This window comes from Corynebacterium oculi (assembly GCF_001412105.1).
Classification (GTDB): domain Bacteria; phylum Actinomycetota; class Actinomycetes; order Mycobacteriales; family Mycobacteriaceae; genus Corynebacterium; species Corynebacterium oculi.
This window is the reverse complement of sequence record NZ_LKST01000001.1, coordinates 55,156-168,494: the sequence shown is the minus strand read 5'-3', so window position 1 is coordinate 168,494 and position 113,339 is coordinate 55,156. Positions and strand designations below refer to the sequence as shown.

Sequence of the window (113,339 nt, the reverse complement as noted above, 5' to 3'; positions counted from 1 at the left end):
CTTGCGCTCCGGGCCGGGAAGCTTGCGCGAGATGCCCGCGCTGCGGCCGCCGGGCACATACACCAGGAAGCGCCCCGCCAGGGAAATCTGCGTGGTCAGCCGCGCCCCCTTGTGCCCCACCGGGTCCTTGGTGACCTGCACCAACACCTGATCGCCCGCGCGCAGCGCCTGCTCGATCTTGCGGGATCGCCCGCCGAGCCCGGCGGCCTTCCAATCCACCTCGCCCGCGTAGAGCACGCCATTGCGGCCCTTGCCAATGTCAATGAACGCGGCCTCCATGGAGGGCAGCACGTTTTGCACCCGCCCCAGGTAGATGTTGCCGATCATGGAGGTCTGCTGATCCGAGGTAACAAAGTGCTCCACCAGCAGGTCATCCTCCAGCACGCCCACCTGCGTGACCACGCCGTGATGATCCTGCCGATCCCGCTCGCGCACCACCATCGTGCGCTCCACGGACTCCCGGCGCGCCAGGAACTCCGCCTGGGAGATCACGTGGCGCTTCCTGCGCGCCTCATCGCTGCGCTCGCTGCGTCGCCGCCGCTGCGCCTCCAACCGAGTGGAGCCCTTGAGCGCCACCGGCTCCTGAATCTCCTCGTGCTCTTCTTCCTTTTCTTCCTCGGCCTCCGGCGCCTCTTGCTCGCCCCGGCCCCTGCGGGTACCGCGACGCCCCCGGCGGCGCGGCTTGGTGCTTTCCGACGCCTCCGTGCCCTCTTCCTGCCGGGACTCTTCCGGTTGCTGAGGTTCCTCCTCGGACTCAGTCTCCCCGCTTGGTTCCGCCTGCGCGGTGTGAGCGCGGCGCGTCACGCGGCGGTGCCGACGCCGCGAACGCCCGGTGGCATGATCCTCGGCAGCCCCCGCGTCGGGTTCGGCCTCCGGGGAAGCCTCACCCCCAGCGTTGGTTTCCTCACGGGTTTCTTCTTGCTGCTCGGCCGCCTTCTTTGGCTTCTTGGCTTTCTTCTCCGGCTCGTGGGGTGCCTCGTGCTCGGCATTCTCTTCGGAATGAGGAGCGGCTTTGGCCGTCTTTTTCATCGCTCGGCGGGAGCGCTCACGCCTGGCGGCCTTGGGCTTGGCCGGCTCTTTTTGTTCCGCCTCGGGAACCACGGCGGGCTCAGCGCCCTCGTTGCTCTCAGTGCTCTCAGCAGCGGAATCCTGGCCTGCCTCCTCGCGAGCCCCCGCCTGGGCCACCTGCTCGGAGAGGTCTTTTTCCACCTTTTCCTCGATCTGGTGGATCTCATTGGCCACGTTCTTTTCCACGCGGTGCCGGATGCGCTCCTCCGACTCCGCAGAGTCCACCGGCTGCGCGGAGTGCGTATCCTGCGCGGGGGCCTCAGCCCCCTTCTTCTTTCTCCCCTTTTCTGGCTTCTTCTTCCCCTTGTCCCCGGTTTCTGCGGCACCCGCCAGGTGATCCAGCAGCGCGGTGGCCTCCTCCTGGCTCAGCGTGGATTGCGCCACCTTGTTCCACCCCAGATCCTTGAGCGCCCCCACAAGATCCTTGGATGTGGCCCCCAGCATCTTCGCCAGGGCATGCACCCTGGTCTTTGCCCCGAGCTGACTACGATCAAAATCCTTGGCCGATCCCGCCAGCGTGGATTCGGCGGCCTTTTTCTTTCGGCTTTCTGCCACGTTATTCACTCCTTGAAATTATAAGTCTCCCCGGGCGCTGAACCCCTCACGCTCCTCCGAGGGGTACCGCCGCCACACGGGGTTAGCAAGCATTCTCCCCCATCTTTGCATACCCTGAGCGCTATGACACTCACACGCGCTTTCGATCGCCTTTCTCTCTCCTGGCCGCTTAGCCTCCTATTTGGCGCAGGCATGGGATTAGCGTTCTTCTTATCCACCATTGACCTCCCGCTCTGGGGCTTTGCTGTTCTCCTCCTTTCCCTCATGCCGGTCATCACCATCGTGCATCGTTCTCCACTCAACAGCGCCGAAAACTGGGATCATCGGGATACTTACTCCAATAAGACCACATGGCTTTATCTCATTCCCACGCTCACCTGGATATTTGTGGTTCCCCTCTTCTCCGGCTCTCTCACGGCCGGAACCATCATCGGGGTGATCGCCTTTGTGTTTTGTACCCTCCTCGCCCGGTACTCCCACCGCCTCGCGGGGGCAACCGGCCGCAAGCACGCCCAAGAGGTACTCGCCAAGGATTTCACGGTCACCGAAGAGCAGATCGACATGGCCCGCGAGCACCTTGAGTTTCTCTCCACGCTCCACGCCCTCGGCGCGGTGGAGGGAATCCGGGTGCGCACCCGCCTGGTGGCCTACGCGCTGAACACTAATGCGACCATGACCCTGCGAGAGGCCCGCGAGCCCCAGGCTACGGGGCTGATTTACACCAGCGCCGTGGACGCCGGAAGCGATGAGGGAAAGATCTTCCTGGCGCTCACACCCGAGGGCGTCCACGCCCTGAGCCGCGCCACCCAGGCCACACCCCAGCGCGCTTAGTTCCCGCGCCTGGCGGCATGTCGCGGCACCGCTAGCGCGGCGTCGATAAGCAAAAAGCCGGAGCACACGGCTCCGGCTTTTCTCCTACCCCTTATAGGTTGGGGAACCAGATGCCGATCTCGCGCTCGGCGGACTCGGGGGAATCGGAGCCGTGCACCACGTTCTCCGCCACGGAGAGGCCGAAGTCGCCGCGAATGGTGCCGGGGGTGGCCTTGGACACCGGATCGGTGCCGCCGGCGAGCTGGCGCCACGCCTCGATGGCGCGCTCGCCCTCCACCACACCAGCGATCAGCGGCGCGGAGGTGATGAAGTCCACCAGTTCCCCAAAGAAGGGCTTGTCCTGGTGCTCGGCGTAGTGCTTTTCCGCCGTCTCGCGGTCAGCCACGCGCAGATCCAGGGCGGTGAACTTCAGCCCCTTAGCCTCGATGCGGGAAAGGATGTTGCCCACCACGCCGCGGGCCACGCCGTCCGGCTTGATCAGAATCAGAGTGCGTTCAGTCATGCCCGTTACTGTACCGGACTTATATCCCCCGAGCAGGCCCCGGCCCGCACCCCCGTTCAGGGGCGGTGATCCCCCGCGCCCGTCACATGTGTTGGGTAGTGAGCAGGCCGCGCCTCATCCTGGCGATCAGGCTGGAGCGCAGGTGCAGCACGTACCACCACACCGCGATGAACACGCAGGCCACGATGCCCAGGGAGTAGTGGATAAAGAACCCGCCCAGGGCCGCCACCTGGAGGGCTATGTCCACGGGTATGGACCACCGATACCGTTGGAGGAAGGACACCACGAGCATGATCGTGGCCATAGCGGTGACGTACACGGCGGAAAAGGGCGTCCAGTAGGCCCCGCCGTCCACCCTGGCGATTACGGTGAGCGCCAGGTAGAAGGTGATGGCCTCCATGCACATGGTGGCGGACATCACCCCCACGATGCCCTTCATGGGATCCTTCTCCGGGGCGTGCCCCGGCCCCAGGGGGCCGTACTGGGCGTCCTTCGGTTGCGTCATGCGGGTTCCTTTCCAAAAAGAGTGCGGGCCTCCCCGGCGGTGACCACCGATCCGGTGATGATGATCCCCGCGCCCGATTGCACCTCGGCCTCCTCCGCGAGTTCCACGGCCAGTTCCACCGCCCCCGGCAGGGTGTCCATCACGTGCACTCGCTCCTCTCCGAAGATCTCGCGGGCGTATTCCGCCAGTTCCTCGGCTTCCAGGCAACGGGGGGAGGAATTGCGGGTGCACACCACCTCCGCCACGTGGGGTTCGAGTTCGCGCAGCACACCCTGGGCATCCTTATCCCCCAGCACGGCCACGACGCCGATGAGGCGTTCAAAGGTGAAGTCGCGGTCAAGGGCCCGACCCAGGGCGTTCATGCCGTGGGGGTTATGGGCGGAGTCGATAAAGACGGTGGGGGCCGAGCGCACGCGCTCCAGGCGCCCGGGCGAGGCTACCTCCGCGAAGCCGCGGCGCACGGTGCCCTCGTCAAGCTGGCGGCCCGCCCCCGCGCCGAAGAACGCCTCCACGGCCGCCAGGGCCACGGCGGCGTTGCGGGCCTGGTGCTCCCCGGAGAGCGGCAGGAAAATATCGGTGTACTCCCCACCCAGGCCCCGGATGCTCAGGCGCTGCCCACCCACGGCCACCGTGGATTCCAGCACCCCAAATTCCACCCCGGCGCGCGCCACGGCGGCATCGACCTCCACGGCGCGCCGCAGGATCACCTCGGCGGCCTCGGGATCTTGCTCGGCCACGATCGCCACGTTATCCGGCGGGGTGAGCAGGTCATCTTTGTCCCAGCGCGAGGTGATGATGCCGGCTTTTTCCCCGGCGATCTCCGCCAGGGTCGAACCCAGGTAATCGGTGTGATCCAGCCCCACGGGGGTGATAACGGCCACCTGCGCGCCGATCACGTTGGTGGCGTCCCAGCGCCCACCCAGGCCCACCTCCACCACGGCCACGTCCACCGGGGCGTCGGCAAAGGCCACGAAGGCCATCGCGGTGAGCACCTCGAACTTGGACATGGGGGTGCCGTAGCGCTCGTCCACCATCGCCACGTAGGGCTCGATCTCCCGCCAGGTGCGCACGTAATCGCGGGGGTGGATCGGCAGGCCGTCGATGGCGATGCGCTCGGTGACCAGTTGCAGGTGGGGGGAGGTGGTGCGCCCGGTGCGGCGGTGGAAAGCACGCAGCAGCGATTCGATCATGCGCACGGTGGAGGTCTTGCCGTTGGTTCCCGCCACATGAATGGAGGGATAGGCCCGCTGCGGGGCGCCCAGCAGATCCATGAGCGCCTCCATGCGCTCGGTGCTGGGGTCGATCTTGGTTTCCGGCCAGCGCTGATCGAGTTCCGCCTCCACCTCGGCCAGGGCGCGCAGATCCTCCGGCGTGACCGGACGGGCCTGTGGTTCTTCGGCCTTCTCCCCCGCCATGTCGATGGGCAGGGTCAGCCCGGTCTCGTCGAGGTGAACGCCGCTTTCCTCGTTCACTTCAGGCCCTCCAGGCGCGCGGTGATGCGCTCTACCTCTTCCCCGGCGATCCGCTGCCGCTCCTTGATCTTGTCCACCACCTCGGCGGGGGCCTTATCCACAAAGTTCGGGTTCCCCAGCTTTTTGCCCGTGGTATCCAGCTCCTTGTGCGCCGCCGCGAGTTCCTTCTCCAGGCGCTTGCGCTCGGCCTCCTTGTCCACGGTGCCGGAGGTATCCAGGGCGATCTCCACCGTGGCCTGGGAGAGCCGCACCTCGATGCTTGCCGACGCCGTGAAACCCTCCTCCGGGTAGGTGGCGCGCGCCATGGAGCGCACCAGTTCCTCCTGGCCCGTCAGATCCACGATGGAGCAATCGATCCGGGCGGGAACCGGCTGGGAGGGCTTAACACCCTGATCCGAGCGGAAGCGACGCAACTCCGTGATGAGTTTGATGGAATCCTCGATGCGGCGCGCGGCCACCTCGTCGGGCTGCGCGCCGTCGTTCGTATCGGCCGCGGTGGGCCAGGGGGCGATCACGATGGATTCCTCCTCCGTGAGCGCCGTCCACAGCACCTCCGTGACAAAGGGCATGGCCGGGTGCAGCAGGCGCAGCACCACGTCCAGCACGCGCCCGAGCACAAAACGGGTGGGCTCGGGATCTTGAGTCTTGGCGATTTCCAGATACCAGTCGCAGAACTCGTCCCAGGTGAAGTGGTACAGCTCCTCGTTGGCCTTGGCGAACTGGTAGTCCTCCAGGTAGGAGTCCACGCTGGCGCGCACCTGTTCCAGACGGTCGAGGATCCACCGATCCGCGTCCGTGAGTTCCTCGCGCGTCACCGGGCCCACCTGTGCGCCCTTCATCAAGGCAAAACGGGTGGCGTTGAAGAGCTTGGTGGCAAAGTTGCGGGAACTCTGGGCGTGATCCTCTCCCACCGGCAAATCCACGCCGGGGTTGGCTCCGCGCGCCAGGGTAAACCGCAGGGCGTCCGCGCCGAAGCGCTCCACCCAGTCCATCGGGTCGATGCCGTTGCCCAAGGACTTAGACATCTTGCGGCCCTTTTCATCGCGCACCAGGCCGTGCAGGAAAAAATCCTTGAACGGAACCGTGTTCTCCCAGCCGGGGGTGATGGTGGCGGCAAAGGTACCGAACATCATCATGCGAGCCACCCAGAAGAACAGGATGTCATAGGCGGTGACCAACACGGAGGTGGGATAAAACTTGTCTAGTTCCGGGGTGGATTCCGGCCAGCCCATCGTGGAAAACGGCCACAGCGCGGAGCTAAACCAGGTGTCCAGCACGTCCGGGTCCTGCTCGTAGCCGGCCGGAGGTTCCTCGTCCGGGCCCACGCACACCACGTCGCCCTCGGGGCCGTACCAGATGGGGATCCGGTGGCCCCACCACAGCTGCCGGGAGATGCACCAATCGTGCATGTCATCTACCCAGTCGAAGTAGCGCGGCTCCAGGGCCTTCGGGTGCAGCGTGGTATGGCCGTCCCGGATGGCGTCGCCCGCCATCTTCGCCAGGTCCTCCACCTTCACCCACCATTGCAAGGATAGGCGCGGCTCGATGGCCTCGCCGGAACGCTCGGAGTGTCCCACGGAGTGTACGTAGGGGCGCACCTCCTTGACGATGCGCCCCTGCTCGCGCAGGGCCTCGCGCAGGGCCTCGCGGGCCTCCTCGCGGCTCAGCCCATCGAAGCGGGTGCCGGTGCCCGCGATGTAGCCGGACTCGTCCATGATGGTGGGCATGTCCAGTCCATGCCGCTGCCCCATCGCGTAATCGTTGGGATCGTGCGCCGGGGTGATCTTCACCGCTCCGGTGCCAAACTCCGGGTCCACGTAACTATCCGCGATCACCCTGATGCTGAGGTCCTCGCGGAAGGGGTGCGGGAGCACCTTGCCCACCATGTGCCGATAGCGCTCGTCGTCCGGGTGCACCGCGATGGCGACGTCGCCTAGCATGGTCTCCACGCGGGTGGTGGCCACCACCAGGGAATCCTCGCCGTCACCGTAGCGGAAACTCACCAGTTCGCCCTCGACGTCCCGGTAGACCACCTCAATATCCGAGACCGCCGTGCGCAGCGCGGGAGACCAATTGACTAGGCGATTGGCGCGATAAATCAGGCCGCGATCAAAAAGTTCCTTGAAGATGGTCTGCACGGCACGAGAGAGCCCCTCATCGAGGGTAAACCGCTCGCGGGACCAATCCACGGAGTCCCCGATGGCGCGCATCTGATTCAAGATCGTGCCGCCGTACTGCTTCTTCCACTCCCACACTCGCTCCACGAACTCCTCGCGGCTGAGATCGTGGCGCGATATGCCCTCTTTTTCCTTGAGCTGCGCCTCCACCTTGGTCTGGGTGGCGATGCCCGCGTGATCCATGCCCGGCAGCCACAGCACCTCATAGCCCTGCATGCGCTTGCGGCGCACGATAGCGTCGATCAGCGTGTGATCTAAGGCGTGCCCCATGTGCAACTGTCCGGTGACGTTGGGCGGCGGCAACACCACGGAAAAGGCCGGCTTGGCGCTGGCGGGATCGGCCTGGAAGTACCCCCGATCTATCCAGCGCTGGTACAACTCGGCCTCCACGGCGTGGGGGTCCCAACTCTTCGGCAGTTTCTCGGCGCGGTTCTCCATCACGCCGCCTATCTTAGCGCCCCCGCTTAGCCCGCCAGCAGGTGCGCCACCGCGCGACGTTCCTCCTGCAATTCCGCCACATTGGCGGCGATGCGCTCGCGCTGAAACTCACCGAGTTCCAGGCCCGAAACGATCTCCCAGCGCCCCTCCCGCGCCACGGTAGGGAAGCCAAAAATCAGCCCTTCCGGCACCCCGTAGGAACCATCGGAGGCAATCGCCGCCGTGGCCCAGCCCGCCGAGCCCTGAATCCAATCGCGCATGTGATCCACCGCCGCCGAGGCCGCCGAGGCCGCCGAGGAGCGCCCGCGCACCGCGATGATCTCCGCGCCGCGCTGAGCCACCGTGGGCATGAACTCCTCGCGGTACCACCCCTCGTCTACCTCGGGCGCCACCGGCTTTCCGGCCGCGGTGGCGTAGGAAAGATCGGGGAACTGCGTGGCGGAGTGGTTGCCCCACACCACCATCTTTTCCAGATCGGCGCTGGGCACCCCCAGGCGCTGCGCGAGCTGGGCCAACGCGCGGTTGTGATCCAGGCGCATGAGGGCGCTGAAGCGCTCGGCGGGGACGTCCGGCGCGGCCTGCTGGGCGATCAGCGCGTTGGTGTTGGCCGGGTTGCCCACCACCACCACGCGCACGTCATCGGCGGCGTGGTCATTGATCGCCGCTCCCTGCGGGCCAAAGATGGTGCCGTTGGCGGCCAGCAGATCGGCGCGCTCCTGCCCCTTGCCGCGCGGCTTGGCTCCCACCAGGAAGGCCGCCGAGGTGCCGTCGAAAGCCACGGCGGGATCCTCGGTGACGGTGATGCTGCGCAGCAGCGGGAACGCGGAGTCGAGCAGTTCCATCGCCACTCCCTCTGCGGCCTGGCGGGCCTCCGGGATCTCCAGCAGGTGCAGGGCCACCGGGGTGTGGGGGCCGTAGACCTCGCCGCTGGCGATGCGCCACAGCAGCGAGTAAGCGATGTTTCCGGCTGCGCCGGTGACGGCGATCTTTTTGACGGACGGGGAAGCAGCATGCGTCATGATGAGCAGTCCTTTCGGCCTTTCGGCACCCAAAAAACAAACGAAGAAACAAAGCAACGCCCTCCAGGATACCCCCACAAGGAGTTCAGATAATACCCCCAAAAGTGCCAGAAATACCCCGCTTCACCTGGCTATTCATGTGTTTTTTCCAAGCCACAGCCACCCCCTCCCCGGGCGGCGTCGTACTCTAAGTAATGATATTTCCGCGAGCGTACCCACCGCTACGCCGCGCGAGGACACCTAAGAACACCACGGAGGGAACCGAATGGCGCGCGACGACCTCGACCTGGCACTCGACCCCCAATCACCCGAGGCTCAGTCCATGGGAAAGGTCATTGACGTGGCGATGAAGCGCTTTTGCGTCAAGCCCTTCTCCGAAGCCAAGCTCGATGCCATCGCCAAGGAGGCGGGGGTATCCAAGCGGATGATTCATTACCACTTTGGCAATAAGAAGGGCCTATACCAGGCCGTCCTCTCCCGCGCCGTCGAACTGCTCCAGCCCCCCTCGCACCGCCTGGTCATTGATTCCGCGATCCCCGTGGACGGAATCCGCACCGTGGTGGACGCCATGTACGTGCAGATCGCCCGGCACCCCGTGGCCGCGCAGATGCTGCACATGGAATCGCTTCAGCACATCTTGCACCTCACCGAGATCGCCCCCCTGTTCAGCCAGGCGGAGGTGATCCTACACCTGGATAAACTGCTCATGCTGGGCCAGGACGCCGGAGTGTTCCGCCCCGGAATCTCCGCCTATGACGTCTTTTACCTGGTCTCCGGGCTTTCTTTCCTTCGCTCCCAGCAGCGCGACCTGGCCGTCAACATGTTCGGGATCGACCTCACCAACGAGGCCAACACCGAGGGCGTGCGCCGCATGACCATTGACGCCGTTCTGGCCTTCCTGACCTCCAATATCCCCCACTCCGGGCATAACTCTTACCTGAGCACCACGCAATCCGTGGACGAGGAACCGGAATCCGCACAGGCGATCTACGAATAGGAGGCGGCGGCCCGCCCGAAGCCGCCCGCCGGGGCCACACGCCCCGGCCCAGAAAACCCCCGCACCCCGCCGCGCGCCCGCGCTACGCTGAGCGTTCCTCCGCGCAATCGGCCACCAGCAGATCCTCCTCGCCGCGCACCATCTCTGCGGTGATCGTGAGTTCCCCCTCGCCCTCGCGGTCGGGAATCTCATACATCACGGGCACCAGCAGATCCTCCATGATCGCCCGCAGCCCACGCGCGCCCGTGCCGCGCTCGATGGCCTTATCCGCGATGGCCTCCAGGGCCTCGGATTCAAAATGCAGGTCCACCCCGTCGATGTCAAAGAGCCTCTGATACTGGCGCACCAGGGCGTTCTTCGGCTCCGTGAGCACCCGCACCAACGAGTCCTGATCGAGGTTCCCCACCGTGGCCACCACGGGCAGCCGCCCGATGAACTCCGGGATCAGGCCAAAGCGCACCAGATCCTCCGGCTGCACCTCGGAAAAAAGATCCTGGCTCTCGCGGTCGCGCAGGCTCTCCACCTGGGAGCCAAAGCCCAGGCTGCGTTTGCCCACCCGCTCCTGGATCACGCGGTCTAGGCCCGCGAAGGCGCCGGCCACGATGAAGAGGATGTTGGAGGTGTCCAGTTGGATGAGGTCCTGGTTGGGGTGCTTGCGCCCCCCTTGGGGTGGAATGGAGGCGGTGGTGCCCTCCAGTATTTTCAGGAGGGCCTGCTGCACTCCCTCGCCGGAGACATCGCGGGTGATGGAGGGGTTCTCCGATTTCCGGGAGATTTTATCCACCTCGTCCACGTAGATGATTCCGCGCTGGGCGCGCTGCACGTCAAAGTCCGCAGCGTGGAGGAGTTTCAGCAGGATATTTTCCACGTCCTCGCCCACGTATCCGGCCTCGGTGAGGCTGGTGGCGTCCGCGATGGCAAAGGGGACGTCCAGAAGCCGGGCCAGGGTCTGCGCCAGGTAGGTCTTGCCGGAACCGGTGGGGCCCAGCAGGAGGATATTGGATTTGGCGATCTCTACGTCCTCGCCGTGCTTGCGGAAGGCCGCCGATTCCGCCTCCCGGATACGCTTGTAGTGGTTGTACACGGCCACGGCCAGCACTCTCTTGGCCTCATCCTGGCCGATGACGTACTCGTCCAAGAAGGCGCGGATCTCGGAGGGCTTGGGCAGCCTGCCGGACTGCTCCTGGTTAGCGGCCTTGGCCGCGCCCATCTCCTCCTCGATGATCTCGTTGCACAGTTCAATGCACTCGTCGCAGATGTACACCCCGCCACCGGCGATGAGCTTTTTCACCTGCTTCTGGGTTTTCCCGCAGAAGGAGCACTTGAGCAGATCCGCACTTTCTTGCATACGTGCCATGAGCTGGTTTGATCTCATTTCTGGTTGGGGCCGGGGTTCACCTTCCCTCCACTTTAGCGCGTGGGTCAATCCGTCCCGCGCCGCGGATCACCTCGCGGACCTCTCCCAGCAGTTCCCGCGTGCGGGCGTAGCCGTAGGCCCCGATCCCCAGCACGAGGCCACTGCGCTGGGAACTGCTCCAGTATTCGGATAGCGCCTGCACCGCGATGCCCCGGCGCGCGCACCCGGCCACCGCGTTGGCCTCCGCGTGCGCGTCATCGAGGTACACCACGGCGTGTAGGCCGCCGTCCATCGGCTCGGCGCGCTCGTGGGCAAAGACCTCCGCGAAGAGGTCGCGGCGGCGCTTGTATTCCCGGCGCATGCGCGCGAGGTGGTGGCGCAGTCCCTCGGCCTCCATGAAGTGCGTCATGGCGTCCTGCACCATGCCCGAGGCCGGGGTGGCGCGGGCACACATGTCTGCGCGCAGCGCGGGCGGCATGAGCACGAAGCCCAGGCCCAGGCCGGGGGTCACGGTCTTGGAGAAGGAGCCCAGGGTGGCCACGCGCCCGGTGGTATCCACGGCCGCGAGCGCAGGGTGGGGCTGGCCCACGTAGCGCAGCTCGGAGTCGTAATCATCCTCCACCACGATCGCGCCGTGGGCGGCGGCGTAGTCGAGGAGCCGGTGGCGGCGCGGCGCGCTCATCGCGGCCCCCAGGGGGTACTGGTGGGAGGGGGTAATCAGTACCACCTGCGGCCGCACCCGCGCCAAGGCATCAATCTCCATGCCCTCGCCGTCCACGGGCACGGGCACCACGCGGTGTCCGTGGTCGCGCAGCACCGCGCGCAGGGAGGGGTAGCCGGGGTTTTCCACCGCCACCACGCATCGCTGCCCCACGGCGCCGAGCAGGGTGCGCAGGCCGTCGCGGGCGCCGGAGGTTATCAGGATATTGTCGGGTAGGGCGGAGACGGAGCGGGTGACGCGCAGGTGCTGCGCGATGAGTTCGCGTAGCCGGGGCGAGCCTGGCACGGGGTAGCCCCGGCTGGGTTGGGCCGCTGCCTGCCGCCAGGCGGCGCGCCAGGCGGTGCCGGTGAGGGCCTCGGTGTTGGGGATTCCGGGGCGCAGATCGGCGCGCTGCCGCGTCTCGCGGACTATCGACGCCGCCGGGGCCTTCCTTGGCACATGGGTGGCGGGCAGGTGCGGGTTGACCCGGGTTCCCCCGTGCGTGGTGGCGAGGTAACCCTCGCCGGCAAGTTGCTCGTAGGCCGCCACCACGGTGCCCCGGGAAACCCCAAGATCGGCGGCCAGCGCCCTGGTGGAGGGCACGGGATCGCCGGGGGCGAGGCGGCCGGCGTCGATAAGCCCCCGCAGGTGGCGCGTGATCTGGTGCGGCAGATTGCCTGCGCCGCGATCCAGGGGTGCCGGGGGGATCATCGGGTCACGCTGCGCAGCGCCATATCCGCGTACATGGCGCCTAGTTCCTCGGCGCTGTAGGCGGCCTGGGGGTCAAACCACAGGCACACCCCCAACCCCATGTCGATGAGGGCGTAGGCGCTCACCTTGGCATCCGCCACGGTGAAGGCCCCGCAGTCCACTCCTGCGGCGATGATCCGTTGCCAGCACCGCACGTATTCCCGGCGTAGTTCGGTGGCCTGGGCGCGCGAGGGGGCGTCGAGATGCGCGATCTCGTTGTTGACCACCCTGGTGGCCTGGGCGTGCAGGGCGTGGTAGCACACGTGCAGGCGCATGGCCGCGTGGAGTTGCTCGCTGGGGGCATCGATCCCGCGCAAGCCGAGGCGATGATTATCCAGCAGCCCGCGCAGGGTGGAAAGAATCACCTCGGTGAGCAGTTCCCGCTTGGATCCCACGTGGTTATACAGGCTAGAGGTGGCTATGCCCACGTGACCTGCGATGTCCTCCATGCCCGTGGCGTTGTACCCGCGCTGGCTAAAGAGCGTCAGCGCTGCGGCGGCGATCTGCGATCTCCGGTGCTGATTGGCCATGTGAATAACATTACTTGCCCGATACCGCCCCCTTACTTGACGAAAAATGCGTTACGCATCACACTGGTAAGACGAACGGCAATTCGTTCGCGGATAGCCCTAGTTGAAAGGTAGGTCACCATCATGTCCACTCCCCTGAGCAACAGCACCGCAGACTTCTACCAGATCTTCGCCGACGTGGACGGCAAGGATCTGGAGTACTGGAACGCCACCCGTGCCTACGCGGACGAGGTACGCGATCAGGTCAACGACGCCTGGGAGAAGGCCGAGTACCGGATCCCCCTGGTCAAGCGAGCCGCCGAGTACGGCCTGGTGCGCGATGGCATCGACATCCCCGGCTTCGAGCCCATGAGCATCCGCGCCAACCGCCTGGTCACCATGGAGCTGGGCCGCCTGGACGGCTCCATCGGCACCGCCGTGGTGGTGCAATCCGGCCTGGCCATGCGCTCGATCGCGGCCTGCGGTTCCGAGGAGCAGAAGGAAAAGTATCTCGCCCCCATGGCCCGCTGCGAGGTACTCGGCGCCTTCGCCCTCACCGAGCCCGATCACGGTTCCGATTCCATCGGCCTGGAGACCACCGCCGTGCGCGATGGCGACGAGTGGGTCATCAACGGCGCCAAGAAGTGGATCGGCCAGGGCAGCGTGGGGCACATCACTATCGTGTGGGCCCGCATGGAGGACGGCCAGGTGGGCGGGTTCATCGTCCCGCAGGACGCCCCCGGCTACAACGCCACCACCATCACCGGCAAGGCCTCGCTGCGCGCCATCTTCCAGGCCGAGATCGAGCTGGATAACGTGCGTATTCCGCTGGAAAACCGCCTGCCGCACGCCCACTCCTTCCGCGACACCGCCGAGATCCTGGCCGGCACCCGCATCGCGGTGGCCTGGGCCGCCCTGGGCCTGGGTATCGCCTGCTACGAGAAGGCGCTGTCCTACGCCCAAGAGCGCATCCAGTTTGGCAAGCCCCTGGCGAGCTTCCAGATCATTCAGCAGCGCCTCTCCGACATGCTCCAGGACGTCGTTTCGATGGGCCTGTACTGCCGCCGCCTGCTGGAGATGGAGGAGAACGGCACGTTGTCCGATAAGCAGGCCGCCCTGGCCAAGGTGCATAACACCCGCAAGGCCCGCGCCATCGCCGCCAACGCGCGCGACATGCTCGGCGGCGTGGGTATCCTGCTGGAAAACGATGTGATCCGGCACATGGTGGACATCGAGGCCCTGCACACCTACGAGGGCACGGACACCATCCAGTCCCTCATCGTGGGCAAGACCATCACCGGGGTCAGCGCCTACCGCTAGGCCGATCACGCCACCCCGCCCCGGTGCCCCGGCCGCATGGTCGGCGGCACCGGGGCTTCTCCGGTATCCGGGCACGATCCCCCGCACTCCTCTACCGTGGGTAAGGCTAACGGCTACGCCGCCACAACCGCAGAAAGGCCACCCATGAGCACCCAGGATCGCACCCCCACCCCGGATCGCAGCGAGGACAACGCCTTCTATCCCTCGCCCTATTCTTTGAGCCAATACACCGCACCCGTCACCAACTTCGACGGCCTTGCCACCGAGGAAAAGTACACCGGGGGCCGCTGGAAGGTGCTGGTGATCGCCGCCGACGAGCGCTACATGCTCATGCGCAACGGCACGTTCTTCTCCACCGGCAATCACCCGGTGGAAACCCTCCTGCCCCTCCATCACATCCTTGAGGCCGGATACCGCGTGGACGTGGCCACCCTCAGCGGCGGCCCCGGTAAGTTCGAGTGGTGGGCCTACCCCCGCGAGGATCAGGCCGTGGCCTCTGCCTGGGAGGCCACGAGGGAGGCATTCAAGGCCCCGCACAGGCTTTCCACGCTGCTAGCCTCCGGGTTGGAGGATTACGCGGCCGTCTTCATTCCGGGCGGGCACGCGGCCATGAATGGGTTGCCGCACAGCGCCGACCTGCGCGACGCCCTAGACTTCTTCCTCCGCGAGGATCGCCTCATCATCACGCTCTGCCACGGGCCCGCCGCCCTGCTCGCGGCCGGGGTGGGGCGAGGCGGCAACCCCCTGGCGGGGTATCGGATCACGGTATTCCCGGATCGCCTGGACTTTGGGGCGAACTTGGAGATCGGCTACCTCCCCGGGGAGATGCCCTGGAGGCTCGGGGAGAAACTACGCGAGGCAGGCCTAGAGATCGCCAACGAGGACATGACCGGCGCCACCCTGCGCGACCGCAATCTGCTCACCGGCGATAGCCCCCTGGCCGCGCACCGGCTGGGCAAGGAATCAGCCCTGGCGCTGCTGGAGAAGTTCGGAAGCTAGCCCCTCACCCCCGCCACGACAGTGACGGGGGATTCTTTTTGACTTTCGTAGAGATGTGGAACATACTTACCCCTTAAGTCATTTCTTCAAGGAATCTAAGGAGGTTCCATGTCTCTGCCTCTTCCGCCTTCATGTTCCCTCTACGACCGCGTCTTTGACGGCCTCTCCGCCGCCGACGCACACCGCCCCGCCATCACGGAGGTGGACACCGGCAAGCACGTCACCTATGGCGAACTTCGCGCCATGATCGACGCCTTCGCCGGTTACCTCGCCGCGCGGGGCATCGGGCCGGGTGACGTTGTGGCCGTGCAATTGCCCAGCTCCATCGACTTCGCCGTGGCCTTCTACGGAGTGCTGCGGGCCGGGGCCACCGCCACCCCGATGGGCATGCTCCTCAACCAGAAGGACACCCTGGGCATCGTCTCCGACTCCGGTGCCGTCCTGTTGCTTAGCGCCCTCGAATCCCTCGGCTCCGCCAGCATGAGCGCCCTCTTCCTCCCGGCTTCCACTCTCCCCAGCATTTACCGCGAGGGGCTCCCCGCCCCGGACGTATCCCTCGATCCCGACCACTCCCTGGCCTGCATTCCCTTTTCCTCCGGCACCACGGGTTCGCCCAAGGGGGTCAAGCTCAGCCACCGTAACCTGGTGGCCAATATCTTCCAGGCGCGCGGGGCCGTCGAGGCCCTCGGGCTGACCAGCCAGGCCCGCGTCCTCGCCCCCTTGCCCTTTAGCCACATCTACGGGCTGACCATCTTGCTTACCCTCCCGCTGGTGCAGCGGGCGCACATCTTTACCATGGCCCGCTTCGATCTCTCGCTCTTCCTGCGCACCCACGAGGAACAGCGCATCACCTTCACCTTCATCGCCCCTCCCATCGCGGTGGCGCTCGCCAAGCACCCCTCCGTGGAGGCAGTGGACATGTCCTCGCTGCGGGTGCTCGTCTCCGCGGCCGCCTCTCTGGATTCCCAGCTTGCCCTCGCGGTGGAGAAGCGCCTGGACGCCCGAGTGGTTCAGGGGTACGGCATGACCGAGGCCAGCCCCATCGTCACGCTGGGTGACCTGGATACCGCCGATCCCGGTTCCATCGGCCGCCCCCTGCCGCTAACGGAATGCCGGCTTGTTGATCCCGAAACGCTGGCGGAGCACCCCACCCGTGGCGAACTCCTCATTCGTGGCCCCCAGGTGATGCAGGGATACCTCAAGAACCCCGAGGCCACCGCAGCCACCATCCTCCCCGGAGGCTGGCTGCGCACCGGCGACATCGTGGAGAAGGGCGAGTCCGGGGAACTCTACGTGGTGGATCGGGCCAAGGAGGTCATCAAATACAAGGGGTACCAGGTGGCCCCCTCCGAGTTAGAGGCCCTGCTACTCACCCGCAATGACATCGCCGATGCCGCCGTAGTGGGCGCGTACCGCGAGGGGCTAGAGATCCCCCGCGCCTTTGTTGTTCCCGCCGCAGGCCGCCTGCTCGATCCCCAGGAGATCATGGACTGGGTGGCCGAGCGGGTGACGCCGTATAAGAAAATCCGGCACGTGGACGTGGTAGATTCCGTGCCCAAGTCCGCCACGGGCAAGATCCTGCGCCGCGAGCTGCGCGAGGTGCCCCTGGCGGCATAAAAACGGCCATGAGGCCCGGCCTCCCGGCTGAGTTAATGCCGAGAGGCCGGGCCCCGTTCTGCGTTATTTTCTGTGACCCAGCCGCGCTAGTTGTTCAGCGGCTTGCGCGTCTTGGCCATGTGCATGGCGCGCTCCGCATTCTTAGGCTGCACCAGCACGGCGGAGGCCTCGTGGCTCTCCCGCAGGCCAAGCTCGTGGGCGTCGATCTCGCCCTCGCCGGCGTACTCGCGGGCCAGGGCCGCGCCGATGGCCTTATCCGTCTCACTGCCCTCCTCAAAGCTCAGCTCGCCGGGGTACAGCGGCAGCTTCCCCGGGGCCGGGGGCTGGTATCCCTCGGCCAGCTCCTCGGCCAGCGCGAAGGCGTCCGCGATCACGTGATCCGGGGAGAGCACCACCCGATCCGCCGCGCGCAGCAGCGGGAGGTTCACCGCCGGGATCGGCTTGGTGTTCAGCAGCATGGCAAAGGCCTTTTCATGCGGCTTCTCCACCCCCATCTCCACCAGGCGCTCCAGCACGCGCACGGTGCCGCCCCAACCGGGGAAGAGCCCCACAGAACGCTCCGGGAAGCCCACGCGGGTCTCCGCGTGGATCACGGAGGCGTCCGTGTGCAGCAGCAGTTCCAGGCCGCCGCCCAGGGCCACGCCACGCACGGCCCCCACCACGGGGAAGGCGGCATCGCGCAAGGCTTGGAGGGAGACGGCCCCGGCGCGCACCACCTCGTAGGCGGCCTCGGCCTCACCCGTGGCCGCCAGGCGGGCGATCGTGGGCAGATCGGCTCCCGCGCAGAACGCCGTGGGGTTATCGGAGGCGATCACCAGGGCCCGAATGTCGGTGCGCTGCGCCACCTCGCGCATGATGTCCAGGGCCGCGACACTACAGGCGTTCATCGGGGTGGTGAAGGTGTACACGGCGATGCCGTCGGCGCGCTTGAACACGGTGGCGGCGTCATTCTGGGCGATGACCTCGGCGTCTACCACCAGATCGGCCACCTTGACCACCCCCTCGCGCTCGCGGGGAGCCTGCGGGATGCCGTCGCTGCCCAGCACCTTTCCATCCGCGTAAAAGCCACCGGCCTGGACTGCGGCAGTCAAAAGCTCCGGTGCCTCTCCCTCGTAGAGGGAGGCCAACCACTCCACGCCCAGGGAGTCTGCCAGGGCAAAGGGGCCCTTCTTCCAGCCGTAGCCCAGGGCCATCGCGGAGTCGATGGCATCCACCGCGTCGCAGATCTCGGGGGCGGTCTCGCAGCAGTAGGTCAGGGTGGTCAGCAGCACGTCCTTGGCGTAGCGCCCCTCGGGGGTGTCCGCGGTGAGGAGTTCGCGGGCGTCGCCGGGCACCGCGTACTTCTCACGCGGCCGGTAATCCCCGGCGGCGAAGTCAAAGACCTCCTCGCGTCCCCGGTAGAAGCCGGACTGCGCGGTGCGCCCGGTGAAACCCTTGTCCAGCAGGGTGGTGAACTCCGGGCGCTGCGTGATGTCAAAGCGGTGGTAGGCATCTTGCTCCGGCAGGGCGGAGAGCAGCGATCCCCAGATCGCGGGCACCAGTTGCAGGCCCACGTAGTCAAAGAGGCCAAAGATCCCGGTGCGCGGTATGCCGAAGGCGCGGCCGAAGGCGGTGTCCGCCTGCTCCGGGGCGATGCCCTGCTCGAAGGCGATGTGGGCGCCGGCCGCCATCCAGAAGTTACCGATGCGGTTGGCGATGAAGCCGGGGGTATCGCGGCAGTCCACGATCACCTTGCCCAGCTGGCGCTCCAGCACCTGCGTGAGCGCCTGGGTAACCTCCGGGCGGGTATCCGGGCCCGCCACCAGTTCCACCAACCGCATGACGCGCGGCGGGTTGAAAAAGTGCGTGATGGCAAAGTCCTTGCGGAAGGACTCGTCCAGGCCACCGAGGAGTTCTGCGAGCGGAATGGTGGAGGTATTGGAGCTCACCGGGGTGCCGGGGGTGCGGTGGGCGTCGATACGGCGGAAGGTGTCCTGTTTGACCTTGAGATCCTCAAAGACGGCCTCGACGATCCACTCCGCCTCGGCCAGGCGATCGAGGTGATCCTCCACGTTGCCGGGAATCACGTTGTCCGCGTATTCCGGGCGCATGAAGCCGTGCCGCTTGAGCTGAAGTTCAATCCCCTTCTTGGCCCGGGCGTCCCGATCCTCGCCCTCGGCGGGAATATCAAGCAGGTGGACCTTCACCCCGGCGTTGGCCAGGTGGGCGGCGATCCCCGCGCCCATGGAGCCCGCGCCAAAGACGGCGGCGGTGCGAATGGTGTTCGTGGCAGACATATGCTTAAACCTCCAGAATCAAAGCGATGCCCTGGCCGCCGCCGATGCACAGCGTGACCAGGCCGTAGCGGCCGCCGGTGGCGCGCAGGCGGGCGATGAGCTTGGTGGTCAGGATCACGCCGGTGGCGCCGATCGGATGGCCCAGGGCGATGGCTCCGCCATCGACGTTGGTCTTGGCCGGATCGAATCCCAATTGATCAGATACCGCCAGGCACTGCGCGGCGAAGGCCTCGTTGGACTCGATGAGGTCGATGTCCTCCAGGGTCAAGCCGGCCTTCTTCAGCGCCTTGGGCACGGCCCCCACCGGGCCCAGGCCCATGTACTTGGGGTCGCAACCGGCGATGCCCCAGCTCACCACGCGGGCCTGGGGGTTGAGTCCGTGTTCGTCCACGGCGCTCTGGCTGGCCATGACGGTGACGGCGGCGGCGTCGTTGATGCCCGAGGCATTACCGGCGGTGACGGTGCCCTCCTTACGGAAGGTCGGGCGCAGCTTGGCCAGCCCCTCCAGGGAGGTCTCGCGGGGGTGCTCGTCGGTGGTGAACTCGCCGCCGCGCACCGGCACGGGCACGATCTGCTCGGTGAAGCGCCCCTCGTCGATGGCCGCGCGGGCGCGGCGCTGGGATTCCAGGGCGTACTCGTCCTGCCGCTCGCGGCTGATGCCGAACTTCTCCGCGATGTTTTCCGCAGTGATACCCATGATGCCGTTGCCCATGGGGTCGGTGAGCGCGCCGGTGAGCCAGTCATCCAGGGTGCCGTCGCCCATCTTGATGCCCTTGCGCATTCCGGGAATGGAATACGGGGCGGCGCTCATGACCTCGGTGCCGCCGACGAGCGCGAGGCTGCTATCGCCGGTGATCATCTGCTGCGCGGCGCTGACGATGGCCTGAACGCCGGAGCCGCAGAGGCGGTTGACGGCGTAGGCGTGGCTGGACTGGGGCAGGCCCGCCTCCAGGGCTACCGCGCGGGGGGTATATACGTCGCGCGGGCGGGAGGTAACCACGTTGGCAAACACGGAGGCGTCGAAGGCGTCGGCGGGGGCGCCGGAGCGCTCGATCACCGCCTTGGCCACGTGAGCGCCCAGGTCGATGGGGGTGCAGGAGGATAGGGACCCCAGGAATGTTCCGATGGGGGATCGCGCGGATTCAACGATGTAGACGGATTCCGACATGTTCTTGCTCCTTAGTTCTCAGGTGCCGTTGTCGGCTGCGCCGCTCGCCCCGACGCGCCCAGCGCACCCAGGCACACAGACGAATGGTGATTCGCAGCAACCTCCCCCACTGTAATGGTGGTCACCACAAGCCGCAATGTCCCGACAGGACACAGGGGCGGCCAGTCGGGAGTGGTACAAAAAAATATCCCAGAATTGGCACTAGGATTGGACCATCGCCGCGCTCATAATGGCCCCCATGACTCAATCCACCACCGGTTCCCCCCTGGTCAAGCGCGGCTTGGCCGACATGCTCAAAGGCGGCGTCATCATGGACGTGGTCACCCCCGATCAGGCAAAGATCGCCGAGGAGGCTGGCGCCGTGGCCGTGATGGCCTTGGAGCGCGTGCCCGCAGATATTCGCGCCCAGGGCGGCGTGGCCCGCATGTCCGATCCCGACCTCATCGAGGGAATCATTGACGCCGTGAGCATTCCCGTGATGGCCAAGGCTCGCATTGGGCACTTCGTGGAGGCCCAGGTGCTGGAATCCCTCAAGGTGGACTTCATCGACGAATCCGAGGTCCTCTCCCCCGCCGACTACACCCACCACATCAACAAGCAGCCCTTCACCGTGCCCTTCGTCTGCGGCGCCACCAACCTGAGCGAGGCGCTGCGCCGCATCGCCGAGGGCGCGGCCATGATCCGCTCCAAGGGGGAGGCCGGAACGGGAGACGTCTCCGAGGCCACCCGCCACATCCGCACCATCACCGAGGAGATCGCCGCTCTGCGCCACCTGCGCGAGGAGGAACTCTACGCCGCCGCCAAGGATCTGGCCGCCCCCTATGACCTCGTGGCCGAGGTGGCCCGCACCGGCAAGCTCCCCGTGGTGATGTTCACCGCGGGCGGCGTGGCCACCCCCGCCGACGCCGCGATGATGATGCAGCTGGGGGCCGACGGCGTCTTTGTGGGCTCCGGCATCTTCAAATCCGGCGACCCCGCCGCCCGCGCCGCCGCCATCGTGCGCGCCACCGCGGCCTACGACGACCCCGCCGTGATCGCGGAGGTCTCGCGCGGCCTGGGCGAGGCCATGGTGGGCATCAACGTGGGTGATCTTCCCGCGCCGCACCGCCTGGCGGAGCGAGGCTGGTAATTCATGGTTCACGTGGGTGTCCTCGCCCTCCAGGGCGGGGTGTCCGAGCACGCCGAGATGCTCGCCGGGCTGGGCGCGCGGGTGCGCCTGGTGCGCCGCCCCGAGGACGTCACCGGGCCCGATGCCCCCGATGCCTTTGTACTGCCCGGCGGGGAGTCCGGCCCCATTGATCGCCTGGCGGGAATCTTCCGCGTGCGCGAGCCGCTGATTCACGCCATCGCGCAGGGCGCGCCCGTGCTGGGCACCTGCGCCGGGCTGATTCTGCTGAGCCGCTGGGGCCTACTGGACGTCTCGGTGGAGCGCAATGCCTTTGGCCCCCAGGTCGCCTCCGTGCGCACCCGGGTGGATTGGGAGGGCACAGCCCTCGACGTGGCGTTCATCCGCGGCCCCAAGGTCACCGCCGTGGGGCCCGCCGCCACCGCCTGCGCCTGGCACGAGGGGGCAATCGTGGGCGTGCGCCAGGGCAACCGGCTGGGGTGCTCCTTTCACCCGGAACTCACCGGGGACACCACCCTGCACCGCCAGTTGCTTGCGGCGGCGGAATAATGCTTATCGACGCCCCCGGCGTCGATAAGCCCCCCCCCGGTTAGTCGTTGAGCTTGCGGTACTGGAATACCTGATCCGCGATGCCGTACTCCACGGCCTCCTCCGCCGTGAGGATCTTGTCCCGATCAGTATCAATGCGGATCTGCTCGGCAGTGCGCCCGGTGTGGGCCGCCAGCGTCTTTTCCATCAGCGTGCGCATGCGCTCGATCTCCGCCGCCTGGATCTCCAGGTCAGAAACCTGCCCCTGCGTACCCTCGGTGGCTGGCTGGTGGATCAGCACGCGGGAGTTAGGCAGCACGGCGCGCTTGCCCTTGGCCCCCGCCGAGAGCAGCACGGCGGCGGCCGAAGCCGCCTGCCCCAGGCACACCGTCTGCACGTCCGGGCGCACGTACTGCATCGTGTCATAGATCGCCATGAGCGCGGTGAAGGAACCACCGGGGGAATTGATGTACATGGTGATGTCCCGATCCGGGTCCAATCCCTCCAGCACCAGGAGCTGAGCCATGATGTCATTCGCGGAGGTATCGTCCACCTGGGTCCCCAGGAAGATGATGCGCTCCTCGAAGAGCTTGGCATAAGGATTGGTCTCCTTGGTGCCGTAGGCAGACTGCTCGATAAAGGAGGGCAGCACGTAGCGGGCCGAGGGCATCTGGAAAGCGTTGTTCATGGATATTCTCCTTTTCCTTATTAGTTGCTCACGGAGCCCTGGGCGGTGGTAATCACGTGATCCACCAGGCCGTATTCCTTGGCCTGCTGGGCGGTGAACCAGCGGTCACGGTCGGAGTCCTTGGTGATCTGCTCGAAGGTCTGCCCGGAGTGCTCCGCAATGAGCTGCGCCATCTCCTTCTTGGTGGCCGCGAACTGCTCCGCCTGAATGGCGATGTCCGCGGCGGTGCCACCCACGCCCGCCGAGGGCTGGTGCATCATAATGCGGGCGTGCGGCAGCGCAAAGCGCTTGCCGGGGGTGCCGGCGGTGAGCAGGAACTGGCCCATCGACGCCGCCAGGCCCATGCCGTAGGTGGCCACGTCGCAGGGGGAATACTTCATCGTGTCATAAATAGCCATGCCCGCGGTGACGGAGCCGCCCGGGGAATTAATGTACAGGGAGATGTCCCTGGTGGGATCCTCGGCGGACAGAAGCAGAATCTGAGCGCACAGCTTATTAGCGATCTCATCGTCCACCTGGCTGCCCAGGAAGATAATGCGCTCGCGCAGCAGGCGCTCGTACACAGAATCGCTCAGGTTCAGCCCCTGAGCCTCTGCGGCCATCGTGGTGGAAGCGTTCATGATCGTGTTCTTCTCCTCGCTTGGTCTCGGTTGCTCGATACTTCCCACAGGCTACCCGCGCGAGGGGACGCACCGGCACAAAAAACGGCCTTGTTCGCTCACAGCGTTGGTTCCTCCCCCGCGCAGGAAAAAGCCCGGCCGCCGGGGCCGGGCTTTCTTCAGGACAGAAGCGAAAGAGCGCTTACTCCTTGTCCTCGGACTCCTCTTCTTCCTCGCCGAAGTAATCCGTGGGATCCACGGCATTGCCCTCATCGTCCTTCACCGTGGTGCGGCAGATGGCGGCGGCCAGGGCCTTTCCGCGACGCACGTCGGAGAACAGGTTAGCGATCTGCCCGGACTGGGAGAGCTGCTGCACGAACTGGTTGGGATCCATGCCGTAGGCCTGCGCCGTGAACATGATGTGATCGGTCAGCTCCTGCTGGGAAACCTCCGGGGCCTCCTGCTCCGCCAGGGCGTCCAGGAAGAGCTGGGTGCGCACGGCCTCCTCGGCGCTGGTGCGCTGCTCCTTATCGAACTCTTCGCGGGTGGTGCCCTGCTGTTCCAGGGCGGAGTTCAAAGCCGCCTCGTCGTGGGCGAGCTGGCCCAGCAGCTGATGCAGCTGGTTGTGCACCTGCTCGTTCACCACGCCCTCCGGCAGCGGGAAGTCCGCGTCCGCCAGGGCCTTCTCCAGCACGGCATCGCGGATAGCGGTGGCCTGCTCCGCCTTCTTGGACTCCTCCACCTGGCTCTTGGTGGACTCGCGCAGTTCCTCCACCGTGTCAAACTCGGAGGCCATCTGCACGAATTCCTCGTCCAGATCCGGCAGCTTGCGCTCCTTGGTCTGCTGGACGTGCACCGCGATGGTGGCTTCCTCATCCTTGTGCTCGCCGCTGCGGATCTTGGCGGTGAACTCGTTGTCCTCGCCGGTCTTCATGCCGCGCAGGGCGGTGTCCAGGCCGTCGATGAGGTCACCCTGGCCGATCTCGTAGGACAGGCCCTCGGTGGTGGCCTCGTCCACAACCTCGCCGTCGATGGTGGCCTTGAGGTCAATGATCGCGTAATCGCCCGTCTTGAGCTTGCGCTTGGTGTCCTTCAGCTCCGCGAACCGGCCGCGCAGCTGGTCAATCGCCTCGTCCACGGCCTCCTCATCCACCTTGAGGGCGGGAACGGTGACCTCGATGGCGGAGAAGTCCGGCACCTCAAACTCAGGGCGCACGTCCACCTCGGCGGTGAACTCCACGTACTCCTTGTCCTTGATCTCCGTGACGTCCACGTCCGGCTGGCCCAGCGGGTTCAGCTCGTTCTCGCCCAGGGCGGCTTCGTAGCGGGAGGGCAGCATGTCATTGACCACCTGCTCCAGGATCGGGCCACGGCCAAAGCGGGCGTCGATAAGCTGGCGAGGAGCCTTCCCCTTGCGGAAACCGGGAATGGAAACCTGCTGCGCAATGGCGGCATACGCCTGGTCTAGCTCACCCTTCAGCTCATCGAAGGGAACATTCACAGTGAGCTTGACACGGGTGTCGCTCAGCTTCTCGACGGAACTCTTCACGAGTCACTCTCCTGGATTCGGTGAATACATGTGTACGTCGGGGCGACAGGATTTGAACCTGCGACCCCCTGCTCCCAAAGCAGGTGCGCTACCAAGCTGCGCCACGCCCCGTACAGGCCGCCACTCTACCGGCCGCTTCCAAACTCCCCATACATCGGGGTAGGTTAAAGGCCCCGCCGCCGATGCGACAGGGCCTAAGACCTGGAGGGAACGACGGGAATCGAACCCGCGTCTTCAGCTTGGAAGGCTGAGGTATTAGCCACTATACGACGTTCCCCTGACGTGACTGGCAGTGTATCGCACCCAGGGTGCGATACCAAACGCCGCACCACCGCGTGCCGCTCGTTGCGGCATCGCCCGAGGCGGCGTCGCTCAGCGCTGGCGTGGGCGGACGTTATTTTAAGCCGTGGGCGCGATCCCCGTGCGCTCGTAATCCGCCAGAATGTCAATGCGACGCTGGTGGCGCTCTGCCTGCGACCACTCCTGCCCCAGGAAGGCCTCCACGATCGCAAGCGCCTCCTCCTGCGAATGCATGCGGCCGCCAATGCCGATGAGCTGCGCATTATTGTGCTCTCGGGCCAGGCGCGCCGTCTCCTCCGACCACGCCAACGCGCAGCGCGCACCTTTGACCTTGTTCGCGGCGATCTGCTCGCCATTGCCAGAGCCACCCAGCACGATGCCCAAGGAACCGGGATCGTTCACCGTGCGCTGCGCGGCCTCGATGCAAAAAGCCGGGTAATCGTCCTCGGGATCATAGGCATGGGCCCCGCAATCAATAACCTCGTGCCCCGCACCCTGAAGATGCTCCACGATGACGTTCTTCAACTCAAAACCGGCGTGATCCGCCCCTACATATACGCGCATGGCGGCAATTCTATAAGAAAACGCTCCTGCGAGGTGCGCAATCGCGCGGTACACTCGGCAAGGTACTCGAACGTCTCTTCCGAGAGTTTTCCCACGACCCAAAGAGAAACCATGAGCACCTCCACCGCCGCCAAAGCAGCAGGCACCGCAGCACTCGCCGCCAGCCCCGCCGCACTCGGCGTGCTTAACGACGCCCCCGAGGCCGACGCCGCCGACGTCACGATCCTGCACGAGGAGTCCGGGCCCGCCGAGGAGGTACAGGAAGAGGCGGTATCCACCAGCCCCAGCACCGATGAACCCGCCGGCGCGGCCGTGGCCGAAAGCGCCACCGCGCAAGAGATCCACGACCGCACCAACCAGGTGCGCGAGGAGCACGGGCTCCAACCCCTAGAGATGGACGCAACGCTCAACGAGGAATCCGCGCAGTGGGCCAAGACCATGAGCACCACCGGAATCTTTGAACACGCCGAAGGGGACTTCGCAGAGAACATCCACTTCTACGGAGCGGAGATCAGCGCGCAGGACGTGGTACAGGACTGGCTCGATTCTGAGGGGCACCGCAATAACCTCCTCGACCCCGAGGCCACCCACATGGGCACGGGCGTGTCCCACGATGAAAACGGCACCTATTCCGTGCAGCGTTTTATCTGACCCTAATCTAGATTCGCTAGGGACCCCGGGCGGCACCGCCGAAACAAAAGAAATGGCTATGACAGGATTGCATATACCTTATCCTTTTTGGGAAAGATTCCACACAACCCGCCCCAAAGCCATTCACCCTGGCCAGGTACACAAACAGCGGCGGTTGACCGAATTGGTATGAAAAATTTACCCGCCTGTAACCTTTTCCTTTACCACTCAAGCGCAATAAGCGTTATGCTGGGCCACCGTAACGAAAACCGCACGCCCCGCTACCCCTATGCGGGGTGCGTATTTTTCCGTTGCATGACATGTCAGAAACACACGAAAGGGAACGTGAGAGATGAAGCTGTCTCGTAAGTTCGCCGTTAGCGCCGCCACCTTGGCTGTGGCCGCTTCCGCCACCATCGCCCCCGCGATGGCCGATGAGCGCCCCTCCTTCCTCCCCGGCCAGACCCTCTCCCCCGAGGCTGCTGCCGCACAGAAGGACGCCAAGCAGCCCTCCGAGATGGAGAAGGCCGAGCTGACCGGCAAGCGCCTGGACAACGCCAAGAAGGGCGTGGATACCGCTAAGGGCATCGTGGATACCCTCGGTGGCCTGAACGGCCTGTTCGGCGGCGGCCAGGCCGCCGGTGGCAATGATGCTTCCGGTGAGGCTGACTGCTAATCCCCCTTTTATCGGGATTGAGTGCACAAGCGCGAGGTTGCTTTCCAGCCCTGTTACCGGGGCTCGGAAAAGCGGCCTCGCGTTTTGCCTTACCCTCCCGTGGGGCATCGCCGTGTTGGTGAGGGGTTTCGGGGTTTGCTGCAAGGTGTAACGCCTATCGCTCTTATTCCTATAAGATAGGTACAGAGTTCCAAGCAGAAGGGAGAAACCGTGTCCCGTGTAACCCAGCTTCATGCCTTTACCGTTATCGTTGGCAGTGCCCTGTTGGCCACCGCCTGTGGTAGCACCGACGGAGAAACCGAACCCACCGCGCAGAGTGCCACGAGCACCACGACAACCGCGTCTTCTACCTCCACAACCTCGGCTACTTCCACCACCCCCGCTAGCACGGAGCCACTCGATGCTTCTGCCAGTGCGGCTGCTGGCCAAGCGGCCGAAGCCAGTAGAGAGCCGCAGGCCCAAGAGCCGAGTAGTGCTACTCCTGCCGCTTCTGTAGGCGCAAGCCCCACAGGCACTGGGCAGCAGGGCAATGGCGCTACGAACAATACCACGCAGGCATCCGCGCAGGGCCAAGATAATGGCGCTTCCCACGGGGCGGGTGCCCAGGACAGCAATGCGACAGCCGCAAGTGGTGGCACTAGTGGACAGCAGGGACAGTCCGAGGGGGATGCGCAGCAGGGCACTCCGGGGCCTAGTGTTTATGATCCTAATCCTGGGGATGCGCAGGACACCCCGGTTGGTCAGCTGTATTACTCCAACTGTGGGCAAGCTCTCACAGATGGTGCTCTTCCTCTTCATCGGGGTGAGCCTGGTTATCGTGAGGCTCTTGATCGTGATGGTGATGGTATTGCCTGTGAGCCTGAGAACTGGCCAGAGCATGAGGCATGGCCGACACCTACTAAACTGCCGCAAGCCTATAGCGGAGAAGAAATTCAGCGATTAATGAATGATCCCAATATTGACTATGAGCCTGATCCAGGCGTTCCCGGACCACCTCCCCAGTTGTAAGAAAAATGCCCACTCACATTGCAGATACATTGTTCCTGCCACCTGCCCACTTGGGGCAACACGCTTGCAGAATGATACCCAGTTATTCATATTCGGATATCGCGAAGCGACCTCTATACTAGGGCAATAAAAACGCATTCCAGGTTTTGGGGGACTCCGTAAATATAACAGGACGCTCATACCTATAGGAACGGATCGTAGTATTGATTCAAAATTGAATCAATACTACAATCCGTGGTGGGAGCTTAGATATTATAAGATCTTAGCGCTTCTTGATTCCAGCAACATCTCCGCGCAAGGCTTTTACCTCCGCAGCCAATGCGCGCTGCTCATGGAGGGACACGGCAAGAAGTTCGACAAGAGTCCCCTTCTTCAATGCTCCATCACGCTTGCGGGCATAACCCACGAGATCATCAACATTCCAGCCCTGATCATTAGGTCCACGTAGCTGAGTGCGGTTATCGGCGGAGTTATCGAGAGCCTTCCAGGCTGCATGCTTAGTGTCATTAAGTGCGGCGGCAGAAACGCCAGATAGTACGGTCATTTTATTTCCTCCCTGAGAATGGGAATTGGTCATTTGGTCATACCAGTATTGAGCTCGCAGCATCCAGTGGTCGTGATGCCGCCTACCTTGAGCCAAGTGATACGGGCAAGAAGTTCCACTTATTTCGCGGTGGTCGCGGATATTTTTGCCAAATTCAGGGCGTCCCAGTTTGTGATAGACGCATAACGCTGCGGCTAGATGAGCACCCTCCTCAATGGTCTTATCTGAGATAGGATAGTCTTGATCTGCCCCTGCACTATTGGCGTGCTCAATACCAATACTCTCCTGGTTTGCCTTAAGGTTATTGGCGTGCCAGGCGGTATCCGTATCCTTTACAAGCCGTCCAATGGTGCCATCTATCTCCACCTGATAGTGAGCGCTTGCTTCTCGAATTTGCCACGTATTCCAGCATTCTTCCGTTGTTAATGGGTTGGCGGCATTGTGATGCTTCACAATATACGAGATGCGCTGCCCTCCGCGACCGGCGGTGAAGTTCTTGTTCGTCAGCTTGGTCTTGTCGGTCTCTAGTGTTTTCCAATTTTTCATCTTTCCTCCTTTCACTCACAAGTAAACAGCATCTTCAAGATGGAGCGGCAGTCTGCGACAAAGCACTCTCCTTCTGAATCATTTTCGCAGTTCATAGGCATATTTTAATCGCTTACGGCCGTAACCATCTCCCACCCTCTCACGGCTACCTCATGCACACAGTGAAAGGTCAGCCTCTCCACCTAAGCAAAGCCGCTCATAGCGCACACGCGCTACCGCCTCCGCTAATTCTTCCCATGTGGCAGACCGAAGGACCAACCACTTCCTATTGCTAGTTCGATAAACAATATCTTTAGAGATCCCGAGCCGCCTGGCGAGCGGTCTATCTTTCTCACCCGGATACCGTTCGGATTCTATGAGTTCCGCAGCTTGTTCAATAGGAAATTCCTTCACTGAAGGGTCATAATCTGCACCAATAGTTCCGGCAAACATCTGAGCATAGTGAGTTGAGCAAAGACCGATTCCGTAAAGATCTGGATCCTCACGTGGATACCAGCATCCAACACGTAGACATTTAGACATAAAGAAAACTCTCTCCATAAGAACATAATTAATTAAGTGTGGGGCGGTTTAGGTTCATCATAAATCTCCCATTTTGCTTCCCCTCAAGAATTTAGAATCATTTATGGATTACTATCCGTCAGTGGTATAGAATTTCTATGGACGATTGATTGGAAGTAAGGATTAGCAAAGATTCCATATCGACAGTCTCATAAGCAAAACCCACAATGCTAACGCAAGCCACTATATAACCAAATCAAAATACGGAGCACAGTACACTCCACGTTAATTAATACTGCACAAATTTTCAGCAGGGTTCAACGGCGCATTACTAATTATTTTCATTGAAATATACGGGTGGCAGAATAACATCACCCGTGGTAAAAATTTTCCGGCAGCCAATATCGGTAATCATACACACCTCTAACAAATTTAACCACCCCTCTGTAGGTATAATTTTTCTTGAAGATCCAGAAAGTCCGATGGGGTCGATCCATTGAGAGTGCCAGTTGCAAATGAATAAAGAAGGTCAGGTCGAGTTAAAGAAGGGCAACCAGCTTCACCCACAACACCCTCAGAAGAATCACAACCTCCTCCTTCCACTAAACAGCAATTATTTTTCGGCAAACCTTCTTTTCCACACTTAGTTTGGCTACAATCCTGCACACTATCGCTTTCCAAGCATAAACAAATCGCACCATGTTCATCCTGAGAAATGAAAGTAAAGCCGTTAATTTTACGGTCCCATAACCCCATATGTACGAGTGCCTCAGCCAGCTCGCGTGTAGCTCCCCATACTTTAATCATGTACCCTGGAACGAATCCATCAGTTTCTTGGTTCACAACCCATGAGCCAGCTATCGTCCATAACCCCGCAGCGGCAAGTTTCTGATCCTTACTAAGGGCACCATTCTTCCATGATGAATGGAACTTTTCATCAATACCCTTCCAGAACATTTTATTTCCCTCCACTATTTATCCCAATTGAATCGCATAGGCCTTATTTTAAACCTTATCTCACCCTCATAGTTTTGGTCGCACATGAATCCGTGAAATTATCGTACTACTATCACAGCATTCTCCGCCCCCATTGAGGCCACACTCACACCCTAAGTTCGTTAAATCTCCATATAGATACTTCCGTAATTTAAATATGTAATAAACGCTACTAACGAGACAGCAATTCCTACGATTGCAATATACAGCAACACAAATGCCAAAATATTCACTCGACATCCTTCCCTAACATGTAAGTAAAAACATCAAGATTTTTCTAGCCGCTCAGCATGCTCCACATCTGCAAGGACCAGGATTCTTCCGGGGCGTGCCCCCATTGAGGCCAAGGCATTGAGCACATCAGGCGTCGGCCGTCTCGTAGTCACTGCCCTGTTCCAAGTAGATCGCCCCATGCGAGTGTGACGAGCAATATCTGCCATGTGCTTGAGCCCATGAATTTTCCGAACTCTGTCCAGTTCATCCAAGCTGATAAGAAAATGACTCACCTGAAAGCCTCCTAACGGTACGATGGTACAAGTATGCACCATAACTCTCCGTCTGTAAAGTCTATGAGTCGGCAATGTATGCAAATTTCTACATATCGGCTGCACATGCGAGGCTTGATGTATCAATATTGACACAGTATGCTACTCTCTATGACAGATCTACGGAGGTGGATACACGCCACGACCGGTATTCGGGTGACTGCCGACGAGGTCGGTGGTGCCCTTGGCATATCCCGTGCGTCAGCGACACGTCGTCTAGTAGCAAACGAGTTCAACGCAAGCGAGATCATCACTCTATGTAGAGCATTCGGAGTAAACCCACTGCAAGGACTCTTGAAGTACCGGTACCTCACAGACTTGGAGATTCGCGCTCATGTGAAACGCGAGGGAGAGCTGATGAAGGACGTGGAAAATGGCGCGCTGGCAATAGAACTTGCACGACGGCTCAACCCCACGTCTCGGGCTGGAGAGATCACCAACCTCGTCAAGGGCAGCACTTCAAAATACGACCCCCCAATCCCTGCCGCCATCAGCTTGGAAAATGCTCGTGACCAGCGAAACCGAACAAGCGGGGGTACTCAAATTACCCCCGTTGTCCCGGAGGAGCTCTACGCTGCCGATCATTCACCGGATGAAGATGAGCTGAGGTGGGAGCATGGCGAAGAACCTATCGACTGAAAATCTGATCCACTTAGCAGAGGACAGCGGAATCAGTGTGGAATGGCATGTCGGTAATCCAAAAGGAAAATGGATCCCTGCGCGGGGAAGCATTAGCCTGCGACACGATCTCACTGAGGTACAGGCACGCTGCACTCTTGCTCACGAACTTGGACATGCCCATTGTGGCCACCCCGCAGGACATAATTCTCGTGACGAGAAAGAAGCAGACAGATATGCCGCACGACTCCTCATTTCCGCTGCCGAATATGCATTGGCAGAACAAACGTACGGGCCGCACCCTGCTCGTATCGCTGCCGAGTTGGGGATAACACAACATCTCCTCATCGTTTGGCGTGATATGTGGAAGAAAAAATTTCATACGAGTTCCACAATCTGCTCCGCAATAGCGAGCAAAGAGCAATCAAATTCTGACTAGAGAGGCTGCCAAATCTCACGCCGATAACGCTTAGTCCCAGATTCTATTCTTCTGTTGATGCCGCTCCCCATCTCAGATACGAAGCATCATTCCTTTTCAGAGAGGTCGCCGTGCAAGACTTCCGGCACCTGCGGGCGACGTGCCGCAGGAATCATGTCACGCAGGCGGACGATGTAATCCACAGCCGCGCGGTACCGCTCCCGCCACAAACGCATGTCCTCCTCCACCTTAGCCAGGGACGCACGTAACATCTCCGTTTCCTTGCGTAACTCCTCAATGCGCTCATCGCGCTCCGCTAGACGGGTCTCCGTCCACTCCTGAATATCATCAACCAAGGCCTTGTACTGCTCTGAGACCGATTTCTCCTTGGCACCCCTACTACTCACCCATGACCCAGCCAGACCAAATAGCGCAGTCAAAACGATACCGGCTAAGCTGATCAGCTCAACGCCCACAGATTCACCTCCCACCATGACCCGGCCTAAAACCCAATATGCCAAGGCCACCACCATGAAATACGTACATGTCGTGGCATACCCGCACGAGGATTCATCAAGTATCCACGCCGAGAGGTACAGCACCCACGGGAAATGTAGGGCCACGCAGACCCCCACTGTGGGGCCGATCCCACAATGCAGCACCAGGCACACCAGGAAAAACGCCCCCGGCATAATCCCACCGAGCCGCCCACACCAGCAGGCGTAGGACGGCATCTAGAACATCCATGCGGTGATCCGTGAGCACCACATCAGGCGGCAGATGGCATACCCCGCGCAGTAGCACCCCTACGGTGAGGATCGGTGAGCTCACCCACCGTGGGCACAAAAACAGTGCCACCGACGTCATCATGCGCCACCTCATCATCAGTCCCGCTCCCCACGCGGCAGAGCAGCAGCGGTATCCGTCTCCCCTACCCCTACCGAGACAATAGAGGTCAGTACAGAAATCACCGCTGCCGTCGCCGCAATCCCCAAAGACTCACCCCACGCCAGATCGTAGATCGGGGTACCCACCGCTAGCACCGCTATCAAGGCCTGCGCCAGGGTTTTGATCGCCCGCTCGACAGTATCCACCCAAAAACCCTTCGTCCACATCACTTTCTCCTTCGCGTGTCATACCCCATGCGGTAGCATCAATTAAGTTCTGTGACCACATCATCAGAAACGAACCCATAAACCCCAGTCTGCGAATCGCAGCCACCGCACTCGCTGACACCGCCAAGACCACGACCCCTGCCCCTGCGCCAGACCCCTCCGGGGGATACGTTCTCGCCACCCCTGTCCCACTACAAGGATCAGGCATAATGCCTCCCGGTTCACAGCCGGGAGATTACCTCCATCTCTGCTGCCAGCAGCGCCTGATGGAGTCTGGGTGCAGGTGAAAGACCTCGGGCCCTGGGCGGGGTATACCCCGTCTGGGAGGATGCCGAGGCGATGCATCACATGCTCATGGGAATATCTGCAAAATGACAGAGCACACGATCACGGTCATGCAGATGTCAATGAGTCCCAATATCGGCCCCCGCGTGTGGGCCCGATCCGGAGATCATCAACTGCATCGTGAACGGCTAGATGTGGTCTCCGGGGAGGTTGATCAGGCTCTTGTGACGTGAGCATATAAACGAAGGCTTCCTACGGATGGAATTGGAGTAGCCTCAAAAACAGTCCCACGCACGGCCTCACCTTGTGTTCTCCTTGTTCTTGCCAGGCGAGGCGACCCCAGCACAGGACACCTGCATGACGGTGACAGATACCCGAGCCGTAGAAGAGTGTAACGCCCATCGCTCACACTCCTATAAGATAGGTACAGAGTTCCAAACAGAAGGGAGAGACCGTACCTACCGCACCCAAGCTTCACGCCCTCACAGCCATTGTTGGCAGCGCCTTATTGGTCACCGCATGCAGCAGCAGTGAGGCGCAAACCGCATCTGTCGGTACTACCTCAACTACGGCTTCTACAACCGCGGAGCCCACCACCGCCCCCGACAACGCGACCGCTAGCGAGACCCCAGAGGACGCCTCGTCTACCGAGTCCTCTCAGCCTCAGGAAACGCAGTCCGAGAATGTCAATGAGGGCCACAGCCTGTACGACCCCAACCCCATAGACGCCCAGGCCGTGGCACTCGGAGAAACGTATTACTCCAACTGCGGGCAGGCAGAAGCCGCTCTCGCGCTCCCCCTCCATGAGGGACAACCGGGTTATCGCCCCGCACTAGATCGCGACGGTGATGGAATTGCCTGCGAACCGGAAAACTGGACAGAGCCGGGAGTGTGGCCCAGCCCCACACAGGTGCCTAAGGCATTCGGGATGGAAGATCTGGAGCGCCTTAAAAACGATCCCACCATTGACTATGATGCCAACGAATATCCTGGGTACAACCCCGAATACGACTATTAGGGCTACATCGCCGCAGACTTATAGCGGAGAAGCGCTTCATGGATAACCCGAGCATTGGTGCTGAACCCGCCCCCTAGCGAATAAAGCACACTAAAGCACTCGATATTCTCCGCCTGAGTCCCGGCGTCACGTGGTGAACTCACCCCTGCGTGGCGATGCGCTTAATCTCCTTCTCGCTGTAGGCTCGTTCTCCTGTCTCTTGGTTCTGCGCAGCCCAGGCCAATACCTTTGCCATCGCGGAGGCCTTGACGCCTTTTCTTCCACCCCAGGTAAAGAGAAATTCGCTGAGGCGGAATCCCTGTTCCCTGGATACCCAGGCGGGGTAGAGCATGGCGATGCGCTCAAAGCCCATTGCCCGCACGTTGCGGATGAAGTCTCGTTTGGCCGGGCGGGAGTAGTCTTTGCCAAAGTCTCGGTCAGAATCGGCGCCCTCTACCGCGATGGCCCCGAGGAAGCGCGCTCCCCTGCTCCGGGCAAAGCGGGCACATTCCGTGGCGATGTCTACATCGACCTTGCGATAGGCTTCTTCTCCGTTGAAGGCTTCCTTGAGCGGGGTGGCCACGAGGTCGAAGGCGATGTCGATGTCTCCTACCTCGGCGGGGTCAACCCCGCTGAGGTCTGCCATGTCCGCTACCACTATCTGTTGTACCTTGGGCGCGGCGTCGAGGGCCGTAACGTGGCGCCGGCCCAGGGCCACGATGCGCGCCACGTCGTCGTCCGCTATGAGCCGGTCGAGCAGGAAGGAGCCCGTGGCTCCCGTGTGTCCGCTGATGAGAACGCTCAATCCTGGCTCCTTCTTTACGTGAACCTTCATTACGCGAACCTCGGGTTCTCTGTCCGCGTCCGCTTTAGCTCGAAGAAGTACGGGTATCCGGCGAGCGTCACGGCGGCGTCGAAAAGCTCTCCGGCTTGTTCGGCCTGCGGAACGCGGGTGATGACGGGCCCGAAGAACGCCGTTTCGCCCAGCTTGACCACGGGGGTGCCTACCTCGTCACCCACGGCGTCCATCGCGCCTTGGTGATATTCGCGCAGGCGCGCGTCCCATTCGGTGCCGTCCGCCACCTGGGCGTAAGCCGAGTCAAGGCCTGCCTCGGCAAGAGCCTGGGCGATCACGCCGTTGTAGGCGCCGTAGTCTTTCTTGGCGCCCTGGCAGCCGGGGTGGATGATGGTGCCCATCGCGGTGTAGAGGGCGTCGATCTTCTCGGGTTCCTGGGCTTTGACCGCCGCGAATACGCGGGCGGGGCCCCAGTTGGCCTTCATCTTTTCCATGTAGTCGGGGTCGAGGTCGCGCCCCTCGTTGAGCACGGAGAGGGACATGGGCACCCACTCCACCTCGATGTCGCGGACTTTTTCTACTTCTTTGATCCACCGGGAGGTCTGCCAGCAGAACGGGCAGGAAGCGTCGAACCAAAAGGTCACGGGGGTTGCCATTGTTACTCCTTGTATCGTTTGTATCGCGTGACTCTCTCCACGATAGCCACCCGTGGCCGCGAGCGGTGGGGCTGCGCGCTACGGTGGTAGGCAGAAACTGGTAGGGAGCAGCCCATTCTTGGACTCCACCCATGACCTCGTCCAGAGCGCTGGGATCACCATCACGGCGCCATAAGAGCGGCACGAAGAATCAAGGAAGAAAACCATGACCTCTATTAACCTCACCCAGCAGGAAGCCCAGGCCCGCGCCGCCCTGCTGGACGTGCATCACTATGACGTCACCCTGGATCTCACCGACCCCGATTCCGGGGAGTTCAGTTCCACCACCACCGTCAAGTTTGCGGTAAAGCAGCCCGGCGATACGTTCTTAGACCTGCGTGCCTCCCGGGTGGAGGGCGTGCGCCTGAACGGCAACGATATTCGCCCCAGCGCCCACCCGGATGGCTCCTATCACGAGGAGAACGGGATCGCGCTCACCGGCCTGGAGCCGGGCGAGCACAGCCTGCGGGTGGTGGCCACCTGCGCCTATTCCCGCACCGGGGAGGGCCTGCACCGCTTTGTGGATCCGGCGGACGGCCGCACCTACCTGTACACGCAGTTTGAAACGGCTGACGCCAAGCGCATGTTCGCCTGTTTTGACCAGCCCGACCTCAAGGCCACGTACTCCTTTACGGTGCATACCCCGGATGACTGGCGCGTGATCGGCAACGCCGCCCAGCACACGGTGCGCCGCGATGAGAGCACCCTGACGCACACCTCTGCGGTGGATTACCCGCTCTCCACCTACCTGGTGGCGATCTGCGCCGGGCCCTACACGGAGGTGCGCAGCACGTGGCGCGGCACCCTCACCCATCACCCGGAAACCCTGGAGGGGCAGCCCCAGGAGGTGACGGTGCCGCTGGGGCTGTATTGCCGCAAGTCGCTGGCCTCGCACCTGGACTCGGATCGTCTCTTCCGGGAGACCAAGCAGGGGTTTGATTTCTATCACCGCAACTTTGGCTTTGCCTACCCCTTTGGCAAGTACGATCAAATTTTTGTCCCGGAGTTCAACGCCGGGGCTATGGAAAACGCCGGTTGCGTGACCATTCGCGATGAGTACGTGTTTACCTCCCAGCCCACGCATTATCGCTACGAACGCCGCGCCGATACGATCCTGCACGAGTTGGCGCACATGTGGTTCGGTGACCTGGTGACCATGCGCTGGTGGGATGATCTGTGGCTCAACGAGTCCTTTGCCACCTGGGCCTCGGCCATCTCCCAGGCGGAGGAGACGGAGTATGATACCGCTTGGGTCACCTTCGCCGCGGTGGAAAAGGCGTGGGCTTATAGCCAGGATCAGCTTCCCACCACCCATCCCGTCTCCACGGACGCCTCCGATATTGAGACGGTGGCGCAGAACTTTGATGGCATCACCTACGCCAAGGGGGCTTCCGTGCTCAAGCAGCTCCAGGCCTACGTGGGCCGGGAGAACTTCTTTGCCGGGGTGCGCCGCCACTTTGCCGCGCACGCCTGGGGCAACGCCACCTTCGACGACCTTCTCCGCGCCCTTGAGCAGGCCTCCGGGCGCGACCTCAGCGGCTGGGCCTCCCAGTGGCTCAAGACCACCGGAATGTCCCGCTTGCGCCCGCGCTTTGAGGTCTCCGATGGCACCTACTCCTCCTTCGAGGTGGTGCAGGAGGAGCGCCCACGCACCCATCGCGTGGCGGTGGGCCTGTACTCGCTGATCGACGGCGCCGTGGTGCGCACCCGCCGCGTGGAGGTGGACCTCCACGGGGAGCGTACCGAGGTGCCCGAGCTGGCGGGCCAGCCCGCCGCGGACCTGGTGCTGGTGAACGACGACGACCTCACCTATTGCCTCATGGGGCTCGACGACGCTTCCCAGGGCTTCCTGCTCGAGAACATCGAGCGGATCGCCGACCCGATGGCCCGCACCCTGTGTTGGTCCGCCGCCTGGGAGGCCATGCGCGATGGACAGATGCGCCCCCGCGATTACGCGGCCCTGGTGGCGCGCGGCGCGGTGCAGGAGACCGAGCTGGCCGTGCTGGAGAAGATCCTGGCCCAGGCCACGGCGGCGGTCACACTGTATGCCGATCCCACCTGGGCCGATACCGAGGGCCGGGAGGTGCTTTCCTCCCTGCTCGTGGCGGGCGCCCAGCAGGACAACCAGGCCGCCGCGCTGATCTTTGCCCACCAGCTCACCTCCGCCCCGCTCACCGAGGAGGCCGCGCGCTACCTGCGCCGCCTCTATGAGAACCCAGAGACGGAGACCGACCTGCGCTGGCTGGCGCTCACCGCCGTGATCGCGCACGGGGATCTGGGCACCGGGGAGGCCCCACGGGTGGCCATCGCGGAACTCAACGCGGTGGATCGCACCTCCTCCGGCGCGCAGGCGGCGCTCCGCGCGCACGCGGCCATACCGGAGGCGGGTATCAAGCGCAAGATTTTTGATGAGCTGGTGGCCGGGGATATGTCTAACCTTGATTCCCGCTCTAAGATGGCGGGGCTGACCTGGCCGGATTCCGCCCCGTTGCTGGAGCAGTTCAACCAGGAGTATTTTGCGGTGGCCCCGCAGGTGTGGGAGCGCCTGAGTTCGGAGATGGCGCAGCGCACCTTGATCGGCCTCTACCCGTTCTGGGACGCCACCCCCGAGGCGCTCGGGCGCGCGGACAGCCTGATTGAGGCCACCTCCTCCCCCGGCCTGCGCCGCCTGATCCTGGAGAACCGGGATCGCGTGGCCCGCATCATTCGGCTGCGCGGGGTGGACGCCGCTTAACGGTACGGGCGGAGGTTATTCCTCCGTCACCACCTTGATCTTGGCGATGTCCGAGCGCACGGCGTCGTCGGAGTATTCCACGTAGCTGCCGTCCTTGGATTGAGCCACGCGCTGAATGCGCATGATGGGCACGTTGCGCGGGATATTCAGGTGCGTCTGCTCCGATTGGGAGGGGATCCCGGGGCTAATGATCTCCCACTTGCGGGAGGGGGCCATGTCCCAGCGCTTCTGCATGAGTTCGTAGAGGGAACCCGTGAGGTCCTCCTCCAGCATTCCCGGCACCAAATCCGCCGGGTAATAGCTGTTCTCAATGAGCAGCGGGGTGGTATCCACCGAGCGCAGGCGCACGATGTTCAGCACCGGGGCGTGCGGCGGCAGGTGAAGGGACTGCGATATGCGCACGGTGGCCTCCATCATGGTGGCGCTGAGCACCTTGGAGTACACGGAAAGGCCGCGCTGTCGGAGCTGAATCATCAGCCCCTCCAGGCGGGTTAGTTCCACCGTGGGCGGCACTCCCTTGACGAAGGTGCCGCCGGTGCGACCGCGCCGCCGATCAATCAACGCTTCCATTTGAAGAATATCTAAGGCATGGCGAACCGTCATGCGGGCCACCCCAAACTCTTCAACAAGTTGCCGCTCGTTGGGCAGCTTGTCGCCTGGGGCGTAATCGCCGCGTTCGATCCAGGTTCTCATTTCATCTGCGATGATGACGTACGCAGGACTCTTTCTCGGCATCCGTTCAGGCACCCGTATCACGCTACCAATACATGAACAATTTTGCATATGACGTCTGAGCACCTCCGACGGCCGGGTTTCATAGGCATTTTTCACCCCGCGCACGTCAGGGCACCCTCACCGAGGATTCACGCTATGACCTTTATATTCCCACCTCCTCGGAGGGTGTTACATGTATTGCACACAACACAAGAATTTTACCCCTATATGGGGGTGCCTAGAGCCACTGAAGGATGTTCTCGGCGGAAATAAGACACATCGGCACCCCCACCCCTGGCAGGGTGGTAGCACCGGCATAGAAAAGACCCGTAACCTTGTGAGATACCTGTGAACCCCGAAGAAAAGCTGATTGTTTCAGGGTGTGTGCGGGACCGATTGCCCCCGCGCTCCAGGCATAATATCGGCCCGCAAAATCCCCCGGCCCCAGCGTCCGGCGCACCACGATCCGATCCCGCAAATCAGGAGCCCCCGCCGCCCGCGCCACCTGTTCGATAGCGCAATCCGCGATCGCCTCCACCTCGCCGCCAGGCTCCCCAAAGGCGCTCCCCCGCCCCAGGGCGGCGCGCGCCGGAGCGGGAACAAGCACAAAGAGATTCTCGTGCCCCGCCGGGGCCACGTGCGGATCGGTGGCCGAGGGCTTACACACATAAAGGGAACGCGAGGCACCCGTGCCCTCAAACACCGCATCGAAGTCCGGCCGCCAGTCCGGGGAAAGCAACAGATTATGATGCCGGAGGCCGGGCAGCGCCCCGCGCACCCCCAGCAGCGCCAGCACCACCGAAGGGCCCGGTTCGCGCCGCCTCCACCACCGCGGCGGATAGGAGCGCACCTCGGGTGGGAGCAGCGCGGTCTCCGTGTGATGGAGATCGGCTGCGCTCACCACGGCGTCGGCGGCATAGAAACCCTGGCCGGTGTGCACCCCCCGCACCCGCCGAGCACGCACTTCCACCCCGGTAACCTCGCAGCCAAGGCGCAGGCTCGCCCCGGCCTCCTGGGCCAGGCGCGCCATCGACTCCACAATGGCATAAAAACCGCCCGTGGGATACCACACCCCCTGGCGCAAATCCGTGTGGCTCATCAGGTGATAGAGAGAGGGAATGCGCTCCGGGCGGGAGGAAAGGAACATCGCCGGGTATTCCAGGATCTGACGCAGCAGCGGATCACGCGCCACCCGCGAGGTCTTTGCCGATAGCGGCCGGGTGAGCAACCCCACCAAACGCGGTATCTGAGCCCGCACCTCCGGGGTAAGCAGCCGCAGGGGGTGCTCAAAGGTGGTGTAGAGGAAGGTCTCCAGGGCGATGCGATAGGCATCGGAGGCGCTATCGAGGTAAGCCCGCAGGCGCGCTCCGGAGCCGGGCTCGACGGCGTCGAAAAGCTCCTCCGCCTCCCCGGTGCGTACCTCCACTCGGCGCTCGCCGTGGAAAACCTGGTATGCGGGATCAAGGCGGGTCAGGCCATACTCGCGCTCCGGGGTGGTGCCAAAGTGGGCGAAAAAGCGCTCGTAGGCCTCCGGCATGAGGTACCAGCTCGGGCCGGTATCAAAGCGAAACCCCGCCACGTCCAAGGAACCGGCGCGCCCGCCGATCTCCGCGTTCTTCTCACACAGCGTGACCCGGTACCCCTTACGCGCCAATAACGCCGCCGTGGCCAGGCCCGCCACGCCGGCGCCAATAACCACCACACGCCCGCCTGCCATGCTCACCATTCTAGAAGCCTAAGATCGTGCCCCATGCACAGCAATCAGATTCACCTCGCCTCCCGCCCCACCGGCTGGCCGCAGCCGGAGAACTTCCGCACGGTGCGCGCCGAACTCCCCGAGCTAGAACCGGGCAAGGTGCGCGTACGCAACGAATACATCTCCGTGGACCCCTACATGCGCGGACGCATGAGCGACGCCCCCAGCTACATCCCGCCCTTTGCCCTCGACGCCCCCATGACCGGCTCCGCCGTGGGGCTCGTGGTGGCCTCCCAGGCCGAAGACCTACCCGAGGGCACCCTGGTCACCCACCAGCAAGGCTGGCGCGACGTAGCCCAGGGCCCCGCCGAAGAGTTCCGCGCCGTAGACGGCTCCCTCTCCCCCTCCGCCTACCTCGGAATCCTCGGAATCACCGGCATGACCGCCTACGCCGGGCTGACCCGGATCGGCAACCTCAAGCCCGGAGAGACGGTATTCGTCTCCGGGGCCGCCGGGGCCGTGGGCAGCGCCGTGGGACAGATCGCCCGCCTGCTCGGAGCGGGGAAGATCATCGGCTCCGCCGGCGGCCCGGAAAAGACCGCCATGCTCACCGACCGCTACGGCTTTGATATTGCCCTGGATTACAAGGCCGCTCCCATTGCGGATCAACTCCCGGCCGGAATCGACGTGTACTTTGACAACGTGGGCGGGGATCACCTAGAAGCCGCCATCGGGGCGATGAACCGCTTTGGCCGCCTGGTGGAATGCGGCATGATCAGCCAATACAACCTGGAAAAACCCGAGGCCGGGCCCCGGAACATGACGGAGATCGTGAAGAAGTCCCTGCGCATGGAGGGCTTCACCCTGGGCGATCACTTAGACATCGCGCCCGAGTTCCTGGGCAAGGTGATCCCGTGGCTGCGGGAGGGAAAACTAGTGTACGAGGAAACCGTGGTGGAGGGCCTGGACAACGCCGTGGAGGCGTTTCTCACCATGATGCGCGGCGGCAACAAGGGGAAGATGGTGGTGAAAGTGTAGGGGTGTGGGGCGGTACGCTTTCCCCCAAGGCCAACTAAGCGGATTCCTCATACCCCACGTAGGCTGCGTAGTTATCCAGAATGGCCTGCCAGCCCGCGCGCTGAAAGTCCTCGCTATTTTCCTGCTCGGGGTCGAATTCCACCTCCACGCGGGTGCCCTGCTCCGTTTCTTGGAACTGCACCATCACCGCTCGGCCGTCCTCCAGCTCGTAGGTGAACGATTCCCCCTCCTGCACCTGCGTGTATGTGCCGTAGAAGTCAAAGCCCATGCTCGCGTCTTTTGCTTCCATGCGCGCGTAATAGCGCCCACCCACCTGTAGATCGTTGATGGCCTCCGGGCAATGCCAACTCTCGTCGGCATAGTTCCAGCGCACGATGTGCCGTGGCTCCGTGTAATAGGCATACGCTCGGCCCGCGGGAGCCGGCACCACCGTTTGGATACTGATCTTGCTCATGCTCAACTCCCTTTTTTCTTCAGTTCGGGTTCAGGATACCGGGCCGCCGCGCGCGGCCGTCAGGCCCCGCCCCGCCAGCCACCACTTGCGCCGTGCGGGCACCCGCACGCGCCGCCGGGTAATTTCCGCTGCCGGGGTGTGTTCCAGGGTATCCAGCAGTTCCGCATACACGTCGCGGGCCAGGCGCACCGCCCGGCGCGCGCCCCGGGGTAAGAGAGCCAGGCCCGGTTCCGCGACGGCCAGATCGGCCCGAATGTCCCGCACGATCTCCCTCTTGTCCGCCTCGGTCAGGGGAACGGGGTAATATCGCCGCCCCAGCCGTTGAGCGTCGTCCCCGAGGTCGCGCAGGAAGTTCACCTTTTGAAAGGCCGCGCCCAGCCTACGAGCGGAAGCCTGCATGACCTCGTAGTCGTGCGGCGCTACCTCTAAACCCTGCACGAAAACCGCCACGCACATCAGTCCGATCACCTCGGCGGAGCCGTACACGTAGCGCTCAAACTCCGCCTTATTCATGGGGCGCGGCTTCATGAGGCAGGCAGCAATGTCGGCGCACATGGAGGCAAAGAAGGCTCGCACCCATTCCTCCTCGAATCCGCAGCGGCGGGCGGTGAGGCCAAAAGCATGGAGCACGGGGTCAGGGGAAAAGCGGCTGCGCATGGCCGCCAACGCCGCCTGCTCATAGGAGTCCAGGCAGGCCGCCACGTCTATTCCGGCCTCCTCCCCCACCCCGTCCACGATCTCATCGGCCACGCGCACCATCGCGTAGAGCGCGCGAATATCGGCGCGCTCGCGGCGGCCCAGCAGCCGCGTGGCCAGCGAGAAGCTGGAGGAATACGCCGCCAGCACCCGGGCGCTGGCGCGGGTGGCGAGGGAGTCGAAGAACTCTAGGCGGCTGGTGTTCACTCGCCGTATCTTAATACGGAAGCCTCTAGCGGAAGCGGCGCCGGAGTTCCGGTTCACCCAGCCCCAGCATGAGGCGGTTGGCCCATTGGAAGAAGGCGGTGGAGTTAATCGCGTCCACCACCGCGAGGTCGCCAAAGCCCACCGCGCGCAGGGCCGCCACGTGCCCGGCGTCAAAGGTCACCGGGGTGTTGGTGAGCGCCCGGGCGGCGTCGCGCAGCGCGTTCCATTGGGGCGAGCCGAGGTCAGCCGCCACGCCCTCGTCCAGCAGGCGGTGTATGTCTGCCTCGCGCTGGGATTCCTGGATCGCGCGGCCCGCGTGCACGGAGGCGCAGTACACGCAGCCGTTGAGCCGGGAGGCCACGGTGGCGGCGAGTTCGCGCTCGGCGCGGCCCAGGCCGCCCTCGGTGTTGTAGAAGATGTCCAGGTCGGTGAGGGTGCGGGCGCGCAGCGCGCGGGGGTCGCGGGCCAGGAGCCGGAAGTACTCGGATTTCTCCCGCTCCGGTTTAATCAGGGCGGCGCGTTGTTCCTGGGTGAGGTTTTCTGCCGGGGGCACCCAGGGCCGCCAGCCCAGGGAGTGCGCCACGAAGTGCGCCGGGCGGTGCATTCCGGGGTAGGTGGGCACGGCAAAGGCCGGCTCCCCGGAGCCAGCAACAGGCGACGCCCCCGCCAGCACCCGCAGCCCGTGGATCACGCGCACCTGAAAGGCCACGAAGCCGATCAATTGCGCCATCGCCACCACCTGATCCGGGGTCCACCCCTGCCGGGCAGGTCGGCTATGTCAAGCGCATTGGCGGAGGCCGGGCGCGTGGCCAGCTGCCAGGCCCAGTGCCGCGCCGCGCGCAGGGCCGGGGTTTCCTGGGCGGGTTCCTCCGCCGCGAGGTCAGCGTAGAACTCCACGGCCCTGTCCACCCCGGCGCTGCGCGCCACGATGAGGGCCAGGTCATAGGCCACACCGGGCGGCAGAATCTCGCCCTCTAGGAGGGCCTCGAAGGCCTCTTGGGCGTTGTCCCTGGCCTGGGGGCGCGCGGCGCGTAACTCTGCGGCCGTGGGGGCGTCGATAAGCGTGGTGATGATGTCCGTCATGGTGTCCTTTCTATAGTCCCAGGTTGAGCGCGCCGTCCCGGTAGCGCTGGCCGGGAATGGCGCGCAGCAGGGCCTGGGTATATTCCGATGTGGGGTGATCGAAAACCTCCGCGGTGCTGCCCCATTCCACCTGCTCGCCCCGGTGGATCACGCTCACCGTGTGGGCGATCTGGCGCACCACGGCGAGGTCGTGCGAGATGAATACGTAAGTTAAACCTAATTCCTCCTGGAGGCGGCGCAGCAGGGAGGTGATCTGCGCCTGCACGCTCACGTCCAGGGCGGAGACCGCCTCATCGAGCACCACCAACTCCGGTTCCACGATCAGGGCGCGGGCCAGGGCCACCCGCTGGCGCTGCCCGCCGGATAGCTCGGCGGGCCTGCGGGAGGCCAAAGCGGGGTCAAGGGCCACCAGGTCGAGGTACTGCTCCACCTTGCGGCGCAGGCCACGCGCCGCGAACCCACCGATGCTGCGCAGGGGTTCGCCCACGGAGTAGCCCACGCTGCGGCGCGGGTCCAGGGAGGAATAGGGGTTCTGGTACACCAACTGCGCCCTGCGCCGCAGTTCCCGCAGGCCCCGCGCGCCCAGGCCCTCCACGCGGGTATCGCCCAGCCGCACCGAACCGGAGGTGGGGCGCTGAAAGCCGGCGATGATCCGCCCGGTGGTGGTCTTGCCGGAGCCGGACTCCCCCACGATCGCGTGCGTGCTGCCGTGCGGCACGGTAAAACTCACGTCGCGCACCGCGGGCACGCCGCCAAAGCGCTGCTCCAGGTGTTGCACCTCCAGCAGGGGCGGTTCCTCCGGCGGCACTACCGACGCCACCCGTGGCGCGGTACGCAGCGAGGGGGCGTCGGCAAGCAGGCGGCGGGTTTACTCGGAGCGGGGCTCGGTGAGCACGGTGGCCGCCAGCCCCTCCTCCTGCACCCGGCCGCGCTGCATGACCACCACGCGATCGGCGCGATCGCCCGCCACCGCGAGGTCGTGGGTGATAAAGAGAATCCCGATGCCGCGCTCGCGGCGCACCGAGTCCAGGAGATCGAGGATGATCTTCTGCACCGTGACGTCGAGCGCCGAGGTGGGCTCGTCCGCGATGAGCAGTTCCGGTTCTAGGGCCAGGGCGGCGGCGATCAGCGCGCGCTGTTTGAGGCCCCCGGAGAGTTCGTGCGGGTACTGGCGGGCGCGGCGGGCGGGATCGTCGATACCGGCGGCGGCAAGCAGGTCGATCACCCCGGAGGTATCCCGGCCGCGCATGGCCAACGGCTCGGCCACGGAGGCACCGATGGTTTTCAGCGGGTTCAAAGAATTATGCGGGTCCTGCGGCACCAGCCCCACCGTGGTGCCGCGCAGGGCGCGCCACTGCTTTTCCGTATAACCCGTGACCTCCCGGCCGCCCAACCAAATGCTACCCGCGTCAACCCTGGCCGGCGGCGGCAACAACCCCACGCTGGCCAGGGCCGTGGTGGACTTACCCGAACCGGACTCCCCCACCACGCAGGTCATGCTGCCGGGGTGAACCTCCAGGCTTACCCCGCGCACCGCCGGAACCGCTGCGCCGTCGCTCGGGGAACGGTAGGACACGCTGAGATCGCGCACCGAAAGTAATGCGCACACGCTACACCGCCTTTCTCAGAATGTGGGACAGGTGATTGGCCGCCAGCACCACCGCGATCACCACGGCGCCCGGCAGCAGCGCCAGCCACCCGGCGGTGGCGAGGTAATCCCGGCTCTCCGCGATCAATAGCCCCCACTCCGGGGTGGGCGGCGGCGCGCCGTACCCCAGGAAGCCGAGCGTGGCCAGTTGCAGCATGGCGGAACCGAACTGCACCGCCGCTAGCGCCACCACGGGGGTCAGGGAATTGGGCAACACGTGCCGGTACACCACCTGCGTGCGCGTGCCCCCGGAGCCGTACCCTGCCTCCACGTAATCCTGCTCCATCACGGAGAGCACCTGCGAGCGCGCCAGCCGAGCAAAGGTGGCTATCGACGTCACCCCTACCGCCAGCGCCGCGTGCACCGTGCCCTGCCCCAGGGCGATGATGACGGAGAGGCTGAGCAACAGGCTAGGAATGGAAAGAAGCACGTCCACCACCCGCATGATGAGCGTTTCCGTCAAACCGCGCAGCACCCCGGCCGCCACGCCGAGCACGGTGCCCACGCTCAACCCCAGGGCCACGGCCAACAAGGCTCCGGCGAGAGACTGCCGCGCCCCAAAAACCACCCTGGCGTACAAGTCTCGCCCCACCTCATCGGTGCCAAACCAGTGCCGCATGCTCGGGGACAGCAGCGCCTGGGTATCCCCGCCGGAGACGGGATTATGGCTCGTCCACAGCCCCGGTGCCACCGCCCAGGCCACGGCGATGAGCAAGATAGCGGCGGAGACGATCACGCCGGGGCGCGCCCATGTTCGCACATTCATGCGGATACCTCCCGATCCCTGTTCACCCACAGGCGCGGGTCCAGCAGCGGATACATCAGATCCACCACCAGGTTGATGAGCACAAAGGCCGCCGCCGCGATCACCACCACCGCCATGAGCACGGCGGTATCCCGCTCCGCCACGGCCGTCAGCGTGAGCGCCCCAATGCCGTTACGGGCAAAAACCTGCTCCGTGACCACGGAGCCGCCCACCAACTCACCAAAGAGCACGCCCGCCATCGTCACGGTGGGCACCATCGCGTTGCGCAGCACCGTGCGCCACAGCAACCACTGGGTGCTGGCCCCGCGTGCCCGCGCCGTCTGCACAAAGGGCTGCTCCAATACGTCATCCAGGCTGCGCACCAGCACCTGCGCCAGCGGTGCCGCCACCGGCACCGCCAGCGTGAGCGCGGGAAGAATCAGCGCCTGAGCGGCGGAGGCCTCGATCACCGGAACCCAACCCAACTGAAAGGAAAAGACCTGGATCAGCAGGATTCCCAACCAGAAACTGGGCAAGGAAACCAAAAGCGGCGGCGCGGCCCGAAAGAGCGCGCGCAGCCAGGCCCAGGGGCCAAAAATCGCCAGCACCGCCACGCAGGCGGCCAGCACCACGCCCAGGACAAAGGCCGTGAGCGCCAGCGCAGGGTGGAGGGCAGCGCCTGGGCTAGGAGTTCCGAGACCGCCGTTCCCGAGGACACCGAATAACCAAAGTCCCCGGTGAGAAAGCCGCCCAGGGAGCGCGCGTAGCGCTCCCACAGGGGCGTATCCTGCCCAAAGACCTCCCTCATCTGAGCGATCTGCTCCGGGGTGAGCCCCAAGGCAGGGTCCTCGTAGCGGGCCTGGACGGCATCGCCGGGCAGGGCGGAAAGCAGAAGAAAGGCCAGGCTAAAGGCCGCCCACAGCACGATCACGGCCTGCCCTACGCGGCGCGCAATGCTCATTGTTCCTCCTTGGGATTTGCTGCGGGGTCTGCCCCGGTGTCCGCCAGGCTCACGCCGTAGAAGGAGGGCCGCCCGATCGCCTCGGTGCTAAAGCCCGCCACGCGGGGGTTAAGGCCGTACACCTGGGGTTCCTCGAAGATCGGCAGCACATAGGCCTGCTCGGAGAGGTAATCCTGTAACTCCCCCACCACACGTTCCCGCTCCTCTGGGTCTGCGAGGTCAAAGAACTCCTCCACCTTGGTCTGAAGCAGTGGGTCGCCCACGGAGGCGTCGTCAGTACCGCCAGTCGTGTTGAGCAGGGAGTTGCGCCCCGCCCCGTCCACCCAGTTGGGCAGCACGTCCAGGCTGGCCCGACCCACCATCGAATGCCGCACCTGCACCACGTTCTGATCCTTCATGGCGGCCTGCTGCGCGGCCCGATCGCCGGGGTGCAGGTTCACCTCCACGCCCAGTTCGCGCAGCATCTCCTGCGCCTTGGTCACCAACTGCTTGGAGCGCGGCTGCGGCACCGCCTCGTTGAAGGTCAGGGAGAGGCGCTGGCCGTCTTTGACCCGAATCCCCTCGGGGCCGGGTACCCAGCCCGCCTCGTCCAGCAGTCTCCGGGAGAGCGCGGGATCGTAGGCGTAGTGCTCGGACTGATCCCGGTAGCCCTGGGCGGAGGAGGCCAGCGGCGAGGTGGCCTGCGGGTAGGAATCGGAAAAAGAGCGTGCGGATAATCAGGGCGCGATCAATGCCGTGTATCAGCGCCTGGCGCACCCGCCTATCGGAGAGCAGCGGGTGGCGGAAGTGGAAATAAAAGGCGTTGTTCACGCCGTTGGTGGGCGCGGAATACACCTCTAGTCCCCGGGAGCGGAGGTGCTGCTCGTCCGGGGCCGCCACCTGGCGGATGATCTCGGCCTGGCCGGAGGTCAGGGCCCCGGTGCGCACGGAGTCCTCCGCCGCCAGGGTGATGTGCACGCGCTCGATCTGCGCCGGGCCCTGGTGATCGGCGCGGGCGGGCGGGGCCCAGGCGTAATCCTCGCGGGCGCGCAGCACCAGATCCGTACCCAGTTTCTCCTCCTCCACGCTAAAGGGGCCGGAGCCGGAGATCGCGGTGGCGTTGCCGGGGCCAAAACCGGTGGAATCAAGATCCAGGGTGGCGTTGGATAAGAGCGCCTGGTTCATGGTGGAGGTGGCCTGGGGGAAGTCCGGGGCGGGGGAATTGAAGTGGAACCGCACGGTGAGGTCATCCACGGCCTCGGCGGAGAGAAAGCCGGAGAGCTGCTCGGAGGGGGTGAGCTTGCGGGCCGGATCGCCCTGGGCGTAGAGGGTGTAATTCTTGGCCACGTTGTGCGCGTCCAGGGCGGAGCCATCCGAGTAGGTGATCCCGGGGCGCAGGCGGAAGGTGAACTCCGTGGCCTGCTCGTTGCTTTCCGGCAGTTCCGCCGCCACCCAGGGGTGCAGTTCCAGGATCTGCGGGTCCTGCCAGAGCAGGCGATCCGCGATGTTATTGAGCACGCCGCCGTTGGGGTAGTAGCCCGCCAGCGGCGGGTACAGGCTATTGAACATGCCCGATTCCACGTAGGTGAGGCCGGTAGCAGAGCGCGCGGGCGCGCAGGCGGAGGCCAGCAGCAGAGCCAGCGTGGCCACGAGTGCGCCTACCGCGCGCAGGGGTTTCTTCATTGAAGTATCCTCAGAACAGTTCCACGAGCATTTCCATGTAGACAGATCGGTTCATAATTTATACCAATGCTTCCAGCATGTTTAGCACACCATGAGCCAATATGCGAGAATTAAGCAGACAGTACTGTCTATAACAAGCAGAACGCGATGATGTGCCACAATGGTCACCATGACCACCCCCGCCATCGCCATCGTGGGCATGGGGCCGCGCGGCGTCTCCGTCGTCGAGCGTCTCGCCGCCCTGCGGCCCACCTCCCCGCTGACGCTCCACCTCATCGACGATGCCCCCTTGGGCACCGGCCGCATCTGGGACACCGAGCAAAGCCGCGTGCTGTGCATGAACACCCTTGCGGCCAAGGTCACCCTCTTCAGCGAGCCGGGATCCTCCGTGGGCGCGCCCGTGGTGGCGGGCCCCACGCTGTACGAGTGGATACAACTCCTGCGCGGTGAGGGGAACGTGCCCGAGGCCGCCCGGCGCGCCTGGCGGGAACACCCCGCCGATCCCTCCACGCGAGAGTCCTTTGCCGAGGAGGCCCACAGAACCCTGCCCTGGTCACACCCCAGCCGCGCGCTCTACGGCGCGTATCTGCGCTGGTGCTACCAGGTGGCGCTGCTCCGCCTCCCCGCCACGGTGGAGGTGGTGGAGCACCGCAGCCGCGCCGTGGGAATCCGGGAGATCGACGGGCACGATGAGATCACACTCGCTAACGCAACCTCCCTCACCGCCCACGCCACCGTCCTGGCCCTGGGCTGGCAGGTGCCCGCCTTTGATGAGGAGGAGCGCCGCCTCGCGCGCGCCGCCGAGGAACACGGCCTGCTCTGGGTGCGCCCCGATAATCCCGTGGAACAGAACCTCGACGGTATCCGCCCCGGCGAGGAGGTGCTGGTGCGGGGCTTAGGCATGGGCTTCTTTGATGTGATGGCCCTGCTCACCCTGGGCCGGGGCGGGCGCTTCGAGCAGGCCCCCACCCGCTCCGGGCTGCGCTACATCCCCTCCGGGCGGGAGCCGCGCCTCACGGTGGGTTCGCGGCGCGGCTACCCCTTCCTACCTAAGTCCGATTATCAAGCCCTGCCGCCCACCCCGCGCCTGCGGCACCTCAAGGAGGCCATCGCGCGGCTGAGTCCCGGCCACGAGCCCATCGACTTCCGCGAGGTCTGGCCCGCCATTATCCGCGACGCCCAGGTAGCCGACCCCACCTTTGACCCCGCCGCCTGGCAACACCCCCTAGCCGAGGTCAGCAGCACGCCCGCCGAGTTCACCGCACACATCGCGGAAAGTCTGGGGGAGGATATTCACGCGGCCGCAGCCGGAACTAGCGACGCCACCAAGGCCGCACTCTGGGAGATCAGCGCGGCGCGCAAGCCGGTGTCCATTCTGGGCGCGCAGGGCCGCTACACCCCGGAATCGCGCCCCCTGCTGCGCGAGTTCATGGCGCTGGGCCAAATGGCGGGCTCCGGGCCTCCCCTGTTCCGCAGCAGGCAACTCCTCGCGCTTATCGACGCCAACCTGGTCACCATGGTGGGCGCGCACGCCCAGGTGGAGGCGGGCGAGCGCTTCACCCTGCGCTCTCACAGCAGCACCGAGGCGCGCTCGGCGCGCGTGCTCATCGACGCCTGGATGCACAAGTTCGACGTCCGCGCCTCCGCCGACCCCCTGGCTCGCTCCCTGGAGGGGCGCTGGCGGGCCTTTGCGGGCAGCGGCTCCCCGGAGACGGACGCGGAAACCCGGGCCCTTATCAATCCCGAAGGAGCCCCCGATCCCCGCCTGCACCTGATCGGCATACCCACCTATGCCCAGATGCCGGATACCACCATCTCCCCCATTCCCGGTTCCGATCCGCTCATGCTCCAGGAGACGGACAAAGCCGCCCGGCACGCGCTGGGGGTGGCGCTGGGGGTCTAACGCTGCCACTTTCCACGCCAGTGTGTGACTGCTGTGATTCACCCTGGCACCGCAGCGCAATGACCAGAAGTTTTTCATTGCGCTGTGTGACGGGTGGGAACCCCATCCGTCACACACTGAGGTTTATTCATGGGGATAGTACCCTCATGAATAAACCTCAAAGTCCACATACCCAAGGAATGATCTACCCATGAGCCATAACCAGGATGAATTCATCAGGTGGGCAGAGGATCGAATCGAGGGCGTAAAGGACTGGATCACGCTCTTCGAGTTCTTGCAGTATTTCGACTACGACCCCGACCACCCCACCACGGAGCAGATCCGCGAAGTCATCAATGCGATCTTCGACACCGGAAAGCTCAAAGTCATTCTCGCGGAGGACAGCAATCCCACCCACTATCTCCCCGGGGAATGTGATGTGGAGGCCCTGGTACAGAAGATCGCGGCCCGCGATCCGCTGAACTCCATGATGGCCTACGTCGTGTACACCATCGAGTAATGCTTTACCCGTGGCCCCTCACCCAAAAGTGAGGGGCCACGTTTTCCATTTCTTACGCCACCCGCTCCCCCGCCACATAGGTGCGCCAGGTCAGCGGCATACCGGGCCGGTACGCGAGGTCGATCGCGTGCGGGGTATCCAGCACGTGCAGATCGGCGGCCGCCCCCACCGCCAGGGTGCCCTTGGCCGGGCGACCCTGCGCGTCGCGCCCGTCGCCTACGTCGTGGCGTCGCAAAGCACGCGCTCCCCCGCTGGTGGCGGCAGCGATGGCCTCGTCGAGGGAGAGGCGCTGCTGCAACACGGCGGTGGCCACGCAGAACGTCATGGCCGAGGTGTAGGAGGTGCCGGGGTTGAGGTTGGAGGCGATGGCCACGTGAGCGCCGGCGTCGAGCAGCCGACGCGCCGGGGCCAGGGGTTGCCGGGTGGAAAGATCGCAGGCGGGCAGCACCGTGGCCACCGTCTCAGAAGCCGCCAGGGCCTCCACGTCACTATCGCTGAGGTAATTAGCGTGATCCACGCTGGCGGCCCCCAGTTCCACGGCGAGGGCCACGCCCGGCCCCTCGCCCAGCTGGTTGCCGTGGACGCGTAGGCCCAGGCCCGCGGCCTGCCCGGCCTCAAGCACCCGGCGCGATTGCTCCTCGTTGAAGGCCCCGCGCTCGCAGAACACGTCGATCCACCCCACGTGCGGGGCCACCGCGTCCAGCATGTCGCCGCATACCAGGTTCACGTAGTCCTCGGCGTCCGCGCCAGGGGGCACCACGTGCGCGCCCAGGAAGGTCACCTCATCGACTACCTCGGCGGCGATCTGCGCGGCCATCTTTTCCGAGTCCACGTTAAGCCCGTAGCCGGTCTTGGTTTCCATGCAGGTGGTGCCCCCGGCTCGGGCGGCCCGCACGCGCTGGCGCAGCAGGCCGCGCAGGCGCTCCGCGCTGGCGGCGCGGGTGGCCTCCATCGTCACGGCGATGCCGCCCGCCGCGTAGTCCTGCCCCGCCATGCGGGCCTCGAACTCGGCGGCGCGGTCGCCGTCGAAGATCATGTGGCTGTGTGAGTCCACCCAGCCGGGCAGCGCGGCGCGCCCGCCCAGGTCCACGGATTCATCGCAGGCGGGGGCTTGGGCAGCGGGGCCAATCCAGGTCACCTCGCCTCCCTCCGCTACCAGGGCGGCGTCGGTCAGCGTGCCCGCCTCGGAGACGGTGCGTAGTTCGGAGATTCCGGTGAAGAGCGTGGCCATAGGGGTTATGCCTCCTCGCGGGAGTGGAAGGGCATGGGGATCTCCACGCCGCGTTCCTCGGCCACCTCGCGGGCGCGCTCGTATCCGGCATCGAAGTGGCGGATTACGCCCATCGCGGGGTCATTGCTGAGCACGCGGTCAAGCTTGCGGGCGGCCAGTTCGGTGCCGTCGGCCACGGAGACCTGGCCGGCGTGGATCGAACGTCCGATGCCCACGCCGCCGCCGTGGTGGAGGGATACCCAGGTGGCCCCGGAGGAGGTGGCGGTCAGGGCGTTGAGCAGCGGCCAGTCCGCGATGGCGTCGGAGCCGTCGAGCATGCCCTCGGTCTCGCGGTAGGGGCTGGCCACGGAGCCGGAATCCAGGTGATCGCGCCCGATCACGATGGGCGCCTTGACCTTGCCCTCGGCCACCAGGCGGTTGAACAGCAGTCCGGCCTGGTGCCGCTCGCCGTAGCCCAGCCAGCAGATGCGCGCGGGCAGGCCCTCGAACTCCACGTATTCCTCGGCGGCGTCCAGCCAGCGGTGCAGGTGCTCGTTATCCGGGAAGAGTTCCTTGAGGGCCTGATCGGTCACGCGAATATCCTCCGGGTCGCCGGAGAGCGCCACCCAGCGGAACGGGCCCAGGCCCTCGCAGAACAGCGGGCGGATGTAGGCGGGCACAAAGCCGGGAAACTCGAAGGCCCGGGAGTAGCCGGCGTGGCGGGCCTCGTCGCGGATGGAGTTGCCGTAATCGAATACCTCCGCGCCCTCGTCCTGGAACTCCACCATCGCCTGCACCTGGGCGGCCATCGCCTCGCGGGCCTTCTTGGTAAAGGTCTCGGGGTCGTCGGCCGCCTCGCGCTGCCAGTCCACCACGGCGATGTCGGTGGGCAGGTAGCTCAGCGGATCGTGCGCGGAGGTTTGATCGGTGACCACGTCCACGGTGATCTCGCCCGCGCGGTGGCGGCGCAGCATCTCCGGGAACACCTCGGCGGCGTTGCCCACGATGCCAATGGACACCGCCTCGCCTGCCTCCTTGGCCTGGGCGACGCGCGCCACGGCGGCGTCCAGGTCCTCGTACACCTCGTCCAGGTACCGCTTGGACTGGCGGCGCTTGAGGCGGGTGACGTCTACGTCCGCGATCAGGCACACGCCGCCATTGAGGGTGACGGCCAGCGGCTGGGCTCCGCCCATGCCGCCGCAGCCGCCGGTGAGAGTGAGGGTGCCCTTGAGGCTGCCGCCAAAGCGCTTGGCGGCCACGGCGGCGAAGGTCTCAAAGGTGCCCTGCAAGATGCCCTGGGTGGCGATGTAGATCCACGATCCGGCCGTCATCTGCCCGTACATCATCAGGCCCTCGGCTTCCAGGCGGCGGAACTCCGGCCAGGTGGCCCAGTCCCCCACCAGGTTGGAGTTCGCGATGAGCACGCGCGGTGCCCACTCGTTCGTGCGCAGCACGGCCACGGGCTTGCCGGACTGCACCAGCAGCGTCTCATCGTCGCCCAAATCCTTGAGCGTATCGACGATCGCGTCAAAGGCCTCCCAGCTCCGCGCGGCACGCCCGGTGCCGCCGTAGACCACCAGGTCCTCGGGGCGCTCGGCCACCTCGGGATCAAGGTTATTCATCAGCATGCGCAGCGGGGCCTCGGTCTGCCAGGACTTGGCGCTGAGTTCCGTGCCCCGGGGGGCGCGCACGGTGCGGGGTTGGGATACCACGATTCTCCTCCAAAAACATCGCGTGCCGGGGAGATGGTGGCGGGAATCCGGCCCCTGGGTTCAGGGGCCGGGGCTGTCATTCCCGCTACGCCCACCCCAGCACTGTGGTGCTCAAGAATGACGATCCCGATCGTAAGACAGGACACACATAGGTTTCTAGGGTGAACGCGGTCGGACTGTCTGGGATACCAGACTCAGGGGAGCAGGAGGTACGCCAGCGGGGTGGCCAGCAGGATACTCAGCGCCACCCGCTCGAACCAGATCACCACCAGCTGCCACACCTTCAACGGCACGGCGGTGGCCATGATGCAGGGCACCAAGCCGGAAAAGAAGATCACCGCGCTCACCGAGACCACGCCGATGACAAAGCGCAGCACCAGGGAATCCGAGTCCGCCACCACCGTAGCGGGCAGCAGCATCTCCGCGATCCCCAGGGCCGCCGCCTTGCCCGCCAGCAGCGGCTCCGGCAGGCGCGCCAGCCAGGCAAAGGGGTAGAAGAGGTAGCCCAGCAGATCGAACACGCGGGTATAGGTGGCCAACACCAGGCCCAGCACGCCCACGGACAAGATGGAGGGCACCACGGCGGCGCTCATGCGCAGGCCATCGAGGAAGTTCTCCCCCACCGCGCGGCCCAGGCTCGGCGCCTCGGCCAGGGCCTTCTTGGCCTCCGCCCAGGCGGCCGCCACCCGCCCGGTGGTGATCTGCGGCTCCGGGTCCGGGGTGGCACCCGGGTAATGATCGTTGGGAATGGTGCTCAGCGGGGGAATCCACACGGTGATCGCCGTGACGGCGAAGGTGACCAGCAGGCTCACCGCAAAGTATTGGCCCCAGTAATCCATCAGGCCCAGGGTCCCGGCCACCACCACCATGAAGGCCGCCGAGACCGTGGAGAACCCGGTGGCGATGATCGCCGCCTCCCGCGCGGTATAGCGCCCCTGGCGGTACACGCGATCGGTAATCAGCATTCCCAGGGAGTAACTGCCCACGAAGCTCGTCACGGCGTCGATAGCCGAACGCCCCGGCGTGCGCCACAGCGGGCGCATGATCGGCTGCATGAGCACGCCCACGAACTCCATGAGGCCAAAACTCACCAGCAGGGCCAGAAACGCCGAGCCCACGGGGATAATCAGTGCCACCGGAATGGCGATCTTCTCCCACAGGAAGGGCACCAGATCCGGGCGGGCGAGCGCAGCAGGAAGCGTATCCGTGAGGATCAGCGCCGCCACTCCCAGGCCCGCCACGGAGAGCAAGGCAAAGATCACCTGCGTGGGCTCGCGCCAGGAGGTGTGGCGCACCTTGCGCACGGTGCCGTAGACCACCAGCGCGCCCACCACCCAGCCCACCGCCGGGCCGAGCAGATCGCGCAGGAGAGTAACCATGTGATCCAGGAGAATGGTGCTCTTGCCCCGGAACGCGACCGGGAGAAAGAACACCACGATGCCGATGGCGCTGTACACAAACAGCCGCCACAGGCCGGGGGTCTTGGTACTCATGGCCTATTTCAACTCCCCCACCGCTCGCTCCACGGCCGCCACCAGCGCACCAAAGCGCACGAGGTCCACCGCGTACTCGATCTCCGGGGCCAGGAACCGATCCTCCCCCGCCCCCGGCACGCCCTCGCGCAGCGCCGCAATGGCTGCCGACGTCCCCCGCGCGGGTTCCCCCTCCCTCATCTGCGTGGCACGGGCGGCGGTGAGCACCTCCACCGCCAGCACCCTGGTCAAACCGTCCACCACGCGGCGCAACTTCCGCGCGGCCGCCCAGCCCATCGAGACGTGATCCTCCTGCATGGCCGAGGAGGGAATGGAATCCACGCTGGCCGGGGCCGCCAGGCGCTTGAGCTCGGAGACGATACCCGCCTGGGTGTACTGCGCGATCATGTGCCCGGAATCCACGCCCGGATCGCCCGCCAAAAAGGCCGGAAGCCCCCGGTTGCGCGCGGCATCCAGGAAGCGATCGGTGCGGCGCTCCGAGATGCTCGCCAGATCCGCCGCCACGATCGCCAGGAAGTCCAGCACATAGGCCACCGGCGCGCCGTGGAAATTGCCATTCGAGGTCACCCGACCATCCAGCGCCACCACCGGGTTATCCACCGCCGCCGCCAACTCCCGCTGCGCCACCGCGCGGGCGTGCTCCAAGGTATCCCTAAAACCGCCCGCCACCTGCGGGGCACACCGCACCGAGTAGGCATCCTGCACCTGGTTCTGGCTAAACTCCGCCGCAGCCGCCGCCAGCAGCGGGGAACCCTCCGCCACCGCGCGCACATTAGCTGCCGACGCCGCCTGCCCCGGGTGCGGGCGCAAATCTTGCAGGTCCGCGTCAAACACGGCCAGGGTACCCAGCAGTCCCTCCAGCGTCATCGCCACCGCGATATCCGAGGTGGTGGCCAGCGTTTCCAGATCCGCCAGGGCCAGGCACAACTGGCCCAACATGCCGTCCGTGCCGTTAATCAGCGCCAGGCCCTCCTTCTCCCGCAGTTCCAGGGGTTCAATCCCGGCCTTAGCCAGGGCCTCCGGCACGCTCACCTCCTCCCCCTGCGCATTGCGGGCACGCCCCTCCCCCATGAGCACCAGCGCGCAATGCGCCAACGGCGCGAGATCACCCGAGCAGCCCAAGGAACCGTACTCGTGCACGATGGGCGTGATCCCCGAGTTCAGCAGCGCCGCATAGGTTTCCACCACCACCGGACGCACACCGGTGCGGCCCGTACACAGGGTGGACAGCCGCAGCAGCATGAGAGCACGGATCACCTCCCGCTCCACCTCCGGGCCCGAACCCGCCGCATGGGAACGCACCAGGCTGCGCTGCAACTGCGCGCGGGACTCCGCGGGGATATGGCGGCGGGCCAACGCACCGAAGCCCGTGGAAATGCCATACACGGGGGTGGGATCGGCCGCCAGCTCCTCCACCCGACGCCGGGTGGCGGCCACGGCTTCTAGGGTCTCCTTGGGGATGGTCACGGGTGCGCCGTAGCGGGCGACGGCCACCACCTCTGCTGGCGTTAGGGGGCCGGGGCGGAGGGTGATTGTTTGTTTTTGCTGTTTTTGTTCTGGTTGCCCTGGTTGTTCTGCGTGCTCTGTGCTGGTGGAACGCCCGTGGGCGAGATTGCGCGCGCTGGCCGCGATGGACGGCATGATTATGGTGCTCCTTTAGGCTCGGCGGCCCCGAGCGAGCGACGGGCGCGACAGACCGCGCCGACGCCCTCACGGGAACCGTAGGGATACATCGGCAAGTGGTCTGCGCGACAGCCAAGCGCAGTTTATGGTGAATCTAGCACGATCCCGTAGAGGTGACTAGCCACCTTGGTTGCCTGCTCCTTGAGACTCTGAATGGTGTGGCTTTGATCGTGCTCCGTCAGGGTGCCCACCGGGAAGGTCACCGCCAAGGAAGCCGCCGGGCGGCCCACGTGATCCAACACCGCCACCGCCAAGCTGTGCTGACCACGGCTCACCTCCTCCACCTCCTCCTCCCAACCGCGTTGGCGAATCAGGGTGAGGGCGTTCTGCGCCTCGCGGGTGGCGCTTGGATTTGGCGGGGCATTGCCCGCAAGGGCCGCCCTTAACTCGGCCTCCGGCAAGTGCGCCAACATCACCCGCCCCGAGGCGGTTTTTAAGGCTTCCAGGCGCACCCCCTCCCCCGTGACCAGGGAGACCGCCCGGGAACCACGCACCTCCAAGAGATACAGCACCTCCGAACCGGCCAGGCGAGACAGGTGCGCCGAGCCACCCACCGACTCCGCCAAGGCCTGCAACGGACGGCGCGCCAAACGCACCAGGGGCTGCTGGGTGACGTAGGCATTGGCCATCGAATAGGCCACCAACCCCAGGCCCCAGGTGCGGGTCTCCGGGATACGCACCACGTAACCGGCCTGCTCCATCTCCGCGAGCAGGTGATAGGTGGTGGAACGCGGCAGATCCAACTCCGCACGGATACGGGCGGCGGAGATGGGGACATCAATGGAGGAGAGCAGCGTGAGGATGCGCAGCGTGTTCCGGGCGGCGGGGACGTGGGTCATGGGGGATGTATTTTAGTCCACTGCCTTGCTGTACAGTGCGAACAGATGTGAGACTATGGCCTGCTCGCGCTCGTCATTACTAATGATCGGAGAAATCTACGCCGTAGGCACACTCGACCGCTATATGCGCTTGGGTTAAATCGGGATATAAAAACGCATTGTCGGGGGCACATGCATCTTTTACTTTGAGGACAGTGCCCACAAAATATCCTTGGAAACGCGGTATTCCGACACGTTGCAGTCCCCTACCGCGAGTAGGACACCTTCGGCGGGCCTGCTCGGCGGCAGGGCTCCCCTCCAAGGTTCCGTCCCGGAAGACTCGCGGAGCGACACACGGCTAAGCGCCTCGACTCGCTGCCAACAACGCCAGAAGCGTGAAGCCTTGGCGAAGGTTGAGCCGTATTAAACGAGCGCGACGTTTTCTCAGTTCAGCGCGGAATCTGTTGCAGTTTCACGCCACCTACGCTAACCTTGAGTCACCAAGACCGGTTCCGCTGCTCCTCGGAGCAGCCCAGGGCCGGTCCTCACTAAATTTCTTTCCGGATGCGGGGTTTCGGGAGGCACAGGGTGGCAGCGAAAGCTTTTAGCACGCACGGCGAGCAGATTGCCCTGCTGCGCGCCCGTGGCATGGATCTCGCGGAGGATACTGCCGCTCGCCGCATACTCGAACGGGTCAACTACTATCGGCTCTCTGGCTACTGGTACCCTTTCCGCGCTCCGTCTCCTGAGGGGAATGACCGGCTCGATCACTTCATCGCGGGAACAACCTTTGATGATGTTGTCGCTCTCTATGATTTTGATGAACGACTCCGCACTGCCGTGTTCGCTGCTCTCACATCCATTGAGCTGACGTTGCGCTCCATGCTCGGCCACGCACTTGGTCGCATCGATCCACTGATTCACTTGGTTCCCGCATTCCTCGGCCCGGTCGCCACACATCCAGGCTCAGATTCGCCGTCGTCGCAATATCTGTCGTGGCATAAGCTCTACGACAAGAAACTAGCGGCTTCACGAGAAGACTTCGTCGCGCATCATCGGCGCAAGTACGGTGGTCAGCTACCGATTTGGGCTGCTGTCGAGGTGATGGACTGGGGTTTGCTCACATATCTTTACAAGCTAGCTCCAACCAGTGTGCGTAATGCGCTCGCTACCAAAGCCAGGTTGAGTGCGGCGCAACTGGGGTCATGGATGAAAGCACTGAATATCGTGCGGAACTATTCGGCACACCATGCCCGCATGTTCAACCGCGTCTACACGCTGAAAGCTCGCTTGCCACGCAAAGGTTCCCATCCCGGGTTGGACGCAGTTGCTCCAAGAATTAATCGCTGCTTTGGGCAGCTAACACTCATTCAATATCTGCTCACTGTGTGGGACATCGGAGACCGAACCCTGCTGCCTCAGACCTTGGCCACATACCCAGATGTCTGGGCTGTTCCCATCGCCCACATCGGCGCACCACACAACTGGCATGAGCTATCGCTCTGGCGCGCCTCGTCTTTGCGGTAGGAGGCGTAGGCACCCAGTGATAGCCAGGCCACCTAGTAGGGCAGGCGTTTTATGCTCACCGGCAGAAGAAGCGGCTTCATCCTCATCAGCGGTGAAACCATCACCCAAGACTTCCGCAATGCTGGATTCCAGTGCTGCGACCCGGTGAGTTCGCGTCCGCTACAGAGCATTGCTTACCGGTTGAGCAAGGTCCTTGAGATCATTCCACAAATCCGCCCGGGCAATATCATCCTCGTAGGCAATCAGGTAGCCCCACTGCTGACCTGCGTAGGTATCTTCAGCAACGAGCCGCCGCACAAGAGCTTCAGCCGCCTTTCGCTTAGCTTGCACCTGGGCGTCATCGCGTCCCCGCTTAGATTTACCTTCAATAATCCAATGCACACCACTAGTATCCAAAGCAATAAAGTCCGGGAAGTAGCGATCCTTGAAATTTTAGTATACAAATGCTTGGTCGCGCGAATGCAAACGGTGCCACCACTCGATCCCTGATGACGTATTCAGCAATCGTGCGAGCTGGTATTCACCAGTGTAGGAGTCGAACGACTCTTCGGTAAAAAGTGATTTGGCCCAGCCACCATATACTCGCCCCCGCACAAACTCTTTACGCGAATCAATCTGATCGTACACCACTTCACCGATCGGCAGCATATAGTCGGCGCCGGGCATCACTTTAGGATGAATTTTCGGAATTTCACGAGTGGAACGCAAAGTCTCGTCTATGTATTCCTTAATAAGAATGAATAACTCATTTCGTGCTGAGTCTAGGGATTTAACTGTCCAGTCATCGAAGCTGACTGATCTCATGAAGTTCGGCACCAAATGATTAGCCACATAGCGAGAGGTCTGCTGGGTCTTAGGCACCAGCGACATGTTCATCACCAATTTGACCAACACATCCTTAGCATCGACGTCGCTAACCTGAATCGAGTCCACCTCCGCACTCTCCCGATCCTCAGCACGTAGTTTTTTACCGAGCGCAGCGATGATTTCCTTACGCAGCAACACATCACCAGATGAGGTGACTCGGCAGGCCGCCTGTCTAACGTCTGGATCGCTGATCTCAGCCAGGTCGATGGCAGGTTGCTGTACCGTCATCGTGGTCACCGGGAACTGGTAAACCACCTCAGCAAATTTCGGGTTGCGTTCAATCAAGACCGGCTTACGCTCCTGCTCAGACTGCCCATAGGATCCTGACCCTGAGGTCTCGCGTACCCCAACACCGGGCCACCCTTCACCGCTCACCCCCGTGGAGGGACCTGTGTCTGGCCGAGCACCAGAACTACCCGTGTTGTCACCATCAAGATCAGCCCCTGACCATTGCGAGGACACGCCCGGAGACCGATCACCGCCATCCACCGATGAGGTGGCTACACCGGTACGGGCGGAATCGTTGGCGGCTTCGCGAATGGCGTCTTTCACCCGGGCTTTGTCCTGTTCAGCTACGGCTTCTTCCAGGCCGAACTGTTGAAGTACGTTCTCAGCATTCAAAAGTTCAGTGAAGGACTGGTGAGCGACGATGTCGAGCTGATCGATCTGCCACATGCCCGTATACTTCCCGAACGGCAGACGAAGCCCGCGCCCCATCGTCTGCTGAGTCAATACCTCCGAAGCCATCGCCCGCAATGTGACCACGACAGCGATGTTTTTAACATCCCAGCCCTCTTTCAGCTTATTGACGCTCACCACGGCAAGAACCGGCGAGTGGGGACAATCGAGTTCGTCGAGGCGACGCTGCGTCAGCTCATCCTCATGCTTGGAATCCACCTGCAACACGGCCTCGTCACACCCAAGATACTCCGGAGTGCGCAACAGTGCAGCAACCTGGGTAGCATGATCCACGTCGGAACAGACTACGAATGCAATCGCCTTGACGTGGGCACCGTTCTGACTTTCCGCATACGAGTCGTAGTACTCCTGCTTGATCCGCCGCAACTGCAACGCATCCCGCAGTTGCTGTTCCTCGGAGGCCCTATCAGTGCCATAGCCCGCCCTACGGAATGCCAACACCGGAGCCTTGACATACTTGTCTTGGATCGCCCGGTAAAGCGGATACTCGTAGATGACATGGTCAGACTTCTTATCCACCGTCGCCGTCAACCCAATCGTTGCAGCAGGATCAAGCTCTTTCAACGCCGCGTTAAACGCAACCGCGCTCGAACCATAAAGATGAGACTCATCCGCGATAACCACCAAATCATCAAGCCCCTTCAAATAGTCAAAGAGCACACCTGCATTCTCATCGAAACGACGCGGCTTACGACGCATCGCATCCTGCGTGCTACCCTGTGTTCCTCCCTCCTCAGACTTCGGGGCGATCAACTGCTGAATGTTGAAGATGAACGCCAATATCGGTGCTTCCCGGCCAAACGCAAGTTGCACCGGGCCATTCTGTCGAGCAACCCACGCAGAATAATCCTGCGGAGTCACCACTTCCGGTGGGACTACCGAGCCAGTAATATAGCGCGACGAACCAGGCGTGAAGTTCTGCACCGTCTTAGTCTGCACTGTCTTTCCCGGGGTTACTATGACGACATTCCCAGCGCCTTGACGGCGCACATACTCTACGAATGCAGCCATCAGATACGTTTTTCCCACACCCGTAGCAAGATTAAGCACTTGCATCACAGAAGAATCGTAGTCACCGTCAAGGGTAAAGATCAGCTGACGCAGCGCTTCTTTGTTGGGGATACGCAAGTTAAACTCGGAGCTGATCGACTCCAGCATATCAGAATCAAAACTGATGTTAAGCCGAGTTGCCATCACAGGTCACTTCCCTCACTGTATCGGAACATATCATCTGGCAGAGCAACCACCCTCGACCCCTTCACACTTTTGCGTAAATGCTGGCGAACCCCATCCATCACAGTTGTCGCAGCAAGGACAATCGTTTCACCGGGCTGCACATGGGCCACCAACGAGTCCGCCACCTCGATCGTTGCCACCCCCTCAACCACCTTCAACAACGCGTTGCCACGCCTTGCATCGAAGACGTAATCATCATCAGGGTGTAGCAGTGTGAATCCCAGATTAGCAGCCACCGATTCAATCAAAGTTTGCCCAGTCGCCTCCGGTGTCAACATCACCCGATCCAACTCCGGATCGTAGTCGAAACAGGCAGGCGACAGATGCGCCACTTGGAAACCACCGCCGCCACGCCAGTTGAGCACTTCCTTCGCACGCTTGGTCCTCGAAGCAGCCTTTAAGGTCTTCACGTCTGCACTCTTCTTCAGTTCCGGATCGTCCTTGATCAACTTATTCAGCACACTCGTAAACTTCGCAGCATCCTCAGGGCTAACACCGTCAGGAAGCTCAATCCCATCGGCTGCGACACGCTCCCCCTTAGTACGAGTGATCCCACCAAGGTCTTGGTCATTGACGACCTTCTCCAGCCGAGGGCGTGTGAAAGTATTGAACGTAGATTCCAACAACTCACACGTCACCCAACGCCGCCCCATCTTCTGTGCCACCGCTGCCGTAGTACCCGATCCAGCGAACACATCCAGGACAATATCACCGGGGTTGGAACCGATATGAATGATACGCTCAAGCAAACGTTCGGGCTTGGGGGTGGAGAAGGGATTTTCGACAGAAATCAACGCTTGGATTTCCTTCTTCGCCTGATCGTTATTCCCAACCTCACTATGGAGCCAAAGTGTCTTGGGGACAAGTCCACCCTGAACCTCCGACAAGAAACGCTTAACCCTGGGAATGTTTCTGCCATCATTGCCGAACCACAGCCTATTATCCTTGAGCATCTCCTGGTATCTGGGTTCGGTCATTAGCCAAACTCGTCCCTTAGGAGGCATGAAGGTCCGACCTGCCGGCGTGACGAGCTCGTAAATTTGATCAAACCGAGGATTCTCCGCAGGATTATATTGAGCAGTGAAGTCACCCGAGGTCCAGACTCCACGAATATCATTGTCGGGATTGGTATAGGCAGCAGAAGTATCACCAGCATCACGCGGTAAAAGATTGCGATAATCCTTGAACCGATCTCGTACAGATGCATACACAAGAATAAAATCACAGGTCTTTGACACAACTGAACGATTATCACGTCCGGCAACCTTTTCCCACGAGATCTGACCTACGAAATTGCCAGCACCAAAGACCTCGTCCATAAGCACTCGCATTCGGTGCACTTCAATTTCATCTAGGTGCACCCATATCGACCCTTAATCGGCAAGTAACTTTTTCATACGCAGGAGCCGGTCGCGCATCATAGTAAGCCAAATTGAGTGCTCGAGATTGTCCTCGTAACTCGCGAACGTCTGGGCCGTATTGAACGGTGGATCGATGTAGATCAACTTCACCTTGCCCACATAATTCTCAGCTAGCTCGGGCACACGAGTGAGCGATTCGAGAACATCACCTGATTCGCCGAGGATGAGTAAGTTGTCGTCCTGAGGTTCCAGATCAGCACACTTAGAATACTCGAACTCATCCAATTTTAAAGTCTGAGTCCCCTGCACATAGTCACCCATAACGAGCGTATGAGTTTCACAGTAGCGCGGATCAGAGGGGTTAACCCATGTATAGCCATACTTACCAGCCTCGGTGGGAATGAGCGCTTTTTCTTTATTATACCAGGAAAGTTGGAGGCGTTGCACTGTCATCTATTTAACCTCTTCCTTCAAATCTACAGGGACGATTCATTAGATCTTAAGAAGAACGTCGTTGGAATTTTGGCCGCTGTTAAACCTAGCCATAAACATGAAATAAAGCGACTTGCCCACATAGTCCCTTTCCAGCCAAGAACTTCCATAAGAACTCACATCACATGTTGGTGTAGAGGAAAAGCCATACGGCTCATACTAGACCTTCCCCCGCCCCACCACCCGCGCCACCGCACACCCTCACCCCACCCACTACCCCTCCCCTACCCCCGCCCCCTAGTATCACTCTGAGAAAGATTCCGTGGCCCTCACCATAGGGTTCGCACGTAGACCACACGCCACGAGCCCGTTAGAGCCCAACCGTCCAAGGAGGATCACCGTGCCCCAGCCCGCACCGTCTCCGCAGAACCCGCCGCGCGGCACCTCCGCCGCCCGCAGCACGGGTGCCACGTCAGCAAGCACCCGCACCACCGCCCAGGCACCACACACGCCCAAAGCACCAACCACACCCTCCAGGGGCCTCCGCGCCCGCCACATTCACTTCATCGCCCTGGGCTCTGCCATCGGCACGGGCCTGTTCTACGGCTCCGCCGGCGCCATCCAGGCCGCCGGCCCCTCGGTGCTCTTGGTGTATCTCATCGCGGGCGCGGTGGTGTACTTCATGCTGCGTGCCCTGGGCGAGATGGCCGTCGCCAGTCCCATCACGGGTTCCTTTGCGGAGTACACACGCCGTTATCTCGGCCCCTGGGCTGGCTATATCACCGGCTGGATGTATGCCTTTGAGATGTTGATCGTGTGCCTGGCGGATCTCACAGCCATCGCTATTTATATGCGTTTCTGGTTTCCTGATACCCCGCAGTGGGTGTGGGTGGCGGTCACGCTCTGCGTGGTGGGGGCCGCGAATCTCACCAGCGTGCGGCTCTTTGGTGAGTTGGAGTTCGCTTTTACCCTCATCAAGGTGGGCGCGGTGATCGCCATGATCCTGGGCGGCGCGGCGATCCTTGCTTTTGGCCTGGGTTCCAGCCCGGAGACCAGCAGTATTTCTCACCTGTGGGCGGACGGCGGCTTCTTCCCCAACGGCGTTGGCGGCATGATTTCCGCTTTTATCCTGGTGCTCTTTGCTTTTGGCGGCACGGAGATTATCGGCGTGGCGGGCGCGGAGGCGGAGGAGCCGGAAAAGACTATCCCCAAGGCCGTGAATACCGTCCCGGTGCGCATTTTGCTCTTCTACGTGCTGGCTATTTTGGTGATTCTGGTGCTCAATCCGTGGACGTCCATCACGGGCGAGGAGTCTCCCTTTGTGCAGATTTTCTCCACCCTGGGCGTGAATTGGGCCGCCGCCCTGCTCAACATGGTGGTGATTACCGCCGCGCTTTCGGCCATTAATTCCGATCTCTTCGGCGCGGGCCGCGTGATCACCGGCATGGCGCGCACCAGGCTCGCCCCCGCCGCCCTGGCCCGCACGAATCACCGAGGCGTGCCCATCGTGACCACGCTGTCTCTGGTGGCGGTGCTCACCGTGGGGGTGGTACTCAACGCGGTGCTCCCGGAGCGGATCTTCACCATCGTCGCGGCCCTGGCCACCTTTGCCACCATTTATGTCTGGCTCATGATCCTGCTTGCTCACGTCGCCTCGCGGCGTCGCCTCAGCCCCGCCGAGGAGCAAGCTCTTTCTTTCCCCGTTCCGTTTTGGCCCTGGGGCCAGTACTTCGCCATCGGCTTTATTCTCTTCGCTTTTGGCATCATGGTGTGGCAATCGGAATACTGGCTGGCCCTAGGCGTGGGCGTGGGCTTCCTGATCCTTATGACCGCTCTGTACTACGCCACGGGTCGCCACCGGCACTCCGCCGACGTCGCCTAAAGGAGGAACCATGTCCCTGCCCGGTATCGACACCGCCCCCGCCCCCTGGTTGGGCCGCAACGACGGCCCCGGCCCCGAGCACGCCCGCTGGCACGGCGTCGTGCAGCCCCTCCCGGAAGCAGAGGCCACCCCCGGCGTCGCGCTGCTGGGCTTCTGCTCCGATGAGGGCGTGCGGCGCAACGGTGGGCGGCAGGGCGCGGCCACGGCTCCCGAGGCGCTTCGCGCCGCCTTGGGCAGCCTCGCCGTCCATGACGAGCGCCCCCGCTACGACGTGGGCGACGTGGTCACCGCCGGTACCGACCTGGAATCGGCGCAGGAGAGGGTGAGCGACGTCGTGGCGTCGTTAAGCAAGGCCGGGCACACCGTGATCGCCCTGGGCGGCGGGCACGAGACCGCCTGGGCCACCCATCGGGGGCTGCGCCGCACCCACCCGAACAGCGTGCAGATCGTGAACCTGGACGCGCATTTTGACCTGCGCCGCGCGGAGCACGCCACCTCCGGCACACCCTTCCTCCAAATCGCGGAGCATGTGGAGGATTTCCGCTACACCGTGCTGGGGATCTCCACGCCCAATAACACCCGCGTGCTCTTTGACACCGCGCGCGACCTCGGCGTGGAGGCACATACCGACGATGATCTTGCCGCCCTCGGCCCCGAGCGCGCCGCCGAGATCGTCACGCGCGCCGCAGAAAAAGCCGATCACCTGCACCTCAGCATCGACCTCGACGGCCTGCCCGCCGCCGTGGCCCCCGGCGTGAGCGCGCCTGCCGCCGTGGGTGTTTCCCTGGCCACCTACCGGGCGATGGCGCGCGCGGCGGCGGCCTCCGGGAAATTGCGGCTGGTGGACGTGGTGGAGCTCAACCCCCGCTTCGACGTGGACGCGCGCACCGCGCGGGTGGCGGCGCGGCTTATCGACGACATCGTGGCGGCATTGGTATAGTTTTCCCCGGAGCCCCGGTGGAGCGCTATCGGCCAGTTTGAGTGGTGGGTATTCTCGCCGGGGCATAGGTCTATCCTTATCCCGTGAGCACCAAGCAAACGTTGAGCGATCACGCGGGCATGACCCCTGCGGAGGCCACCGCCTATCTCCGGTTAAAGGAACGCGGCCGCAACCTCTGGTGGTACGCGGCATTGCTTTCGCTTGGCCCCTCGCTGGTCGTCTTTCTCCTCGCCCTGCTCATCGGCCTGCAACCCACCGATAAACCCATCGTGCAGACCGCCGAGGTAGCCAATAGCCGCCTCTTTTATAACGCCGCCGATCCCGCCTGGGCGGGCATTATCCTTACCTTTACCGTTTCCCTGCTCATAGCCTCCTCCATTTCGCTGCGCAACACTCGCTTTCAGGGGCGTACCCACCGCACCTTGACTATCACCGATAGCGAGGGCAAGGCCACGCATATCGACGACGTAGACACCATCGACCTGCGCAGCCAACTCACGCTTTTTATCGCCTGCGTTCTCCCTATCGCTCATGCCTTCCTCACTATCTTGGCCCTGCTGTGGTGGTTTGCCCCCGCGCGCAGCAACGATTACAGCCTGGCCGAGGTGAATATCCGGCTGGGAGTTTGCTGGTTCCTCCTTGTTCTCGGCTCCGTGGCGGCCACCATCATGTACCAGGCCGATACCCTTAATAACCTGCGCCGCAAGGGGGCCACGGCGGAACTTGTCTCTGCTATTAAAACCCAACACGGCGGCGATATACAGGCCGTAATGCGAGCAGGTAAGCGCGATCAATCCTCGTCGCAGCAGGTGTCCCGATGGCTCATCATGGCGGTCATACTCGGGTACGCGGCGCTGGTATCCGTGCTCTATATCCTCACCGGCCAGGGGTGGAAATACGGCCCTTTCTGGGCGGTGACACTTTGCGCCCTCGGTGTGATGATCGCCGTCATGGGAATCATCTGCGCACTGTGGATTGAGTTTGCCCTGGGGTTGCGCCGAGGAGATTTTCTTCTATATACACCCCGCTCCCCCATTGGATCCACTTTCCGGCTGGTGCATATCCCCGGTAAACAGCCCTCCTCCCTGCACGAGGCCCTGGCCGGTCATCTCTTTTGGCTTCCCGGGGTGATGACGGGCTTTCTCTTCGCCTTCACTCTCTCCGATTCCGAGTGGGTGGCGGTAATCAGCATTGCCACCGCCCTAGTATGCTCCTTTATCCTTTACCACACACTCGGTGCCGCGCTGGTTCGGCCTCGTGGTGGCCTCCTGGTATTCCGCCGTTGGGTTCCCGGGGCCACGCACCTCACCCAGGCGAATACCCGGAATACGGCGGAGTTTCTGGGGAGGTTGGGGTGAGAGGCAACAATCGCTCTCCCACATAGCAAGAGAAATCCAGGCGCCCTGCGCAGCGATGAGCGCAAACCAACTATGCAGAGTAGCCGATGCCCAGATATTAGAGTCGGGCAAAACTCGTGCTTCCATGTCCCCCGCCCCGAAAAAATATCTAATTCCCGAAAGCCGCCTCTTGTGCTTCCAGCTCTAGTTCCAAGTCCATCAGGTCGAACACCGCCTACACAGCCTGTTCCACTAGCTCTTCTCTCAAAGTCACCACGTCCGAGGCAAGCAATCGTGAATACTCCCCCACCTTACTCACGGAAATACGCCCCTCGGTCACGTATTCCATCACAGCAGACTGCGGGATGCCCAGAATCTCCACCGCCATCGCGGCGGTGATTGCGTGAGGTATAGCCTCTACGCTGGAAAGCGGACGCTGCTCGCATACCGCTTGATGAATCTCAACCAGAGCCGCAACTTCCGCAGAGGTTTTCTGTGAACCAAACAGACTTTCCCTTGTCGCTTCCTCACCAAGAAGAAGCCCTTTTCACTCCGCACAGCGCTCATGATCTTGCCAGCCCTATCTATAAGCACTTCACTTAGAGGCTTAGATCTTTTCTAACGCCAGTGCAGCCTACACCTCCCCCAGCGCCCGCTCCACGTCCGCCAACAGATCCGCCTCATCTTCGATCCCGATGGAGATGCGCACTAGATCATCCGGCACCTCCAGCTGAGAACCGGCCGCCGATTGGTGCGTCATGGTGGCCGGGTGTTCCAGCAGGGATTCCACCCCACCCAGCGATTCCGCCAAACAAATCAACCGTGTAGCCCGGCAGAACGCCAGCGCCGCTTCTCGCCCTCCGGTAAAGCGCACGGAGATCATGCCGCCCGGCCCGCGCATTTGCCGCTGGGCTACCTCGTATCCGGGGTGTTCCGGCAGGCCGGGGAAGAGCACCTGGGAGACCTTGGGGCTTTGTTGTAAGAGCAGAGCTACGGCGAGCGCGTTGGCGCAGTGCTTTTCCATGCGCAACGGCAGGGTTTTCACGCCCCGGTAGGCCAGGTAGGCGTCAAAAGCGCTGGGGATGGCGCCTACTCCTCCTTGGAGGAAGAGCAGCTCGGAGTCCAGGGCGGCGTCGTTGGTCACCACTACCCCGCCCACCACGTCGGAGTGCCCGCCGATGTACTTGGTGGTGGAGTGCACCACCACGTCCGCGCCTAGTTCTAGCGGGCGTTGGAGGTAGGGGCTGGCAAAGGTGTTGTCTACCACCAGGCGGGCGGGGTGGGCGTCGATGGCCTGGGCCACGGCGGCGATGTCGGTGATGCTCAGCAGCGGGTTGGTGGGGCTTTCCGCCCACACCAGACGGGTGTTCTCCCGCAGGGCGGCGCGCACCTGGGCGGGGTCGGTCATGTCCACCACCGTGTGCGTGATGCCCCAGTCTTTGAGGGAGGTGTCGATGAGCCGGAAGGTGCCGCCGTAGGCGTCGTTGCCCAGGATGAGGTGGTCGCCGGGGCGCAGCAGGGCGCGGATCACGGTGTCGGTGGCGGCCATGCCGGAGGCAAAGGCCCGCCCGTATGCGCCGCCTTCGAGGGCCGCCGCCACGTTTTCCAGGGCAGTGACGGTGGGGTTTCCCACACGCGAGTATTCGTAGCCGCCGCGCAGGGTAGCCACGTCGTCCTGGGCGAAGGTGGTGGAGGCGTAGATGGGTACGTTGATGGCCCCGGTGTGTGCGTCGGGGTGGTAGCCGCCGTGAATGGCGGTGGTGGCAAAGCCTCGGGGTTCCCGCTCGGCGGCTCCCTGGGCGAGGCGGGCGGCGGTTCCGGCGTCGGCACGGCTGGTGTGGTTGCTCATGGCGGGCTGTCCCTCCTGTGGTTTTAAGAGCACATGGTAGACCAAGCGGTCCAGATTGTGCATACTTTATTTCACATTTCCGCCGCCCCCGCGCGCACCCCGCTAGGCTGGGTGGCATATGTTCAACGAACTAACACTTGCCGCAACAGAAGAATCCCTGCCCGGCGCCGAAACCGCGCAGCAGACGGTGGAGACCGTGAGCAATTGGTGGGATAGCGAGCTGGCTCGTACCTGGCTTATCGACGCCCCCATTTCCATCGGCATCACCCTGCTGGTGGCGATCGTGGCGCACTGGATACTGCGTAGGCTCATCGACAAATTCGCCCAGCATAATCTCCAAAGCTCCGCCCCGCTGGGGCGCCTGGGCCGCAAGGGCCGCGCCGCGCAGCCGGAGGAGGTTCCCGCGCGGGTGGCCGCCATGAACAAGGTGCAGGAGAAGCGCCGCCAGTCCCGCGTGAAAACGCTGGCCCAGGTGGGTAAGTCCGCCGTGGCCATCGTGGTGTGGGTATTCGCCTTCCTCTCCATCCTGGACACCCTGGGCGTGAACATCGCCCCGCTGATCGCCTCGGCCGGTGTGATCGGTGTGGCCCTTGGTTTTGGCGCGCAGTCGCTGGTCAAGGACTTCCTCTCCGGCATCTTCATGCTCCTGGAGGATCAGTACGGCGTGGGGGATACTATCGACGTCGGGGAGGGCATCATCGGCGACGTGGAGGATATTTCCCTGCGCTTGACCACCATTCGAGACATCGACGGCACCCTCTGGTACGTGCGCAACGGCGAGATCCTGCGCGTGGGTAACTTCTCCGACGAGTACGCGATCGCCCGCATTCAGGTGCCCGTGGGGCTGTCTAACGATTCCACCAAGGCCTGGGAGGTCATTCAAAAGGCCACCGAGGACGCCTGCGCGGATCCCACCACGAGCAAGTGGGTGCTGGATGAGCCGGAGATGAAGGGCGTGTCCAACTTCGAGGTGGATCACCTCTCCTACCGCATTTCCATCAAGACCATGCCCGGCATGCAGTGGGACGTGCAGCGCCTGGTGCAGGGCCGCATCCTCGATGCCATGCGGGACAACAACATCACCGTGCCCTACCCCCACGGGATCGGTATCACCCATCCCGGCTCTGAACAGGAGTCTTAAGGTTCTACAATAGGCTGCTGTGACCTCTCCCAGCAGCCTTTATGACGCCCTCGGCGGCGAGGTCTTTGAGCGCCTCGTCGCCGGTTTTTATCGCCGCGTGCGCACCGATGACATCCTCGGCCCCATGTACCCCCAGGACGATTGGGTGGGTGCGGAGGATCGGCTGCGCATGTTCCTCGTGCAGTACTGGGGCGGACCGGCTGATTATCAGGCCCAGCGCGGCCACCCCCGGCTGCGCATGCGGCACATGCCCTTTCCCATCGACGCGGCCGCCGCCCAGCGCTGGCTTGACCTCATGGAGGCCTCCCTCGATGAGCTAGGCGAGCAGGAACTCCCGCCCGCCTACCGTCACGCCCTCTGGGATCACATGACTCGGGTGGCGCACATGCTGATCAACCGGCCTGACTAGCGTTCCCTTAAAACAGCGAAAGCCGCGTGGAGTGATACACCGTGCCAAAGGGGGCATCCACCCGCACCCACCGGCCCAGCATGGATACCCGCAGGTGCCGGGGCACCTCCAGGGGAGCGGCAAAGCCCGGGATCAGGCCCAAGGCCGTGCAGGTGAAGATCAAGCGCATGGGCACCTGCACGCTGCCCTCCTCCCCGCTGACCTCCAGCACGGGCTGATTGAGCAGGCTCGCCGGGGGGCCGAGCGGCCCGGAGAACTGCCGGGCCAGGGCCTGCCCCTGATCCGCCAACCCCCGCACCACGGATACCGGCACCTCGTCGAGGAGCTGGAAGCCCTCCGCCGGGGGCAGGGCCCCCGGCCAGCTGGGATCGCGCGCCACCCCTATGTCCTGCGCGCTGTTTCCCACCGCCACGGCGCTATAAAGATCGTGAGCGCTGACCACCGCCCCCTCGCGGGAGGCCTGCCCTTCCACCCGGCGCGCGGCCACCACCTCGAAGGGGGTGGTGACAAACACGTCCACGTGGGCGCCATCGGAGGTAGAGCGCAGCCGCGCCAGGGCGGAGGCGTCCAGCCCCACCGCCCTGGCTAGGAGGGCCTCCAATCCGGGGGCACCTGCGTGAATGCGGAGCGCTTCTCTCATGGCTGCGGTGTCCGGTTAAGCCTTTCGCATGGTGAGGATCTCCACTTCCTCCGGGGTGATTGCCCGGGGCTGGAGAGTCTTTTCCTCCAGGGCCACCTGCACCGAGTGGATCACGCAGGCCGTGCGCCCCTTTTCATCCTTGATTTCCTGGCGGGTGGTAAAGGAGGATCGCCCCACCTTCACCACCGCGCTTTCCACCAGCACCTTCTTGGAGCGTCCCGGAACGATGGGAATGCGGTAATCCGCTTCCAGGTGCCGGACCACGAACATGGGCATGGGCAGACCACGGGCAACAAAGTTATCCAGGCTGAACTGTACCCTGGATTCCTGCACAATCTCCACGTACTGGGCGTTATTCATGTGTCCGAAGCGATCAAAATCGGACCACCGCAGTTCCACGTAGGCCTGATGCACCGCACCCGTTTGTTCCGTCTGCTCCGCACTCATCGTCGTGGGTTTCTCCTTAGCCTTAGCGGCTGAGCTTGCGGTGCGTCACGCGCGAGGGGCGTGCGGCGTCCGCGCCCAGGCGCTGGATCTTGTTCTTCTCGTAGTCCTCAAAGTTACCCTCGAACCAGAACCATTGCCCCTCGGCCACGTTGCCCTCCCAGGCGAGGATGTGGGTGCAGGTGCGATCCAGGAACCAGCGATCGTGCGAGATCACCACGGCGCAGCCGGGGAACTTGGTCAGCGCGTTTTCCAGGGAGCCCAGGGTTTCCACGTCGAGGTCGTTGGTGGGCTCATCGAGCAGGATCAGGTTACCGCCCTGCTTGAGCGTCAGCGCGAGGTTGAGGCGGTTACGCTCGCCGCCGGAAAGCACCTTGGAGGGCTTTTGCTGATCCGGGCCCTTGAAGCCAAAGGCGGAGAGGTACGCGCGCGAGGGCATCTCGTTTTGCCCCACCTGAATGTAGTCCAGACCGTCGGAGACCACCTGCCATACGGTCTGCTCGGGGTCGATGTTCTCACGGTTCTGGTCCACGTAGCTCAGCTGCACCGTTTCGCCCACGCTCACCGAGCCATCATCGGGGGATTCTAGGCCCACGATGGTCTTGAACAAGGTGGTCTTGCCCACGCCGTTGGGGCCGATCACGCCCACGATGCCGTTGCGGGGCAGGGTGAAGGAGAGATCCTTGATCAGGGTGCGGCCATCAAAGCCCTTGCCCAGGCCGTTGACCTCCACCACCTTGTTGCCCAGACGCGGCGGGGTGGGGATCTGAATCTCCTCGAAGTCCAGCTTCTTGTACTGCTCCGCCTCGGCGGCCATCTCCTCGTAGCGCTCCAGGCGGGCCTTGTTCTTGGCCTGGCGTGCCTTGGCGCCGGAGCGCACCCATTCCAGCTCGTCCTTCAGGCGCTTGCGCAGCTTGGCGTCCTTCTTCCCGGCCACCTCAAGGCGCTGGGCCTTGGTATCCAGGTAGGTGGAGTAATTGCCCTCGTAGGGGTAAAGCTTGCCGCGATCCACCTCGCAGATCCAGCCGGCCACGTGATCGAGGAAGTAGCGATCGTGGGTGACGGCGAGCACGGCGCCCTTGTAGTCCTGCAAGTGCTTTTCCAGCCACTGCACGCTCTCCGCGTCCAGGTGGTTGGTGGGCTCGTCGAGCAGCAGCAGATCCGGCTCGGAAAGCAACAACTTGGCCAGGGCCACTCGGCGGCGCTCGCCGCCGGAGAGGTGGGTCACGGGCTCGTCGCCGGGCGGGCAGCGCAAGGCCTCCATCGCCTGCTCGATCTTGGAATCCATCTCCCAGGCGTCGGCGGCGTCGATCTTGTCCTGGAGGGCGGTCATTTCCTCCATGAGTTCATCGGTGTAGTTGGTGGCCATTTCCTCCGCGATGGCCTCGTAGCGCTTCTTGATCTCAAAGATCTCGCCCAGGCCCTCTTCCACGTTCTCGCGGACGGTCTTGTCCTCGTTAAGCGGCGGCTCCTGAAGCAGGATGCCCACCGTGGCCCCCGGGTCCAGGAAGGCCTCGCCGTTGGAGGGCTGATCCAGGCCCGCCATGATCTTCAAGATGGAGGACTTACCAGCACCGTTGGGCCCCACCACGCCGATCTTGGCCCCCGGGTAGAAGGCCATGGTGACGTTATCCAAAATCACCTTGTCACCGATGGCCTTGCGCACGTTTTTCATCGTGTAGATGAACTCGCCCATGTTTCCCCTTAGGTCGCGGTCATTTTCTTAAGTCACCTGAGAGGCTACCCTACCCACGTCAACCTATGCCGCTATCGGGTGATTCTCCTCTTCCTCCGGTTCCAGGGGTGCCACCACGGCGTGCGGGGCGTGGGCAAAGCCCTCGTCCTCCACCGGCACGGCTGTCCCTGGGTTCTTGTCCTCATCAAGGTAGGCGGGATCAATTTCGTCGGCAGCCAGGGCCCCGTTATCCGCCTGTTGCGCGGTCACCCGGCACTTGCGCCACCGCACTTGATACTTGGCCAGATCCACACCCACGTGCCAGGCCCGCAGGAGGATCCGGGAGCGCTTCTCCCCCGTGGTGGGATCGGCCCACTCGGTAGTCACCAGGTGTCCGCTGACGATGACCGGCATTCCCTTGGCCACCGAGCAGCGCGTGTTGTAGGCCAGGTCGCCCCACATCTCCACGTCGATGAACAGGCTGTCCAGGCTCGTCCAGCCGGTGCCGTCGGTGGCGGGGACGCGGCGATCCGCGCCCAGCCGTATCCGGCACACCAACGCGCCGCTTTCCGTGCGCTTGAGCGTGGGATTCTGCGTGAGGTTTCCCGTGATCGTGATGGGTGTGTTGGCCATGATGTTCCTCCCCGTAGTGTCCGCGACCCCGGCGGGGCCGCTTTTCGGTGTTCTTAGCACCTACCAGCATGGAGCGGGGCGTCGATAAGCTCCAGCGAGGGCGGGGCTGAGTTGTGGATAACTCTTTTATTTTCACAGTGCGGTATCCGACACTTGCCATACTGTAAATTCATTAGTATGGCCGTGAGAAGATACGGGAAAAACCTGCAATCCGCGCTGCTTAACGCCGCCTGGGCGGAACTTGAGGCCTCGGGATACACCGGCATGACGATGGACGCCGTAGCCACCCGCGCCCAGACCAGCCGCGCCGTGCTCTACCGCCGCTGGGCAGACAAAGCCGAGCTCACCCGCGATGCCGTGCGGCATTACTTTGAGACCAATCGCCTGCACCTACCCGACACCGGCTCGCTGCGCGGGGATCTCATCGCCCTGCTCTCCGAGGCCAATAACACCTACCCGAACATGATTACCCTGGTTCGGTTGCACCTTTCCGGCTTCCGCACGGAGGACTCCAGCGGCTTCAACCCCCTGATGAGCATGCTTCCGGAGGATCGCTTCGAGGTGATCGATGAGATCTACCGGCGGGCCGATCAGCGCGGGGAGATCGACTTTGAGGCCACCACGCGCATGACCCGCACCGCAGCGCTCTCCGTGCTCCGCGAGATGCTGATTACCCGGGTCAACTCCGTGCCGCTGAGCACCATCGAGGAGATGGTGGATACCATCGCCCTGCCGCTCGCGCTGGCTGAAACCGACCCCGCCGGCCCCGCTACCTAGCGCTTCCCGCGCCGCCCCTCCCCGAATTCCTCGGTGTAATAGGCCTGGTCGCCGGGCTGCTCGCCCGCGTTCATGCGCGCCAGCATGGCGTTATAGCTATCCATGTCCACGTCCCCCTCCTCCTCGGCGCGGTGGTCATAGTCCCGGGCCTTTTTCTCGTCCTCGCGGCGCCACTGCCTAAAGAGCACGCTGAACACGATCACCAGCGGGAAGGCTCCCGACGCCCAGGCGATACCGCCGCCGGCGCGTTGATCCGCCAGGAGGTCAGGCTCCCACGGCAGGCCCAGCGAGGAGTAGAAATCCCCCGCCAAAATCTGCGTGAGCTGCATGAGGTACACGCCAAAGTAAAGGTGGAACGGCATGGAGAAGATGAGCCACCCGATGCGCGCCACCGGAGTTCCCCGGCGCGGAACGGGATCTGGGCCAATCATGTCCCAGAAGTAGAGGCACCCGGAGAGCAGGAAGATCACGTTCATGCCCACGTGGCCCCCGTGCTCGGAGACCAAAACATCATAGAGCGGAGTGAGGTAGAGCAGGTAGAAGATCACGATGAACTGCACCGTGTTAAAACCCGGCGTGGTAATCAACCCGGTGACGCGGTTATGGCACAGCGCCCACACCCACTCGTGCAGGCCGGGGGCCTCCCCCGCCTCCACGTCTGCGGGCGGCACAGCCTCCATCAGGAGGGTCAACGGCGCGCCCAACACAAGGAATACCGGCACCACCATGGAAAGACCCATGTGTACCACCATGTGCATGGAAAAGAGCGCCATCATGTTCATGCCCATGCCAGAACTCATCATCACGGCCAGGATCAGGCAGCCCAGGAGGAACCATGCGGTGCGCCACCACGGCCAGTCCTTGCCCTGGCGGCGCAGGCGAATCACTCCCCAGAGGTAGACCGCCGCCAGCATGATCGCGATGGTGCCGAACATGAGGTCAAACCGCCACATGGTCCACACGTTCCAGAACGTGGGGCTTTCGTGCAGGTCAAAGCCGATGGCGATGGCCATGGGGGAAAGGTTGGGATCGCGCGGCGGGGGCGGGGGGGTGCGGCCCATCGTGATGGCAATGCCGGTGATGGCGGCCATGACCACCACCTCCGCCACGGCCACCCGCAGGAAGGCCGCGGAGCGGGTGGCGTCGCGCCGCAACTGTGGAATGGTGAGCTGGCGGTGAAGGAAACCAAAGAAGGCCAGCACCACCACGCCGAGGGTTTTGGCCACGATGATGCGGCCGTAGGTGGTGGTGAACCACTCGGAGAACTCGATGCGGATCGCGGCGTTAATCACCCCGGAGACCGCCATGAACAGCACCGAAACCAGCGCGATGGTGGAATAGCGGCGCACGGCAACATCGAGGTTCGGGCCCAGGCGGCGCCCGTGGGCGATCAGCGCCATGAGTCCACCCACCCAGAGCACCAGGAAGATGAGGTGCCAGAGGTAGGAGTTCGTGCCGTAATCATGATCGCCCCCGGCGGCGGAGTGCCCCTCCATACCGAGGGGGATCACCGTGAGGATCGCGCCCACCAAGAGCCAGGGCTGGCTGGTCCACTTGTGGGAAAAAAGCCCCAGAGCACCGACGACGCCGCTGATGATCGCCACCCACAGCCAGGCGAGCGCCGTAGAGACCTGGTTGATGGCCACCCCCCAGGCCTCCGGGCGCAGGGTTTGCGCGAAGGGGGTGCCGGAGACGTCAGAAAGCGTCAGCGGGATCATCAGCAGGGCGACCAGCCCAAAGCACAGGAGGCTTAGCGAGCCGGTGCGCGCCGCGATGTGCCCGTCCACGCTGAGGCGAGCGTGCAGGATGGGTTCGGGGCGCGGGGCAATGAGGAAGGCCGAGGCAAGGAAGGACCCCACCCCCAAGGAGGCCAGGATCCAGCCCACCGCCCGGAAAAAGGGCAACCCTGCGGTGGTGAGGCGGCCGGGATCGGGGATGCCCAGGGCCGCGAGGGATTCGCTCAGGAAGCCCCAGGAGATCGCCATGCCCACGCCGCCCGCGACGAGGGAAAAGAGCAGGTACAGGGGCCAGGAAAGGCGCGGGCGGCTCCTGCGTGGTGCTTCGGGCTTGGCGGGGATCGTCATGGATTCCACCCTACTTCCCCGCCGCCTGGAGGCCTCACCAGGCCATTGGAGTTCATTTACTTGAACTCTTAGTATCAAAGATATGAACTCTCGCCCGCCCGACATCGTCTATTTCTCCTCGGCCTCGGAAAACACGCGGCGATTCGTGGACAAACTCCACCACGCCGCCCTCCGCATTCCCCTGCGCCGAGGCGACGCCCCCATCCACCCCACCCGCCCCTTCATCCTCATCACCCCGAGTTACGGCGGCGGCGACCCCACCCGAGCCGTGCCCAAGCAAGTGATCCGCTTCCTCAACGATCCCGCCCACCGCGCCCTCCTGCGCGGCGTCATCACCAGTGGAAACACCAACTTCGGCAGCGCCTACTGCTGCGCCGGCCCCCTCATTTCCTACAAATGCCAGGTGCCCGAGCTCTACCGATTCGAACTCCTGGGAACCTCTCGCGACGTCGCAAACGTCCAACGCATACTCACCGAAAGGACCGCATAAATGCACTACATCGAGCGCTCCATCCTGCCCAGCCGGTGGCGCACCCCAGAAGACGCCCCCATCCGCCCCATCAACTGGAACCTCCTCCAAGACCCCAAGGACACCGAGGTCTGGCGGCGGCTCACCAGCAACTTCTGGCTGCCCGAAAAGGTCCCGCTCTCCAACGACCTCCCCTCCTGGCAGAACCTCGATCCCCAACACCGCACGCTCACCGTGCGCGTATTCACCGGATTGACGCTCCTTGACACCGTGCAGGCCACCGTGGGCGAACCCGCCCAGATCCCCGACGCCCGCACCGAGCAAGAACAAGCCGTGTACACCAACATCGCGTTCATGCAATCCGTCCACGCGCGCTCCTACAGCTCCGTCTTTTCCACCCTGTGCTCCACCCGCGAGATCACCGAGGCCTACACCTGGGCCATAGACAATCCCCTCCTCCAACGTCGCGCCACCGCCGTCCTACGCCACTACCACGGCGACGACGCCCTCAAGCGCAAAGCCTCCGCCACCGTCTTGTCCTCCCTCCTCCTCTACGCCGGGTTCTACCTGCCGCTGTGGTTCTCCACCCGCGCCGTCATGCTCAACACCGCAGACATGATCCGCCTCATCCTGCGCGACAAGGCCGTGCACGGCTACTACTCCGGGTACAAATACCAGCGCGGGCTTGACGCCCACCCCCAGCGCCGAGAAGAAATGCGCGACTTCACCCACAACCTCGTGGCAGACCTCCTGGCCCTAGAGCGCGAATACTCCGCCGAACTCTACGACCTCGTCCCCTCCCCGGACATCGACGGCGTCATGGCCTTCGTGTACTACAACGCCAACAAGGCACTCATGAACCTCGGCTACTCCCCCGCCTACGAGGAGGAAGCCGAGGCCGTAGAACCGGAAATCCTCGCGGCGCTCACTCCCGACGCCTCCGAAACCCACGACTTCTTCAGCGGTTCCGGTTCCAGCTACATCATCGGAGCCACCGAACCCACGGAGGAATCCGACTGGGATTTTTAGCGGGCACTCCCCCTCGTGCCCCGCAGCACCCATGCGCTAAAATCTAAATCTTGATGGCGGTCTCCCGTGGAAGCCGCCATGCCTCCGTAGCTCAGTGGATTAGAGCAGTGGGTTTCTACCCCATTGGTCGCGGGTTCGAATCCTGCCGGGGGCGCTTTTCATCACCCCAGGTTTGAGCGGTAGAACATACCGCAGCCTGGGGTTTTCCGTTACCAGGTTAAAGAAGTTTCAACCAAGTCCTGTGCCTCACATCACCGGCTATTCTATACGCACCGGAGTTTTCCGGTTCCTCCTGGTGGTGCGATAAGTCTCCACCACCTGGCGGAGGCACGCACCCGACGGGGCAACACCTTCGACTGTTAAGGAGGGGTGAGATGAATGGCCCGGCATCGACGCGAACGTGGGTTCAGGGGGTGGTTGGCAGAAAACGTAATCGTTCGAGCAATCGTTGAAGCAATTACCGGACCGCTCAGCTATTCTCACGAGAACCTTCACTCGCCCTAAGCCGATGAGTGAGGGTTCTCGCCGTTCATGACAGTCGCGGCGCGCGGCCTGTCCTTGCCCAGTATCCCCCAGGAACGCATAAGCATCAAGACCCCTGCCCTCGTCATATACCCTCGCCTCATGCCCCGCTCGCTCCTCAATAAGATCTCCCTGACGCTCTCCTTGCTCACCGTCCTCGGCACCCTCGCCGCCGCGCTCATCCTTGATCGAGACATCACCGATTACTTCGTCATCACACTCCCCCTGGGCGGAATCGCCTTAGTCCTTGCGCTCCTTGCCCGCTCAGGCACGGCGGTAGCGGCGGCCTTCGCCACGACTATCGCGCCTTTCTTATTCTTCTCGCTCAGTTATATCGTGGCGCTCCTGCTCTACATCATTAGTTTCGGTCACATCGCCCCATAAACCACGCTCTCCGCTTGTAAGATGGGCGGGACGTCGATAAGCCCCTAGCGCAAGGATCATCTCATGGCTCTTCCCTCTCCCGCTCCCTCCTCCTACGCCCTCATCACTGGCGCGAGCCAGGGAATCGGCGAGGCCCTGGCCCGGGAACTCGCCGCCCGGGGGCATAATCTCCTCCTAGTGGCCCGGCGTGAGTCCGTGCTTTCTGATCTCGCGGAAGAACTCGGCGCACAACACCACATTACGGCCGAGGTTTTTGCCTGTGACCTCTCCAAGGACGATGAGGTCACCCACCTCATTGAGCACATCAGCACCAGGAACATTCACATCGCCGTCAATTCCGCCGGGATTGCCTCCTTTGGCCCCTTTATGCGGCAGGACTGGGATTATGAGACCAATCAATTTCAGCTCAATGCCACGGCGGTGTTCCGCCTGAGCCGCGCGGTTCTGGGCCCCATGATTGAACGTGGCGAAGGAGCATTGTGCAACGTGGGTTCCGCAGCCGGGAATATCCCCATTCCCAATAACGCCACCTACGTATTTACCAAGGCGGGCGTGAATGCTTTCACGGAGGCCTTGCATTACGAACTCAAGGGCACGGGCGTGCACTGCACCCTGTTGGCCCCTGGCCCGGTGCGCGAGGCGCATATTGACCCCTCCGAGGCGAGCATCGTGGACAAGATGGTGCCGGACTTCCTGTGGACCACCTATGAGTCCTGCACGCGAGAGACGCTGGAGGCGATGGCCAATAATAAGCGCCGCGTGGTTCCTGGCCCGCTGTCTAAGGCCATGAATACCCTCTCCGCGGTTACCCCCACGTCGCTGATCTCCCCGCTCATCGGGAAGTTCTACGCCAAGATGGGCTAGGCTCCGCACTACCGACGCCGGGAGCACCGACGACGGCCACGCAGCCGCCGCACACCCCACCACTATCCTGTTCCTCATGATCGTGAGAGAACTCACTCGTTCCGATGGACTCCCCGTGCTTCTGCACGTGGAAGCTCCCGTGTGCGAGGGCGATAACTGGTTCACACGCTGGAGCATTGAGGGTTTAAACGAACAAGAAACCCTCATCACCGTCTCCTCCGGGGGAATTGACCCCCTGCAATCCCTCCTCTGTGCCCTGGCCGGGTTGGGCGACCGGGTACATGCCAGCGGCGTTAGCCTCACTTTCTTAGACTTGGAGCAGCTGCAACTCCTGCAAGCACACGATCTTCTCAAGAGGTAGCGCCTTCCCCTTACTAGGATAAAGAGGTGGTAAAGAGGGCCGCACTCCCCTCCGCCAAAAGCCTAGATCTTTGAAATTAGATTTCAATCTCTTAAACTCTTAATCTTCGGCGCAAACACAAGGGTGATGATAATTCCACACAATACAATTCCCCAACTCACCAGGTCACTCGTTTCCCGGAGCAATCCCGTCAAGATTTTCCACAGGAAATTCTGGGAAATGCCAAAGACAAGTGAATGTGCCAGTATCCACCCCGAGACCACGCCCATGGCCGAAGCGACTCCCACATGGGTAGCCAAAACCGTAAAAAGGGTAAGCACCATGCTCGCATTGCGCGCATACTGCGCATCTTGAATACCCAACATTAAGGGGACGATCCACACCAGCAACAGCAACCCCAAATCGGGAACACGCTGTGAGCGCCGAGAGATGGACTCCAGGTATGGGAAATTACCGTAGAAAAACAGCCCCAACACCACAGGGTATGCTTGCACCACTAAGGCGCTGACGGTTAACGGCGGAAGATACCGGCCCACAAAAACCGGGACGGGTACGGAAACCGCACCATAAAGCACCGAGAGAAGCAGCGCGGCCAGGATCATCACCGCACCAGCGGGAACTCGGTGCCCTATGGCCCACAGCACGAGGGGGCTTCTCACCCAGGGCTCCCTTCAGGGCAGAGGGAGTTTGCGTCATCGACAAACTCCACAGGGGTGATCCGGCGCTCGGGCATCTCCCATGCTTCTGCCCCCGGAAAGGACAACACAAGGTCATCCGCCACCGGGATACCACAGATACTGACTTCCGAGTACTCGGGGTCGTTCTTAAGCGCCTGCACCATAAACGCCGCCAAGGCCTCATTCACCTCCACACCAACCAGTTTTAGGTGAGCACCATCCTGGGGAGCGGAATATACCCCCGGCACTGCGGAATCCGCCCATGTCTGCGGAGCAACGTCATCAAAAATCCTCCTGGCCTCCGCGTTATTTTGCACCACATATTCGGGTATTTCTGGCCACACGCAGATCTCCCCTTCTGGGCCTCTGCACACAATATCCGCGTCATCTCGTGCTTGAACCGAAGCAGCACCGAGGGAACGTGCCTGCCCCACACCCGTCCAAAAGAGCACTACCGCGAGAACAATCAGACACAGCGCTCTCACACAGGCCCCGCACCCCGGAAAACCTCAGAGAAATAAAAGAAGCTCCCAATAGAAACACCGCGGCTAACCCCAGTGATGAGGCCACCACCATTCTCGCGGACAAGGCAGAATCAAGCGCACAGCAAAAAACCGGAACCCCAAACATATGGCGCAGTGGCCCCGGAGGAAGAGTAGGAGGAACCACCAAGACCAGGTACGGAATGATGATTGATAGGGGGATACTCAGCAGGGGCCGCATCCACAGCCCCATGGCCGCTCCCAAGGTAGCCCAGGAAAACCCGTGCAGCAGGCAAATAAGCAATAATCCCCACAAGGCTCCACTGCGAAACTCTGGAAATACCTGAAATACGGAAAGGCATGCCACGAAGGCCAGCAAGGGTACCAATGAAAGCCACCAAATTCGGCGCCCAGCCCCGCGAAGGAATAATGCGGCCCGGTCATGAGCGAGTATCAGGCGGGTTATCGCACCCGCCTCCCAAGCAGCAGCCAGGCACACCACAGGACATAGCGCACCCATCAAGATCATCGCGGTGGACATGTCCCTGTGGGAATAATAGTGAAAAGATGAGGCAGGCAGCATCAGAAAACCGCATACTACCCCCATTACGAGGAGCCATGCCGACGGGTGCCTGACCCAATGACGGATACCAAAAATAGCCTTCACCCCTTTATCGCCCTGGAAAGCTCACCAACGATCCCCTCTCGACCACTTTCCTGAGAGAAACCCGATAGTGATCCATCGAAGGCAATCTTTCCTCGTTCCATCACCAGCACCCGTTCGAACGGCTCGCATAACTCCGAAGAATTATGCGTAGACACCACCAAGCCCACCCCCTCGTTCACGATCTTCCCGTAGATTTTCTTGACATGATCCCGGGCCAGTGGATCTAACGAGGCGGTAGGCTCATCCAAAAGGAGCGTCTCTGCACCAGACCCCACTGCGGCGGCAAGCGCCAACCGCGCCTGCTGTCCTCCAGAGAGTCGGTCGCAGCGATGCGCGGAGAGTTCCGCTAATCCCACGAACTCCAACCACGCCAAGGACTCCCTCCTGGCGTTCTTTCTAGAAGCTCCCCATAGCCAGGAAACGTAAGCCACGTATTCCAGGCAGGAAAACCCGGGGATCGAAATGAAGTGTTGAGGGAGATAGACCACCGAAAACTCCCTAGTGACGCTCCCTAAGGTCGGCTGAAGATCCCCGGAGAGAACGCGAAGCAGCGTAGTCTTTCCCGCACCGTTCTCACCAATAAGAAGCGTAGGGCGACTATCCATCTGAATAGTCACCCCGGCGATCACATCCACCCGGGAACCACGCGGGCGGTAATGGAGATCGTTGACTTTCACTATTTCTCCCGGCTAGTATTCCACCCCAATATAACTAGCGGAAACCCGCTGCCAGGACCATGTGCCAATGCGGATATACCAGTTACCCGCATAAACGCCTCCCCAAGCATTATTGGCGGTTCCGCCATAACACCCCACCGCGCTTCGCACCCCAAGCGACGGATCAGGACGGAAACGTAAAGGTTCCTTCAACTCAAGATCAAGCTTGTGGCTCCCCTCATTATCATGCGACCAACACCCCCTAGTTGTCGCCGATGTAGTACCATCGGTGTCATCATGCCATGTGCGATTCTGGGCTCCATCCCTAAATTCAGAAAAAGAAGAATTGAATCCCGCCGCATAGCTAACAGACGGAACAGAGAGCAGAGCAAAAATAGAAATAACAGCCGTCACGGATTTACGTTTCACCACTACAGCCTTTCATATATTTAACAGCCGATCTGATGAAATGTAATCTAGCGCGCACCCGCCCCCTAGTCCATAGAAATATTTATGACATAGATCATATTTACACCGTAACCTACTCCGCGCTCACCCCACGCGGCACGATCACCGGCGCGTTGCCTTGGGGATCGGGCCATACCTCGGCGCGGAGCCCATAGGCCCGCTCCATTGTCTCCGGGGTGAGCGCCTCGGTGGGGGTCCCGGAGGCCAGCACCTGCCCCTCGCGCATAATCACCATCTGATCCGAGTAGGCCCCGGCGAGCATGAGGTCGTGGAGCACCATCACCACGGTGCGTCCTTCCCGCGCGAGTTCCCGGCACAGGTGCAGGGTGGCGAGCGCGTGGGCCGGATCGAGGTAGGTGGTGGGTTCATCCAGCAGCAGCACCGGCGTTTCCTGCGCGAGCGCAAGGGCCAGCCATACTCGTTGGCGCTGGCCGCCGGAGAGTTCCGCCACGTCCCTGTCCGCGAGTTCGGCGGTGTCGGTGCGTTCCAAGGCGGCCTCCACGGCAGCGCGGTCGGCGGCGCTGGGCCCGCCGATCCAACCTCGGTGCGGGTGGCGTCCTCGGGCTACGAGTTCTCCCACGCGCAGACCCGCCGGGGCCACGGGTTGCTGAGGCAGCAGCGCGACGGTGCGGGCGGCTTCTTTGGCCTCAAGGCCGTGGATATTGCGCCCACCCACCTGTACTTCGCCCACACGCGGCGTAAGCAACCGGGACATCGTTTTGAGCAGGGTGGATTTGCCGCAGCCGTTGGGGCCGAGCAGGGTGGTCACCTTGCCTTCGTGGGCGCGGAGGCTGACCCCGCGCACAATATCGCGTTCGGGCTGGTAGCCCGAGTACACATCTTCGACGCTGATCATCCCACTACGGCCTTTCTCATACGGGTGGCGGCGCTGACAACGAGGACCACCAGCGTCACGCCACCGAGCGCGGAGGTCACCAGGCCCACCGGGATGCTCACGGGCAGCCTGGTGGCGATCACGGAGCACAGCAGGAGCAGACCGGCCCCCACGGCCGCCGAGTTCCACGGCGGCGGGGTGGGCGCCCCGCTAATCAGGCGAGCCACCTGGGGGGCAATGAGCGCCACGAAGCCGATGGGCCCCACCACGGAGACCACCACGGCTACGATTCCGGTGGCCGCTATCAGCAAGCGGGCGCGCACGCGGAGAACGCGCACCCCCAGGGAGGTGGCCAGGGCGTCATCATGCGCCAGGAGCGGGATATCGCGGTGCTGCCACAGGCCCAGGGCCAGGAAGGGCACCAGTCCGGCGCACATGGGGGCGATCGCCTCCCAGCGGACGAAGCCGGTGGAACCGGCCAGCCAGGTTTGGGCTTCCGCCGCGTGGGAGAGATCGGCGCGCACGATGAGGTAGGAGACGAGCGCCTGACACAGCAGGGAGAGCGCGAAGCCGATGAGCACCACCTGGTGCGAGGTGCCGAAGCCGCCGAGGGTCAGCAGCAGCGCCACGATCACCGCCGCGCCAAGGAGCGCGAGGCCCGCGCGCCACCAGAACGTATCGATCCCCTCCGACCATGCCGGGCGCATCAGCACCGTTCCGGCCACCACAGCCACCGCCGCGCCGCCCGATACTCCCAGAATGTCCGGGGAGGCCAGGGGGTTGCGGGACATGGTTTGCGTCCACGCCCCGGCAATGCCCAGCGCTGCGCCCACCACGGCGGTGGCGATGGCCACCGGGAGGCGAATGTCCCAGACCACGGTGGTGGCCGAGGGGGTTCCGGCCCCGGTGAGCGCGGCGATGACCTCGCCGGGGCTCAGGGGGAGCGGGCCGGAACCCAGCAGCAGCACGTAGGAGGCCGCCGCCACGAGTACCGCGCCCAGGAAGGTCAGCGCACCGCGGCGTCGCCGGGCACGCTGGGCGGTTTCCACCGCGTGAAAGGCACTCATTGTCCCACCCCCAGGGAGCGATAACGGCGCACCGCCCAGATAATCATGGGCGCCCCCACCCCGGCCATGACGATGGACATTTCTATCTCGCCGGGGCGCATGACCAGGCGGCCGATGATGTCGGCGGCCAGGGTCAGGGCCCCGCCCACCAGAGCGGTGGGCAGCAGGGTGCTGGCCAGGCTCGGCCCCAGCAGGGTGCGCACGATGTGCGGGGCAGCGAAGCCCACGAACACCACCGGCCCAACCGCCGCGGTGGCCGTGCCGGCGAGGATCACCACCACGGCCATCGCCCCCAGCCGTATCCGCTCGGGTGCCGCCCCGAGTGCGGTGGAGGCCTCCTCCCCCATCGAGAGGAGGTCCATCGGGCGCGCGATGAGCGCGGCGAGCAGTCCGCCGATAAGTAGGCCCGCCCAGGCCACCGCGATGTCCTCCCCGCCGCGCCCCATCGTGGCGCCCACGGTCCACTGGCGCATGGCGTCGAGCACCCCGCGCGAGGAGAGGGCCAACGCCGTGGTGCCCGCCTGCAAGGCCGCGCTCACCCCCACGCCCACGAGGATCACGGTGAGTGGATCGAGGGAGACCCGGGAGACCATGAGCACGATCACGGAGGCGATGGCGGCCCCCACCAGGGCGAGCGTGATCTTACCGCCCAGCCCACCCCAGCCCAGGGTCATGCCCACGGCCACCGCGAAGGCCGCCCCGGAGGTCACCCCGATGAAGCCGGGGTCGGCCAGGGGGTTGCGCGTCCACGCCTGGGCCAGCGCGCCCGCCATGCCTAACGACGCCCCGGCGGCCACCGCCAACACCGTGCGCGGCACCCGGAGGTTCCACACCACGTGCTCGGTGCCGGTGCCTTCCGCCGCGGAGGGACCGGCCAGTACCGCCTGCGCCACCTCTCCGAGGGGGATCGTGCGGGAGCCGAGGAGCAAAGAAAGCACCACTAAGGCCACCAGAATGATGGCCCCCAGGGTGCTTAATCGGAAAGAACGGCTCACAGCTTATCGGAGAACTGGTCGAGTGCCCACGGGATCGTCACCGGGTTGGGCATGCTCATCGCGTTGCCGGTCTCGCTATCCAGGTAGCGCACGCGGCCGTCGCGCACGATGTCGAGGTTCTTGAAGGTTTCGTCGTTCTTCAGGGTCTCGGCGGAGCCGTTGTAATCCAGCACGAAGAGGTAATCCAGCTCGTTAAGGTCGGTGTAGTTCTCCGGGGCGATGTTCCGGTAGAAGGAATCTCCCTCGCCCTCCACGGACTCGGGAATATCAAAGCCCATGTCCTCCACCATCTGCCCGCGCCCGTCGCCGGAGGTGTACAGGCCGATCTGGCCGTCATAGGGCAGCACCACCGCGGCCGTCTTGCCCTGCACCTCCGGGTGCTTCTTCTTGAAGTCCTCAAAGGCCTTCTCGGTCTTGTCGATGAGCTCCTTGCCCTCGTCGCCCTTGTCCACGGCCTCCGCGATGGTGGTCACCTGCTTGTCCCAGGGAATCTGCCAGTCCGTCGTGCCCTCGGGCTTCACGGTGGTGGGGGCGATCTTTTCCAGGGCCTCCTTGGCCTGATCGTCCACCGCAGTATTCACGGCGATGATCTTGGTGGGGTTGGCGGCGGTGACCTGCTCGATGATCTCCGAGCTAAAACCCGCAGAGGTGTTGTAAATCACGGTGGGCTTGGCATCGCCCAGCAGATCCTTTGCCCACGGCCCCACGCCGGAGGCGTCCACCTCACCCTCGGCCCCAAAGGGCGCCACCACCGAGGGCGTCACGCCCAAAGCCAGGAGGGTATCGGCGTCGCCCAAGCCCAGGGCGGCCACGCGATCGTTGTTGTCCCCGGAAGCCGAGGAATCAGAATCGGAGGCGCGGGAGCAGCCGGTGACCGCCAGCGCGGAGATCATCAGTACCGCCCCGAGGCGGCGCAGGGGAAGAGCCATGAAAAATTATCCTTTCGGTCCACACCCACCCTACGAAAGTATAGGGTCGGGTTCCCTCACCCTACGGGAGCCGGGCAAAATATAGCAAGGCTTACCTATTCATTGCCTGCCAAGTGCGGGAGGGAGGGCGTCGATAAGCAAAACCTTAGGCATGCAGCGTCGCCCCGCCGTCCACGTAGAGTTCCTGCAAGGTCACGTGCCGGGCGCGCTCGGAAGCCAGAAAATCCACCGTGTGCGCCACGTCCTCGGGCCGCGCGATCCGCCCCAGGGGAATACCCAGGCGGTGCGTGCCCAGATCCCCCTCCAGCGAACGACGCCGCCCCGCCTCCGGGTCACTGGCCCAGAAATCCCGCTGCATCGCGGTGTCCGTCGAACCGGGGCACACCACGTTGCACCGCACCCCCGCCCCGGCCAACTCCAGGCCCAGGCAGCGCGTGAGCGCCGAGGCCGCGGCCTTCGATGCCGCGTACGCCCCCATGCCCACCCTGGGCACACCCGCCGCGTTCGAGGCCACCACCACCATCGCCCGATCTTGTTCCACCTGTTCCTGTTCCATCGCGCGGGCCGCCGCGCGCAGCAGGTAAAAGGTGCCGTGCGCATTCACGCTCATCATGCGGGAAAACTCCTCGGCGCTAGTCTCCGTCACGGGCCGATCCACAAACACCCCGGCGGCATGAATCAGGTAGCGCGGCGCCCCGTGCGTGCGCGTGGCCCGCTCCACCAGCGCCGTCACCGCCTCCTCGGAGGCCAGATCGCAGGGCTCGGCATACACCCGTGTCCCCTTATCCGCCCGGGCCCGCACCTCCCCAGCTATCCGATTCAGCGCGGCCTCCTCGCGATCCGTCAACAGCAGGGCCACGCCGGGGCGCTGCGCGCATTGCTTGGCGACGGCCGCGCCGATCCCGCCCGCCGCACCCGTCACGATGATGAGATCTGTCGATTCCGTAGGCATAGCTCCCCAAGTTACCCTCACCTAATCCTCCCACCTCCATGCTCCCCTTCCCCGCAGCCTATCCTGGTGAGCATGACTCAGCCCGCGACGCCTCCCACTACCCAGCCCGCCAAGGACGACCGCCTCGTATGGATCGACCTGGAAATGACCGGCCTTGACCCGCGCCAACACGTGATCGTAGAAGTGGCGGCGCTGGTCACCGACGCCAACCTCACCATCCTGGGCGAGGGGCTGGACCTCGTGGTACGCGCCACCGAGGAGGAACTATCCCGCATGGACGATTACGTGACCACCATGCACAGCGAGAACGGGCTACTCGACGAGATCCGCACCTCCACCGTGACCCTCCGCGAGGCCGAGGACGCCGTGCTCGCCCTCATCAAGGAACACTGTCACCCCGAACACCCCGCCCCGCTGGCCGGCAACTCCATTGCCACCGACCGCGCCTTCATCAGGGAATACATGCCGCGCCTCGATGCCGCCCTGCACTACCGCATGGTGGACGTCTCTACTATCAAGGAACTCAGCAAGCGGTGGTTCCCCCGCGCCTACTACCACCAACCGGAAAAAGGCATGGCGCACCGAGCGCTAGCCGACATCGTGGAGTCTGTGCGGGAACTGGACTACTACCGCCGCAGCGTGTTCGCACCCCAACCCGGCCCCACCTCCGAGGAGGCCGCCGAGGCACAGGCCCAGGCCACGGAAGCCTACCAGCGATTTTTGCAAAAATAACTCGGTAGGCTATGGTTATTCTCGCTGCTTGTACAGCCTTGCTTGCACAGCGGCGATGGTGGCTGTAGTTCAGCTGGTAGAGCACCAGGTTGTGATCCTGGGTGTCGCGGGTTCGAGCCCCGTCAGCCACCCCGAGTAGAACTCCCCCACCCAAGTTTTTTGGGTGGGGGAGTTTGTCCTCAGAGGGTCGTCCGTGGGTTCAGGGGGTGGTTGCGGGCTACGGGTCAAAATGGGTGTGCTACCATTGGCTTACCAGTACCGGCTCGCCTCTTCGAGGTCAGAGCCGGTCTTCTTTTTCACCGACCAAGGATGGCAGTAGGTGACAATGGATAAGGCATGGGCGAGCTTGGAGGACCAAGTTGCCATCTTGATCAGACGGGGACTCACCGACGCCGGATCCTTCCGCGATGACCTTGCCGCTATCGGTTACTACCGTCTTGGCGGATACATGTACCCGCTGCGTCAACTCGCTCCCACGGGAACGGCACGTCGCAGGCTCAGTAATTTCGTGCCCGGCGCAACGATGCAAAACGTTGTCGACCTCTACTGTTTCGACGAACGCCTGCGCCAAGCAACGTGGCAAGCGGTATCCACACTTGAAATCTGCTTTCGCGCCGATATCGGGTATGTGCTCGGCGAACTCGACCCATACATCCATCTGACACCAACGCAACAATGGCCCAGCGGAGCAATGGCCAAGCGTGCGGCAGTGTTCGAGTCCCGGCTTGCGCAGACTCAGGCTCGCTCATCTGAGGACTTCGTAAAGCACTACAACAAAGAGCATCAAGGCCGCCTGCCCGTGTGGGTCGTGGCCGAGATTCTTGAATTCGGGCAGCTCGTCACTTTGTTCTCGCTCACCCCGTACTCACAGCGCCAAACCATCGCTGATCTTTATAGTGCCCGTGCCGACGAGCTTGAATCCTGGATGCGCACCATCAACTACGTGCGCAATCTGTGTGCTCACCACGCACGCCTGTGGAACCGCCGCCTTGTGATTCGCCCACTCACTAAGCACCGTAAGAACGATGCTGATCTGGGCACTGCGCTGTCAAACAACTCGAAGATGTATTCGGCTCTGTCGTTGATCGCATTTCTGCTTCGACGCGGCAGATTCAATGAACCAGTTGCTGACCTGAAGCGTGCGCTCGGCCGGTTCCCCGAGGGGATACCTGGTGTGCACATCGGCCAAATGGGAGCGAAGCCAGGCTGGAAGTTGCAACCGATCTGGGCTTCGTATCCCACGAGAGCGCACAGACACGTAGGCGATAAAACGTTTCGCCAGGGTTACATAGACTCGTGAAGGAGATGGTTGTTCCACCAGTGCGCCCACCGCAGCTTCGCTAACTCCACCTCCCCGGCAGATGCCCACGCCCCGGTACGGATTAAGCCTTGTAGAGTCCATTGATGGTCCCAGCCAACGCCTTGTCGTAGGAATCTCCCTCCGTGCCTTCCTCGTCAAACTTCACCAGGGCCACCGCGCACGCGGAGCCGCGCTTCTCGTTGGCGGTTTCAAAGTCCACAGCCACAAATTCCTGCACCGCTGCTCTCGCTTTCTGCCGTCCAGCCAAACCTAAGAGATAATTTAACCCACGTGGCGCCCAAGCGATCGTCGATAAGCCCCGCGCCACACCCCTCCCCCAGCCGGACAACTGGCTCCTCACAGCCTAATCTTAGAAACCATGAGATTACGCCCCCGCTCCCTCACCCTGGCGAGCACTGCCAGCGCCCTGTGCATCACCGCGCTCACCCTGAGTGCCTGCGGTAGCCCCCAGGAGGACACCGAGGCCACCCCGGCCGCGCCCACCTCGTTGGCCCGCGTGGCCAAGCCCAGCCCGAGCACGAGCGCCGCCACCACCACGGAGACCACCACGAGCGCTCCCAAGGAGGAACCGAAGAAGAACTGCCGGGAGATTCTGCTCAGCGATACCGCGCTGCGCCCGATCCTGGGCGCACCCATCGTGCCCACCTTTGCCGAGGGGGCGGAAAGCCCCGGGCTGGGCGCGGCCACCTGGGGTTACCTGGGGCAGGTGGCGGATAATCACTTTGACCCGTGCAAGGAACTGAGCTGGGTGACCTTCCCCGGGGTGGAGGGTGATCTGGAGAACCCCAACGCGGAGAACGCCTTTAGCACCATCATGTTTTTCCACAAGGACGAGCTCATCACCGCGCCCATGCCTGCCCAGGTGGGGGCCGTGGTGGACGTGCATCGCCGTTCCGATTCCGAGCTGGAGGTGACCACCACCCGGCGCGACGCCGAGGGTGAGTCCACGACTCTGGTGCGGTACAAGGGCGGTAAGTTCCAGATCACCTCGGATAATCCCGAGGACGCCCTGGTGCACCCGGCCACGCGCCTGGATGTCAGCGGCGTGACTCCGCCGATCGCGTCCCGCCTCTACAACGTGGGCAGCGTGCACCGGGACGGCTATGACCAGGAGATTACGTCCGCGCAGGGCGCTGCCTCGGACGCGGTGCTTATCGACGTCGATAGGGCCCTGCGGGTTTCCTGCGTGGTGGAGGAGGCGCCGCTGTGCCAGGCTGCCGATCTCGAGGAGGCGGACTGGATTCCGGGAACCACCGATGCCGCCTCCGGCGTGGCGATCTACGACCAGGACGCGGAGTATCACGCCAACCAGGTTCGCGTGCTCACCACCGATCCCATGCAGGCGCAGGCCGTGGAGGGGCAGATGGCTCAGGTGACCACCGTGGCAGACGTGGGCCGGGGCGAGCGGGTGCTCTTTGACGGCTATATCTTTGACACCACGCACGAGGGCGAGGTGCGGATATACGCAAGCGAGGACGCCGAATCCGCCGCGTGGCTTAACGCCAAGGATTACGGCGTGGTCAAGCGCTAGCCCTCCGCGTTACCAGCCTTCCATTGTTCCCAGGGAATATTCCAATCCCCCAGGCCATCAAGGCCGTTAAGTTCCCCGCCCACGGTATTACTCACCTTCACGATGTCCCCGCGTTTCACCGTATTCTGGAACCACTGCGCGGCCTCATCGGTGACGTTAATGCACCCATGCGAGGTATTAGTGTTCCCCTGCGCCCACACCGACCACGGCGCAGCGTGCACATAAATGCCGGAATAAGACATCTGCGTGGCAAACTTCACGGTGGTTTTATATCCGCCGTCCTCCTTGGACAGGCCAAAGGTCTCCGAGTCCATCACCAAGGAATCATGCAGGTCACCGATGATGTACGTGCCGTTGGGCGTGGGCCAGCGGTTCGACCCCAAAGACACCGGGATAGACCGCAACTCCTCCCCGTTGCGGTACACCGTCATGGTCTTAGTGGCATCATCGACCTCCGTGATGACCTCATCACCAATGCTCACCTCGATCTCATTGTCCTCCGCGCCATAGATCCCACCGCCTAAATCCTTGCCGTAGATATTCGCCTTAGCGGTGATCTGCGTGCCCGGCTCCCAGAAGTTCTCCGGCCGCCACCGCACCTCCTGGTTATTCACCCAATAAAAAGCACCCTCCACCTTGGGCTCCGTGGTCACCTCCAGGGCTTCCTGGGCGGCGGCGCGATCCTCAATGGCCTGGGAAAACCTAAACGCCACCGGCTGGCCCACGCCCACCTCGCCCACGCCATAAGGAGAAAGCGTGACCGACGCCGTCCCCGCCGGGGCCACAGTGGAAAACACCGAGGTAACATTCTCCCCGTTCCTATCGCGGGCCTCCACCGTGTAAGTGCGCGAGTAGCCCAACACCTCATCGGTGCTCCACGTCTTGCCATCATCGGACAAAGTGGCCTCTACCTCACGGCCTTCCTCGTTGGTCATGGTGACCTCCTCCAACCCCTCCCCCTGGGAGGTCACCGTCACCGGCTCCGTGGGATCCACGTCCTCCGCCTCGTCCTCCACGGAGACCTTCGGCGGTTCGTGCTGCTCCTCTGTCTGCTCCTGCTCCGTCTCCCCGGAGCCCTGCTCAATGGTGCACGAGGCCACGCCTCCGCCCAGAGCCACCACCATGAAGGCCGCCGTGATTACCCGAAGCCTGGAACGCACCCGCACGTCCACCTCCTATTTTCCACCCACAACAATAATTCTCGTCCACCCTAGTACCCGGCCGTGTCTGCGCCCGCGCGAAAAAGCTCGTTTTCGAAAACCTTTACCAAAGTGAGACACAACGCAGAGCTAGGCCAGAGACATAGCGCTCAGAGTGCTCATCGTCCGCCTCCGTCATTTCGTTTCACCTCCGCGACACAGCGCCCTCGTTCGGCCACTATCAATCCTCAAAACACGTACTGAACAGGCGATTTTGCGTGTACCAGGGGGAGACAGTAAAGTAAACGGACGTCGCCGGGGCGCACCTGGGAGACAAAAATAAGCGCCATTAGCTCAATTGGTAGAGCAACTGACTCTTAATCAGTGGGTTCGGGGTTCGAGTCCCTGATGGCGCACCGCATTACCCCCACCAGGATTACCCCCGGTGGGGGTTTCGCCTGTCTCAAGCCACCTTTGGTCTACACCCGTGGCTAGAGCGAGGGAGATGATCGTAGGCCGCCGGGGGACGGTCTTACCCTGCTCAATGCGTGCAATCGTTGTGCGCGCAATCCCGGTCACGTCCGCAAGCTCCTGCTGCTTCATGTCCGCATACTCACGCGCCTTGCGCACGCGATCCGCGAGGTCAAATTGGGGGACGATTCCAGCGATATGTAGCGATGTAGTCATGTGAATCATGATAGCCATGACCTGCATAAAGACTCAAGTGACACTTATAGAATGTGCCACATGTAGCGTTTACGGTTGCACGACACGTGCCCCACGTGATTAAATGTGCCACGTGAGGCATTTAGATCTGATTGGCACCACGGAGGCGGCCAAGATTCTGCACCAGACGCGCACCACCATCGCGCGGCGCGTCGCCAGCGGTGACCTGCACCCCGTCGGTTCTATCGGGCCTCGCAAGATTCACGTCTTTGATCGCGCTGAGATTGAGCGGATCGCCAACGAAGAAACCCCCACCCCGGAAGGGATGAGGGCCCGATGAGCCTAGTCTTCCTCGACAACATCACCAGACAGGGTCATGGTGCCGTTGACGGGTTCATCGTCAAGTTCAACCGTGTGCCCGCTAAGGGTGTGGACGGTCTTGGGCATGGTATTCACCCCCTTTCAGGGCGTGGGGGCCGTGCTGGTAACACGGCCGGTTTGTTTGGTCGCACCACGAATACCACACGCCTGAGTCCGTTCACGCCGCTTAGCGGACACATGTTCGATCGCGCTGAGATTGAGCGCCTAGCAGAAAGCGAGCAGCGAGCATGAGCATTCGCCGCGATATCGCCCTCCGACTGTCCTGGCTCCTCGTCCCCGACGAGACCATCCAACGAATCCTCCGCCAGCACCACCGCGAGATGATGACCGGAATAGAAAACGCCCTCGCCTCCCAGCGCGTCGTGTACAGGCGGGATGGCGAGGACGCAACATTCAAGGCCCAGTTCGATACCCTTCAGCGCGACGTTACCGAGATTCACTCGGCAACCCATACTTCGCTACAGGCGCTTGATCGCTTTGATCGTTTGCTCGAACGCTTCCGCGATCTTCACAAGGGCTTCATCCCTCTGGCCTTTCTGGGCTTTGTCTTTGGCTTCACTCGCATGGCGCTCAGCCGTCATTAAGAAACTGTTGCTGTTCGAGCTAATCGACATCCTCCCCTCACCTCCTTTCTCTATTCACTCGGAGACTATCCAGAAAGCGAGTCCGAAATGAACTCAACCGATGTAGTAATCATCGTGAAAATGAACCGACGCGGCGAGCTGTCAATCACTGCACCGGGTCTTGATGATGCTTCCGCGATTGATGCACTGTGGGACGCAATTCAGTTGCGCCGCCGCCAGGAAGAAGTGCAGCGCCATGTAGACGGTGCTACCGGGATTGCTTGAGAAGGGACTTAATCGCCTGCAACTCTCGATCCTGTTTTACCACCAGGTCATGCAGCCGGGCGATCTGCTTAGAAAGTTCCTCAATACCCCACTTGATCTGCTCCATTTCATTCATCCATCTCACCTCCTTTCGTCTACTCACCTGAAAGTGTATCCCGTCACATGCTTACTGGAACCGTCGTTGTGCCGATCATCCTCTCCATCGCGGTGCTCTCGCTGATCGCGGGGCTACATGACGTGCCGCAGCACCGCACACATGCTGAGGAGACTCGTCGTGTCTAGGCCACCACGCCCTAACTCCGGGCGTCTGCGGTGCGCGGTATGCGAGCGGGTCTTTGCCGCTGGTCGTGTCCCGGCCACCGAAAAGGGAGGCCCGTACGACGGCGGCCTGGTGTGCCGGGACTGCCGAGAAGTGCTCTACCGACCCCGTGAGCCCGATACCCCCGCACTGTTCTAGCCCCTCCATTTCCCGCCTGCGGGCGTGATCTGGTGGCCACCACACCATCCAATCCATTTGATTACTACCCCCTGTGCGATCAAATGGCGGCCCCGGATGAGGTTCTGACCGTGGTGGTCACCTGATGACGCTCGGAGCATCCGATGTACGTCACACAACACAATCCCCTTTTGGGCGGTTTTACTCGTGAGTCCCCGCCCCCGACTGTAAAGGATCACCCCCCTACACCAGACCACGCCGGTATCGAGCTTTCGATGCACTTCAAGCGGCCCGGATTGACCGGACTGGGCCCGCCCCGCCACCGCCTGGCCCGTGGCGGTGGGGCGCATACGTGAAAGCCGTGTGGGAAGTAAGCCCACACGGCTATTAGCCGTGGGATGACGACGGAAAGCGGAAAAACTGGGAAACCGGCACTGGGGGGTCATCGGCTAACAAATATCCCCTTTAGGGGATTCCTATTGGCTACACCTATTACTCACCACACCTGGAGGTAACCACCATGACTAAGCCGTTTACTCCCCTAGATAATGCTCGTCATCGAACGGCACTAGTACAGACGTTCGACCCTGCACCAGATAAGGATGAGTCCACTGTTCATCACGTTCTGGAGGCTGTCTTTGTCGTGGTGCTTACTGCGGTAGCTGTGGCGGTGATCCTGGGCCTCGGGGCGGCTGCTATAGCGCTGCTCGTCGCGTTCATTGGGAAGGTGCTCTAAAGATGGTGGTGCCAGCGGATTATGTGGTGCCGGAGTGGCACGAGCGGGCCCTGTGCGCGCGGGCAAAGAACCCTAAGCTGTGGGATGAGCCGGGGCCGGGTAATGAGCCGCGCTGGGTGAAGCTGGTGCGGGCGGTGGAGCTGTGCCAGGACTGCCCGGTGGCGGCGCTATGTGCAGCCGAGGGGCTGGCGCATAAGGACGTCGGTGTGATTAGGGGCGGGGTCACCTTGCCTGGCTCAGGCATGACGGGTAGTACGCGCCGATCAGTGCGTGCAGCGCTGCGGGCTGTAGCTGAGGGGGATAGCCCCGCGAAGGCTGTCCTGGATGTCTACGCGCGGTTGAAGGGCTATGAGAAGGCGAGGGAGGCCCTGGTGGCCCTGATAGGGAGGAGGGGGCCTAGCGGTCCTGGTGGGGCCCCTGGGGGGTCCCGGGCCCCTGGTGGGGGTAGGGGCCCGGGTAGGGCCGTGGGGGTGGCCGGTGGGTAGTAGGTGGGCTGGGCGTCGCGCCACCAGGTTGACTGCTGCCACACTCGCAGCACATGGCACGGTGTGTCATCTGTGTGGGTTGCCTGGTGCGACTACTGCGGATCATGTGGTGCCGCGTGCTGCTGGTGGTGATGACTCGTTGGAGAATCTGCGTCCTGCTCATAGCAAATGTAATTCAGCTCGTGGTGACAAATCATTGAGTGAATGGTTTGCTGTTCATCCTTTGCGTTCATCTCGTTGTGAACCATCGCGTGATTGGTGACTGACGCGAGGAAAAGCGGTGAGTTCGGTGAGAATGATCGATGTGAGGAGTCGCCGCCGGGCCGGGCTGGTGTTTTTTAAGCCAGTGAGCCTCGGGAGCCCCCGCGCCAGCACTGCTTTTTCTCCCCGGTTCAGCCCTAGGGGGTATCCCCTACCCCCCCACCCCCCTTAATTTTGGAAGGAATTTCAACCATGAACGAAGCGCTATTTGAGATACGCCGCCCCACAGGCCGCCATGCCGAAATGCTAGAGACTGCCATTGAGGCGGCCAAAGAACAAGACCGCTTGGAGGCCATCGACGAGGGGCTGCTATCCCTTGCGCGGGCGAACGCGGTGGCTCTCGATGATGCTGAGGCCGACCGGAAGTACTACGCCATCTCCCAGCTGACCGCGCCGTACCGCGAGGTGCTGCAAGCCCTGCGGATGACCCCCCTTGATCGTGAGAATGAGGCTAATGACGAACTTAACCGCGCCCTTGCTGAGCTGTCCGCGCCCACGGTTCGCAACTCCGCGTCCTAGCGGGGCGACGTATGGGCCTGCGATCTGCAAAATGATGGAGTACCTTGGTACTCCGGCGATGCCGTGGCAGGAATGGACCGCTGATGTGATCGGGGAGGTCACCCCGGAGGGTTTACCGCGCTGGCCGATGGTGGTTATCAGCGTGCCGCGCCAGTCAGGGAAAACGACGCTGCTACTGGCGGCCTGTATCCACCGTATGATGACCGGGCGGCGCAAAAAGGTGTGGTCTACCGCCCAGACCGGGCAAAAAGCCCGGAAAAAGTGGCTAGAACAGGTCGAGATCATGGAATCGGACATGTTCCCGCTGCGCTCGCTGTTCAAGGCGAAAAAAGCCGCCGGATCAGAGCAGCTCACGTTCACTCGCCTGGGTTCAACGTTTTCCCCGCACCCGCCCAATGAGGAGTCGCTGCATGGCGAGCAGTCGGACCTGAATTTTATCGACGAGGCCTGGGTGTTTGATGATGGCGAGGCCCAGGCGCTCATGCAGGCCATCGTTCCGACCCAAACGACACGCCGTGGTGCGCAGACCATCGTGGTATCCACGATGGGCACCGCGCGGAGTACCTGGTTCCACGGCCTGGTGGATAAAGCCAAGCAACCGAACTCCGGTATCGCGCTGCTGGAGTGGGGCATTAATCCTGGTGATGATCCCACCGACCTCGACCTGGTGGCCGCGCATCACCCGGCGTTTGGGCACACAATGGATATGGCCGCGTTGGAGCGTGCCGCTAAGCAACTTGTCCCAGCGGAGTTTGCGCGTGCCTACGGGAATCTGCGCACGGGAGCCCGTGATCGGTTCATCCCGCTCACGGCCTGGCAGTCTGCGGAGTCCACGGCCCCGATCCCCGATACCTGCCCGGTGATGTTCGGCGCGGCGGTGGACTACCAGCGCACCGAGACCGTGATCGCCGCGTGTGCTGTCGTGGACGGCATACCCACCCTGGAGATTGTGGATGTGCGCCCCGGCACCGGGTGGGCTGCTGATCGGCTCATTGAGCTGCGGGAGCGCCACGACACCCCGCCGCCGGTGGTAGACCCTATCGGCCCGTCCGGCCCGCTGTTCGACCAGTTGAAACAGCGGGGCCACGAGCCACCGGCGTTTAATGTGCGGGCGTTGACGTCCTCGTGCGCGGACTTGTTGGATCGGATCACCCGCACCGATAGCGACGGGCTGGCTGCCCCGGAGGTGCGCATCCGCCCGCACCAGGCGCTTGACCTGGCCGCCGAGCTGGCCGAGCAGCGGCGCGTAGGTGATGCCTGGGCCTGGGAGCGCCGCCGCGCGGCGGGCTCCATTGCCGCGCTGGAGGCCGCCACCCTCGCACTCTACGGGGCACTGCACCGCCCGGCCCCGCCGATTAAACCGTTCATCTACTAGGAGAAACCGTGTCCTACCTGCGTATCGACGCCTCGGTGTTGTCTGTAGTGGCCATCTGTGACGAATGCGGATGGCGCACCACCCGGCATACCCCGGCTGCGGCGTGGACGGCGTGTGCGCTGCACGCGAAAGCCGCTCATGATGATCCGGCGGCGGTGGGCACTGCGCGCACTGCGGCGAGGATGGCGAAAATGAGGGCATTCGAGAAGCGTGACGCCCGATCCGCTTAATAGCGGTATGGGATTCCTCGACAACATCCGCTCTGCTTTGGGGATTGATGGGCGCCTGCATAGCAACAGTGCCCTGGCCTCCCCGTGGGTGGAGCGACCCACTCACCTAGAACCCATCATCGTTAACGACTTCCTACGTGATGAGTTCCGGCTCAAGGCCATCACGCGGGAGCAGGCGATACGAGTACCCGCGCTGTCTCGCGCCCGTGGCTTGATCGTCTCTACGATTGCCCGGCTACCGCTCGTCGCCGTCGATGACGACGGGGAGGAAACCGATGCCACACCCGGCTTCATCACAGACACCACCGGCCCCTTATCGCCGTTCCACCGGATGTTGTGGACCATCGATGATCTGTTTTTCTACGGGTGGTCGCTGTGGGCCGTGCAGCGCTCCGGCAAAACCGGCCCAGTGGTGGCCGCTGATCGAATTGCGTTTGATCGGTGGCACATCGACTCCGAGGGCACGGTGATAGTCGATGGGAACACCGCACCGGCCGATAGCGTCGTGCTCATCCCCGGCGTAACCGAGGGCATCTTGACCTACGGCGCAGACACCCTGGACCAGGCGATGCGCTTGGCGGCGGCTGCTACCCGCGCAGCGGAAAACCCCGTGCCACAGGTCGAACTACACCAAACCAATGACGCGCCGATGACCCGTGAGGAGATCGACGCGATTACCGCCAGGTGGATGCAGGCGCGGCGCGGTGAAAACGGAGGCGTCGCCTTTACCTCCCAAGGTGTTCAGGTCATCGACCACGGCGATGGAATCGACGGGCATCTACTCATTGATGGGCGCAACGCCGCCTCAGTGGATATTGCCCGCCACGCCGGTATCCCCGCACCGATGATCGATGCCACGCTAGCTGGATCGTCCCTGTCCTACCAAAACACCGCCAGCCGAATGTCCGAGCTCGTCACGTTTGGGCTCTCGCCGCTCATGGCGGCTGTGGCCGCGCGGCTATCCCAGGACGATGTGACCCCGCCAGGAGTCAAGCTAGCTTTCGACACCAAGGACACCATTCAGCAGCTTGCCAGTATCTACCGCCACATCCGTAAAGATTATGATAAGGACGACTCCGATGAGCAACGCCTTTAAAACCGACGGAACACTGCTCACCACCAATGATTCCGGTACCACCAGTACGCCGCGCCGCGTGTTGGTAGTCCACACCTTTGAAGATAACGGCACGCTTAGCGCCGAGGGGATGGCGCGCTATCAGTCCACCCCGGCGGCGGGCGGGTCGTACCACATCGTCATCGACAACGATGGGGTGACCTACCGCGAGAACGACGATCCGTTCATGCCGTGGTCGGCCATGCCTACAGGTAACCGGATTGGCTACCACTTCAGCCTGTCCGGCAAGGCCGCCTGGTCGCGGGAACAGTGGCTCGCACGCCCAAAGCAACTGAACTCCCTAGCGAAGATTCTTGCCGCCTACTCCACGGCCTACGGTATCCCGCTGATCCTGCGCACCGCTGACCAGGTGCGCGCCGGTAAATGGGGCGTGTGCGGCCACAACGAGATCAGCCTAGCCTTTGGCGAATCCGACCACACTGATCCTGGCCGGGAGTTCCCCTATGACTACGTGCTGGCCCTGGCCGCACGTCACCAAAAGCAACCTGCCCAGGCTGCTGATACCTCGAAAGGAACCACCATGACTCAGCTTTCCGGCGAAAGCCGCGACGCCCTACACGACGCGAAGATGAATGCCATCTGGGCGAACCAGGCGGCTGCCGATAATCAAATCCAGCTGCGCGGCCCTAATAAGCGCGGTTGGGATCAGCTCGGCGGGCGCACCCTCGTAGACGCCGTAGCCAGAATCGGTGTTCACCTCGGCCTGCCGGGATTCATCGACGTCAAGACCGGCAAAACCGCACCTGTGACGCCTACTGAAAACAATTGATGATGACCCTGATTGCTATTGCCGCTCTCGCGCTCTCCCAGATGATCGGCACCGCGTGCGGAGTAATCCTCGCCCTGGCAATCATCACCCGACCCGGAAAGGAGTAGATCGTGGCACCCGATAATCGCCCGACCCAAGTGCGCCGCCCCTGGCGAACTATGGTGCGCAGCGTGTTTATCGGGGCTGTCTCACTGCTCCCCCTGCTGCCACAGATTGCTGACGCCGCCAACATCGACGAGATACCCGCTGTAGCGGCAATTCTCGCGGTCACCGCAGCAGTAAGCCGCGTGCTGACACTACCGGCAGTAGAAGAGTGGCTGCAAGCCTACATACCGTGGCTGTCGGCAGACCCCTACCAGGGACAACACCGAAAGGAACGCTCATGATGCAGATGGTGGCCTCAATGGCCCCCGAGACTGCGCCGGAGTCCCGCACGATTACCGGCATGGTATTACCGTGGGGCAAGCCCGGCTACACCTCCACCGGCGAGGTCACAGTGACCGCAGGAGCCGTACAACTCCCCGCTGATCTCAAGCGGGTGAAGCTGCTGCGTGACCACTCCACGGAACCCGGGTTTACCCCGGTCGGCTACGCCACCGCCGCCGAGGACACCCCCGAGGGCCTGAAGATGACGTTCAAAGTCGGTGCCACCTCCGACGGGGATACCGCACTGACCGATGTGTCCGAGGGCATCCGTGATGCCTTGTCCGTGGAGCTGGTGGACACCGAAGTCACCGGCGGTGTGCTCACCGCTGGTGTGCTCACCGCCGTGGCGTTGGTACCGATTCCTGCTTTTGCTGACGCCCGCGTGGAGCGCTTTACCGCTTCTAGAAAGGAACCCAAGACCATGACCAATACTGAGACCACGACCCCCAAGGTGGAGGACCGGCACCGCAAGGACGACCCCGCCCCGGAGACTCCCCAGCCCAATGAGGAGCCCCGCAATGATGATGAGGAAAAGGAGGAGAATGTGACTACCCGTGACGATGTGTCCTACATCGCCGCCGCCCGCGTTCCCACCGGGCTGACTGTCACCGGCCCTGGCCGAGCACAATTGACATTCTCGCAGGCCGTGGAGGCAATCGCCGCCGCCCGAACCGGCGTGGCCTCGGCGGAGATGACCGCTAAGCTTGCCGACATCACCCGCTCTGCTAACCCGGCTATCTCGGCTCCGATGTGGCTAGGCGAGATGTGGGAGGGCGTGGAGTACAAGCGCGAGATCATCCCCACCATGACCCAGAAGGCCCTGACCAAGCTCAAGGGAGTGGGCTTTCGATGGACGAAGAAGCCCGAGGTCGGAGACTACGCCGGTGACAAGGCCGAGATTCCCACGGGCACTGTAGCCACCGAGCCGGTGGAGGTGACCGCCTCCCGTATGGCTGCCGGTCACGATATTGACCGCGCGTATTTCGACTTCCACGAGACGGAGTTCCTCCAGGCGTTCTTCCGGGCCCGGGCTAATGACTACGCGATCAAGACCGATGAGAAGGCCGCGAAGTTCCTGGTTGCCTCGGCTAAGACCGGCACGACGATCACCGCTGAGCCTGATCTGCTCCACGCTGCGGCTCGCGCCCGGCTGGTCATTAAGCGGCAGACCCGCGTAGAGCCGAATGCCTACCTGGTCCACCCCAACAGCCTGTTTGGGCTGTTCCAGATCACGCAGCTGGATAACCCGGCCTACCTCGATCTGCTCGGGGTGCGACCGGATCGGTTCATCGCCTCCGATCTGGTGCCCGAGGGCGAGATCATCGCCTACGCTAAGCAGGCCGTCACCTGGTTCGAGCTGTCCGGCTCCCCGATCCGAGTAGACGCCGAGCGATTGGACCACGGCGGTAAGGACTCCGGCATCTTCGGCTACTGGGCGACCCTGCTCAATCAGCAGGATGGCATTGTGCGTGTCCCGTTCGGTGCCACCAAGCCCGCTCGCCGAGACGCGGAGCGTGAGGAGTCCTAGTGTCACCATTGGTCACCCCGGAGCAGGTGGCGGACTACCTCGGTGAGTCCACCGCCGCGCTGCCGGAGCTGACGGAGATCACCGAGGCGGTCACCGCGCTCATCATCGGCTATAAAGGCACCCCTGCTGGCTCGTGGAGTGCAGATGTCGCCTTTGGGGCCAAGATGCTCTGTGCGCGTATCTACCGCCGCCGCAACTCACCCGCTGGTGTGGAAGCTCTAGGCGAGTTGGGGCCGGTGTACGTCTCACGCAATGATCCCGATCTCGCGCAGCTGCTCAAGCTCGGGCGCTACGCACCGCTCCAGGTGGGCTGAAACATGGTGAACGAAGCTTTAAACAGCGTTGTCGATGCCCTGACTAAAGCGGGGATCGCAGCGACTGTGGACCCTCCGCGCCTTAATCCCCCGGCAGTGTGGGTGACCGCGCGCCGTCTGGGCCGCAGCGTGCTGGGAGCTTGCGGCGGGTATGCCGTGGTAGTCGATCTGTACTTGATCGCTCGCGACACTGGCATTCCCCGCGCGCTAGAAACTCTTGACGGGCTGCTCACCCACACCATCGAGGTGATGGACGAGCACCAATGGGATATGGATTCCTCCGCGTTGGATGAGACCGTCACCCTCCCCTCCGGTGGTGGGCCGCTCCCGGCCTACCGCCTGACCTACCTAATCGACTAGGAGAAAAACATGGCTGTTGGAACACCTAAAAGCTTTAAACTCGGCAAGGGCGAACTGAAATTCGGTGAGACCGGCACTGAGGTAGATTTTGCGTGCCAGGCCACCGAGGTAAAGGTGACCTGGGATAATGATTCCGAAGATGACCTGCATACCCTGTGTGGTGGTGTGCTGCCCGGCGGGGAAACCTTCACTGCAAAGCTGGAGGGAACCTTTATCCAGGACCTGACCGCTAAGGGAGTCATCGACTTCACCTGGACCAACAAGGGCCAGGCCGTCAAGGTCGCCTTCAAGCCCAGGGGCAACTCGAACGCCTCTATCAAGGGGACCGTGAAGATCATGCCCATTGATCTCGGCGGCGAGGTCAATAAGACGAACACCTCGGACTTTGAGTTCCCGTTTGTCGGTGAGCCCACCTGGACTAACGGCGGCGCAACGAGCAGTGCCAACGGCTAGATGGTCTACCAGGGGCTCAAGCTGGAAGGTGGGCGGAATCTCCGCCGCACCCTCAAGCAAGCTGGTAAAGACCTAACCGATGTCAAAGACGCGCACCGCGCAGCTGCTGAGATCGTTGCTGGTCGTGCCAAAGGCTGGGCACCTGTGCGCTCCGGGAAACTCGCAGCGACGGTACGCGCCGGTGCCACAAAGACTGCCGGCATCGTACGTGCTGGTAACCGGCGGCGCTCCGCCTCCGGTGTGCCGTATGCGCCCCCGATTCACTGGGGATGGAAAGCCCGCAATATCAAACCGAACCCATTCTTGTCCTACGCGGCCCAGGCCACAGAATCCACGTGGCTACGGCTGTATGAAGACAAGGTCAATAAAGCACTAGATCAAATCAAAGGAGTATAGCTATGGCTTTGAAAACCTCTGTGACGCTCGACGGCCACACCGCGCCGGTGGAGGTCACCATCACCAACCCGGACCGCGTGCGTTGGGACATGACCCGCTCTAAGCACAACTGGCCCACGTTCAACGACGCCCCGTTCCTGGGAACCACGTTCCTCGCCTGGGCCGCGCTGCGCCGCGAGGGCATCTACCCCGGCACTTTCGAGGACTTCCGCGACCGCGACGCAATAGATGTGGAGTCCTACGAGGACACCGCCGCCGAGGCCGACGCGGTGGGTGATCTAGGAAACCCTACCCAGTAGGAAGCCGTATTCGACTGCTTGTGGAACTGGCTCATGCGTGGCGGATCGCCCCGCATGAGCTGTTCGACTACGACGACGCCACCCTGGCAACCATGATCCGAGTCTTGGAGGACATACGCGATGAGCAAAACCGCCATTCTTAGCGTTCGTATTATCTCGGACGCGAAGAAAGCCGTGGCAGGCTTTAATGAGGCTGGTCGCGGCCTGGACAAGCTCGAATCAGGCATGAAGAAAGCCGCCACTGTGGGCACGGCGGCTACCGCTGCCGTAGTCGGCATGGGTAAACAGGCCTTGGACTCAGCAAGCAAGCTCCAGCAGTCCACCGGTGCAGTGGAATCGGTGTTCAAGGCACAAAGCGGGGCAATTAAGAAACTCGCGGCGGACGCGGCGAACTCTGTGGGTCTGTCTAAGAATCAGTACCAGGAGTTCGCCTCCGTGATGGGCTCCCAGCTAAAGAACCTGGGTGTTGCCCAGTCTGACCTGGTGCCCACCACGGACAAACTCATTACGATGGGCGCTGATCTGGCCTCCATGTACGGCGGCACGACCGCCGACGCCGTACAGGCACTCAGTGCGGCTTTTCGTGGGGAGATGGACCCCATCGAAAAGTATGGCATCTCTATCAAGAAGTCGGACATTAACGCTAGGTTGGCGGCACAGGGTCTCGACAAGCTCGAAGGCGAGGCCCTCAAACAGGCCGAGACACAAGCCTTGCTGGCGATGCTCACCGAACAGTCAGCCGACGCCCAGGGCAACTTTGCCCGCGAGACAGACACGGCGGCCGGTAGCGCTCAGATCGCCGCCGCGCACTGGGAAAACGCCAAGGCCGCCCTCGGGGAGCAACTACTGCCCTATGCGACACAGGCCGCTGAGGCGATGGCGAAGCTCGCACAGAAGATCGGGGAGAATCCCGAAGCTTTCCGCAAGCTAGCTATCGCTATCGGTGTGACCACAGGCGCACTGTATACCGGACTCGCAGCGATCAAAGCGTGGCGCGTCGCCTCAGCTATCGCCACGGCGGTCAGTACCGCGTGGGGAGCGATGACCGGACGAATCGTGTTCGGCAACACCATCGCGGCGGGGTCCTCGGCCACAGCGGCGTCTACCTCGATGGCGGCGTGGCTAGGTGCGGCCGCGCGCACCGTAGCCGGATGGTTGGCCGCTAGTGCGCGGATCGTATGGACATGGGCGGCCACGGCGACGCAGGCGGCGATCCACGCGGGTACGGCGGCTGGTGCGTGGATCGCCTCGGGCGTGCGCGCCGCCGGGGCGTGGGTAGCCATGCAGATACGCGCCGGTATCTCGTTTACGATGACGGCGGCCAGCGCGGCCATGTCGGCCACAATGACAGCGGCGAGCTGGTTGGCTGCCGGTGCGCGGGCTGCTGGGGCGTGGCTAGCGATGCAGATACGCGCCGGTATTGCTTTTGCGATGACCGCTGCGAGTGCGGTGGGTGCAGCAGCTGCTACGGCGGCGGCATGGGTAGCCAGCAGCGCGCGGGCCATCGCGGCCTTTGTGGCTCAGCAGGCCGCGATGATGGCGGTACGCGCAGCGACCCTCGCTATGGCGGCGGCGCAGTGGGTGCTCAACGCGGCGATGAGCGCGAACCCGATTGGGATTGTGATTGTCGCGGTGACCGCACTGGTGGCCGCGCTCGTGCTGGCGTATCAGAAGTCTGAGACGTTCCGTAACGCCGTTAACGCCGCAGGGCGTGTCGGTAAGGCCGCTTTTGACCTGGTTGTTGGCGGTATCCGCTCTGCGGTGCAGTGGGTGGGTAACATCGTCTCGAAGGTCGGCGGTGTCGGCGGAGCTTTCCGGGCTGCGATGGCGGTGGCCAGCGCAGCTGTGAGTATTCTGACGGCTCCACTGCGGGGCCTCGTGAGCCTGATTGGCTCGGTGGTCAGCGCGATTGGGCGTATCCGGTTCCCCTCTCCACCAGCATGGTTGTCCAAGATGTTTAGCGCTGCCCCGTCGATGACGACCGCGCCTGGCACACCGTTTAGGTTCATGGCACCCCCGGCGCTGGCGTTTGGGTATCAGCCGGAGCTTACGGCGGCCTCGGGGTCACTGTCCTCCCTTCGTGGTGCTATCGGCTCGTCCTCCGGGGGCGCGATGAAGGTGGATAACTCCGTGCATATCACTGTTGATGGCTCTGGTGTAGTAGACCCCCGCGCGATTGTGGAGGCTCTAACGAAGGCACTCAAGCAGTACGGGCGGGACCTGGGCCTAAGCCCCGCTGCGGGGGGAGGGGCTTTCTCATGGGCGTGAAAGTAACTCCCTCGCTGACTATCGGAGGCTATGAGATCGCCTGTAGCGCCGATAAGGCCGATACTGAGCCAGTAGCGGTCCGCAGCGTCAAGATTGATTGGGGGCGCAATGAGTACCATGACGCCTCGGCCACCCCGGCGACTATGACCCTGCATCTGGCAGATGTGACCGATGAGTGGGCCGACTATATCCGCCGGAACAAGGCAGTGGGCCGTGAGGTGCGCCTTCAGATAGAAGGTCGCCCTGTCCTGGCTCTAGATGGCACGCGTATCAGCGGGACAACGCACCGCATGGTGGTATTCCGAGGCCGTGTCTCCCGTGCGACCGCGAAGCTGACCAAGTCAGAATCCGGCCAAGGTGCACGCCGGTGGATCATCACCCTGGTATGTGCGGACTCCACCGCCGCGATGGGCGGTGTCCATCCCGGCCCCTCAGAATGGCCCACCGAGGCCATGATGGACCGTGCGTTGCGTATCCGTGGCCTCTCGGAGGTCGGCACCACCCGCATCGAGAACTTTTACTTCCGCTCCGAGTACCACATGTTCGGCGTCTCCCCGCTAGACGTCAAGGGCAAAAGCGCGCTCCAGCTCCTCGGTGATTTTTACGGCTCGATGGCGGCGGAAACCTGGTCCTATGATCCAGACGGTAATGTCGTGCGGCAGGTGCCACGCCTATCACAGGACATGACTGTGCGCCTCCAGTCCAGCGATGAGCAGCATGGGGCCGTCAAACCAGCCGTAGACGGCGTGCACTTCGAGGGAGTGACCTACCCCGGTATCGGACTCGGAGGATGTCAACTCACAGGAGACCCTGTGATTGAGGCCGACCCCGCCACCGTGATTAACCGTGTCGAGGTCAACTGGAAAAACCGTGAACGTGAGTGGGATGACACGATAAGCGTTCACGAAAACGTCTACCCCGGTGACGCCCGTAGGGTACTTAGCTGGGACACCTGGCTTGGAGACCAGGAAAATGTGGAGCCCGCCCAAAACGCCCTATGGGCGCGGGTCCATGAGGAAGGGCGACGCCCCCGCCACCCGGAGTTCACCACCCAGCCCACCCACGTCTTCCCTAACTGGGATGTCACCCGATGGGTACTCATGGCCTGGGAAAACCCCCGCCCGTGTTTTATCAGCGGCGACGCCGCCCACCAATGGCTCATGGGCACCAACCAGGCATACGGCCCCATCGTGGCCCCTATTGGCGGCACACTACATTTCGACCCAAAAGACGGATGGTCCGCGCTTCTACGCACCCACTTCATCCACAACACTAGGTCGCGTATCTCCCCGGTCCCGTGGCAAGGGTTAAAGCAATACCGGCGCAATAACCAACGAACCGTGCCGTGGATGTGGGAACGCGGCGGCACACCCCCCGGAGCGCAAATCATCGATCAAAGCACTATTAAGAACAACTATTCCATGCCGAATAGATACCCACGATGGGGTAAAGCACCCTCGAATAGAGGTTACTGTTTCCATACCTCTGTAACGTGGTCCGACTTAAGGTATATCGATAACAGCGGAGCAGAAATTAAGGACGTGGCAATATGACGCGATACACCAGAAACCACCGTATCCCCTACCCCGAGGACGGCGACCCTATCCACCTCGGCGCACAGCAGATGCAGGCAATGGCTGAAAAGATCGACACGCTCAGCCTAGGAGGAGGCGGCACCCCCGGGCCGCAAGGCTCCCAGGGACCTCGCGGTGCCACCGGCCCAGGGGGCGCTACCGGGCCTCGTGGCGCAACAGGGCCCACCGGACCTCAAGGCCCACAAGGCGACCCCTCAAGCACCTACACACTCGACAAAGAAGAAAGCGTCCTCAAGGGCTGGACGACGCACGCAGACGTAGACGCCGCAGGCACCCTCACTCTTACTAGGGTTGGCCCCGTCGTCCGTGCCACCTTTCAATCGATAAGGATGAATAAGAACTCAAGTGGGAAGAACTTCACCCCTTTGGGAAGTAAGATAATTCCGGCGGAGCTACGACCCGTTGACACCGTTATCGGAACACTAGATGGTTCCTTTGGCGCTAGTATGACTGTCCGTATTGATAAATATGGAAATGTAGGTGTCTCACAATGGGGACCGAAATACACGTTCACAGGCACGTTTACCTGGATGGTGAATAAGCAGGTCACCACCCCGACCGGACCTGCGGGGCCACGCGGGGCTACCGGAGCAACCGGGCCTGCGGGACCAGCAGGACAACAGGGCGCTATCGGGCCTCGTGGTGCAACGGGCAGTCAAGGCCCGCGCGGGGCGACAGGCTCACGCGGTCCTGCTGGGCCTCAAGGCCCTCCCGGACCGCGCGGCCCGGCTATTGAGTTGCCCTCATGGACTCAGACCGGGATTAATCTGATTGCTGATGGTAACCGTAACCTCAACCTCGGGAGTGGTGGGCTATTCCGGTTCCAGTGGCGAGTGCTATGGGGTATCTTCGAGCTGCATTACCGGGTCTTGTGGGGCCGTGATGCAATCTCACCGGGAGGCCCACTGCGTATGCGTCTTCCTGTCACCCCCGCCCAGGGCTTCGAAGGCATGGGCTCAGGGTCGTACTACCTGAATCACGGTGAGCTATGGTCGATGGACTGCAAGCCGCACGTGAAGCCCGGTACTAACGAGGTACGTTTCCTCGTGCCCACCAACGGCGATAAGTCCACCTTGAAGTACATGCGGATTCATGACGGCTCCTCTCGGATAGGGACGGGGGTACCCGCTAACCCGGACTTCCGCATCGATAAAGAATGGTCCAGTATGCAGGGAAGTATCAGCTTCCCCGTCTAGGACGCAATCCGCCACGTAGCCTCAGCTGCCGCGTATGCACTCTCACCGCTGACCGCAGCATAGACCTGCGTAGTCGATACCGTGGCGTGCCCGAGGAGCGCCTGCACCGCGCGCAGGTCGTGCGAGTCGCCGTAGGCCACCGTGGCATAGCGGTGACGGAGCTTGTGCGGGGTGTAGCCCTCTGGGAGGTAGTGGGAGATGCGCTTGCCGAGCCATCCCGGCGAGATGTGGCCGCGCTGCCCACCGGGGAATACCCACCCGCCAGCGGCGCGTATCTGCCGGGCGAGGTGCGGCGGACACGGCACCATGCGTACATGCCCGCCTTTGCCCTCCACCCGCAGGCTCCACCCCTGCCCCACCGGCTCGACGTCACAGGCCCGCACGCGGGCGCACTCCGCGCGGCGTAGCCCACAGGTCGCCATGATCTCGATCGCCAGTCGGATCGGCGGTGGGGCGGCGCGCAGCGCCTCCATGATGTACACGTCCGGCACGGGCCTAGGCACCGCGCGCGGGATCGTCACCGTGGGCAGATCGCGGGCAACGTCCACCGGCACGATCCCCTCGCGCTGCATCCACCGCCAGAACAACCTAATCGATGCTCGCCCTGAGCGCCGTGCCTGCGCGCCCCACGGACGATCCGCCAGATACCGCACCAAATCACGCCGCGTCACCGCGCCCACCGGCTTGCCTATCGTCTCTACGCACGATCGGGCATGTCCCAGACGTAGGCTAATGGTCCCCTGTGCGCGCCCGGCGGCCTCCAACTCGGAGCGCCACCCCCGCAAGATGTCTCGTAGGTCACTCATCATGTGACAGATGTTACTTATGGGGCCAAAATCGACTCACGTTTTCATCCACGTCACGCCGCTACCAACTCTAACCAGTGGGTTCGGGGTTCGAGTCCCTGATGGCGCACAGCGTAAATATTGCGATCACCCCCGGTAGGCCCTGAACTAGCCCACCGGGGTTTTCGCTATCCTACCGCAATCTTTCTTTTAAGCCCTTCAAGCCCTTCAAACGCGGGGCGCGGGTGCCGTCGGAAAGCACGAGGCCGAGCAGGCGCTTCTCCGGGTCGTACACCCCAATGTCGTAGCCCGCGCGGCGCATGCGCAGCAGCGTGGAGCCCAGCATTCTCTTGCCCACTCCGTCCACCTGCACCACGCGGGTCACGTCCAGCACCAGGCGGTGGGCGCTGAAGTCTCGCGTGGAGATCTCGTGGATGATGGATTCTGCGGCGGAGAAGTTAATCATGCCCTGGAGCACGATCACGGTGTCCTCCCCGCGTTCCTCAATGGCGCGCACCGCGTGGACGCCCACGGGCAGCGGGTTCATCAGGTGCAGCCCCATCTGTTGGGAGAGTTTTTCAAAGAGCATGGTGCCGCGCACGCTGTTGCCCTCTTGGTCCAGGCGCGGGGAGAAGGTGGCTATGCCTAGTTGGCCGGGCAGGGTGCCGATGAGCCCGCCGGATACGCCGGACTTGGCGGGGATACCTACGCGCGCCATCCAGCGCCCGGCGGCGTCGTACATTCCGGCGGAGCTCATCACAGCCATGGTGAGGCGGCATACGTCCGGGTCGAGCACGCGCTTGCCGGTGATCGGCTGCACGCCGCCGTTGCCGAGGGTGGCCACCATCGCGGCGAGGTCTCGGGCGGTGGTTTCGATGGCGCATTGGCGGGTGTAGCTCAGCACGGCGTCGTGCGCGGTATCGCG

General features: G+C 63.2%; 108 protein-coding genes, 5 tRNA genes and 6 pseudogenes (2 of these 119 only partly in view). 55 read left to right on the top strand and 64 right to left on the bottom strand.

Annotated features, from left to right (window positions below; genetic code table 11):
- Positions 1-1,623 carry the 5' portion of a translation initiation factor IF-2 N-terminal domain-containing protein gene (locus Cocul_RS00835; protein ID WP_055121426.1) on the bottom strand. 1,380 nt of this gene lie to the left of the window's left edge, so the window shows 1,623 of its 3,003 coding nt (coding positions 1-1,623); its start codon is at positions 1,621-1,623; its stop codon lies beyond the left edge, outside the window.
- 123 nt (positions 1,624-1,746) lie between these two features.
- Here Cocul_RS00835 and Cocul_RS00830 point away from each other — a divergent pair, with 123 nt between their 5' ends.
- The gene (locus Cocul_RS00830) at positions 1,747-2,454 is read left to right on the top strand and encodes a hypothetical protein (RefSeq protein ID WP_150114286.1); all 708 of its coding nucleotides are present in this window, start codon (positions 1,747-1,749) and stop codon (positions 2,452-2,454) included.
- 91 nt (positions 2,455-2,545) lie between these two features.
- On the opposite strand, the gene ndk is transcribed toward Cocul_RS00830, so the two are convergent.
- The 5 genes from ndk to Cocul_RS00805 all read right to left on the bottom strand — a co-directional run bounded on the left by ndk (position 2,546) and on the right by Cocul_RS00805 (position 8,567).
- Positions 2,546-2,956, bottom strand: coding sequence for a nucleoside-diphosphate kinase (gene ndk, locus Cocul_RS00825; RefSeq protein ID WP_055121424.1), 411 nt, complete (start codon positions 2,954-2,956; stop codon positions 2,546-2,548).
- A gap of 82 nt (positions 2,957-3,038) precedes the next feature.
- The gene (locus tag Cocul_RS00820; protein ID WP_055121423.1) at positions 3,039-3,461 is read right to left on the bottom strand and encodes a DUF4233 domain-containing protein; all 423 of its coding nucleotides are present in this window, start codon (positions 3,459-3,461) and stop codon (positions 3,039-3,041) included.
- Positions 3,458-4,876: a bifunctional tetrahydrofolate synthase/dihydrofolate synthase gene (gene folC, locus Cocul_RS00815; RefSeq protein ID WP_211257089.1), complete on the bottom strand. Its 1,419-nt coding sequence runs from the start codon at positions 4,874-4,876 to the stop codon at positions 3,458-3,460. The genes Cocul_RS00820 and folC overlap by 4 nt, the downstream gene beginning before the upstream one ends.
- Positions 4,877-4,929: 53 nt before the next feature.
- Entirely contained in the window at positions 4,930-7,548 is a 2,619-nt protein-coding gene (locus Cocul_RS00810; protein WP_055121421.1) for a valine--tRNA ligase, read from the bottom strand.
- Positions 7,549-7,574: 26 nt separating this feature from the next.
- Positions 7,575-8,567 carry a malate dehydrogenase gene (locus Cocul_RS00805; RefSeq protein ID WP_055121420.1) on the bottom strand — a complete coding sequence of 331 codons (993 nt, stop codon included), beginning with the start codon at positions 8,565-8,567 and terminating at the stop codon, positions 7,575-7,577.
- 265 nt (positions 8,568-8,832) lie between these two features.
- Between Cocul_RS00805 and Cocul_RS00800 the strand changes: the two genes are divergently transcribed.
- A complete protein-coding gene (locus Cocul_RS00800) occupies positions 8,833-9,564 on the top strand; it encodes a TetR/AcrR family transcriptional regulator (RefSeq protein ID WP_055121419.1) in 732 nt (243 codons plus the stop codon).
- A gap of 82 nt (positions 9,565-9,646) precedes the next feature.
- On the opposite strand, the gene clpX is transcribed toward Cocul_RS00800, so the two are convergent.
- Genes clpX through Cocul_RS00785 form a run of 3 tightly spaced genes read right to left on the bottom strand, consistent with a single transcriptional unit; the run spans position 9,647 to position 12,901 of the window.
- A complete protein-coding gene (gene clpX / locus Cocul_RS00795; RefSeq protein ID WP_055121418.1) occupies positions 9,647-10,921 on the bottom strand; it encodes an ATP-dependent Clp protease ATP-binding subunit ClpX in 1,275 nt (424 codons plus the stop codon).
- Between the two features lie 37 nt (positions 10,922-10,958).
- Positions 10,959-12,332, bottom strand: coding sequence for a MocR-like pyridoxine biosynthesis transcription factor PdxR (pdxR, locus tag Cocul_RS00790; protein WP_055121417.1), 1,374 nt, complete (start codon positions 12,330-12,332; stop codon positions 10,959-10,961).
- Complete coding sequence (locus tag Cocul_RS00785) at positions 12,329-12,901, bottom strand: TetR/AcrR family transcriptional regulator (RefSeq protein WP_055121416.1); 573 nt, start codon at positions 12,899-12,901, stop codon at positions 12,329-12,331. The genes pdxR and Cocul_RS00785 overlap by 4 nt, the downstream gene beginning before the upstream one ends.
- 123 nt (positions 12,902-13,024) lie before the next feature.
- Between Cocul_RS00785 and Cocul_RS00780 the strand changes: the two genes are divergently transcribed.
- From Cocul_RS00780 to Cocul_RS00770, 3 genes are all read left to right on the top strand, one after another.
- On the top strand, positions 13,025-14,200 hold the full coding sequence (locus Cocul_RS00780; RefSeq protein ID WP_055121415.1) for an acyl-CoA dehydrogenase family protein: 1,176 nt from the start codon (positions 13,025-13,027) through the stop codon (positions 14,198-14,200).
- Positions 14,201-14,344: 144 nt separating this feature from the next.
- On the top strand, positions 14,345-15,199 hold the full coding sequence (gene hchA, locus Cocul_RS00775; RefSeq protein ID WP_055121414.1) for a glyoxalase III HchA: 855 nt from the start codon (positions 14,345-14,347) through the stop codon (positions 15,197-15,199).
- A gap of 108 nt (positions 15,200-15,307) precedes the next feature.
- Positions 15,308-16,816: an AMP-binding protein gene (locus Cocul_RS00770; protein WP_055121413.1), complete on the top strand. Its 1,509-nt coding sequence runs from the start codon at positions 15,308-15,310 to the stop codon at positions 16,814-16,816.
- Between the two features lie 86 nt (positions 16,817-16,902).
- On the opposite strand, the gene Cocul_RS00765 is transcribed toward Cocul_RS00770, so the two are convergent.
- Both Cocul_RS00765 and Cocul_RS00760 read right to left on the bottom strand, forming a co-directional pair.
- A complete protein-coding gene (locus Cocul_RS00765; RefSeq protein WP_055121412.1) occupies positions 16,903-19,092 on the bottom strand; it encodes a 3-hydroxyacyl-CoA dehydrogenase/enoyl-CoA hydratase family protein in 2,190 nt (729 codons plus the stop codon).
- A 4-nt stretch (positions 19,093-19,096) separates the two neighbouring features.
- Positions 19,097-20,260 carry an acetyl-CoA C-acyltransferase gene (locus tag Cocul_RS00760; protein WP_055121411.1) on the bottom strand — a complete coding sequence of 388 codons (1,164 nt, stop codon included), beginning with the start codon at positions 20,258-20,260 and terminating at the stop codon, positions 19,097-19,099.
- A gap of 238 nt (positions 20,261-20,498) precedes the next feature.
- On the opposite strand from Cocul_RS00760, the gene pdxS reads away from it, so the two are divergent.
- Positions 20,499-21,389 (top strand): pyridoxal 5'-phosphate synthase lyase subunit PdxS, encoded by an 891-nt coding sequence (gene pdxS, locus Cocul_RS00755; protein ID WP_055121986.1) that lies wholly within the window; start codon positions 20,499-20,501, stop codon positions 21,387-21,389.
- 3 nt (positions 21,390-21,392) lie between these two features.
- Positions 21,393-21,935: a pyridoxal 5'-phosphate synthase glutaminase subunit PdxT gene (gene pdxT, locus Cocul_RS00750; RefSeq protein WP_055121410.1), complete on the top strand. Its 543-nt coding sequence runs from the start codon at positions 21,393-21,395 to the stop codon at positions 21,933-21,935.
- A 40-nt stretch (positions 21,936-21,975) separates the two neighbouring features.
- Here the strand turns inward: pdxT and Cocul_RS00745 are convergent, their stop codons facing one another.
- The 6 genes from Cocul_RS00745 to Cocul_RS00720 form a co-directional block, all read right to left on the bottom strand.
- Positions 21,976-22,602, bottom strand: a complete 627-nt coding sequence (locus tag Cocul_RS00745; RefSeq protein WP_055121409.1) for an ATP-dependent Clp protease proteolytic subunit — start codon at positions 22,600-22,602, stop codon at positions 21,976-21,978.
- A 20-nt stretch (positions 22,603-22,622) separates the two neighbouring features.
- Positions 22,623-23,222, bottom strand: coding sequence for an ATP-dependent Clp protease proteolytic subunit (locus Cocul_RS00740; protein ID WP_055121408.1), 600 nt, complete (start codon positions 23,220-23,222; stop codon positions 22,623-22,625).
- A 181-nt stretch (positions 23,223-23,403) separates the two neighbouring features.
- Positions 23,404-24,750, bottom strand: coding sequence for a trigger factor (gene tig, locus Cocul_RS00735; protein ID WP_055121407.1), 1,347 nt, complete (start codon positions 24,748-24,750; stop codon positions 23,404-23,406).
- A gap of 37 nt (positions 24,751-24,787) precedes the next feature.
- Positions 24,788-24,861 (bottom strand) — tRNA-Pro (locus Cocul_RS00730).
- 91 nt (positions 24,862-24,952) lie between these two features.
- Positions 24,953-25,027: transfer RNA gene (locus tag Cocul_RS00725), tRNA-Gly, on the bottom strand.
- 122 nt (positions 25,028-25,149) lie between these two features.
- The gene (locus tag Cocul_RS00720) at positions 25,150-25,614 is read right to left on the bottom strand and encodes a ribose-5-phosphate isomerase (RefSeq protein ID WP_055121406.1); all 465 of its coding nucleotides are present in this window, start codon (positions 25,612-25,614) and stop codon (positions 25,150-25,152) included.
- A 111-nt stretch (positions 25,615-25,725) separates the two neighbouring features.
- Here Cocul_RS00720 and Cocul_RS11620 point away from each other — a divergent pair, with 111 nt between their 5' ends.
- The 3 genes from Cocul_RS11620 (at position 25,726) to Cocul_RS12700 (ending at position 27,928) form a co-directional block, all read left to right on the top strand.
- Positions 25,726-26,265, top strand: coding sequence for a CAP domain-containing protein (locus tag Cocul_RS11620; RefSeq protein WP_055121405.1), 540 nt, complete (start codon positions 25,726-25,728; stop codon positions 26,263-26,265).
- Positions 26,266-26,596: 331 nt separating this feature from the next.
- Positions 26,597-26,920 carry a hypothetical protein gene (locus tag Cocul_RS00710; protein WP_055121404.1) on the top strand — a complete coding sequence of 108 codons (324 nt, stop codon included), beginning with the start codon at positions 26,597-26,599 and terminating at the stop codon, positions 26,918-26,920.
- A gap of 210 nt (positions 26,921-27,130) precedes the next feature.
- A complete protein-coding gene (locus tag Cocul_RS12700; RefSeq protein ID WP_082422094.1) occupies positions 27,131-27,928 on the top strand; it encodes an excalibur calcium-binding domain-containing protein in 798 nt (265 codons plus the stop codon).
- A gap of 262 nt (positions 27,929-28,190) precedes the next feature.
- Here Cocul_RS12700 and Cocul_RS11610 read toward each other — a convergent pair whose 3' ends face one another.
- On the bottom strand, positions 28,191-29,018 hold the full coding sequence (locus tag Cocul_RS11610; protein WP_082422093.1) for an N-acetylmuramoyl-L-alanine amidase: 828 nt from the start codon (positions 29,016-29,018) through the stop codon (positions 28,191-28,193).
- A gap of 933 nt (positions 29,019-29,951) precedes the next feature.
- Positions 29,952-30,476 (bottom strand): hypothetical protein, encoded by a 525-nt coding sequence (locus Cocul_RS12120; RefSeq protein ID WP_150114284.1) that lies wholly within the window; start codon positions 30,474-30,476, stop codon positions 29,952-29,954.
- A 695-nt stretch (positions 30,477-31,171) separates the two neighbouring features.
- On the opposite strand from Cocul_RS12120, the gene Cocul_RS12115 reads away from it, so the two are divergent.
- Both Cocul_RS12115 and Cocul_RS11600 read left to right on the top strand, forming a co-directional pair.
- Positions 31,172-31,699 (top strand): hypothetical protein, encoded by a 528-nt coding sequence (locus tag Cocul_RS12115; protein WP_150114283.1) that lies wholly within the window; start codon positions 31,172-31,174, stop codon positions 31,697-31,699.
- The gene (locus Cocul_RS11600; RefSeq protein WP_082422091.1) at positions 31,677-32,117 is read left to right on the top strand and encodes an ImmA/IrrE family metallo-endopeptidase; all 441 of its coding nucleotides are present in this window, start codon (positions 31,677-31,679) and stop codon (positions 32,115-32,117) included. Before Cocul_RS12115 ends, Cocul_RS11600 begins: the two co-directional genes overlap by 23 nt.
- An 86-nt stretch (positions 32,118-32,203) precedes the next feature.
- Here the strand turns inward: Cocul_RS11600 and Cocul_RS00690 are convergent, their stop codons facing one another.
- Together Cocul_RS00690 and Cocul_RS00685 are read right to left on the bottom strand one after the other, a co-directional pair.
- Complete coding sequence (locus Cocul_RS00690) at positions 32,204-32,830, bottom strand: coiled-coil domain-containing protein (RefSeq protein WP_055121400.1); 627 nt, start codon at positions 32,828-32,830, stop codon at positions 32,204-32,206.
- A gap of 150 nt (positions 32,831-32,980) precedes the next feature.
- Positions 32,981-33,211 (bottom strand): holin, encoded by a 231-nt coding sequence (locus Cocul_RS00685; protein ID WP_055121399.1) that lies wholly within the window; start codon positions 33,209-33,211, stop codon positions 32,981-32,983.
- Between the two features lie 1,021 nt (positions 33,212-34,232).
- Between Cocul_RS00685 and Cocul_RS12695 the strand changes: the two genes are divergently transcribed.
- Entirely contained in the window at positions 34,233-34,514 is a 282-nt protein-coding gene (locus Cocul_RS12695; RefSeq protein WP_245622057.1) for an excalibur calcium-binding domain-containing protein, read from the top strand.
- 139 nt (positions 34,515-34,653) lie between these two features.
- On the opposite strand, the gene Cocul_RS00680 is transcribed toward Cocul_RS12695, so the two are convergent.
- Complete coding sequence (locus Cocul_RS00680; RefSeq protein WP_055121398.1) at positions 34,654-35,328, bottom strand: NAD-dependent epimerase/dehydratase family protein; 675 nt, start codon at positions 35,326-35,328, stop codon at positions 34,654-34,656.
- Positions 35,328-35,945, bottom strand: coding sequence for a DsbA family protein (locus Cocul_RS00675; protein ID WP_055121397.1), 618 nt, complete (start codon positions 35,943-35,945; stop codon positions 35,328-35,330). Before Cocul_RS00675 ends, Cocul_RS00680 begins: the two co-directional genes overlap by 1 nt.
- A 205-nt stretch (positions 35,946-36,150) precedes the next feature.
- On the opposite strand from Cocul_RS00675, the gene pepN reads away from it, so the two are divergent.
- The gene (gene pepN / locus Cocul_RS00670; RefSeq protein WP_055121396.1) at positions 36,151-38,718 is read left to right on the top strand and encodes an aminopeptidase N; all 2,568 of its coding nucleotides are present in this window, start codon (positions 36,151-36,153) and stop codon (positions 38,716-38,718) included.
- A 15-nt stretch (positions 38,719-38,733) separates the two neighbouring features.
- Here the strand turns inward: pepN and Cocul_RS00665 are convergent, their stop codons facing one another.
- Positions 38,734-39,411 (bottom strand): GntR family transcriptional regulator, encoded by a 678-nt coding sequence (locus Cocul_RS00665; protein WP_055121395.1) that lies wholly within the window; start codon positions 39,409-39,411, stop codon positions 38,734-38,736.
- A 259-nt stretch (positions 39,412-39,670) separates the two neighbouring features.
- Complete coding sequence (gene crtI / locus Cocul_RS00660; protein WP_055121394.1) at positions 39,671-41,158, bottom strand: phytoene desaturase family protein; 1,488 nt, start codon at positions 41,156-41,158, stop codon at positions 39,671-39,673.
- Between the two features lie 24 nt (positions 41,159-41,182).
- Between crtI and Cocul_RS00655 the strand changes: the two genes are divergently transcribed.
- The gene (locus Cocul_RS00655) at positions 41,183-42,166 is read left to right on the top strand and encodes an NADP-dependent oxidoreductase (protein ID WP_055121393.1); all 984 of its coding nucleotides are present in this window, start codon (positions 41,183-41,185) and stop codon (positions 42,164-42,166) included.
- Positions 42,167-42,200: 34 nt separating this feature from the next.
- On the opposite strand, the gene Cocul_RS00650 is transcribed toward Cocul_RS00655, so the two are convergent.
- The 10 genes and pseudogenes from Cocul_RS00650 to Cocul_RS00615 all read right to left on the bottom strand — a co-directional run.
- Entirely contained in the window at positions 42,201-42,620 is a 420-nt protein-coding gene (locus tag Cocul_RS00650) for an SRPBCC domain-containing protein (protein WP_055121392.1), read from the bottom strand.
- A 30-nt stretch (positions 42,621-42,650) separates the two neighbouring features.
- The gene (locus tag Cocul_RS00645; protein ID WP_055121391.1) at positions 42,651-43,523 is read right to left on the bottom strand and encodes a phytoene/squalene synthase family protein; all 873 of its coding nucleotides are present in this window, start codon (positions 43,521-43,523) and stop codon (positions 42,651-42,653) included.
- A gap of 25 nt (positions 43,524-43,548) precedes the next feature.
- The gene (locus tag Cocul_RS00640) at positions 43,549-44,253 is read right to left on the bottom strand and encodes an alkylhydroperoxidase domain protein (protein WP_055121390.1); all 705 of its coding nucleotides are present in this window, start codon (positions 44,251-44,253) and stop codon (positions 43,549-43,551) included.
- Positions 44,241-44,606, bottom strand: a complete 366-nt coding sequence (locus Cocul_RS13065; protein ID WP_055121389.1) for a carboxymuconolactone decarboxylase family protein — start codon at positions 44,604-44,606, stop codon at positions 44,241-44,243. The genes Cocul_RS00640 and Cocul_RS13065 overlap by 13 nt, the downstream gene beginning before the upstream one ends.
- 10 nt (positions 44,607-44,616) lie before the next feature.
- Positions 44,617-46,215, bottom strand: a pseudogene (locus tag Cocul_RS00630) (dipeptide ABC transporter ATP-binding protein).
- 1 nt (position 46,216) lies between these two features.
- Positions 46,217-47,020, bottom strand: a complete 804-nt coding sequence (locus Cocul_RS00625) for an ABC transporter permease (protein WP_055121388.1) — start codon at positions 47,018-47,020, stop codon at positions 46,217-46,219.
- Positions 47,017-47,960, bottom strand: a pseudogene (locus Cocul_RS00620) (ABC transporter permease). The gene Cocul_RS00625 and the pseudogene Cocul_RS00620 overlap by 4 nt, the downstream one beginning before the upstream one ends.
- On the bottom strand, positions 47,957-48,340 hold the full coding sequence (locus Cocul_RS12690) for a hypothetical protein (RefSeq protein ID WP_245622103.1): 384 nt from the start codon (positions 48,338-48,340) through the stop codon (positions 47,957-47,959). Before Cocul_RS12690 ends, Cocul_RS00620 begins: the two are co-directional and overlap by 4 nt.
- Positions 48,341-48,394: 54 nt before the next feature.
- A pseudogene (locus Cocul_RS12975) lies at positions 48,395-48,628 on the bottom strand (ABC transporter substrate-binding protein); the annotation flags it as partial.
- Between the two features lie 85 nt (positions 48,629-48,713).
- Positions 48,714-49,508, bottom strand: a pseudogene (locus tag Cocul_RS00615) (ABC transporter substrate-binding protein); the annotation flags it as partial.
- Positions 49,509-49,791: 283 nt separating this feature from the next.
- Between Cocul_RS00615 and Cocul_RS00610 the strand changes: the two are divergent.
- A complete protein-coding gene (locus Cocul_RS00610; RefSeq protein ID WP_055121985.1) occupies positions 49,792-51,525 on the top strand; it encodes an FAD/NAD(P)-binding protein in 1,734 nt (577 codons plus the stop codon).
- A 190-nt stretch (positions 51,526-51,715) separates the two neighbouring features.
- Positions 51,716-52,024 (top strand): hypothetical protein, encoded by a 309-nt coding sequence (locus Cocul_RS00605; RefSeq protein ID WP_055121387.1) that lies wholly within the window; start codon positions 51,716-51,718, stop codon positions 52,022-52,024.
- Between the two features lie 52 nt (positions 52,025-52,076).
- Here Cocul_RS00605 and hutI read toward each other — a convergent pair whose 3' ends face one another.
- The 5 genes from hutI to Cocul_RS00580 form a co-directional block, all read right to left on the bottom strand.
- Positions 52,077-53,255, bottom strand: a complete 1,179-nt coding sequence (gene hutI, locus Cocul_RS00600) for an imidazolonepropionase (protein WP_055121386.1) — start codon at positions 53,253-53,255, stop codon at positions 52,077-52,079.
- Positions 53,256-53,260: 5 nt separating this feature from the next.
- A complete protein-coding gene (hutU, locus tag Cocul_RS00595) occupies positions 53,261-54,946 on the bottom strand; it encodes a urocanate hydratase (protein WP_055121385.1) in 1,686 nt (561 codons plus the stop codon).
- A 194-nt stretch (positions 54,947-55,140) separates the two neighbouring features.
- A complete protein-coding gene (locus Cocul_RS00590) occupies positions 55,141-56,439 on the bottom strand; it encodes a YjiH family protein (protein WP_055121384.1) in 1,299 nt (432 codons plus the stop codon).
- 3 nt (positions 56,440-56,442) lie between these two features.
- Entirely contained in the window at positions 56,443-58,080 is a 1,638-nt protein-coding gene (hutH, locus tag Cocul_RS00585; RefSeq protein ID WP_245622056.1) for a histidine ammonia-lyase, read from the bottom strand.
- 125 nt (positions 58,081-58,205) lie between these two features.
- Complete coding sequence (locus tag Cocul_RS00580; RefSeq protein WP_082422088.1) at positions 58,206-58,961, bottom strand: IclR family transcriptional regulator; 756 nt, start codon at positions 58,959-58,961, stop codon at positions 58,206-58,208.
- Positions 58,962-59,528: 567 nt separating this feature from the next.
- On the opposite strand from Cocul_RS00580, the gene Cocul_RS00575 reads away from it, so the two are divergent.
- Positions 59,529-60,467: an Abi family protein gene (locus tag Cocul_RS00575; RefSeq protein ID WP_245622055.1), complete on the top strand. Its 939-nt coding sequence runs from the start codon at positions 59,529-59,531 to the stop codon at positions 60,465-60,467.
- Between the two features lie 159 nt (positions 60,468-60,626).
- On the opposite strand, the pseudogene Cocul_RS00570 reads toward Cocul_RS00575, so the two are convergent.
- Both Cocul_RS00570 and Cocul_RS00565 read right to left on the bottom strand, forming a co-directional pair.
- Positions 60,627-63,227, bottom strand: a pseudogene (locus tag Cocul_RS00570) (DEAD/DEAH box helicase).
- A pseudogene (locus Cocul_RS00565) lies at positions 63,227-65,083 on the bottom strand (site-specific DNA-methyltransferase). Before Cocul_RS00565 ends, Cocul_RS00570 begins: the two co-directional pseudogenes overlap by 1 nt.
- A 535-nt stretch (positions 65,084-65,618) precedes the next feature.
- Between Cocul_RS00565 and Cocul_RS00560 the strand changes: the two are divergent.
- From Cocul_RS00560 to Cocul_RS00550, 3 genes are all read left to right on the top strand, one after another.
- Entirely contained in the window at positions 65,619-66,944 is a 1,326-nt protein-coding gene (locus Cocul_RS00560) for an amino acid permease (RefSeq protein WP_055121982.1), read from the top strand.
- A gap of 10 nt (positions 66,945-66,954) precedes the next feature.
- The gene (gene hutG, locus Cocul_RS00555; protein WP_055121382.1) at positions 66,955-67,884 is read left to right on the top strand and encodes a formimidoylglutamase; all 930 of its coding nucleotides are present in this window, start codon (positions 66,955-66,957) and stop codon (positions 67,882-67,884) included.
- Positions 67,885-67,967: 83 nt separating this feature from the next.
- Positions 67,968-69,242, top strand: coding sequence for a hypothetical protein (locus Cocul_RS00550; RefSeq protein ID WP_055121381.1), 1,275 nt, complete (start codon positions 67,968-67,970; stop codon positions 69,240-69,242).
- 214 nt (positions 69,243-69,456) lie between these two features.
- Here the strand turns inward: Cocul_RS00550 and Cocul_RS12110 are convergent, their stop codons facing one another.
- Both Cocul_RS12110 and Cocul_RS00545 read right to left on the bottom strand, forming a co-directional pair.
- On the bottom strand, positions 69,457-69,609 hold the full coding sequence (locus Cocul_RS12110; RefSeq protein WP_150114282.1) for a helix-turn-helix domain-containing protein: 153 nt from the start codon (positions 69,607-69,609) through the stop codon (positions 69,457-69,459).
- Between the two features lie 246 nt (positions 69,610-69,855).
- A complete protein-coding gene (locus tag Cocul_RS00545; RefSeq protein WP_055121380.1) occupies positions 69,856-71,070 on the bottom strand; it encodes a cystathionine gamma-synthase in 1,215 nt (404 codons plus the stop codon).
- Between the two features lie 118 nt (positions 71,071-71,188).
- On the opposite strand from Cocul_RS00545, the gene Cocul_RS00540 reads away from it, so the two are divergent.
- On the top strand, positions 71,189-72,211 hold the full coding sequence (locus Cocul_RS00540) for a mechanosensitive ion channel family protein (protein ID WP_082422086.1): 1,023 nt from the start codon (positions 71,189-71,191) through the stop codon (positions 72,209-72,211).
- A 19-nt stretch (positions 72,212-72,230) separates the two neighbouring features.
- On the top strand, positions 72,231-72,620 hold the full coding sequence (locus Cocul_RS00535) for a globin (protein ID WP_055121379.1): 390 nt from the start codon (positions 72,231-72,233) through the stop codon (positions 72,618-72,620).
- Positions 72,621-72,627: 7 nt separating this feature from the next.
- Here the strand turns inward: Cocul_RS00535 and Cocul_RS00530 are convergent, their stop codons facing one another.
- From Cocul_RS00530 to Cocul_RS00515, 4 genes are all read right to left on the bottom strand, one after another.
- Positions 72,628-73,260, bottom strand: a complete 633-nt coding sequence (locus tag Cocul_RS00530) for a DUF8185 domain-containing protein (RefSeq protein WP_055121378.1) — start codon at positions 73,258-73,260, stop codon at positions 72,628-72,630.
- A gap of 15 nt (positions 73,261-73,275) precedes the next feature.
- Positions 73,276-73,707, bottom strand: coding sequence for an acyl-CoA thioesterase (locus Cocul_RS00525; protein WP_055121377.1), 432 nt, complete (start codon positions 73,705-73,707; stop codon positions 73,276-73,278).
- A gap of 22 nt (positions 73,708-73,729) precedes the next feature.
- Entirely contained in the window at positions 73,730-75,400 is a 1,671-nt protein-coding gene (ettA, locus tag Cocul_RS00520; RefSeq protein WP_055121376.1) for an energy-dependent translational throttle protein EttA, read from the bottom strand.
- A gap of 63 nt (positions 75,401-75,463) precedes the next feature.
- The gene (locus Cocul_RS00515) at positions 75,464-76,012 is read right to left on the bottom strand and encodes a single-stranded DNA-binding protein (protein WP_055121375.1); all 549 of its coding nucleotides are present in this window, start codon (positions 76,010-76,012) and stop codon (positions 75,464-75,466) included.
- A 177-nt stretch (positions 76,013-76,189) separates the two neighbouring features.
- On the opposite strand from Cocul_RS00515, the gene Cocul_RS00510 reads away from it, so the two are divergent.
- Positions 76,190-76,789, top strand: a complete 600-nt coding sequence (locus tag Cocul_RS00510) for a TetR/AcrR family transcriptional regulator (RefSeq protein WP_055121374.1) — start codon at positions 76,190-76,192, stop codon at positions 76,787-76,789.
- Here the strand turns inward: Cocul_RS00510 and Cocul_RS00505 are convergent.
- Positions 76,786-78,873 carry a bifunctional copper resistance protein CopD/cytochrome c oxidase assembly protein gene (locus Cocul_RS00505; protein ID WP_055121980.1) on the bottom strand — a complete coding sequence of 696 codons (2,088 nt, stop codon included), beginning with the start codon at positions 78,871-78,873 and terminating at the stop codon, positions 76,786-76,788. The two genes, Cocul_RS00510 and Cocul_RS00505, sit on opposite strands and share 4 nt — an antisense overlap.
- Positions 78,874-78,955: 82 nt before the next feature.
- Here Cocul_RS00505 and nrdI point away from each other — a divergent pair, with 82 nt between their 5' ends.
- The 6 genes from nrdI to Cocul_RS00475 all read left to right on the top strand — a co-directional run bounded on the left by nrdI (position 78,956) and on the right by Cocul_RS00475 (position 82,502).
- Positions 78,956-79,363, top strand: a complete 408-nt coding sequence (nrdI, locus tag Cocul_RS00500; protein WP_055121373.1) for a class Ib ribonucleoside-diphosphate reductase assembly flavoprotein NrdI — start codon at positions 78,956-78,958, stop codon at positions 79,361-79,363.
- On the top strand, positions 79,364-80,371 hold the full coding sequence (nrdF, locus tag Cocul_RS00495) for a class 1b ribonucleoside-diphosphate reductase subunit beta (protein ID WP_055121372.1): 1,008 nt from the start codon (positions 79,364-79,366) through the stop codon (positions 80,369-80,371).
- Between the two features lie 80 nt (positions 80,372-80,451).
- Positions 80,452-80,525 (top strand) — tRNA-Arg (locus tag Cocul_RS00490).
- Between the two features lie 470 nt (positions 80,526-80,995).
- Entirely contained in the window at positions 80,996-81,277 is a 282-nt protein-coding gene (locus tag Cocul_RS00485) for a hypothetical protein (protein WP_150114281.1), read from the top strand.
- 63 nt (positions 81,278-81,340) lie between these two features.
- Entirely contained in the window at positions 81,341-82,141 is an 801-nt protein-coding gene (gene cmrA / locus Cocul_RS00480; RefSeq protein ID WP_055121370.1) for a mycolate reductase, read from the top strand.
- Between the two features lie 76 nt (positions 82,142-82,217).
- The gene (locus Cocul_RS00475) at positions 82,218-82,502 is read left to right on the top strand and encodes a DUF6968 family protein (protein ID WP_150114280.1); all 285 of its coding nucleotides are present in this window, start codon (positions 82,218-82,220) and stop codon (positions 82,500-82,502) included.
- A gap of 83 nt (positions 82,503-82,585) precedes the next feature.
- Here the strand turns inward: Cocul_RS00475 and Cocul_RS00470 are convergent, their stop codons facing one another.
- From Cocul_RS00470 to Cocul_RS00435, 9 genes are all read right to left on the bottom strand, one after another.
- A complete protein-coding gene (locus Cocul_RS00470; RefSeq protein WP_150114279.1) occupies positions 82,586-83,104 on the bottom strand; it encodes a hypothetical protein in 519 nt (172 codons plus the stop codon).
- Positions 83,105-83,157: 53 nt separating this feature from the next.
- Entirely contained in the window at positions 83,158-83,373 is a 216-nt protein-coding gene (locus Cocul_RS00465) for a hypothetical protein (RefSeq protein ID WP_055121367.1), read from the bottom strand.
- A 951-nt stretch (positions 83,374-84,324) separates the two neighbouring features.
- On the bottom strand, positions 84,325-85,005 hold the full coding sequence (locus Cocul_RS00460) for an ATP-binding cassette domain-containing protein (RefSeq protein ID WP_160318474.1): 681 nt from the start codon (positions 85,003-85,005) through the stop codon (positions 84,325-84,327).
- A 12-nt stretch (positions 85,006-85,017) separates the two neighbouring features.
- Positions 85,018-85,413 (bottom strand): hypothetical protein, encoded by a 396-nt coding sequence (locus tag Cocul_RS12105; RefSeq protein WP_150114278.1) that lies wholly within the window; start codon positions 85,411-85,413, stop codon positions 85,018-85,020.
- Between the two features lie 112 nt (positions 85,414-85,525).
- A complete protein-coding gene (locus Cocul_RS00455; RefSeq protein ID WP_055121365.1) occupies positions 85,526-86,308 on the bottom strand; it encodes an ABC transporter ATP-binding protein in 783 nt (260 codons plus the stop codon).
- Positions 86,305-87,354 carry a FecCD family ABC transporter permease gene (locus Cocul_RS00450; RefSeq protein WP_055121364.1) on the bottom strand — a complete coding sequence of 350 codons (1,050 nt, stop codon included), beginning with the start codon at positions 87,352-87,354 and terminating at the stop codon, positions 86,305-86,307. Before Cocul_RS00450 ends, Cocul_RS00455 begins: the two co-directional genes overlap by 4 nt.
- Positions 87,351-88,349, bottom strand: coding sequence for a FecCD family ABC transporter permease (locus tag Cocul_RS00445; RefSeq protein ID WP_055121363.1), 999 nt, complete (start codon positions 88,347-88,349; stop codon positions 87,351-87,353). Before Cocul_RS00445 ends, Cocul_RS00450 begins: the two co-directional genes overlap by 4 nt.
- A complete protein-coding gene (locus tag Cocul_RS00440; protein ID WP_055121362.1) occupies positions 88,346-89,278 on the bottom strand; it encodes an iron-siderophore ABC transporter substrate-binding protein in 933 nt (310 codons plus the stop codon). The genes Cocul_RS00445 and Cocul_RS00440 overlap by 4 nt, the downstream gene beginning before the upstream one ends.
- 145 nt (positions 89,279-89,423) lie before the next feature.
- Entirely contained in the window at positions 89,424-90,230 is an 807-nt protein-coding gene (locus tag Cocul_RS00435) for an SDR family oxidoreductase (protein WP_211257082.1), read from the bottom strand.
- A gap of 72 nt (positions 90,231-90,302) precedes the next feature.
- Between Cocul_RS00435 and orn the strand changes: the two genes are divergently transcribed.
- From orn to Cocul_RS00420, 3 genes are all read left to right on the top strand, one after another.
- A complete protein-coding gene (gene orn, locus Cocul_RS00430; RefSeq protein ID WP_055121361.1) occupies positions 90,303-90,962 on the top strand; it encodes an oligoribonuclease in 660 nt (219 codons plus the stop codon).
- 58 nt (positions 90,963-91,020) lie between these two features.
- A tRNA-His gene (locus tag Cocul_RS00425) sits at positions 91,021-91,093 on the top strand.
- A gap of 194 nt (positions 91,094-91,287) precedes the next feature.
- Positions 91,288-92,262, top strand: a complete 975-nt coding sequence (locus Cocul_RS00420; protein WP_069723532.1) for an Abi family protein — start codon at positions 91,288-91,290, stop codon at positions 92,260-92,262.
- Between the two features lie 82 nt (positions 92,263-92,344).
- Here the strand turns inward: Cocul_RS00420 and Cocul_RS13115 are convergent, their stop codons facing one another.
- Complete coding sequence (locus Cocul_RS13115; protein ID WP_425388759.1) at positions 92,345-92,482, bottom strand: hypothetical protein; 138 nt, start codon at positions 92,480-92,482, stop codon at positions 92,345-92,347.
- A 159-nt stretch (positions 92,483-92,641) separates the two neighbouring features.
- On the opposite strand from Cocul_RS13115, the gene Cocul_RS00415 reads away from it, so the two are divergent.
- The gene (locus Cocul_RS00415) at positions 92,642-93,814 is read left to right on the top strand and encodes an LppP/LprE family lipoprotein (protein WP_055121360.1); all 1,173 of its coding nucleotides are present in this window, start codon (positions 92,642-92,644) and stop codon (positions 93,812-93,814) included.
- Here Cocul_RS00415 and Cocul_RS00410 read toward each other — a convergent pair.
- On the bottom strand, positions 93,811-94,938 hold the full coding sequence (locus tag Cocul_RS00410; protein WP_082422138.1) for a L,D-transpeptidase: 1,128 nt from the start codon (positions 94,936-94,938) through the stop codon (positions 93,811-93,813). The two genes, Cocul_RS00415 and Cocul_RS00410, sit on opposite strands and share 4 nt — an antisense overlap.
- 358 nt (positions 94,939-95,296) lie before the next feature.
- Here Cocul_RS00410 and Cocul_RS00405 point away from each other — a divergent pair.
- Positions 95,297-95,369 (top strand) — tRNA-Lys (locus tag Cocul_RS00405).
- On the opposite strand, the gene Cocul_RS11470 is transcribed toward Cocul_RS00405, so the two are convergent.
- Positions 95,335-95,640 carry a helix-turn-helix domain-containing protein gene (locus tag Cocul_RS11470; protein ID WP_082422137.1) on the bottom strand — a complete coding sequence of 102 codons (306 nt, stop codon included), beginning with the start codon at positions 95,638-95,640 and terminating at the stop codon, positions 95,335-95,337. The two genes, Cocul_RS00405 and Cocul_RS11470, sit on opposite strands and share 35 nt — an antisense overlap.
- Positions 95,641-95,752: 112 nt before the next feature.
- Here Cocul_RS11470 and Cocul_RS00400 point away from each other — a divergent pair, with 112 nt between their 5' ends.
- From Cocul_RS00400 to Cocul_RS12425, 3 genes are all read left to right on the top strand, one after another.
- Positions 95,753-95,959, top strand: coding sequence for a helix-turn-helix domain-containing protein (locus tag Cocul_RS00400; protein ID WP_055121359.1), 207 nt, complete (start codon positions 95,753-95,755; stop codon positions 95,957-95,959).
- Between the two features lie 268 nt (positions 95,960-96,227).
- Positions 96,228-96,584, top strand: a complete 357-nt coding sequence (locus Cocul_RS00395; RefSeq protein ID WP_055121358.1) for a hypothetical protein — start codon at positions 96,228-96,230, stop codon at positions 96,582-96,584.
- Positions 96,585-96,671: 87 nt separating this feature from the next.
- Positions 96,672-96,848: a hypothetical protein gene (locus Cocul_RS12425; protein WP_160318473.1), complete on the top strand. Its 177-nt coding sequence runs from the start codon at positions 96,672-96,674 to the stop codon at positions 96,846-96,848.
- Here Cocul_RS12425 and Cocul_RS12970 read toward each other — a convergent pair.
- Positions 96,832-96,963: a hypothetical protein gene (locus Cocul_RS12970; RefSeq protein ID WP_281176025.1), complete on the bottom strand. Its 132-nt coding sequence runs from the start codon at positions 96,961-96,963 to the stop codon at positions 96,832-96,834. The two genes, Cocul_RS12425 and Cocul_RS12970, sit on opposite strands and share 17 nt — an antisense overlap.
- An 841-nt stretch (positions 96,964-97,804) precedes the next feature.
- Here Cocul_RS12970 and Cocul_RS00390 point away from each other — a divergent pair.
- The 17 genes from Cocul_RS00390 to Cocul_RS12670 all read left to right on the top strand — a co-directional run bounded on the left by Cocul_RS00390 (position 97,805) and on the right by Cocul_RS12670 (position 111,629).
- Entirely contained in the window at positions 97,805-98,020 is a 216-nt protein-coding gene (locus Cocul_RS00390) for a hypothetical protein (RefSeq protein ID WP_055121357.1), read from the top strand.
- A 2-nt stretch (positions 98,021-98,022) separates the two neighbouring features.
- Positions 98,023-98,505, top strand: coding sequence for a WhiB family transcriptional regulator (locus Cocul_RS13110; protein WP_055121356.1), 483 nt, complete (start codon positions 98,023-98,025; stop codon positions 98,503-98,505).
- Positions 98,429-98,767, top strand: a complete 339-nt coding sequence (locus tag Cocul_RS13060; RefSeq protein ID WP_342669491.1) for an HNH endonuclease — start codon at positions 98,429-98,431, stop codon at positions 98,765-98,767. Before Cocul_RS13110 ends, Cocul_RS13060 begins: the two co-directional genes overlap by 77 nt.
- Positions 98,768-98,958: 191 nt before the next feature.
- Positions 98,959-99,285, top strand: coding sequence for a hypothetical protein (locus Cocul_RS00380; RefSeq protein WP_055121355.1), 327 nt, complete (start codon positions 98,959-98,961; stop codon positions 99,283-99,285).
- Between the two features lie 31 nt (positions 99,286-99,316).
- A complete protein-coding gene (locus tag Cocul_RS00375; RefSeq protein WP_055121354.1) occupies positions 99,317-100,660 on the top strand; it encodes a hypothetical protein in 1,344 nt (447 codons plus the stop codon).
- A gap of 8 nt (positions 100,661-100,668) precedes the next feature.
- Positions 100,669-100,890 (top strand): hypothetical protein, encoded by a 222-nt coding sequence (locus Cocul_RS00370; protein ID WP_055121353.1) that lies wholly within the window; start codon positions 100,669-100,671, stop codon positions 100,888-100,890.
- Between the two features lie 37 nt (positions 100,891-100,927).
- The gene (locus tag Cocul_RS00365) at positions 100,928-101,986 is read left to right on the top strand and encodes a phage portal protein (RefSeq protein ID WP_160318472.1); all 1,059 of its coding nucleotides are present in this window, start codon (positions 100,928-100,930) and stop codon (positions 101,984-101,986) included.
- Positions 101,970-102,794 (top strand): peptidoglycan recognition protein family protein, encoded by an 825-nt coding sequence (locus Cocul_RS00360; RefSeq protein ID WP_055121351.1) that lies wholly within the window; start codon positions 101,970-101,972, stop codon positions 102,792-102,794. Before Cocul_RS00365 ends, Cocul_RS00360 begins: the two co-directional genes overlap by 17 nt.
- A gap of 382 nt (positions 102,795-103,176) precedes the next feature.
- Positions 103,177-104,748: a phage major capsid protein gene (locus tag Cocul_RS00355; protein ID WP_055121350.1), complete on the top strand. Its 1,572-nt coding sequence runs from the start codon at positions 103,177-103,179 to the stop codon at positions 104,746-104,748.
- Entirely contained in the window at positions 104,748-105,062 is a 315-nt protein-coding gene (locus Cocul_RS00350) for a hypothetical protein (RefSeq protein ID WP_055121349.1), read from the top strand. The genes Cocul_RS00355 and Cocul_RS00350 overlap by 1 nt, the downstream gene beginning before the upstream one ends.
- Before the next feature lie 3 nt (positions 105,063-105,065).
- Positions 105,066-105,422, top strand: coding sequence for a hypothetical protein (locus Cocul_RS00345; RefSeq protein ID WP_150114275.1), 357 nt, complete (start codon positions 105,066-105,068; stop codon positions 105,420-105,422).
- Positions 105,423-105,431: 9 nt separating this feature from the next.
- Positions 105,432-105,875, top strand: coding sequence for a hypothetical protein (locus Cocul_RS00340; RefSeq protein ID WP_055121347.1), 444 nt, complete (start codon positions 105,432-105,434; stop codon positions 105,873-105,875).
- Between the two features lie 398 nt (positions 105,876-106,273).
- Positions 106,274-106,570 carry a hypothetical protein gene (locus Cocul_RS00335; RefSeq protein ID WP_055121346.1) on the top strand — a complete coding sequence of 99 codons (297 nt, stop codon included), beginning with the start codon at positions 106,274-106,276 and terminating at the stop codon, positions 106,568-106,570.
- 20 nt (positions 106,571-106,590) lie between these two features.
- Positions 106,591-106,713: a hypothetical protein gene (locus Cocul_RS12965; protein ID WP_281176023.1), complete on the top strand. Its 123-nt coding sequence runs from the start codon at positions 106,591-106,593 to the stop codon at positions 106,711-106,713.
- Between the two features lie 82 nt (positions 106,714-106,795).
- Positions 106,796-108,838: a phage tail tape measure protein gene (locus Cocul_RS00330; RefSeq protein ID WP_150114274.1), complete on the top strand. Its 2,043-nt coding sequence runs from the start codon at positions 106,796-106,798 to the stop codon at positions 108,836-108,838.
- A complete protein-coding gene (locus Cocul_RS00325; protein ID WP_055121344.1) occupies positions 108,829-110,391 on the top strand; it encodes a hypothetical protein in 1,563 nt (520 codons plus the stop codon). The genes Cocul_RS00330 and Cocul_RS00325 overlap by 10 nt, the downstream gene beginning before the upstream one ends.
- A 953-nt stretch (positions 110,392-111,344) precedes the next feature.
- A complete protein-coding gene (locus Cocul_RS12670; protein WP_055121343.1) occupies positions 111,345-111,629 on the top strand; it encodes a hypothetical protein in 285 nt (94 codons plus the stop codon).
- Here the strand turns inward: Cocul_RS12670 and Cocul_RS00315 are convergent.
- Both Cocul_RS00315 and Cocul_RS00310 read right to left on the bottom strand, forming a co-directional pair.
- Complete coding sequence (locus Cocul_RS00315; RefSeq protein WP_169786392.1) at positions 111,626-112,438, bottom strand: tyrosine-type recombinase/integrase; 813 nt, start codon at positions 112,436-112,438, stop codon at positions 111,626-111,628. The two genes, Cocul_RS12670 and Cocul_RS00315, sit on opposite strands and share 4 nt — an antisense overlap.
- A 169-nt stretch (positions 112,439-112,607) precedes the next feature.
- Positions 112,608-113,339: the 3' portion of a glutaminase gene (locus Cocul_RS00310; RefSeq protein WP_055121977.1), read on the bottom strand. 540 nt of this gene lie beyond the right edge of the window; the window shows 732 of its 1,272 coding nt (coding positions 541-1,272); its start codon lies off the right edge, out of view; it ends in the stop codon at positions 112,608-112,610.

What these genes read in the sequence shown, in the direction of transcription:
- Cocul_RS00830 (WP_150114286.1), top strand. Translation starts at nt 1,747, where the DNA reads ATGACACTCACACGCGCTTTCGATCGCCTTTCTCTCTCCTGGCCGCTT.
- ndk (WP_055121424.1), bottom strand. Translation starts at nt 2,956, where the DNA reads ATGACTGAACGCACTCTGATTCTGATCAAGCCGGACGGCGTGGCCCGC.
- Cocul_RS00820 (WP_055121423.1), bottom strand. Translation starts at nt 3,461, where the DNA reads ATGACGCAACCGAAGGACGCCCAGTACGGCCCCCTGGGGCCGGGGCAC.
- folC (WP_211257089.1), bottom strand. Translation starts at nt 4,876, where the DNA reads ATGGCGGGGGAGAAGGCCGAAGAACCACAGGCCCGTCCGGTCACGCCG.
- Cocul_RS00810 (WP_055121421.1), bottom strand. Translation starts at nt 7,548, where the DNA reads ATGGAGAACCGCGCCGAGAAACTGCCGAAGAGTTGGGACCCCCACGCC.
- Cocul_RS00805 (WP_055121420.1), bottom strand. Translation starts at nt 8,567, where the DNA reads ATGACGCATGCTGCTTCCCCGTCCGTCAAAAAGATCGCCGTCACCGGC.
- Cocul_RS00800 (WP_055121419.1), top strand. Translation starts at nt 8,833, where the DNA reads ATGGCGCGCGACGACCTCGACCTGGCACTCGACCCCCAATCACCCGAG.
- clpX (WP_055121418.1), bottom strand. Translation starts at nt 10,921, where the DNA reads ATGGCACGTATGCAAGAAAGTGCGGATCTGCTCAAGTGCTCCTTCTGC.
- pdxR (WP_055121417.1), bottom strand. Translation starts at nt 12,332, where the DNA reads ATGATCCCCCCGGCACCCCTGGATCGCGGCGCAGGCAATCTGCCGCAC.
- Cocul_RS00785 (WP_055121416.1), bottom strand. Translation starts at nt 12,901, where the DNA reads ATGGCCAATCAGCACCGGAGATCGCAGATCGCCGCCGCAGCGCTGACG.
- Cocul_RS00780 (WP_055121415.1), top strand. Translation starts at nt 13,025, where the DNA reads ATGTCCACTCCCCTGAGCAACAGCACCGCAGACTTCTACCAGATCTTC.
- hchA (WP_055121414.1), top strand. Translation starts at nt 14,345, where the DNA reads ATGAGCACCCAGGATCGCACCCCCACCCCGGATCGCAGCGAGGACAAC.
- Cocul_RS00770 (WP_055121413.1), top strand. Translation starts at nt 15,308, where the DNA reads ATGTCTCTGCCTCTTCCGCCTTCATGTTCCCTCTACGACCGCGTCTTT.
- Cocul_RS00765 (WP_055121412.1), bottom strand. Translation starts at nt 19,092, where the DNA reads ATGTCTGCCACGAACACCATTCGCACCGCCGCCGTCTTTGGCGCGGGC.
- Cocul_RS00760 (WP_055121411.1), bottom strand. Translation starts at nt 20,260, where the DNA reads ATGTCGGAATCCGTCTACATCGTTGAATCCGCGCGATCCCCCATCGGA.
- pdxS (WP_055121986.1), top strand. Translation starts at nt 20,499, where the DNA reads ATGACTCAATCCACCACCGGTTCCCCCCTGGTCAAGCGCGGCTTGGCC.
- pdxT (WP_055121410.1), top strand. Translation starts at nt 21,393, where the DNA reads ATGGTTCACGTGGGTGTCCTCGCCCTCCAGGGCGGGGTGTCCGAGCAC.
- Cocul_RS00745 (WP_055121409.1), bottom strand. Translation starts at nt 22,602, where the DNA reads ATGAACAACGCTTTCCAGATGCCCTCGGCCCGCTACGTGCTGCCCTCC.
- Cocul_RS00740 (WP_055121408.1), bottom strand. Translation starts at nt 23,222, where the DNA reads ATGAACGCTTCCACCACGATGGCCGCAGAGGCTCAGGGGCTGAACCTG.
- Cocul_RS00720 (WP_055121406.1), bottom strand. Translation starts at nt 25,614, where the DNA reads ATGCGCGTATATGTAGGGGCGGATCACGCCGGTTTTGAGTTGAAGAAC.
- Cocul_RS11620 (WP_055121405.1), top strand. Translation starts at nt 25,726, where the DNA reads ATGAGCACCTCCACCGCCGCCAAAGCAGCAGGCACCGCAGCACTCGCC.
- Cocul_RS00710 (WP_055121404.1), top strand. Translation starts at nt 26,597, where the DNA reads ATGAAGCTGTCTCGTAAGTTCGCCGTTAGCGCCGCCACCTTGGCTGTG.
- Cocul_RS11610 (WP_082422093.1), bottom strand. Translation starts at nt 29,018, where the DNA reads ATGAAAAATTGGAAAACACTAGAGACCGACAAGACCAAGCTGACGAAC.
- Cocul_RS12120 (WP_150114284.1), bottom strand. Translation starts at nt 30,476, where the DNA reads ATGTTCTGGAAGGGTATTGATGAAAAGTTCCATTCATCATGGAAGAAT.
- Cocul_RS12115 (WP_150114283.1), top strand. Translation starts at nt 31,172, where the DNA reads ATGACAGATCTACGGAGGTGGATACACGCCACGACCGGTATTCGGGTG.
- Cocul_RS11600 (WP_082422091.1), top strand. Translation starts at nt 31,677, where the DNA reads ATGGCGAAGAACCTATCGACTGAAAATCTGATCCACTTAGCAGAGGAC.
- Cocul_RS00690 (WP_055121400.1), bottom strand. Translation starts at nt 32,830, where the DNA reads ATGCCGTCCTACGCCTGCTGGTGTGGGCGGCTCGGTGGGATTATGCCG.
- Cocul_RS00685 (WP_055121399.1), bottom strand. Translation starts at nt 33,211, where the DNA reads ATGTGGACGAAGGGTTTTTGGGTGGATACTGTCGAGCGGGCGATCAAA.
- Cocul_RS00680 (WP_055121398.1), bottom strand. Translation starts at nt 35,328, where the DNA reads ATGAAGGTTCACGTAAAGAAGGAGCCAGGATTGAGCGTTCTCATCAGC.
- Cocul_RS00675 (WP_055121397.1), bottom strand. Translation starts at nt 35,945, where the DNA reads ATGGCAACCCCCGTGACCTTTTGGTTCGACGCTTCCTGCCCGTTCTGC.
- pepN (WP_055121396.1), top strand. Translation starts at nt 36,151, where the DNA reads ATGACCTCTATTAACCTCACCCAGCAGGAAGCCCAGGCCCGCGCCGCC.
- Cocul_RS00665 (WP_055121395.1), bottom strand. Translation starts at nt 39,411, where the DNA reads ATGAGAACCTGGATCGAACGCGGCGATTACGCCCCAGGCGACAAGCTG.
- crtI (WP_055121394.1), bottom strand. Translation starts at nt 41,158, where the DNA reads ATGGTGAGCATGGCAGGCGGGCGTGTGGTGGTTATTGGCGCCGGCGTG.
- Cocul_RS00655 (WP_055121393.1), top strand. Translation starts at nt 41,183, where the DNA reads ATGCACAGCAATCAGATTCACCTCGCCTCCCGCCCCACCGGCTGGCCG.
- Cocul_RS00650 (WP_055121392.1), bottom strand. Translation starts at nt 42,620, where the DNA reads ATGAGCAAGATCAGTATCCAAACGGTGGTGCCGGCTCCCGCGGGCCGA.
- Cocul_RS00640 (WP_055121390.1), bottom strand. Translation starts at nt 44,253, where the DNA reads ATGGCGCAATTGATCGGCTTCGTGGCCTTTCAGGTGCGCGTGATCCAC.
- Cocul_RS13065 (WP_055121389.1), bottom strand. Translation starts at nt 44,606, where the DNA reads ATGACGGACATCATCACCACGCTTATCGACGCCCCCACGGCCGCAGAG.
- Cocul_RS00625 (WP_055121388.1), bottom strand. Translation starts at nt 47,020, where the DNA reads ATGAATGTGCGAACATGGGCGCGCCCCGGCGTGATCGTCTCCGCCGCT.
- Cocul_RS00610 (WP_055121985.1), top strand. Translation starts at nt 49,792, where the DNA reads ATGACCACCCCCGCCATCGCCATCGTGGGCATGGGGCCGCGCGGCGTC.
- Cocul_RS00605 (WP_055121387.1), top strand. Translation starts at nt 51,716, where the DNA reads ATGAGCCATAACCAGGATGAATTCATCAGGTGGGCAGAGGATCGAATC.
- hutI (WP_055121386.1), bottom strand. Translation starts at nt 53,255, where the DNA reads ATGGCCACGCTCTTCACCGGAATCTCCGAACTACGCACCGTCTCCGAG.
- Cocul_RS00590 (WP_055121384.1), bottom strand. Translation starts at nt 56,439, where the DNA reads ATGAGTACCAAGACCCCCGGCCTGTGGCGGCTGTTTGTGTACAGCGCC.
- hutH (WP_245622056.1), bottom strand. Translation starts at nt 58,080, where the DNA reads ATGCCGTCCATCGCGGCCAGCGCGCGCAATCTCGCCCACGGGCGTTCC.
- Cocul_RS00580 (WP_082422088.1), bottom strand. Translation starts at nt 58,961, where the DNA reads ATGACCCACGTCCCCGCCGCCCGGAACACGCTGCGCATCCTCACGCTG.
- hutG (WP_055121382.1), top strand. Translation starts at nt 66,955, where the DNA reads ATGTCCCTGCCCGGTATCGACACCGCCCCCGCCCCCTGGTTGGGCCGC.
- Cocul_RS12110 (WP_150114282.1), bottom strand. Translation starts at nt 69,609, where the DNA reads ATGGCGGTGGAGATTCTGGGCATCCCGCAGTCTGCTGTGATGGAATAC.
- Cocul_RS00545 (WP_055121380.1), bottom strand. Translation starts at nt 71,070, where the DNA reads ATGAGCAACCACACCAGCCGTGCCGACGCCGGAACCGCCGCCCGCCTC.
- Cocul_RS00540 (WP_082422086.1), top strand. Translation starts at nt 71,189, where the DNA reads ATGTTCAACGAACTAACACTTGCCGCAACAGAAGAATCCCTGCCCGGC.
- Cocul_RS00530 (WP_055121378.1), bottom strand. Translation starts at nt 73,260, where the DNA reads ATGAGAGAAGCGCTCCGCATTCACGCAGGTGCCCCCGGATTGGAGGCC.
- Cocul_RS00525 (WP_055121377.1), bottom strand. Translation starts at nt 73,707, where the DNA reads ATGAGTGCGGAGCAGACGGAACAAACGGGTGCGGTGCATCAGGCCTAC.
- ettA (WP_055121376.1), bottom strand. Translation starts at nt 75,400, where the DNA reads ATGGGCGAGTTCATCTACACGATGAAAAACGTGCGCAAGGCCATCGGT.
- Cocul_RS00515 (WP_055121375.1), bottom strand. Translation starts at nt 76,012, where the DNA reads ATGGCCAACACACCCATCACGATCACGGGAAACCTCACGCAGAATCCC.
- Cocul_RS00510 (WP_055121374.1), top strand. Translation starts at nt 76,190, where the DNA reads ATGGCCGTGAGAAGATACGGGAAAAACCTGCAATCCGCGCTGCTTAAC.
- Cocul_RS00505 (WP_055121980.1), bottom strand. Translation starts at nt 78,873, where the DNA reads ATGACGATCCCCGCCAAGCCCGAAGCACCACGCAGGAGCCGCCCGCGC.
- nrdI (WP_055121373.1), top strand. Translation starts at nt 78,956, where the DNA reads ATGAACTCTCGCCCGCCCGACATCGTCTATTTCTCCTCGGCCTCGGAA.
- nrdF (WP_055121372.1), top strand. Translation starts at nt 79,364, where the DNA reads ATGCACTACATCGAGCGCTCCATCCTGCCCAGCCGGTGGCGCACCCCA.
- Cocul_RS00485 (WP_150114281.1), top strand. Translation starts at nt 80,996, where the DNA reads ATGCCCCGCTCGCTCCTCAATAAGATCTCCCTGACGCTCTCCTTGCTC.
- cmrA (WP_055121370.1), top strand. Translation starts at nt 81,341, where the DNA reads ATGGCTCTTCCCTCTCCCGCTCCCTCCTCCTACGCCCTCATCACTGGC.
- Cocul_RS00475 (WP_150114280.1), top strand. Translation starts at nt 82,218, where the DNA reads ATGATCGTGAGAGAACTCACTCGTTCCGATGGACTCCCCGTGCTTCTG.
- Cocul_RS00470 (WP_150114279.1), bottom strand. Translation starts at nt 83,104, where the DNA reads ATGATCCTGGCCGCGCTGCTTCTCTCGGTGCTTTATGGTGCGGTTTCC.
- Cocul_RS00455 (WP_055121365.1), bottom strand. Translation starts at nt 86,308, where the DNA reads ATGATCAGCGTCGAAGATGTGTACTCGGGCTACCAGCCCGAACGCGAT.
- Cocul_RS00450 (WP_055121364.1), bottom strand. Translation starts at nt 87,354, where the DNA reads ATGAGTGCCTTTCACGCGGTGGAAACCGCCCAGCGTGCCCGGCGACGC.
- Cocul_RS00440 (WP_055121362.1), bottom strand. Translation starts at nt 89,278, where the DNA reads ATGGCTCTTCCCCTGCGCCGCCTCGGGGCGGTACTGATGATCTCCGCG.
- Cocul_RS00435 (WP_211257082.1), bottom strand. Translation starts at nt 90,230, where the DNA reads ATGCCTACGGAATCGACAGATCTCATCATCGTGACGGGTGCGGCGGGC.
- orn (WP_055121361.1), top strand. Translation starts at nt 90,303, where the DNA reads ATGACTCAGCCCGCGACGCCTCCCACTACCCAGCCCGCCAAGGACGAC.
- Cocul_RS00420 (WP_069723532.1), top strand. Translation starts at nt 91,288, where the DNA reads ATGGATAAGGCATGGGCGAGCTTGGAGGACCAAGTTGCCATCTTGATC.
- Cocul_RS00415 (WP_055121360.1), top strand. Translation starts at nt 92,642, where the DNA reads ATGAGATTACGCCCCCGCTCCCTCACCCTGGCGAGCACTGCCAGCGCC.
- Cocul_RS00410 (WP_082422138.1), bottom strand. Translation starts at nt 94,938, where the DNA reads ATGGTGGTGGCTCTGGGCGGAGGCGTGGCCTCGTGCACCATTGAGCAG.
- Cocul_RS11470 (WP_082422137.1), bottom strand. Translation starts at nt 95,640, where the DNA reads ATGACTACATCGCTACATATCGCTGGAATCGTCCCCCAATTTGACCTC.
- Cocul_RS00395 (WP_055121358.1), top strand. Translation starts at nt 96,228, where the DNA reads ATGAGCATTCGCCGCGATATCGCCCTCCGACTGTCCTGGCTCCTCGTC.
- Cocul_RS12425 (WP_160318473.1), top strand. Translation starts at nt 96,672, where the DNA reads ATGAACTCAACCGATGTAGTAATCATCGTGAAAATGAACCGACGCGGC.
- Cocul_RS12970 (WP_281176025.1), bottom strand. Translation starts at nt 96,963, where the DNA reads ATGAATGAAATGGAGCAGATCAAGTGGGGTATTGAGGAACTTTCTAAG.
- Cocul_RS00390 (WP_055121357.1), top strand. Translation starts at nt 97,805, where the DNA reads ATGACTAAGCCGTTTACTCCCCTAGATAATGCTCGTCATCGAACGGCA.
- Cocul_RS13110 (WP_055121356.1), top strand. Translation starts at nt 98,023, where the DNA reads ATGGTGGTGCCAGCGGATTATGTGGTGCCGGAGTGGCACGAGCGGGCC.
- Cocul_RS00380 (WP_055121355.1), top strand. Translation starts at nt 98,959, where the DNA reads ATGAACGAAGCGCTATTTGAGATACGCCGCCCCACAGGCCGCCATGCC.
- Cocul_RS00375 (WP_055121354.1), top strand. Translation starts at nt 99,317, where the DNA reads ATGATGGAGTACCTTGGTACTCCGGCGATGCCGTGGCAGGAATGGACC.
- Cocul_RS00360 (WP_055121351.1), top strand. Translation starts at nt 101,970, where the DNA reads ATGAGCAACGCCTTTAAAACCGACGGAACACTGCTCACCACCAATGAT.
- Cocul_RS00355 (WP_055121350.1), top strand. Translation starts at nt 103,177, where the DNA reads ATGATGCAGATGGTGGCCTCAATGGCCCCCGAGACTGCGCCGGAGTCC.
- Cocul_RS00345 (WP_150114275.1), top strand. Translation starts at nt 105,066, where the DNA reads ATGGTGAACGAAGCTTTAAACAGCGTTGTCGATGCCCTGACTAAAGCG.
- Cocul_RS00340 (WP_055121347.1), top strand. Translation starts at nt 105,432, where the DNA reads ATGGCTGTTGGAACACCTAAAAGCTTTAAACTCGGCAAGGGCGAACTG.
- Cocul_RS00335 (WP_055121346.1), top strand. Translation starts at nt 106,274, where the DNA reads ATGGCTTTGAAAACCTCTGTGACGCTCGACGGCCACACCGCGCCGGTG.
- Cocul_RS00330 (WP_150114274.1), top strand. Translation starts at nt 106,796, where the DNA reads ATGAAGAAAGCCGCCACTGTGGGCACGGCGGCTACCGCTGCCGTAGTC.
- Cocul_RS00325 (WP_055121344.1), top strand. Translation starts at nt 108,829, where the DNA reads ATGGGCGTGAAAGTAACTCCCTCGCTGACTATCGGAGGCTATGAGATC.
- Cocul_RS12670 (WP_055121343.1), top strand. Translation starts at nt 111,345, where the DNA reads ATGCGTCTTCCTGTCACCCCCGCCCAGGGCTTCGAAGGCATGGGCTCA.
- Cocul_RS00315 (WP_169786392.1), bottom strand. Translation starts at nt 112,438, where the DNA reads ATGATGAGTGACCTACGAGACATCTTGCGGGGGTGGCGCTCCGAGTTG.